This is a genomic window from Pseudomonas bijieensis (genome assembly GCF_013347965.1).
GTDB classification, from domain to species: Bacteria; Pseudomonadota; Gammaproteobacteria; order Pseudomonadales; family Pseudomonadaceae; genus Aquipseudomonas; species Aquipseudomonas bijieensis.
Genome location: NZ_CP048810.1, coordinates 3,806,275 through 3,921,617 on the forward strand (window position 1 = coordinate 3,806,275; position 115,343 = coordinate 3,921,617).

Genomic DNA, 115,343 nt, shown 5'->3' on the forward strand with positions numbered 1-115,343 from the left:
ACAGCTTCGCAGCTTGGCGTTCCAGATCGATTACAGCCCCTCGTTCAATACCTTCGCCAGCATATCGACGAAGAAATCCACGCTCTGGCGCGTGGTGACCATCGGTGGCTTGATCTTGAGGATGTTCAGGTAATCGCCGGTCGGTTGCATGAAGATCCCCAGCTCTCGCAGGCGGTTACACAACGCCGTGGTTTCTTCAGTGGCCGGCTCCAATGTGGCGCAATCGCGGATCAGTTCCACGCCCAGGTAGAACCCGGAGCCATGCACCGCGCCAACCAACGGATAGCGGTCGATCAAGGCCTCCAGCCGAGCCTTGAAATGCCCGCCAACCACGCGGGCGTTTTCCCAGAGGTTTTCCTCTTCCATGACATCCAGCACCGCCATGCCGATCTGGCAGCTGACCGGGCTGCCACCGGCCGACGAAAAGAAATACCCCTCGGCCTCCAGCGCCTCGGCGATTTCCCGGCGGGTGATGACCGCGCCCAGCGGCTGGCCGTTGCCCATGCCCTTGGCCATGGTGATGATGTCCGGGACCACGCCTTGCTCTTCGAAGCCCCAGAAAAACTCACCCATGCGCCCATAACCGACCTGTACCTCGTCGGCGATGCAGACCCCACCGCGCTCGCGCACCATCGCGTAGACCTGCTTCAGGTAACCGGGCGGCAGTGCGATCCCGCCGGCATTGCCGTACACCGGTTCGCAGATGAAACCGGCGAGCTGGCGCTTGCTCTCGGCGATTTTCGCCAGGTTGTGTTCGACGCTGCGCACGTAGTCCGGCGCACTGTCGGGGCCACGGAATTGGCCGCGATAGGTGTTCGGTGCGGTCACCGGGTGCACCCAGTCCGGGCGGCTGCTCAGGGCCTGGGGGTTGTCGGCGATGGAGGTCGAGACCGCATCGGCCGCCACCGACCAGCCGTGGTAGGCCTCCAACACGCTGAGCATGTCCCGTCCGCCGCTGTAGGCCCAGGCCAGGCGGATCGCCAGGTCGTTGGCCTCGGTGCCGCTGTTGACCAGGAACACCCGGTCCATGTTGGACGGTGACAACGCCAGCAGGCGCTCGGAAAAATCGGCGATCGCCGCATAGTGGAAACGCGAGTTGGTATTGAGCAGCGACCACTGCCGGGCAGCCACTGCCGCCATGCGTGGATGGCCGTGGCCCAGCACGGCGACGTTGTTGAGCATGTCCAGGTACGAGCGGCCCTGCATGTCGATCAGGTGGTTGCGCCAGCCACGCTCGATACGCGGCGGGTCGACGTAGTAGTGCTTCTGCGAACGGGCAAAGCTCGCATCGCGACGGGCCAGCAGCGCCTCGGGGTCGATCTCCGGCTCAGCATCGCAAGCCAGCCCCAGCAGCACCGCCGGCGAAGGGCAAAGCGCTTGCCAGGCCAGGGCACGGGAGGGCGTGCAGAACAGCGGCGGATTCACCTGCCCCCCTCTGCACAACTGGACCCGCAACGGCCCCGTCACTTCGCCCAGCACCTGCCCCTTGACCAGCGCCGCGCCGGAATGCAGCGGCGACGTCACACCCCATAGCCGCACGCTCAGCTGGGCACTGTCCAGTTGCAACAAGCCCTCGGCGCTCTTGTGCACGACCCCGGCGAACGGCGATTCGAGCGGTGTACCCCGAGGCACACTCAACTCTACGTGCAGTGGATAAGTATCGGGCTCGACGGCGCTGTCCGGTCGGGTGCGGGATAACCGGTACTGTCCGTAGCGGCTGGCGGCCAGACCGTGGACGCCAGCGGCTTCGCTCAACAGACGCTGGTCGATCCCCGGTTGTTCCCAATTGCCGGCCTCGAAATGCGGGCTCAGCACACCCAGGTCTATCAAGGCGAACTCACGCCCTACCAGGGTCGGCAACAGCGGCGCAAAGCCTTCGCTGGCAATGGCCGGGAGGCTGTGGCCGACGGCGGTGAGAATCGCCGCTTCCATCAGTTCGAGGGGCACCGAGTGGGCGACCTGGAAAATCTCCCACTCATGGGCCAGGTTGTCGCGGCTGTATTGGTTATTTGGGTCGATGGAAACCTGCTGTTCACCACTGAGCACCAGCACCGCGGCACGCGCCACGATCAGCGGCCACAGCGCCAACAGCTCCTGGCGCTGCAAGGGGTTGATCGCATGGTAGGCCTTGATCGCCGGCAAGATGAAGAACGGGTCGCCGTCGGCGTGATGCAGCAGGGCCGCGCACGTCACCGACAAGTCAGTGATGCGCCAGGTACGGACCAGGTCGCCAAAATCGATGACGCCCTGCAATTGCCACTGGCGCTGGGCATCACGCTGCCAGACCACGTTGTCATCGGTGATGTCCATGTGGATCGCCTGCACCGGCAGGCTGGCCTTGAGCGGCTGCAAGCGTCGCTCGGCCTGTTGTGCGACCTCGGCGACCAGATGGCGCCGTTGTTCATCCTCAATGACAGGCAACAGGTACTCGACCAGAGCCGGGGCGTGGCGCGCGTCCCATTGCAGGGTGCGCTCCAGGCCAGGGTGGTCGAATGTCGCCAGGGCCAGGTCCATTTCCGCGCACAGGCGGCCCAGGCCGGTCACCAGTTCGGGCGTCAAATGCTTGAGCTGCGTGAGGGACTGGCCATCGATGTACTCCAGCAGTCGCATGTGAACCGCTTGGCCGTCGACGTCCAAGGTCAGCAGGTCCTGCCCGTTGCTGGCGGTAATCACTCGCGGCACTTTTACCGCGGCGTGTCCGGCCAACTGCTTGAGGGCGGCGTGCTGAGCCTGGATTTCCGGGACAGCGTAGTCGCCGTGGCAAATTTTCAACACAAAGCGCCCGCGGTCGCTGTCGACGCGGTAGTTGAGGTCCTGGTTGCTGCCAAGGGGTCGCAGGTCGCCGCTGAGTCCGTAATTCGAGCGCAACAGCACCAGCGCTTGCTCGGCGCTGATCTGTGGGCTTGGCAAACTGGCACGGTGAACCAACGTAGCGAATGGCATACAAGGACCCCTGAAGTGGTTTTGTTCGGATGCCTATCTCGCCACTGAGTCGGGGGATAAGCAACCCCTCCTGTTCAAAAATATGCACAGTCTTCCTGAAACGCCGTGTTGGGAGGGCGTGTCCATGGGATATTCGCTTGCACCGCTCCCGCCATGCCGACAAGCTATGCTCTTGTGCTTTGTCGTCCAACGGAAAAAGGCTTAACCGGATGCGCATTTTCATCACTGGCGGTGCTGGCTTCATCGGCTCGGCGCTCATACGGCACTTGATTCTCGATACCGAGCACCAGGTCCTGAACTTCGACAAGCTGACCTACGCTGGCAATCTCGAATCGCTGAGCAGCATCGATCACGACAGCCGTTACGAATTCGTCCAGGCCGACATTGTCGATCAAGCGACTGTCAGTGCGGTGCTCGCGCGATTCAAGCCTGACGCCATCATGCACCTGGCGGCCGAGTCCCATGTAGACCGCTCCATCGATGGCCCGGCGGACTTCATCCAGACCAATATCGTGGGCACCTACAGCCTGCTGGAAGCCACTCGCGCTTATTGGCAGGCCCTGGCCGAGCCGCAGAAGCGCGCGTTTCGCTTCCACCACATCTCCACCGACGAAGTGTATGGCGACTTGCACGGTGTGGATGACCTGTTTACCGAAACCACCGCCTATGCCCCCAGCTCACCGTATTCGGCGAGCAAGGCGGCGTCCGACCACCTGGTCCGCGCCTGGCAACGTACCTACGGCTTGCCCGTGCTGCTGACCAACTGTTCGAACAACTATGGTCCGTTTCACTTCCCCGAGAAGCTGATCCCACTGGTAATTCTCAACGCACTGGCCGGTAAGCCGTTGCCGGTCTACGGCAACGGCCAGCAAGTACGCGACTGGCTGTTCGTCGAAGACCATGCCCGCGCGCTGCTCAAGGTCGTCACCCAAGGCACGGTCGGCGAGACGTACAACATTGGCGGGCACAACGAGCAGAAAAACATCGACGTGGTACGCAGCATCTGCGCGCTGCTCGAAGAACTGGCGCCACGCAAACCCGAAGGCGTCGAGCACTACGCCGACCTGATCAGCTTCGTCCAGGATCGCCCCGGCCACGACCTGCGCTACGCCATCGACGCGAGCAAGATCGAACGGGAACTGGGCTGGACACCTCGGGAAACCTTCGAGACCGGTCTGCGCAAGACCGTGCAGTGGTACCTCGAAAACCTGCTGTGGTGCCAGCGTGTCCAGGACGGCAGCTATCAGGGCGAGCGCCTGGGCTCGCTCGACAACAAGGATGCAATTGCATGATGAAAGGCATTGTTCTGGCCGGCGGTTCCGGCACACGCTTGCACCCGATTACCCTCGGGGTTTCCAAACAGCTACTGCCGATTTATGACAAGCCGATGATCTATTACCCGATCTCGGTGTTGATGCTCGCGGGCATCAAGGACATCCTGATCATTTCCACCCCTCAGGATCTGCCGCAATACCGCAACCTGTTGGGTGACGGCCATCAGTTTGGCGTGCAATTCAGCTATGCCGAGCAGCCGTCGCCCGATGGCTTGGCCCAGGCATTCCTGATTGGCGAGCAGTTCATTGGCGGCGACTCGGTGTGCCTGATCCTGGGCGACAACATTTTCCACGGTCAGTATTTCGGCGAGCAATTGCAGACGGCCATCAACCGGCCAAGTGGCGCGACGGTGTTCGGCTACTGGGTCAAGGACCCTGAGCGTTTTGGCGTGATCGACTTCGACTCGCAAGGGCGGGCGATGTCCATCGAGGAAAAACCCACCGCGCCTAAATCCAGCTACGCGGTGACCGGCCTGTATTTCTACGACAACGACGTGATCGAGATCGCCAAGGCCATCAAGCCATCCAAACGCGGCGAACTGGAAATCACCGACGTCAACAATGCCTACCTGCAACGCGGCGACCTGCATGTCGAGCGCTTCGGCCGTGGCTTCGCCTGGCTGGATACCGGCACCCACGACAGCCTGCTGGAAGCCTCGCAGTACGTGCAAACCATCGAACATCGCCAAGGCCTGAAAGTGGCGTGCCTGGAAGAAATTGCCTACCAGCAAGGTTGGGTCAGCCGCGAGCACATCCTTGAGCGCGCCCAGTATTTTGGCAAGACCGGCTACGGCCAGTACCTGTTCAAGATCGCAGGAGAAACACGTTGAACGTCATCGCTACCCGTTTGCCGGATGTCCTGATCATCGAGCCGAAAGTCTTCGGTGACGATCGGGGTTTTTTCTACGAAAGCTTCAACGCCCGGGCGTTTGCCGAGGCGACAGGCTCTACCCTGCAATTCGTCCAGGACAACCATTCACGCTCCACCCGGGGCGTGCTGCGGGGCCTGCACTACCAGATCGAACAGGCCCAGGGAAAACTCGTGCGCGTCACTGCCGGGGAGGTGTTGGATATCGCGGTGGACATTCGCCGCAGCTCGCCGACCTTCGGTCAGTGGGTCAGCGTACGCCTGTCGGCGCAGAACCATCGGCAGATGTGGGTCCCGCCAGGGTTCGCCCACGGCTTCGTCGTGCTGAGCGAGTCGGCGGACTTCCTCTACAAGACCACTGATTACTACGCGCCCTCCGCCGAACGTTGCATTCGCTGGGACGACCCGCAACTGGACATCGACTGGGAGCTCGAAGGTGCACCGGTCCTCTCGACCAAGGACCAGAACGGCAAGACCTTGCACGAGGCAGACCTGTTTCCATGAGTGCTTCCTTGCGCATCTTGATCATCGGCCAGCATGGCCAGGTTTCCCGGGCACTGCAATCGCGCCTGTCCGGCATGGGCGAGTTGCTCGTACGCGGCAGCGACCAGTTCGATCTGGCGCAACCGGATTCCCTGCGTACGCCCATCGAGGCCCTGCGGCCCGGCCTGATCATCAACGCCGCCGCCCACACGGCCGTCGATCAGGCCGAGAGCGAACCGGAACGGGCGTTCGCCATCAATGCCATGTCCCCGGGTATCCTGGCCCAGGCGGCGGTCGGGCTGGGCATCCCGTTGATTCATTACTCCACCGACTACGTCTTCGATGGTCTCAAGCCCGCCCCCTACACCGAGGACGACACGCCCAATCCGCTGAGTGTCTACGGACGCAGCAAACTGGCCGGCGAAAATGCCATCCGCCAGGCCGGCGGCCTGCACCTGATTCTGCGCACCAGTTGGGTGTACTCCACCGAAGGCCGCAATTTCCTGTTGACCATGCAGCGCCTGTTGCAGGAAAAACCGCAGCTGCGGGTGGTGGCCGATCAGATTGGCGCACCGACCTGGGCGGGCACCATCGCCGACAGCACCGCCCAACTGATCGAGCGCTGGCAAGCCGGCCGACCCGGCGCGTGGGGCACCTATCACCTGACAGCCCAGGGCGAGACGTCCTGGTTCGGTTTCGCCCAGGCCATCGGCGAAAACCTGCTCGAACGACACAAACCGTGCGCACTGCTTGAGCCCATTGCGTCGAGCGCCTATCCGACTCCCGCCCCTCGGCCGCTGAACTCGCGCCTGGATTGCACGCGCCTGTTCAGGGAATGGGGAGTGAGCCAGCCGGACTGGCGAAGCGCGTTGCAACGGTGCCTTGCCGGACAAGCCTAGTGCTGCCTTACAAATAGTATTTGCGAGGCAACTAGGCATAATACGCCTGTCACCACAGGCGCCCGATGCTCATGAATTCCACCCTTCCCCGCAGACCCCGTTGGCGCAGCCTGGCCTTGCTCGCGATGTGCCTGGCGCCGCTGCTGTGGCCATTGGAGCACTTGGCCGAACGTTATTACCGCAGCGAACTGGCCGGGCAGAACCGCCAGACCCTGGACCTCTATGTCGCCAACCTGTTGGGCACCCTGCACCGTTATGAGATGCTGCCACAGATTCTCGGCGACCTGCCGGCCTTGCGCGCCGCCTTGTCGGCACCGGACGATGGCGTGACCCAAGGCAATGCCAACCAGCTGCTGAAAAACATCAGCGTCCAGACCGGTGCCGAAGTCATGTACCTGATGGACCCTTCCGGCAAGACCCTGGCCGCATCGAACTGGGACAAACACGACAGTTTCGTCGGACGCAATTTCTCCTTCCGGCCATACTTCATCGAAGCCATGGCCGGGCGCCTGGGCCGTTTCTTCGGTTTGGGCACCACCTCGGGCAAACGCGGTTACTTCTTTGCCGCTGCCGTGCGCGAGCGCGAAAAAGTCATCGGTGTGCTGGTGGTCAAGGTCGACCTGGATCACACCGAAAGCCTGTGGGGCAAGACCCCCGAACAATTGCTGGTGACTGATCACAACGGCGTGGTCATCCTCACGTCGCGACAGGAATGGCGATTTCGCGCGACCCGGCCCCTCAATGACGACGAGCGCAAGGCCATCAGCGCGGTACAACCTTATCCAACCCGCGATCCCAAGCCGCTGAACCTGGACGCCAATGCCTGGCTGCCCCAGACCCAATCCATCGAGGAAACCGGCTGGAGCGTAAGCATTCTCGCCCCGCGCACGCTGATCGATCGGCCGGTGCGCACCGTGGTCGCCATCGGAGGCGCGGCATTGCTGGTCTTGATGTTGTTGCTCGGGTTGATGATGCAGCGCAGGCGCCATTATCTGGATCGAATCGCCTTCGAAGCCAAGGCCCGCCACGAGCTGGAGGGCCGGGTGGCCGAGCGTACCAGTGACCTGGAAGGGCTGAACCGGCGATTGAAGCAGGAAGTACTGGAGCGCGAGCAGGCCCAGCAGGAATTGGTCCGTGCCCAGGATGACCTGGTGCAAGCCGGCAAGCTGTCGGCCCTGGGCACCATGTCGGCGAGCATCAGCCACGAACTCAATCAACCGCTGGCAGCGATTCGCAGCTACGCGGAAAACGCCGAGATTCTGCTCGACCACCAACGCACCGAAGACGCCCGGGGCAACCTCAAGCTGATCAGCGAACTGACCGGGCGCATGGCCTCGATCATCGCCCACCTGCGCGCCTTTGCCCGCCGCGACCGCCATGCCCCGGAAAGCGTCGCCCTGCAACCGGCGCTGGACGATGCCCTGGCACTGCTCGCCAAACGCCGGCGCAGCATGGAAGTGGAACTGATCCGTGACCTGCCGGCCGCCACGCTGTGGGTCGAAGCCGGCGAAACCCGCCTGCGCCAGGTACTCGGCAATCTGCTGGCCAACGCCCTCGATGCGCTTACCGAAAAAGGCCCGCCACGCAAACTCTGGCTCAGCGCCCAAGCCACCGAAACCGGCGTCAACCTGTACATCCGCGATAACGGCCCAGGGTTTTGCATGGAAGCCCTGGGTCGCGCCGGCGAACCCTTCTATACCACCAAGACCCGCACCCAGGGCCTTGGCCTGGGGTTGGCGATCTGCGACACCCTGATGCGCGCCTTTGGCGGCGAACTGTCGTTCGCCAACCACAAGGAAGGCGGCGCCCTGATTACCCTGAAGCTGCGCGCCGGCGCCCCCGGGGTGAGCCTGCAACCGTCCGAGGACCGAAGTGTATGACCATCGATAACCGGATTGAGGTGGTGCTGATCGACGACGATCCCCATTTGCGTCAGGCCTTGAGCCAGACCCTCGACCTGGCCGGCCTGAAAATCCTGCCCCTGGCCGAAGCCAAGGGCGTGGCCGGGCAACTGCCCCGTGACTGGCCGGGTGTGGTAGTCAGTGATATTCGCATGCCGGGCATGGACGGCCTCGAACTACTGCACGAACTCCATGCCCAGGATCCTGAGCTGCCGGTGCTGCTGATCACCGGCCACGGTGACGTACCACTGGCAGTACAGGCGATGCGCGCCGGGGCCTATGACTTTTTGGAAAAACCGTTCGCCAGCGATCATCTGCTCGACAGCGTTCGCCGGGCCCTGGCCCTGCGCCGATTGGTGCTGGACAACCGCAGCCTGCGCCTGGCCCTGAGCGATCGCCATGAACTCAGCGCTCGCCTGGTCGGCCAGTCGACACCGATGCTGCGCCTGCGCGAGCAGATCGGCGCACTGGCCGCCACCCGCGCCGACGTGCTGATCCTCGGTGAAACCGGCGCCGGCAAGGAAGTGGTCGCCCGTGCGTTGCACGACCTTTCATCCCGCCGCAACGGCCCCTTCGTCGCGATCAACGCCGGAGCCCTGGCCGAGTCGGTGGTGGAAAGCGAGCTGTTCGGCCACGAACCCGGCGCCTTTACCGGCGCGCAGAAACGCCGTATCGGCAAGTTCGAGTTCGCCAACGGTGGCACGCTGTTTCTCGATGAAATCGAAAGCATGAGCCTGGATGTCCAGGTCAAGTTGCTGCGTCTGCTGCAAGAACGCATGGTGGAGCGACTGGGGGGTAATCAACAGATCCCGCTGGATATCCGCGTCATCGCCGCGACCAAGGAAGACCTGCGCCAGGCCGCCGATCAGGGGCGTTTTCGCGCCGACCTGTATTACCGCCTGAACGTCGCGCCGCTACGCATACCGCCGTTGCGCGAACGAGGGGAGGATGCGCTGATGCTGTTCCAGCACTTCGCCGACGAAGCCAGTGCTCGCCATGGCCTGCCGCCCCACGAATTGCTGCCGGCGCAACGGGCACTGCTGTTGCGCCACAGCTGGCCGGGCAATGTGCGCGAACTGCAAAACGCCGCCGAGCGCTTTGCCCTGGGCCTGGAACTGGCCTTGGACAACAGCGCGCCGGACGGCAGCCCCGGCGCACCGGTGGAGGTGGTCAGCGGCGGCCTGAGCGAGCAGGTGGAAAATTTCGAGAAAACCCTCATCGCCGCCGAACTGGCCCGCCCCCACAGCTCGGTGCGCAGCCTGGCCGAAGCTCTCGGCATCCCACGCAAGACCCTGCACGACAAGTTGCGCAAACACGGCCTGACCTTTGGCGACAGCAGCCACGGCTCGCCCGATGAATCCGATTGAATTTTCCTCGTCATCCTTTCAAGCAAGAGGCCCCGCAATGAACCGCGACAGCCGTTACCTGGAATCGATCCTGCACCACGACATCCCCTTGACCCGGGACATGGGCCTCAAGGTGCTTGATTGGCAGGCCCGGCAACTGCGCCTGTCCTTGCCGCTGGCGGCCAACGTCAACCACAAGAGCACCATGTTCGGTGGCAGCCTGTATTGCGGCGCGGTGCTGGGCGGCTGGGGTTGGTTGCACCTGGCCTTGCGTGAGGAAGGCATCGAAGACGGGCATATCGTGATCCAGGAAGGGCAGATCAGCTATCCACTGCCAGTGACTCGCGACGCGACCGTGGTCTGCGAAACGCCTGAGGAAAAGCTCTGGAAACGCTTCCTCGCCACCTACCGGCGTTACGGACGGGCGCGACTGGCCTTGCAGACGCAGGTGATGAACAGCGGCAGCAATGACGTGGCGGTGCAGTTTGAGGGGCAGTACGTGTTGCACCGCTGAAACAGGCGCATGACCCTGTGGCGAGGCACTTCTGTGTGGGAGCAAGCTTTACTCCCACAATCCTCTCTGCCACAGGGGATTGAGCCGGGCTCAGGAGCGAGCAAGCTCCAACAACTTCCCACGCCACGCCGCTTTCGCCGGCAACGCCAGGAACGACGCATTCAACAGCGACTCCCGCGGTGGGTAACAGAACGGCTCACCGCCCAAATCCAACACCTCGCCACCCGCTCCTTCCAATACCCCCTGGGCGGCGGCAGTGTCCCACTGGGACGTCGGCGCCAGCCGTGGATAGCAATCCGCCGCGCCTTCGGCCACCAGGCAGAACTTCAATGAGCTGCCGATGCTGGTCAGTTGCAATTCACCCAGGCTCCCACTCAAGCCATCCAACAGGCGCTCCTGCTCGGGGCTGGTGTGTCGCCGACTGGCGACCACAGTGAAAGCCTCGCCCGGCGCCAGGACATTACGCACCGCGATAGGCGAAGGCTCGCCGCCACGATCGCCACGCCAGGCACCCAGCCCTGCGCCGCCAACGTAAAAGCGCCCATTGGTGGGCATCGACACCACACCGAACACCACGCGCCCCTGTTCCACCAACGCAATGTTGACGGTGAACTCCTCGCTGCCGGAAATGAATTCCTTGGTTCCATCCAGCGGGTCCACCAGCCACCAGCGTTGCCAGCTGGCACGCACGCTTTGGGCAATATCGGCGTCTTCTTCGGAGAGGATCGGAATATCCGGGGACAGCGCCAACAACCCGGCCACGATCACATCATGAGCGGCCATGTCTGCGGCGGTCACCGGCGACTCATCGGCCTTGTGGTTGACCTGCACGTTGGCGCGCCAGAACGGCAGGATCGCCTCACCGGCCTTGAGTGCCAGCTCGACCACAGGCGCCATCAACGGATGAGGGTAAGTCATGACAGGAACACTCCACGCTGGGCCAGCAGGTCACGGGCCAGGTACAAAGCCGCCAAGGCCCGGCCCTCCGTGAACTGCGGGTTCTGTGCCAGGGCCGACAGTTCATGCAGGTTGACCTTGTCCACACGCATCGGCTCGGGCTCATCGCCCTCCAGCCGCTCTTCATACAGGTCAGTTGCCAACACCACCTGGATTTTCTGGCTCATGTAACCAGGAGACAGCGACAACTCGGTCAGGTGTTCCAACTGTCGCGCACCGAAACCGGCCTCTTCCTTGAGTTCCCGCTCAGCCGCCGCCAACACGTCTTCACCCGGCTCGATCAAGCCCTTGGGCAGGGACAGTTCATAGGCGTCGGTCCCCCCGCAATACTCCTCCACCAACACCGCGTGGTCGGCGTCGAGCATCGCCACGATCATCACCGCGCCGTAACCCGCGCCCTTGCTCGCCAGACGTTCATAGGTGCGCTCCACACCGTTGGAAAAACGCAATTTCAGTTCTTCCACGCAAAACAGGCGGCTGGTGGCGACGATCCGGCGATCGAGTATGGTGGGTTTCTGGCGCATAAACGGCTCCCTGGGCGATAGCGGGCTACTATACCCGGCCTATTCTGATTGTTTGTGTCGGATATCCGATTACCGCTGGAGAAGTTTTATGGCTTTGCTGCCCTGGCATGAGATCGATACGGTTCTGCTGGACATGGACGGCACCCTGCTGGACCTGCATTACGACAACCATTTCTGGCTCGAACACCTGCCCCAGCGCTACGCCGAGTTGCATGGCGTGAGCCGGGCGATGGCCGAGATGGAGCTGCAGCCATTGTTCGAGCGCAATGCCGGCCAGTTGCAATGGTATTGCCTGGACTTCTGGAGCAGCGAACTGAAACTGCCGGTGCGCGAACTGAAGTTGGAAACCGCGCACCTGATTGCCTTGCGCCCGGACGCCGATACCTTCCTGGCGGCGATCCAGCGCGCCGGCAAGCGCGTGGTGATGATCACCAACGCCCACCGCGATTCGTTGTCCCTGAAGCTGGAGCGCATCGAACTGGCTCCCTACTTCGAGCGCTTGATCAGTTCCCACGACTACGGCTTCCCCCAAGGAAAACCCGCAATTCTGGGACGCGCTGCAAGCCGACCTGAATTTCGACCCGGCCCACAGCCTGTTCATCGACGATACCCTGCCAGTATTGCGCAGCGCCCGGGACTTCGGCGTGGCGCACTTGCTGGCCGTCAGCGAGCCGGATAGCCGCAAGGGGCCGAAGGATACGGGGGAGTTCGAAGCGCTGGGGGATTACCGGGATTTGATCGCCGGCCTCTGACAGGACCAGTGTGGCGAGGGAGCTTGCTCCCGCTCGGCTGCGCAGCAGACGCATTGGGGTCGCTTCGCAACCCAGCGGGAGCAAGCTCCCTCGCCACAGGGGCCCGGTTATTCAGGGATACGCAACACCTGCCCCGGATAGATCTTGTCCGGGTGCGACAGCATCGGCTTGTTGGCCTCGAAGATCTTGTTGTACTTGTTCGCGTCGCCGTACTCGGCCTTGGAGATGGCACTGAGTGTGTCGCCCTTCTTCACGGTCACGAAACGCGCGGCTTTTTGCCACCGGACCGGTCACCGTGATCTGGTCGTCAACACTGCCGACACCGGCGATGTTGCCCACCGCTAGCAGGATCTTTTCTTTCTCTTCCTGGCTCGCGACTTCACCGGTGACGATGACCTTGTCGCCCTCGATCGTCGCCTGAACGTTCGGATTGCCCAGGCCGACCTTTTCAATGTGCTGTTTCAGTTGTTCGCTGGCATTGGCATTGCCAGGGGTCAGCAGATCGATCAGCTTTTCACCTGCTTCTTTCACGAAGCTAAAGATACTCATGGCACACGCTCCTTGGGTTTAAGTGTCCAGACGCCAAAGACTAGACCAGGCGAGCCGAACCCGGTTCCCAGCCGACCAATGACCCCACCCCCCACAAGCGCTAGAATCCGACTCTTCCTGCGCCTTGGAGCGAAGATGGACATCAAGCAGCTGAAATTTCTTATTGCGCTGGACGAAACCCGCCACTTCGGCCAGGCCGCCGCTCGCTGCCACATCACCCAGCCGACCCTGTCGATGCGCCTGCGCAGCCTTGAAGAGGAACTCGACCTGCCGCTGGTCAACCGCGGCCAACGCTTTGAAGGCTTTACCGCGCCGGGAGAACGGGTGCTGGCCTGGGCGCGCACGGTACTGGCAGCCTATGACGGGCTGCAGGCCGAAGCGGCGGCCTGCCGTGGCAACCTGGTGGGTACGCTGCGCCTGGGCGTGGTGCCGTTGTCGGACTTCGACCCGCTGGCAATGATGCAACGCTTGCACGCCGAGCACCCCAACCTGCGTTTCGAATTGTCGTCCCTGAGCTCCGAACGCATCCTTGAACAGCTGGCGAACAACCGTATCGACCTGGGTATTTCCTACCTGGAACGCCTGGACAACGAACGCTTCGAGGCCCTGCCCTTCAGCCACACCCGCATGGGCCTGCTCTATGACCAGCGCTTTTTCTTTTTCGGCGAACAACCGCTTAGCTGGGAAGCGCTGATCGAACTCCCCCTGGGCATGCTCACCAGCGGCATGCATTTTCGCCAATCCATCGACCATAACTTCCACAGCCGGGGCCTCACGCCACAACCGCTGTTGCAAACCGACGCGGTGCATCAATTGTTACAAGCTGTGCACGGCGGGTTGTGTTGTGCAGTGATGCCCTTGGACAGCGGCCTGAACGTCCTGACCGAAGACTTGCGCATCCAGCCCATCGAAAGCGCGCAGACGTTGGTCCCGCTGGGTCTGATCATGCGCCGCGCCGCCCCACGCTCGGCCTTGGCCGAAGCGTGTTTTGCCCTCTATCAGAAATCAGTAACGACTTCTTGATCGACGTCATCTATTGAGAGATCAGTAATAGCGATTAGACGTGGCAGATTGCCGCATTTAGTCTTAACACTATTCCTACTCTCAGTGATGCCTATGAACGACAAGCCTCCGGTCAGTCCAGCGCCTGCGATGGAAACATCCGCGCCGGTCGCCAGCCAGAGCTATCGCTACTGCAATCTGGACCGCTCCCATTCGGACAGCACCGCGCTGGCCGAGGAAGTGGCGCTGGCGATTGCTTATAACGGCATCAGCCAGGCGGTCATGCTGGTCACTCCCACCGACCTTGAAGACTTCATTGTCGGCTTCAGTCTCGGCAGCGGCATCATCGAAGACGCATCGGACATCTATGACCTGCAACTGAGTGGCACGGGTGCCGCGCACCACGCCCAGGTGACCATCGCCAACCGCGCCTTCTGGAACCTCAAGCAGCAACGCCGGCAGTTGGCGGGCACCAGTGGCTGCGGGCTGTGCGGCGTGGAAGCGGTGGAGCAGGCACTGCCAAACCTCAAGGTGCTGCCCGGCGCGCCGCTGCCGCCGGCGCAATGGCTCGAAGGCCTGCGTGACCGTATCGGCCAGTTCCAGCCCCTGGGCCAGTACTGCGGCGCGGTCCACGCCGCGTTGTTCATGAATGCCCAGGGCGAATTGCTGCTGGGCCGCGAAGACATTGGCCGGCACAACGCCCTCGACAAGCTGATTGGGGCATTGGTCCGGCAGCGGATCCCGGTGTCCGGTGGCGTGGCGATCGTCACCAGCCGTTGCAGCCTCGAATTGATCCAGAAAGTACTGCGTGCCGGCATCCAGACCCTGGTCAGCCTGTCGTCGCCCACGGGCCTCGCGGTGCAGTGGGCCCGCCAACACAACCTCAACCTCATCCACCTGCCGCAAAAAAGTGCGCCGCGGGTCTACAGCCCTGCGATGGAGAAACAAGCGTGAGCAATCATCAACAAGCCGACCAGAAACCCGTACCGCGCTACAAGCCCTATAAGGGTCCCGCCGGTGGTTGGGGTGCGCTGATCAGTGTCGCTCAGGCCTGGTTGACCAGCGACAATGCGCTGAAAAACATCCGCATGATGCTCAAGACCAACCAGAATGGCGGTTTTGACTGCCCAGGCTGTGCCTGGGGCGACTCACCGGAAAGCGGCATGGTCAAGTTCTGCGAGAACGGCGCCAAGGCGGTGAACTGGGAAGCCACCAAGCGCCGCGTCGATGGTGCGTTTTTCGCCAAGCACAGCGTGACCTCGCTGCTGGAGCAGAGCGACTACTGGCTCGAGTACCAGGGTCGCCTGACCGAGCCAATGCGTTACGACGCCGAAACCGACCGCTACAAGCCCATCAGTTGGGAAGCGGCGTTCGCCCTGGTCGGCAAGCACCTGCAAGGGCTGTCCAGCCCTAACCAGGCCGAGTTCTACACTTCGGGCCGGGCCAGCAACGAAGCGGCCTACCTGTATCAATTGTTCGTGCGGGCCTACGGCACCAACAACTTCCCCGACTGCTCGAACATGTGCCATGAGGCCAGCGGCGTAGCGCTGGCCCAGAGTGTCGGCGTGGGCAAGGGCACGGTGACCTTCGACGACTTCGAGCACGCCGACGCGATTTTCGTCTGGGGCCAGAACCCCGGCACCAATCACCCCCGGATGCTCGAACCGCTGCGCGAGGCGGTCAAGCGCGGTGCCCAGGTGGTGTGCATCAACCCGCTCAAGGAGCGTGGCCTGGAGCGCTTCCAGCACCCGCAGCACCCGCTCGAGATGCTCACCAACGGCGATAAACCCACCAACACCGCGTACTTCCGCCCCGCACTGGGCGGCGACATGGCGATATTGCGCGGCATGGCGAAGTTCCTGCTGCAATGGGAACGTGAGGCGCAGAACACCGGCGCTGCGGCGGTGTTCGACCACGCATTCCTTAACGAACACAGCACCAACGTGCTGGATTACCTGGCCGTTGTCGACGACACCTCCTGGGAGCAAATCGTTGAGCAATCGGGGCTGCCCCTGATCGAAATCGAGCAAGCGGCGCGCATGTACGCCAAAAGCGAGAACGTGATCATGTGCTGGGCGATGGGCATCACCCAGCATCGCCATTCGGTGGCGACCATCCAGGAAATCGCCAACGTGATGATGCTGCGCGGCAACATCGGCCGACCAGGCGCAGGCCTGTGTCCGGTACGCGGCCACAGCAACGTTCAGGGCGACCGGACCATGGGCATCAACGAGCGCCCGCCAGCGGTGTTCCTCGATGCGCTGGAGCGACGCTTCCAGTTCAAGGTGCCACGCGAGAACGGTCATAACGTGGTCGAGGCAATCCATGCCATGGCCGACGGCCAGGCGAAGGTGTTCATCGCCCTGGGCGGCAACTTCGCCCAAGCCACGCCAGACAGCCATCGAACGTTCCAGGCCTTGGCCAATTGCGACCTGACAGTGCAGATCAGCACCAAGCTCAATCGCAGTCATCTGGCCCACGGCAAGGAAGCGCTGATCCTGCCGTGCCTGGGCCGCACCGACATCGACCTGCAAGCTGAAGGCGCGCAAGCGGTGACCGTGGAAGACTCCTTCAGCATGGTGCATGCCTCCAATGGCCAGTTGCAGCCGCTGTCGAGCCAGATGCGCTCCGAACCGTGGATCATCGCCGGCATCGCCGCCGCCACGCTGGGCAGCCGCCCGGTGGACTGGAACTGGCTGGTGGCCGACTACAGTCGAATCCGCGACCTGATCGCCGACACTGTGCCCGGCTTCAAGGACTTCAACGAAAAACTGAAGAACCCCGGTGGATTCTATCTGGGCAACAGCGCCGGTTCGCGGCGCTGGAACACCCCGTCGGGCCGCGCCAACTTCAAGCCCAACCTGTTGCCGACCGACCTTGTGCATGAACGCACCCGCGCCACCGGCCAGTTGCCCGACCTGATCATGCAGTCCATGCGCTCCCACGATCAGTACAACACCACCATCTATGGCCTGGATGACCGCTATCGCGGCGTAAAGGGCCAGCGTGACGTATTGTTCGCCAACGAAGCGGACATCATTCGCCTGGGCTTCAAGCCGGGACAGAAAGCCGACATCGTCTCGCTCTGGGATGATGGCCGCGAGCGTCGGGTCAAGGGCTTTACCCTGCTGGCGTTCGACATTCCTGCCGGGCAGGCTGCGGCCTATTACCCGGAAGTGAACCCGCTGGTGCCACTGGAAAGCACCGGCGACGGCAGCCACACCCCCAACGTCGAAATTCGTCGCGATTCGCCTGGAAGCGGCGAGCGAGAATGGGTTGATCCTGGCCAAGTCGGCCTGACACGACCCTGCTTGGATCATGCGGACCTGTGGCGAGGGGATTTATCCCCGCATCACGCCCAACGGGGATAAATCCCCTCGCCACAAAGTACTTTCCAGCGCCCACAAAAAAGGCCGTTTTCCATAGAAAACGGCCTGTCCGCGAAGTAGCTACAGACCGACCAATTCGCCTTAAGTTCCCACCTAAAAACAATAACTTAGAGAATTGTGCACAAGTCGTGCTACTCGTCGGATTTCTATTGTAAGCAAGCGAAGCGAGCCTCAGGATCGCGCCGTCATCCCTTTGAGGCTCCTCTATGAAGTTCTCCTCCATTCTCTTGTTGTCCCTTAGCCTGGCCAGTGGCGTCGCTTCTGCCGGTGGTACTGCCGAAGCAGGTGTGGGCGGCGCATTGGGCGGGGTTTTGGGTTCGGTCGTCGGCCAGTCCCTGGGCGGCAACACCGGTTCCACTATCGGCGCGGCGCTGGGCGGCGCGGGCGGCAGTGCGGTCGGTGCAGACAAACATAGCCGCGGCGAAGCGGCCATCGGCGGCGCGCTGGGCGCAGCCGGCGGCAACGTGGTTGGCCGTAGTGTCGGCGGCACCACCGGCAGCCTGATCGGTGCGGCAGCGGGCGGCGGCGCCGGTGGCGCGCTGGGTAACTACATGGGCAAGGACGACGACGATGATCGTTATGAAGGTCGCCGTGGTGATCGTCGCTACTATCGCGACGGCCATCCGGGTCGCGGCCATGCCTATGGGCATCGCAAGCACAAGCATAAGCATCGCTATCACGATGACTGACCGCTGGCTTTAAATCCCAGTTGGTAAAAGATCGCAGCCTTCGGCAACTCTTCCAAGAGCCTGACCGGAAGCTGCGATTTTTTGGTTCAGACCACCAACCGTTCCAAAGCCCCACGTAGCCGATCCGGAATCGCCACCGGTCGATTCGACGCCCGATCCACGAATACGTGAACAAAACGCCCCGCCGCACAGGCCTCCTCCTCGCCCAGCTTGAACACCGCCAGTTCGTACTGCACCGAACTGCTGCCCAGTTTCCCGACCCGCAGGCCGATTTCAATCCGGTCTGGAAAGGCGATCGAAGCAAAGTAGTCACAGGCCGAACTCACCACGAACCCCACTACCTCTCCGTCATGGATATCCAGGCCGCCGACTTCGATCAGGTAGGTATTCACTGCGCTATCGAAGAAGCTGTAGTAGGTGACGTTATTGACGTGACCGTACACATCGTTGTCGTGCCAGCGCGTGGTGATGGGTTGCAAGTGTGGGTATTCATTGCGTTGCGGCATCAGGTGTCCTTTACGATTGTTCAATGATCTTGACGTGACATGGCCTCAGGCCTGCGCGAAACCCTTGCCCTGCGCTGCCAGCTCGCCGATCAGGCGCGCGGGCTTCCATTGGTCACCCTGCCTCGTTTCGAGCTCCAGCAGGCGTGCGTGGATATCCTCCAGCCCCTGCCCGTCGGCCCAGGCCATCGGTCCGCCCTTGTCCACAGGGAAGCCGTAGCCATTGAGGTAGACCAGGTCGATATCGTGGGCTGACTCGGCAATGCCTTCCTGGAGGATCTTCGCCCCTTCGTTGACCAACGCCAGCAAGCAACGCTCAAGGATTTCCTCCGGGCCGATCACGCGACGCTGGAAACCCAGCGCGTCACTGACCCGTAGCACCAGCGCATCAACCTCGACATCATGCTCGGCCTGTCGACTGCCCGGCTCGTAGTGATAGTACCCATTGCCGCTTTTCTGGCCGAACCGTCCCAGCTCGCACAACCGGTTGTCCACCTGCACCTCGGGTGCGTCCTGGCCCTTGCCCGCCAGTTCACGGGCACGCCATTCCAGATCGATGCCAACGACGTCGTACATACGGAACGGCCCCATGGCGAAGCCAAAGCCTTGCAACGCAGCATCCACCTGATGGGGAAACGCCCCCTCCAGCAGCATCTTGCGCGCCTCCAGCACATAAGGATGAAGCATTCGGTTGCCGATGAACCCATGGCAATTGCCCGAGACAACGCTGACCTTGCCCATGCGCTTGCCGAGCACCAGCGCCGCATCCAGTACCGCGGTGGAGGTTTTTTTGCCGCGAACGATTTCCAGCAGCCTCATGATGTGCGCCGGGCTGAAGAAATGCAGGCCCAGGACCTGGGTTGGCCGGCGAGTGACAGCGGCGATGGCATCGATGTCCAGCGCCGACGTGTTGCTCGCCAGGATAGCCTCGGGCTTGAGCAAGCCGTCCAGCTCGCGAAAGATGGTCTGCTTGAGTTCCAGGTTTTCGTAGACGGCTTCGATCACCAGGTCCACATTGCGGATCGCCGCGTAATCATCCGCCCGTGTCACCCGGGCGATCCGCGCGTCGGCCTCGCCCTGGTCGATACGGCCCTGGCGCACGCCATGGGCATAGGTCTCGGCCACGGCGACCAGTGCCTGCTCGAGCATCTGCGGATTGTTGTCGACCCACTGCACTGCCACGCCAGCGTTGGCCAGGCACATCACGATGCCCCGGCCCATGGTGCCTGCACCGACCACCGCCGCACGCTGAATATCGAAAGGTGTCTGGCTCATGTTTGCTCTCTTATTGGCGATCCGAAGACAGCCTTCACCTTAGTCAGCCGCCGAATATTTTTGAAATTTATTCGTGTGATGAAGGGCATTCAGCGGATGGATGCAGCTCACAGGTGCGCTTGAGTCCATTGGCGAACCTGCGCGTACGGATACTCTTGCAGTGCGGCATATCCGCGGATCGTCCGCGCCTTCAAGCGAGTGAACAACGGCACACTGATCCCACACAGGAAGCGGGTGAGGCGTTCGGCAGACGGCACACTGCCGCTGTGCTGCTCATGCTTGTGGATAAAGTCACCACACAGCGCCTCGAAGTTTTTATCCACAAGCGCCGGCAACGCAGGCGGCTCTGGCAGGCGCGCGACATGACCATGGCACACAGAACAGTGACCGCACTGGCGTGGCGCATTGTCGTCGCCGAAATACTGCGCCAGGCGATAACCCAAGCAATGGTCGGTGGCGAACAATTCGAGCATGGCGTGGATCCGCGCGATTTCACTGTGCTCGTGCCGGGTGAAATAGGCATGTAGCTCGGCGCTCAAGACCTGCGCATCCAGGTCCGCTTCCAGCACGCTGTACACCTCGGTCATCTGTTTGCTTTCCAGCTCGATCCAGCCCTTTTCCTGGAAATAATCCAGCGCCTTGACCACGCGATTACGCTCAGCGTGATACTGCTGGTACATCCCGTCGAAATTCACCGTGGCCCAGGTCCGGGCGCGACTGGAAGTCTGGATGATGGCCGAGACGAAGTCCCTTCGCTCGCCTTCGAAGCGCTCCAGCAGTTCATGCGGCTCAACCAGGAACTTGAAGCGGTACTCCGCGAAATAGGCATAGCGCGGCGCGATCAGCCGGCGTAGCTCCAGCTGGACCAACAACGTCTTGAGCGGCAGTTGCCGGATGTTGCTCTGGTCCGCCAGTGGTCCCAGCAAAAATTCCCATTGCCCATCGGGGGCGGCGGCCTTCAGTTCGTCGAGCACGCAACGAATGCCGGCGAGCTCCGGCGTATCGCCATACACAAAATTCTCCAGCACGTTGAGACTGTCGCGATTGGCCAGCACCAGGCAATCGGAAGGCTGCCCATCCCGCCCGGCACGGCCGATCTCCTGGCTGTAGTTTTCGATGGACTTGGGCAGGTCGAAATGCACGACGTTGCGGATATCGCTCTTGTCGATGCCCATGCCAAACGCGATGGTCGCGACGATACAATTGGATCGCCCGCCCATGAAGCGCTGCTGGATGGCTTCGCGTTGTTCATGGGGCAAACCGGCGTGATAGGCCTCGGCCTCGATACCGTGCCGGCCCAGATGCTCGGCAATCTGTTCGGCGGTTCGCTGCAAGGTGACGTAGACAATGCTCGGTTGCCCGGCACGTTCGCCCAGCCATTGCACCAGCCGCGCGCGCTTGTCGGCACCCCGCACGGGCTCGACCAACAGATTGAGGTTTGGCCGGTAGAAACCGGTCGTCACCACATCAGTGGCGGCAATGGCGAATTTCGCCTGCATGTCGGCGATGACCTTGGGTGTAGCGGTGGCCGTCAGTAGCAATACCTGGGGAATGTTGAACTGATGCTGGTAATCGGGAAGCTTGAGGTAGTCAGGTCGAAAGTTATGCCCCCATTCCGAAATACAGTGAGCCTCGTCCACCACCAGCAACGAGATCGGCACCTGCTGCAGGAAATTGCGAAAACGCTCGTTCTTCAGGCGTTCCACGGAAATCATCAGGATCTTCAACCCACCCGAACGGGCCCGCGCCATGGCGTCGCTGGTTTCGTCACGGCCCTGGGCCGAATCGATACTCGCCGCCGCGATACCGTGGCGCTTGAGGAACGCCAGTTGGTCCTGCATCAGCGCCAGCAACGGCGAGACCACCACGGTCAGGTGCGGCAATAACAGGGCCGGCAATTGATAGCACAGGGACTTGCCCGAGCCCGTAGGGAAAATGGCCGCCGCCGACCGACCGGCAAGCACGGCACCGATGGCCGCCTCCTGGCCGGGACGAAACTGTGGATAACCGAAAACCTGTTCCAGGGTGCTGTGCATGCGCGGTCGCTCCTTTGACTGCTGCGATGCCCAAAGCCTAGCGGGCCAACGCAGCGAGTCGAGAAAAGGTCGGGGTCAAAAACGATACTGGATGATACAGCCTCGGCGTTCTTTGGCTTTGCCACAAAGCGATACAACCCCGGGCTCTCTGCTATCTCGTTCCCATTCAGTTTGCGGGTTAAGGTACGCGTCCAATTCAGGCGTTACATCGAGGCCAGGAGGCCTGGTGTGCAAAACTTGTTCAAGGAATGAACGATGCCCTACCCATTTCTCGCGCTATGCGCCCTGGCGATAACGTCAGCCTTCCTTCTGTCCGGTTGCCTGGCAACTCCAGGGCAACCTGGCGTGGAACCAGCCGTGTTTGAAACTCCGGAATATCACGCACAGAGAGGCTTGGCGGTGGTCAAGGCTTCGGCCTTGTATGCACGCGGCGGCACGGGCCAGGACGTAACCGTGGCGCTGATCGACTCGGGGCTCGACGCCAGCCTGGAGGAATTCGAAGGCAGGCTGAGTGATCCCGGGTTCGATTACGTCGAAAACCGTCCAGGTACGATTGACCGTGTCGGCCATGGTACGCAAATGGCCGGCATACTCGCCGCCAACAAGGACCACCAGGGCATGCATGGCATCGCGTTCAATGCCCGACTGATCCCCTTTCGCTTTGGCGATGACAACGAGCCGTTCTTCTTCGACAGCGAAATTGCCCAATCCTGGCAAAGCGGCTTCGACAAGGGTGCCCGGCTGTTCAACAACTCATGGGCCAACGCGATTCCCGCCACCGAAATAAACGAAGCGCGCTACAACCAGGTAATGCCCGACGCCCTGGCCGTTGCTCGAAAGCTGGTCGCGGACGGCGCCGTGTTTGTCTTTCCCACCGGTAACGAGCTCAAACGCGAGCCCCTGGCCGAGCCAGGACTGCCGGTCGCCTTGCCGGAACTGGAAAAAGGCTGGATCGCAGTGGTGGCGTTAAGAAGCGACGGCAGCGCCATTAACGCAAAATCCAACTATTGCGGCGTCGCGGCAGCCTGGTGCATCGCGGTACCCGGTGGCGATGCGGGCGCACAGGCAGGTCTGCTGACGGTAGGCAAAGATGGGCGCTACATGCAAACCGCCGGCACCTCCCCTGCCGCCGCCCTGGTCAGTGGCGCACTGGCCGCCCTGCAAAGCCTTTATCCACAACTCGGCCCACAACAAGTGCGCGAACACCTGCTGGCGACAACCAATCGCACGGGTATCTACGCCAATAGCGAAGCCTATGGCAGAGGGCTGATGGACCTTGAGGCGGCTTCGCGGCGCGTTCCTGGGCCAATGGTTGACTGAGTCTTTGCAACGTGGTCGGAAGAAGTTGCAGAAGCAACGGGAGAGCATTCATCGTTGCGTTGAGAGAGGAGAGTCTGGTGGTCACCAGACATCCCGATAATCAAAAGATACTTGGTAGTCATACATCGACAAATCCAAAGCATGTTCGAAATGTGGCTGTAGTATCCCAGCCCACTCATCATTTACGTTAAAACCACCCACATTAATATTGTCCTCTACAGGAACCCCAAGAGCATCAAGCACCCAAGGGTCGTCGCCGAAATCTTTCGAGTACTCACGCCCCTCTCCGAGCTCAGTTTTTTTGTCATACCAACTCAACTTCAGTTTTAATCCCATACGCTCCTCACAAATATTTTTTTATATTACGATTTCGTTTAGGGGGATCAATTTGCTCGCCCGTTAAATGATCATAAGAACCTAGATGGCTCCCATCGCTTGCACGGTATGCCTCTAGCTCGCCGTGCATGAAATCCCACTCGTAAATAGTTCTCCCTTTTTTATCGATCCAGCGCTCTCGAAAGCCACCGCCGCCCTGGCGCGGCGTCTTTTGTTTGGCGATCTTTAAGTCAGAAAAGCCAGTAATTTCCTCTGTCTTCGGTGCCCTATGATAATCATGCCCCGCCTCGGGCAGGCCTTTGCGCCGAATGTTGAAAACAACATACAACGGCGAAACCCCAGAATCCGCCGGAAACACAAGAATGAAATCCTTGTACTCCGGTGGATAGATCGGGTTGACGATGATGCTGTCCGCCGCAGGCGTTGGCGGAAAAATCCAGATGTGCGGCGCCTGTGGCGCGGCCTCCAGCGCCGGGATGCCCAACGTCGCGGATGCATCGACCGCCGGCGTCCAGATCAACTCGACCCCATCGCCAAAGTCCGCCACTTGCTGCTCGCCGCGAACCTGGAACGTCACCACCGGAATCATTTCCCAGTCACGTCGCGCCTGGGTGTTGTAGCCGTACCCCTTGAGCGTGCCATCGGTCTGGGTTTCGATATGCAACCGCACCCGCGTACGTGCCTGCTCCAGGGAGCGCAGTTGCTCTTCGGTGTACAACGAACCGTCACCCAGGTTCGTGGGCATCAGCAACCCCACCAGGCCGATCAGCACACCCGCCGCCACAGGAGCGGTGACCGCGCCAGCAGCCCCGGCCGCCATACCAAGGGAAACCGGCGGCGTCCGACCCAAGGCAAACGTGCCAAAGCTTGCCGGTAACGACCCGCTGATGCTCTTAAGCTGAATGCGCCCTGACTCATCGGCTTGACGTCCACCCAACAAGGTAAACTGGCCGTAGTCCCTCAGGGCTTCAGTCGGGATGTAACCGGTCGGGTTGTGGTAGTCGATAACGGAATCAGGCAGCTTGCAGGACTTTGCAAATACGCAGCCCTTCATGTCGGAGGGTTGCTCTTCGCGCACCTGGGCCAGACGCTTGCTCATGTACGCCGCTTGCCTGGCGAGCATGTCCTCATAGGCCTGCTGATCGGCGCCTCTTTTCGCCAGTTCGCTGGGCGTCATGTCCCGCAGGATCCTGTAGCCCCGATCGCCACCGTAATGCTCCCAGACCTGCGGAACACTACCCTTTCCTTTCGTCATGCTTCGTCCTTGCTCGGTAGCCATTACCCCATTGAAAGGGCGTGGCGAACCTTACCGGGCGACCAAAGGATTACTCAGCAGACGGTTCCGAGACTGCTGTGAGATCTTTCTTCTTTTCCAATGCGCAGCGATTTCCCCCTAAACTTTCCCTCTGTACAGACGCGCGCCAACCCCTCCGGAAACTTCGCCATGCACCTCGCCCCAGACTTCCCCGACGATCACACCATGCGCCAGCTCATGGAGTTGCTTCACGAAGAAATCGGCCTGCCTGAACGCAAGACGATTCGCCTGGAAACTGCGATCAATCTCGACTTGGGTTGCGATGGCGCGGACGCCCGTCATTTGATGGAGGCGCTGGAGGAGCGGTTCGCCCTCGAGCTGATCGATTACGACGCGTACCGCTATTTTCAGCCTGAAGGGTTTGATGTGTTTCAAAAGCGCAGGGCCAAGGGCCGTGGCAACAAGATACCGTTAACCATCGGCATGCTTTACAAGGCGATCAAGGCACAACGATGGGATACGCGGGAAGTGGAAGCAGCCTAGCTAACCGGGCGGTCTCAAGTGGCACTGCTTGGCCCGATTTCAGCAGGAATAATGGCAGCTTCCATACCATGTACGAGTAAATAGCCGGCCATAAAAAAACCGCCCATGAAGGGCGGTTTTTCATTCACCAACCAAACCTTACAACTGCGGACCTGCCGCCTTGATCGCGTCGCTCACGTCGAACTTCTTGAAGTTCTCGATGAACAGGCCGGCCAATGCCTTGGCCGCTTCGTCGTAGGCAGCTTTGTCGGCCCAGGTGTTGCGCGGGTTCAACAGGCCAGTCTCGACGCCCGGTACAGCCAGTGGCACGTCCAGGTTGATGATGTCCAGGTGTTCGGTTTCAACACCGATCAGCGCGCCGCTCTGGATCGCCGCGATCACCGCACGGGTGGTCGGGATGTTGAAGCGCTTGCCAACGCCATAGCCGCCACCGGTCCAGCCAGTGTTGACCAGGTAGACCTTGGAGCCGAAGCCACGGATACGCTTGATCAGCAGTTCCGCGTACTCACCGGCAGGGCGCGGGAAGAACGGGGCGCCGAAGCAGGTGGAGAACGTCGACTTGATGCCGCTGCCCGAGCCCATTTCGGTCGAGCCCACCAGCGCGGTGTAGCCGGACAGGAAGTGGTAGGCGGCTTGTTCTTCGCTGAGGATCGAGACTGGCGGCAGTACGCCGGTCAGGTCGCAGGTCAGGAAGATCACGGCATTTGGCTCGCCACCGAGGTTTTTCGGCGCGCGTTTTTCGATCAGCTCACGTGGGTAAGCAGCGCGGCTGTTCTGGGTCAGGCTGTCGTCGGCGTAGTCGGCTTTCTTGGTGACCGGGTCCAGGACGACGTTTTCCAGTACAGCGCCGTGCTGGATGGCCTTCCAGATCACCGGCTCGTTTTTCTCGGACAGGTCGATGCACTTGGCATAGCAGCCGCCTTCGATGTTGAAGACCACGCCCACGCCCCAACCGTGTTCATCGTCACCGATCAGGTAACGGCTTTCATCGGCGGACAGGGTGGTCTTGCCAGTGCCCGACAGGCCGAAGAACAGGGTCACATCGCCCTCTTCGCCCATGTTGGCGGCGCAGTGCATCGGCAGCACGTCAACAGCCGGCAGCAGGAAGTTCTGCACGGAGAACAGGGCTTTTTTCATTTCACCGGCGTAGCGCATGCCGGCGATCAGCACTTTCTTGGCCGCGAAGTTGATGATCACGGTGCCGTCGGAATTGGTGCCGTCGCGCTCAGGCTCGCAAACGAAGTTCGGTGCGTTGAGGATCTGCCACTCGTCCTTGCCACCGGCGTTGTACTGCTCGGGGTTGATGAACAGGCAACGGCCGAACAGGTTGTGCCAGGCGGTTTCGGTGGTCATCTTGACCGGCAGGTAGTGCGCAGGATCGGAACCTACATGCACGTGGGAGACGAAACGCTCGCGCTCGCCCAGGTAGGCTTCGACGCGGTTCCACAGGGCATCGAACTTGTCGGCCGGGAATTTGCGGTTGATCGGGCCCCAGGCGATGGCGTCCTGGGTGGTTGGCTCTTCTACGATGAAACGGTCGACTGGCGAGCGACCGGTACGATGACCGGTACGAACAACCAGAGCGCCAGTATCGGCAAGCTCGCCTTCACCGCGATTCAGGGCTTCTTTGACCAGATCATCGACACTCAGATCGGTGTACACGGCGTTATTGGCTTGCGTCATGAGATTCCCCGTCGGCCCGTGGCCGAGTGCTCCAAACGTTTTGTAGTAGGAAGTCGCGCACTACTACCCGAAAAAAGTGGGCCGGATTATGCCAGAAAAGCCCAAAAAAAGTAGGGCCCTCCGGTCAGTACGGCGTAAATCCGGCGTTTGCCAGGAGATTTACCTGCGCTGAACCGTTTTAGTGACGAGTATCTGACGGTGTGTCGACACCCGCACCGGCGAACAATTGAGCGATGTCCGCCGCGTCGAACAGGTAGCGCTCGTTGCAAAACTGGCAATCGATCTCGATGGCGCCGCCATGCTCGATCACCAGTTGCTGCGCATCTTCCAGACCCAGACTGACCAGCGCATTGCCGGAACGTTCACGGGAGCAGCTGCATTCGAAGCGCAACGGCTGGCCGTCGAACAGGCGTACCTGCTCCTCGTGATAGAGGCGATGCAGCACGGTTTCGTTGTCCAGGCCCAGCAGTTCATCGGCGCTCAGGGTGCTGGCCAGAGCGGTAATGTGCTGCCAACTGGCGTCACGTTCTTCCGGGTCGCGCAGGCGATCGGCGGGCAGTTGTTGCAGCAGCAAACCGCGAGCGCGCCGCCCGTCGGCGTAGAGCCAGAAGCGGGTATTGGTCTGCTGGGACATGACGAAGTAGTTGGTGAAACATTCAGCCAGGGTCGCGCCGTCGAGATCGACGATGCCCTGGTAACGCTTGCCATGGGTCGGGTCGACCGTCAGGGCCAGTACGCCATTGGGCATCATGTCGGCCAGGGTCGCGTCGGGCGCGATCTGCTCGGCGTGGTAACGGGCCAGGCCACGGATCTCACGTTCGCTGGAACATTCGATCATCAGCAGCGGGACCGGCCCTTCGGAACGTGCCTGGAGAATCAGCAATCCATCGAACTTCAAGGTGCCCACCAGCAGCGCCGCAGCCGCCATCAGCTCGCCGAGCAGTTGCGCGACCGGCTCCGGATAGGGGTGCTTGGCGAGGACTTCGGCGTAGCTACGCTCCAACGCCACCAGCTCGCCACGGGCGTCGCTGTCATCGAAGATGAAACGTTGGGTGTAGTCGGTATCCGGTAAATCAGTCATAGGGTCTGGTATCTGCGGTGATGACAAATGATAGCGGGCATTTTATGGGCATTCGGGGTGGGTTCCAAGCAAGGCTTGGGCTGGCCTGACGGGAAGGCGCTGCCAACTCATCTGAATATGTGGGCCTGACACACTGTGGCGAGGAGCTTGCTCCCGCTGGGCTGCGCAGCGGCCCCAAAATCTTACGGTCGCTGCGCAACCGAGCGGGAGCAAGCTCCCTCGCCACGGGTACTCTGACCTCAAATGGCCAGTGCTTTATTCGCTATTGCTGCCATGAAACTTGAACAGGTCCCGGCGCTGCTTCTTGCTCGGTTTGCCATCGGTGCTGACGCCCAGGGCGCCGGCCTTGCGTTGCGCGGCGGCGGCTTCGCGCTTGGCGATGCTGGCTTCGGTTTCGCGATACAGGGCCTGTGCCTCAGGTGCGCCGCGACGCACGATCGACAGGGCCTCGACCACCACGGTCTTTTCATCGAACCCGGTGCGGATGACAAATTCGTCGCCGATACGTGGTTCCTTGCCCGGCTTGCAACGCTCTCCCCGGTGATGAACCTTGCCGCTTTCGATGGCGGTCTTGGCCAGGGCCCGCGTCTTGTAGAAGCGCGCCGCCCACAACCATTTATCGAGACGGACCTTGTCGTCCTCTGCGTTTTTTTGTGCCACTGCCATTCCTCTTTCTGCCAATAGCCGGAACTGTACTACCGTTTTTGTCGGGCGCACGAATCCGACGCGACAGATAGAATGCCCGCCAAAACCGACGCCATACGCATCCCTCGGGTCGGAATCGGTTACAAGCACAAACAAGTGCGTAGATAACTGTCGCCATTTTGTGATTATTCTGCGTGAATACCGCGATTCGCGGAGTCCACGATCCGATGTACTGATCGCAGGTTTTTTTATTGAAGACTTTTGACCATTTGACCGTTGTCGGTCTGCGCGAGTGGGTGGCGCTCCCGGATCTGGGAGTCGTGGGCCTGCGGGCAAAAATCGACACCGGTGCCAGCACCTCCAGCCTGCATGCCACCGACATCGAGCCGTTCGAGCGCGATGGCGAAAAGTGGGTTCGCTTCACTGCGCACCTCGGCACCGTGGTGCAGTTGCGCCATCGTCGCTGCGAAGCTCCGCTGGTGGCCCGCAAGACCATAAAGAGTTCCAACGGCCACGCTCAGGTCCGCTACGTGATCAGCACCACGTTGGCGCTGGGTGACCGGATCTGGCGAGTCGAATTCACCCTTGCCTGCCGAAAATCCATGCGATATCGCCTGTTACTGGGTTCCAAAGCCTTGATCGACGGCCAACTGGTGGTCAATCCGGGTACCAAATACGTTCAAGACAAGCCGGCATTCCCGGTGTCCACTACCTCTGCCACAGGTGTTGCATGAAGATCGCTGTGCTGTCGCGTAATCCGCGTCTGTATTCCACTCGTCGACTGGTTGAAGCCGGAACCGAACGAGGCCATGAAATGGTGGTGATCGATACCCTGCGCGCCTACATGAACATTGCCAGCCACAAGCCGCAGATCCATTACCGTGGCAAGCCGCTGGAAGGGTTCGATGCGGTGATCCCGCGCATCGGCGCATCGGTAACGTTCTATGGCTGCGCGGTGTTGCGCCAGTTCGAAATGATGGGCGTGTTTCCCCTCAACGAGTCGGTGGCCATCGCCCGTTCCCGGGACAAGCTGCGCTCGCTGCAGTTGCTGTCACGACGCGGGATCGGCCTGCCGGTCACCGGTTTTGCCCACTCTCCCGACGACATCCCCGACCTGATTGCGATGGTCAACGGCGCACCACTGGTGATCAAGGTGCTGGAAGGCACCCAGGGCATTGGCGTGGTCCTGTGTGAAACCGCAACGGCGGCGGAGTCGGTGATCGAAGCGTTCATGGGCCTGAAGCAAAACATCATGGTCCAGGAGTACATCAAGGAAGCCGGTGGCGCGGACATCCGCTGTTTCGTGGTCGGCGACAAAGTCATTGCCTCGATGAAACGCCAGGCCAAGCCCGGTGAGTTCCGCTCCAACCTGCATCGCGGTGGCAGTGCCAGCTTGATCAAGATCACCCCGGAAGAGCGCATGACCGCCCTGCGCGCGGCAAAAGTCATGGGCCTGGCGGTGGCAGGCGTGGATATCCTGCGTTCCAACCACGGACCGCTGGTGATGGAGGTCAACTCCTCGCCGGGCCTGGAAGGCATCGAGACCACCACGAGCAAGAACGTGGCGGGGATCATCATCGAGCACCTGGAAAAGAATGGCGGGCCGAACATGACCCGGACCAAGGGTAAAGGCTAAGTCAGAACAACAACTGTGGGAGCGAGCCTGCTCGCGATAGCGGTGGGTCCGTCAGCATCGATGTGACTGATATACCGCCATCGCGAGCAGGCTCGCTCTCACAGGCTCTTCCACGGGTCTCAGCCAGACTGGGATGGCTACACCGCATCCCGCGGCAGCATCAACCCCAACGGCAAGCGCACCCGCGCTTCCAGCCCGCCGCCAACGCGGTTGCGCAGTTCGACATTGCCGCCGTGCATCGAGGCGATGCGCTTGACGATGGCCAGGCCCAACCCCGTGCCCTTGCCGCCCCGGGCGCGGTCGCCGCGAGTGAAGGGGTTGAAGATGGCTTCCAGCTCCGAGGGATCGATACCAGCACCACGGTCCATGACACTCAACACCACGTAAGGCGCGCCGGTGTCACCGGAGACATAGGCTGCCACTTCAACGCCGGTGCCAGCATGGTTCAGGGCGTTGCCGATCAGGTTGTTCAGCAAACGCTTCATCGACACACGGCGCAACGGGAACGGCTGGATCGGTTCCAGGCGCAGGTGCACTTTCTCATCGTTCTGGTTATAGGGCGCGGCCACTTCCCGCACCAACTCACTGAGATCCACCTCTTCCACCGACTCGTCACGACCGTCGCGAATGAAGGCCAGGAACTGGTCGAGAATCGCGTCCATGTCCTCGATGTCGCGAACCATCTCGTCGGTCAGGTCGGTGTGCTCGCCCATCAACTCCAGCGACAACCGTAGCCGGGTCAGCGGAGTGCGCAGGTCATGGGATACGCCAGCGAGCATCAGTTCACGTTCCCGCCCGGCTTGCTCGACGTCCTCGGCCATCTGGTTGAAGGCGCGATAGACCTCGGTCATCTCGCTGGGTGTATCGCTGATGGGCAGCCGTACGCTGCGGCCCTGGCCCAGTTGGCGGGCCGCGTAGACCAGGCGTTTCAACGGTTGGTTGAGCTGGCTGACGAAGATCCAGGCCGATGCCGTCGACAACAGGCCGATGGCCAGGAACCAGCCAAGCACATTCCAGATTTTCTGGCCGCGCAGCGGATGCGGGTACAGCGGCACTTTCAGCCAGCCATCCCCCAGGCTCGGAGCCCGCACCCAAAGCGCCGGCGGCGAGTGCATGCGCAATCGCACCTCGGTATCGGCGCCCAGTTCGGCCTGCATCTGGCGTTGATAGATTTCGCTGTAGGGCCAGTGCTGCTCACCCTCCGGCACACCGGCGCCGACGACGCGGATCAGCGTCGCCGCCTCGGCTATTTTCGCCCGGTTGGTTTCGTCCGCCGCCCAGTAAGCCCTCAGGGTCAAGGCCACGCCGTGACTGTACTGCCGGTCCACGAGCACATCTTCGTTCATCAGCAGGTACACCAGCGTCAGTGCCTTGGAGAAGAGCACGACGATCAGCACCAGCCAGAGGGTGCGGGAGAAGAAGCTCTGGGGGAACCAAACGGGGGTTTTCATGAATAACCGCTACACACTTGCAGGAGCGAGCGATGCTCGCACATGACAGACCGCGAGTCGCCTGGAAGAAGACATTTCAACCCTCCAGGCCACCCGCTCCTACAAATCGCCGATCACTTGCTGGCGGCGCCATCCGGCACGAACACGTAGCCCACGCCCCAGACCGTCTGGATATACCGCGGCTTGGAAGGATCAGGCTCGATCATCCGGCGCAGGCGGGAAATCTGCACGTCGATGGAGCGCTCCAGCGCATCCCATTCACGGCCACGGGCCAGGTTCATCAGCTTGTCGCGGGTCAGCGGCTGGCGGGCGTTCATCACCAGGGCCTTGAGCACGGCGAACTCACCCGTGGTGAGCATGTGCACCTCATCGCCGCGCTTGAGCTCGCGAGTGGCCAGGGACAACTCATAGTCGCCGAAGGTCACGCTTTCGTCTTCGCTGCCCGGCGCGCCAGGTACCGGCGCCGACTGACGACGCAGCACCGCCTTGACGCGGGCCATCAGCTCGTCGGGGTTGAACGGCTTGGCCAGGTAATCGTCGGCGCCCAGTTCAAGGCCCTTGATACGGCTCAGCTCGTCGCCCTTGGCGGTGAGCATGATGATCGGGATCTGGTTGTTGGCGCCACGCAGGCGGCGGCAGGCTGTCAGGCCGTCTTCACCGGGCAGCATCAGGTCGAGCACCACCAGGTTGAAAACTTCACGGGCCAGCAGTCGATCCATCTGCTCGGTGTTCGGTACGGTACGGGCGCGGTAGCCCTTGCTGACGAAAAAACGTTCCAGCAGGCTGCTCAGCCCCGGATCGTCGTCAACGATAAGAATTTTTTCGCCTTCAGCAGTTTGTGCAGTGCTGCTCATAGGAAGCTCCTTTGATCTCGGCGCGCATTATGGCCTAGCTGCCGTTATACGCACCGTGTGCATTGTTAGCAGATTTTTCCTCTATCTCCACCAATCCGGGTATCGAGCCTACAGACCATGTCCCCCCCTCAAGGCGCAACGCTGGTTATAATGCGCGGCCTTTTGTGCCTGGGAATGTCGGATCGTGACCCCCGGGGTGCCATCTTTTCTCCTTGGCCAGGCAGCACTTTTTGAATTTCGCGGGTCAACAGGCAGCCTTTTGACCCAGGCAGCGGCGCATGCCAGGCCGCTCAACCAGTCTCGCCGAGCCCGGCTTCTGCGGTGGCGAGCCTGATTTCACAATTTGTCAGGTGGTTTTATGGACAGCATCAACAGCCGCATCGCCGAGGAACTCGGTGTACGCCCACAACAGGTCGAAGCGGCCGTCGCGCTACTCGATGAAGGCTCCACGGTGCCTTTCATCGCCCGTTACCGGAAAGAAGTGACCGGCAGCCTCGATGACACCCAATTGCGGCATCTGGAAGAGCGCTTGCGCTACCTGCGAGAACTCGACGAACGGCGTATCAGCATCCTGGCCAGCATCCAGGAGCAGGGCAAGCTGACTCCGCAACTTGAGCGCGACATCAAGCTGGCCGACACCAAGACCCGCCTCGAAGACTTGTACCTGCCCTACAAGCAAAAACGCCGCACCAAGGGCCAGATCGCCCTGGAGGCCGGACTCGGCGAGTTGGCCGACGGCCTGTTCAACGACCCGAGCCTGACCCCGGAAACCGAAGCTGCGCGCTTCGTCGATGCCGAAAAAGGCGTGGCGGACGTAAAAGCGGCGCTGGAAGGCGCCAAGTACATCCTCATGGAGCGTTTCGCCGAAGACGCCAACCTGTTGGAAAAACTGCGCAATTTCCTCAAACAGGAAGCTATCCTCAGCGCCCGGGTGATCGCCGGCAAGGAAGAGGAAGGCGCGAAGTTCCGCGACTACTTCGAACACGACGAACCGCTCAAGAGCATGCCATCACACCGCGCACTGGCGATTTTCCGGGGCCGCAACGAAGGCATTCTCAGTTCCGCACTGAAGGTCGGAGAAGAACTGCCCGGCACCATGCACCCATGTGAAGGCATGATCGGCCAGCAATTCGGCATCCAGAACCAGAACCGCGCCGCCGACAAATGGTTGGCCGAGGTGGTGCGCTGGACCTGGAAGGTCAAGCTTTACACCCACCTGGAAACCGACCTGCTGGGCGAGTTGCGCGACAACGCCGAGACCGAGGCGATCAACGTCTTCGCCCACAACCTGCACGACCTGCTGCTAGCCGCTCCGGCCGGCCCACGTGCCACCCTCGGCCTGGACCCGGGCCTGCGTACCGGTTGCAAGGTGGCGGTGGTGGACTCCACCGGCAAACTGCTGGACCACGCGACGGTTTACCCGCACGTGCCACACAACAAATGGGACCAGACCCTCGCCGTGCTCGCCGCCCTGTGCGCCAAGCATTCGGTGGACCTGATCGCCATCGGCAACGGCACCGCCAGCCGCGAGACCGACAAACTGGCCGCCGAGCTGATCAAGAAATACCCAGCCATGAAGATGACCAAGGTCATGGTCTCCGAAGCCGGCGCTTCGGTTTATTCGGCGTCGGAACTGGCCTCCAAGGAATTCCCGGACCTGGACGTCTCGATCCGTGGCGCGGTGTCCATCGCCCGTCGCCTGCAGGATCCGCTGGCGGAGTTGGTGAAGATCGATCCGAAATCCATCGGTGTCGGCCAGTACCAGCACGACGTTTCCCAGTTGAAACTGGCTCGTGGCCTGGACGCCGTGGTGGAGGATTGCGTGAACGCCGTGGGTGTGGACGTGAACACCGCTTCGGTGGCGCTGTTGGCGCGTATCTCGGGCCTCAATGCCACACTGGCGCAGAACATCGTCACCCACCGTGACGAACATGGCGCGTTCAAGACCCGCGCGGCGTTGAAGAAAGTCCCGCGTCTGGGAGAAAAAACCTTCGAGCAGGCTGCCGGTTTCCTACGTGTCATGAACGGTGACAACCCGCTGGACTCTTCGGCCGTTCACCCTGAAGCCTACCCGCTGGTGCAACGCATCGCCGCCCAGACCGACCGCGACATTCGTTCGCTGATCGGCGACGCCGCGTTCCTCAAGCGCCTGGATCCGAAGAAATTCACCGACGAAACCTTCGGCCTGCCCACCGTGACCGACATCCTTCAGGAACTGGAGAAACCCGGCCGTGACCCACGTCCCGAGTTCAAGACCGCCGAGTTCCAAGACGGTGTCGAAGACCTCAAGGACCTGCAACCGGGCATGATCCTCGAAGGCGTGGTGACCAACGTCACCAACTTCGGTGCCTTCGTCGACATCGGCGTGCACCAGGACGGTCTGGTGCACATCTCGGCCCTGTCGGAGAAGTTCATCAAGGACCCGCGCGAAGCCGTGAAGGCCGGTGATGTGGTGAAAGTGAAGGTCATGGAAGTCGACATCCCGCGCAAACGCGTCGGCCTGTCGATGCGCATGAGCGACACGCCCGGCGAGAAAGTCGACGGTGCCCGCGGTGCACGCCCTGGCTCGACACCTCGTCAGTCGCAAAACACCGCGCCGCGCAAGGAAACCGTCACCGCGGCCCCGACGAACAACGCCATGGCTTCGTTGTTCGCCAACGCCAAGCAGTTGAAGAAACGCTGATGGACGTGCCGGCCGGGTTGGTGGAAAGCGCGTTTTTCAAGCTGCTCGGCTGCCGTCTGCACAGCCTGGGGGACGGGGTGGCGCAAGTCGCCCTGGGCCTCGAGCCGCCGTTGCGCAACCGTGGCAACAAGCTGCATGGCGGCGCGCTGTTCAGCCTGGTGGACATCGCCATGGGCCTGGCCTGCTCCAGCGTCCACGGCTTTGACCAGCAGAGCGCCACCATCGAATGCAAGATCAATTACATTCGCGCCGTGTCCGACGGCGAAGTGTTGTGCACCGCCCGGGTCATCCACCCCGGCCGGCGCACACTGGTGGTCGAGGCCGAGGTGATGCAAGGCGACAAGCTGGTCGCAAAAGCGCAAGGCACGTTCGCTGTCCTATAGCTCACCGTCATCGATTTGAGTTAATTTCGACGCCACGAATGCGGTATCGAAACCTCTTGTGGGAGCGGGCCTGCTCGCGATAGCGGTATGTCAGTCAGCCCGATATTGACTGCTCCACCGCTATCGCGAGCAGGCTCGTTCCCACAGAGGGTTGAGGTGACTTGTCCTTGGCCGCATGAAAACCAGGCGAAAACGCCAGTTTTAACTTCACCCTTGTAGACCGTCTTGCCCACCCCCATATTGGGGCGACTGACGCGTGAAGGAATTCAACTTGAGCGACCTTTTAAACCGCCGCCTGGCCCTGCTCGGCGAGCGCGCCAACCTCTCCCTGCTCGAACAATGCCTGCACGGCATCGAGCGTGAATGCCTGCGCGTCACGGACGATGGCCACCTGGCACAGACCCCGCATCCCAAGGCCCTGGGTTCGGCACTGACCAACGAACAGATCACCACCGACTATTCCGAGTCGCTGCTGGAGTTCATCACCCCGGCCCTGGCCGACCCGGCCGATACCCTGCGCAGCCTCGACAAGATCCACCGGTTTGCCTACAGCAAACTCGGTGACGAGTACCTGTGGAGTCCTTCGATGCCGTGCCCGCTGCCGGAAGAGAAAGACATCCCGATCGCCTACTACGGCACCTCGAATATCGGTCGGCTCAAGTACGTCTACCGCAAGGGCCTGGCCCTGCGCTATGGCAAGACCATGCAATGCATTGCCGGGATCCACTACAACTTTTCCCTGCCGGAAAAGCTCTGGCCGCTGCTTCGGCAGAACGAAGCCGCCGACGTGAGCGACCGTGATTTCCAGTCTTCGTCCTACATCGCGCTGATCCGTAATTTCCGCCGCTACAGCTGGTTGCTGATGTACCTGTTCGGTGCCTCGCCGGCCCTGGACGCTGGTTTCCTGCGAGGTCGCCCGCACCAATTGGAGCAATTGGACCCGGACACCTTGTACCTACCCTATGCCACCAGCCTGCGCATGAGCGACCTGGGTTACCAGAGCAACGCCCAGGCCGGCCTCACGCCTTGCTACAACGACCTGACGAGCTACACCGACAGCCTGCGCAAAGCGGTGGCGACACCCTACGCGCCCTACGTCGAAGTCGGCACTCACCAGAACGGCGAGTGGGTGCAGCTCAATACCAACATCCTGCAGATCGAAAACGAGTACTACTCCAACATCCGCCCCAAACGCGTGACCTACACCGGCGAGCGGCCGATCCAGGCCTTGATGGCCCGGGGTATCCAGTACGTCGAAGTGCGCTGCCTGGACATCAACCCGTTCCTGCCGATGGGCATCGACCTCACCGAATCGCGCTTCCTCGATGCGTTCCTGCTGTATTGCGGCCTCAATGACAGCCCGCAGCTGGAAAACAACGAATGCGGCAACGCCACGAGCAACTTCCTCACGGTAGTCAAGGAAGGTCGCAAGCCAGGCCTGCAATTGCAGCGACAAGGCCAAGCAGTAGACATGCAGGCCTGGGCCGTCGAACTGCTGGAAAAAATCGCCCCGCTGGCCTCGCTGCTCGACCAGAGCCACGGTGGCGACGCCCACCGCCAGGCCTTGGACGCGCAACTGGCGAAGGTCCGTGATCCGTCCCTGACACCTTCCGCCCAAGTGCTGGCCGCCATGGCCGAGCATCAGGAAAGCTTTGCCCAGTTCTCCCTGCGCCAAAGCAAGGTCCACGCCGAATTCTTCCGCGCCGAGCCGTTACCAGCCCAGGAGCAGACAGCGTTCGAAGATGCCGCCCGGGAATCCCTGGTTCAACAAACTGAACTGGAGCAGAACGAAGTGGGGGATTTCGATGTGTTCGTGGGTTCGTATCAAGCGAGCATTCTGGCGATCAGTAACTGATCCCTCTTTGATCAGGACGCTTTTTGTGGCGAGGGAGCTTGCTCCCGCTGGACTGCGAAGCAGGCCCCTTTTACGGCTGCTGCGCAGCCGAGCGGGAGCAAGCTCCCTCGCCACAAGGGTTTCCAGTGTGGCTTATAGATTTTTTCGAAAATAAGCTCATTCGAAAAAGTTATTTATTTTTGAATTCTTAGATCATTTAGTCTCCTCCAACGCCGAACATCCGGCGGCCTGTTGAGGAGCTTTCCCATGACTTTGCGTTTCCCCCTTCGCCTTCTCGCGGCCGCCTCCCTGGCCGTCACCAGTTTTTTTGCCCAGGCAGCCGACCTGACCGTTGCCTACCAGACCACCGTCGACCCGGCCAAAGTCGCCCAGGCCGATGGCGCCTATGAAAAAGCCACCCAAGCCAAGATCGACTGGCGCAAGTTCGACAACGGTGCCGATGTCATCACCGCCATCGCCTCGGGCGACGTGCAGATCGGCTACCTCGGCTCCAGCCCGTTGACCGCGGCCATCACCCGCAAGGTCCCGGTGGAAACCTTCCTCATCGCCACCCAGATCGGCGCCGCCGAGGCCTTGGTGGTTCGCGACGGTTCCGGGATCAAAACCCCACAAGACCTGATCGGCAAGAAGATCGCCGTGCCGTTCGTCTCCACCGGCCATTACAGCCTGCTCGCCGCGTTGAAGCACTGGAACATCGACCCGTCGAAAGTCACCGTCCTCAACCTCGCGCCACCGGCCATCATCGCCGCCTGGAAGCGCGGCGACATCGACGCCACCTACGTCTGGGATCCAGCCCTGGGCGTGGCCAAGGAGAACGGCAAGGTATTGATCACATCCGCGGAACTGGCCAAGTTCGGCGCACCGACCTTCGACGCCTGGATCGTGCGCAAGGACTTCGCCCAGAAGCATCCTGAAATCGTCACCGCTTTCGCCAAAGTCACCCTGGATGCCTACGCCCAGTACCGCAAGGATCCACAAGCCTGGCTGGCCGATGCGTCCAACGTCGACAAACTGGTGAAGCTCTCCGGCGCCAAGGCCAGCGACATTCCGCTATTGCTGCAAGGCAACGTCTTTCCCCTGGCGGCCGATCAGGTCGTGAGCCTCGGCGCACCAACCACCCAAGCCATCACCGACACCGCGGCGTTCCTGAAAGAACAAGGCAAGGTCGAAGCCGTGCTGCCGGACTACGCGCCTTACGTCAGCGCCAAATACATCACTCGCTGATTGGAAAAAGGGAGACACGCGATGGCCTTGCTACAGCTGGAGCGCATCAGCGCACAGTACCCCGGCGCGGCGGAACCTGTGCTGGCGGATATTTCCCTGACCCTGGGGCCCCGGCAACTGCTGGTTGCCCTCGGCCCGTCCGGCAGTGGCAAGACTTCGCTGTTGAACCTGATTGCCGGGTTCGTCGAACCCAGCGCCGGGCAGATCACCCTGGACGGCGTACCGGTCAAGGGGCCGAGTGCCGAACGCGGCGTGGTGTTCCAGGACGATGCGCTGCTGCCTTGGCAGGACGTGCTGGCAAACGTTGGGTTCGGCCTGGAACTGGCCGGGGTTGCCAAGCAAAAGCGCGAAGCCCGGGCCCGGGAAATGCTTGCCCTGGTGGACCTGGCCGGTTTCGAGCAACGCCGCGTCTGGCAGCTCTCCGGCGGCCAGAAGCAGCGTGTTGGCCTGGCCCGGGCATTGGCGGCCGACCCGCGCGTGCTGTTGATGGACGAGCCTTTCGGCGCGCTGGACGCTTTCACCCGCGAGCATATGCAGGAACTGTTACTACAAGTCTGGCAGCGCACCGCCAAGCCGGTGTTCCTGATTACCCATGACATTGAAGAGGCCGTGTTCCTCGCTACCGACTTGATCCTGTTGGCGCCAAACCCGGGGCAAGTCGTCGAGCGCCTGAGCCTGGATTTCGGCCAGCGCTATGGGGCCGGGGAGTCGGCGCGATCGATCAAGTCCGACCCGCGCTTTATCGAAACCCGCGAGCATGTACTCGCCAAGGTGTTCGCCCAACGCAGCGCCACTCGACCACAGGAGAGCGCATGATGAGCAGCTACGAAATTCCAGCCGTGGTCAGTGACGCGGCGCCCCAGCGCTCGGCCATCGGCCCGAGCCCCAACCTGAGCACACGTTGGATCAGCGGCTTGACCCTGATCGCACTGCTGGCGGTCTGGTGGGCCGTCACGGCCAGTGGCCTGATCGAACCGCTGTTCCTGCCCTCGCCGTCTGCCGTGCTGCAAAAGGGCTGGCTGCTGGCGACCAGCGGCTACATGGACTCCACCCTCTGGCAACACTTGGCCGCCAGCCTTGAACGCATCGGCCTGGGCCTGTTGTTCGCGGTACTGACAGCGGTGCCAGTGGGCATCGCCATTGGTGCCAACCGCATCGCTCGCGGCGTGCTCGATCCGTTGATCGAGTTCTACCGGCCGATTCCACCGTTGGCATATCTGCCGTTGATCGTGATCTGGTGCGGCATCGGTGAGTTGTCGAAAGTGCTGTTGATCTACCTGGCGATCTTCGCCCCGATCGCCATCGCCACCGCCACGGGTGTGCGCACCGTCGACCGGGCCAAGTTGCGCGCGGCACAATCGTTGGGCGCCACGCGGGCCCAGTTGATTCGCCATGTGATCGTGCCCAGTGCCTTGCCGGACATTCTCACCGGCATTCGCATTGGCCTGGGCGTGGGTTGGTCGACCCTGGTGGCCGCCGAGCTGATTGCCGCCACCAGCGGCCTGGGGTTCATGGTTCAGTCAGCGGCGCAGTTCCTGGTCACCGATGTGGTGGTGCTGGGGATCCTGGTGATCGCACTGATCGCCTTCGCCATGGAAATGGGCTTGCGCGCCCTGCAACGCAAACTGGTGCCGTGGCACGGCCAGCCCCATTGATAGCCAATGACCACGCCGACCATTCGGCGCCCCCACTGCGAGAACACGACAATGAGCCGCCCGACCATTACTCCTTTGAGCATCGCCCTCGGCGCGCAGATCAGCGGGATCGACATCAGCCAGCCCTTGAGCCCGGAACATCGCGACGTCATCGAGCAGGCCCTGCTTGAGCATCAGGTGCTGTTCTTTCGCGACCAGCCCATCGAACCGACGCAGCAAGCGCGATTCGCCGGATATTTTGGCGACCTGCACATTCATCCGATCTACCCCAACATACCGGAGCAGCCGCAAGTCCTGGTGCTCGACACTGCCGTCACCGATGTTCGCGACAACGCCGTGTGGCACACCGACGTGACCTTTCTCCCGACGCCCGCGATGGGCGCGGTGCTCAGCGCCAAACTGCTGCCGGCGTTTGGCGGAGATACGTTGTGGGCCAGTGGCATCGCGGCTTACGAAGCCTTGTCGGCGCCGTTGAAGCGCTTACTGGAAGGCCTGACGGCGACTCACGACTTCACCCGCTCGTTTCCCTTGGAGCGTTTTGGCAACAGCGCCGAAGACCTGGCGCGCTGGGAAGAAGCACGGCGGAAAAACCCGCCGCTGTCCCATCCGGTGATCCGCACCCACCCGGTGAGTGGGCGTCGGTCGCTGTTCGTCAATGAAGGCTTCACGACAAGGATCAACGAGCTATCGGAAAGCGAAAGCGAGGTGATCCTGAAACTGCTGTTCGCCCACGCCACCCGCCCGGAATTCACCCTGCGCTGGCGTTGGCAGGTCAACGATGTGGCGTTCTGGGACAACCGCGTCACCCAGCATTTCGCCGTGGACGACTATCGCCCGGCCCGGCGGGTGATGCACCGGGCGACGGTGTTGGGGGATGTGCCGTTTTTCAGGTGAGGCACTGAATCTGAATTGCTCTTGTGGCGAGGGGATTTATCCCCGCTCGGCTGCACAGCAGCCCCAAAACAGATAACTCGATTCCACCTGATACACCGCGTGCTCAGGTTTGGGGTTGCTTCGCAGCCCAACGGGGATAAATCCCCTCGCCACAGGGTTTTGTGTTCACCGTACTTGCAGAGGTGGTTACTCCGCCGACGAAGGTTTCTCCCAAAGATTGATTCCGCCCTCCTGGGCAAACCGGTCGATCTCGGCCAGTTCTTCAGCGCTAAAGCTCAGGTTCTTCAGTGCCCCGACGTTCTCGATGATCTGCTCCGGCCGGCTGGCGCCGATCAGGGCGGAGGTGACCCGGGGATCACGCAGGGTCCAGGCCAGGGCCATTTGCGCCAGGCTCTGCCCGCGCCGCTGGGCGATCTCATTGAGCGCGCGCACGTGGGCGATGTTCTCCTCCGACAGGTGCGAAGCCTGCAACGAGCCGCCGCCCGGACGGTTCACCCGCGCATCGGCCGGAACGCCCTTGAGGTACTTGTCGGTCAGCAGGCCCTGGGCCAGTGGCGTGAAGGCGATCACACCGGTACCCAGTTCGTCGGTGGCGTCCAGCAGGTCTTTCTCCACCCAGCGGTTGAGCAGGTTGTAGGCCGGCTGGTGGATCAGCAGCGGGACTTTCCACTCCTTGAGCAGCGCCGCCATTTCCCGGGTCTTCACCCCGGAATACGAGGAGATGCCAATGTACAACGCCTTGCCCTGCTGCACTGCGGTGGCCAGCGCACTGGCGGTTTCTTCCAGTGGCGTATCGGGGTCAAAGCGGTGGGAATAGAAGATATCCACGTAGTCGAGCCCCAGGCGTTGCAGGCTCTGGTCAAGGCTGGCGAGCACGTATTTGCGCGAGCCACCGCCCTGACCGTAAGGCCCCGGCCACATGTCCCAACCGGCCTTGCTGGAGATGATCAATTCATCGCGGTACTGCTTGAAGTCTTCGCGCAGCAGTCGACCGAAATTGATCTCGGCGCTGCCGTACGGCGGGCCGTAGTTGTTCGCCAGGTCGAAGTGGTTGATACCCAGGTCGAACGCCGTGCGCAGCAGGGCGCGCTGGGTGTCGATGGGCGTACTGTCACCAAAGTTGTGCCACAACCCCAGCGACAGCGCTGGCAGCACCAGCCCACTGCGACCGACGCGGCGGTAAGGAATGGACTCGTAACGGTTTTCGGCAGCGGTGTAGGTCATCGAAAGGCTCTCTGTTCGCACGCTTGTGGCACAAGCTAACATTTCACAGACGCCTCGGTCAGGCTGAAAGTTCGCATATCAGGTGTGGGAGCGGGCTTGCTCGCGAAAGCGGTGTGTCAGTCAGCACAAATTTCGAATTTGCCGACGCATTCGCGAGCAAGCCCGCTCCCACAGGGTTTGGCAGTGCCAGGAAATCGGAGGGCACACTAACGCGTCTGCGCAAACACCTCCGCCACCCAATCCACGAACACCCGCACCCGTGGCGACATGAGTCGGTTGTGCGGATAAAGCACCGAGACCGGCATGGACGGTGGTGGGGTGGCGGGGAGGACTTCCTGCATCAGGCCCTGCCGGATCGGCTCTTGCATTCGGTAATACGGGCATTGGATCAAGCCCAGGCCGGCAATGGCCGAGGCGGCGTAGATTTCGGCACCGGACACCGACAACGTCCCCCCAATCGGCACCTCCTTGAGTTCGCCATCGACCATGAACTCGAACGGATAGAGCTTGCTGGTGGTCCGCGAGACGTAATTCACCGCCCGGTGATGTTTCAAGTCATCGAGGCTTTTCGGTTCGCCGTACTGGCGCAGGTAACCGGGGCTGGCACAGGTGATCTGCCGAAGGTTGGCGACACGTCGGCCAATCAATGACGAGTCCGTCAGCGCACCGGAGCGCAACACGCAATCGACGCCCTCGGCAATCAGGTCGACGAAACGATCCGCCTCGCTGATAAACAGTTCTATTTCGGGGTAGCGGGCCATGAATTGCGGCAACGCCGGGATCACGAAATACCTGGCCTGAGTGCCATGCAGGTCTACTCTGAGTTTGCCCTTGGGCGCCACGCCGCGAAACGCCAGCTCGGCTTCTTCGAGTTCCGCCAGCAATTGCACGCAGCGCGGGTAGTAGGCTTCGCCGTCGAGGGTCGGGCGCACCTTGCGAGTGCTGCGCTCCAGCAAACGCACGCCCAGCCAGGCTTCGAATTGATTGAGCGTGTGGGTCAGCGTGGCCCGGGGCATGTTCAAGTCTTCAGCGGCCAGGGTGAAGCTGCTGCGTTCGTATATGCGGACAAATACCCTCATCGCCTTGACCTGGTCCATTTGAATCCCGCGGGCTGATTGTTGAAAAAAATTGAACAGTCAAGGCAACTCTCGTGCATTTATCGCCAAGAGTAAACATGTGAATCTGGCTGCAACGAATCACAACCCCTCACTCTCAAAGGAACCCTCACATGACTGTTCAAAACTCGAAAGTTGCCATCGTGACCGGCGCCTCCCGCGGCATCGGCGCCGAAATCGCCAAGCAACTGGCCAGCGAAGGTTTTGCCGTCGTCATCAATTACGCCAACAGCGCCAGCGAGGCGTCCAAATTGGTGGTGCAGTTGCGCCAGGCCGGCCACCAAGCCATAGCGGTCAAGGCAGACGTGTCCTCTGCCGCGGATGTGCGGCAGATGTTCGATGAAACCGAAGCGAAACTGGGCAAGGTCGACGTGCTGATCAACAACGCCGGCATCCTCCAGGTGATGCCCCTGGCGCAGCACAGCGACGAGCTGTTCGAGCAGACGTTCGCCATCAACACCCGTGGCACCTTCAATACCCTGCGCGAAGCCGCGACCCGCCTGAACGACGGTGGCCGGATCGTGAATTTTTCCAGCAGCACCGTTGGCCTGAACCTGCCCGGCTACTCGGTGTACATCGCCAGCAAGGCGGCGGTGGAGTCGCTGACCCAGGTGTTCGCCAAGGAATTGCGCGGCCGCCAGATCACGGTCAATGCCGTGGCCCCCGGCCCGGTCGCCACTGAACTGTTCATGCATGGCAAGAGCGAGGAGCAGATCCAGAACTACGCCAAGATGCCGCCCTTGGAACGCCTCGGCCAGCCGGAAGACATCGCCAGCATCATCGCGTTCCTGGTCAGTCCCGCCGCCGGCTGGGTGAACGGGCAGATCTTGCGGGCCAACGGCGGCCTGGTCTGAGGCTTTATTCTCCGTCGCCAGCCACACCGCCATCGCGAGCAGGCTCGCTCCCACAAGGCAATCACTTAAACCTGTGGGAGCGAGCCTGCTCGCGATGGGGCCAGAGCGGTGCAGATGAAGATCTGCTCGGCTACCTTTATCCTTGGGCTTCGATCAGCGCACCAGATGCAGGAACTGCAGGTGCCGCTCGTACTGGTCGAGAATGTCGTTGATCACCTGCTCCTTGGTGTAGCCCACCAGGTCGTAATCCTGGCTGCCTTCGCTCAGGTGTACTTCGGCACGGTAGTAACGACGGTTGTTGAGTTCCTTCGAGCCCATGCCACCGCGAGCGAAGGATGGCGTGAAGTAGCCGCGCATCTGCACCTGGTAAATGAACGGATGTTGCTCGCCGTGACCGATCTCCAGGCTGACGCTGTCATTGGCCGGGTCTGGCTGGGTCACCACCGTCAGGCCCTTCTCGACGAACACCGCGGTCACTTCTTCAATGGCCGGACGTACCGTGGTGTCGAGGAAACGGTACACCTCATCCCGAGACGGGAAATGCACCGCCTGGCTCAACCGCTGGCGCCAGCCGCCCGTGCCCCGGCGCGATCCAGATACCGGCGCCAGGGAATGCAATTGCGCGATCTGCTTCTGGGATTCCAGGTAGAACGCCTTGTGCAGGCCCCACATCATCAACAGCAGAATCAGCGAGAACGGCAAGGAAGTCAGCACCACCGCCGACTTCAAGGCATCGATACTGCCGGAGAACAGCAACGCACTGGTCACCAGGGCGGTCATCGCGCCCCAGAACACTCGCAGCCATTTCGGCCCGTCCTCATCAGGGTTGCCGCCCTTGGCCGACAACGTCGACAGCACCACGGTACCGGAGTCGGCGGACGTGACAAAGAACACGAAGCTGATGAACACCGTGACCGCGATGACAGTCTTGCTCCACGGGTAGGTTTCCAGCAGCAGGTAAAGGCTCATCGATGGATTTTCCAGGGCCGACATGCCCAGGGCGCTCATGCCGTGGTTCAGCACTTGGTCGATGGCGCTGTTGCCAAAGATCGACATCCACGCCAGGGTGAACCCCAGGGGAATCAGCAGCACACCAAACACGAATTCGCGGATGGTGCGACCACGGGAAATCCGCGCGATGAACAGCCCCACGAACGGCGACCAGGCGATCCACCAGGCCCAGTAGAACACCGTCCAACCGCCCAGCCAGTCGCTGGGTTTGTCATAGGCGTACAGGTCGAAGCTCTTCATCGGCAAGGCACCGAGGTAATCGCCGATGTTCTGGATCAAGGTGTTGAGCAAATGCTGGGTGGGCCCGGCAAACAGCACAAACAACAGCAACGCACAGGCCAACAACATGTTGATGTCGGACATGACCCGCACGCCTTTGTCGACACCGGCCACCGCGACGATGATCGCCGCGCCCATCATCAGCACGATCAGGCCGACTTGAATCCATTGGGTGTGGGCGACACCGAACAGGTAATCGAGCCCTGAATTCAGGTGCAATACCCCGAAGCCCATGTCCGCGCCGAGACCGAACACCGTGGCGATGATGCCGAAACCGTCCACCGCATAGCCGATGGGGCCGTTGATGCGCTTGCCGATCAGCGGGTACAACGCCGAACGCAGGGCCAGAGGCAAATTGTGCCGATAGGCGAAGTACGCCAGGGCCATGCCGACGAAGGCGAACACGCCCCAACCGTGCAGGCCCCAGTGCAGAAACAGAATCTGCATGGCCTGGCGCGCCGCGTCAGCGGTACCGGCCTCGCCCTGGGGCGGCTGCACCAAGTGGGTCAACGGCTCGGAGACGCAGAAGAAAAATAGCGTGATGCTGATGCCGGCGGCGAACAGCATGCCAGCCCAGGACAGGTAACTGAATTCGGGTTCGTCGTGGTCGGCACCGAGCTTGATCTTGCCGTAGCCGGACAAGGCGGTGACCACCACGAAGACCAGATACAGCGTCATCGCCAGCATGTAATACCAGCCGACCGTATTGGCCGCCCAGTTCTGCGCCGCCAGCAGCCAGGCACCGGCCTGCTCCGGCACGGCAATCACCACCAGGCCGAACAACAGGATGAAAGTCGCCGCGAAATAAAACACCGGCGGGTTCATGCGGACCAGGCCGCTGGGTGGGAGGGACGAGGCACTCATGGGCAGTGCACTCCGGAAAGCGAAAGGATGGCGGTCGAAAACGGACTCGGCAAAGGCAAGCCTCCTGTTGTGAGCGGGCAGCAAACCGACGGTTTAACTTGAATGAACGTTCAAGTTAAACATGAATAGGTAGCTAAGGACTAATCGCAAGGCTCGACGGCACGTTTCCTACGCTAGCCTACGGAAGGGTATGACGTTGCCTGGAGAGCATTCGTTCACAGATGCCCTTGCAAATACAGACCCTGTGGGTTTTTTGGTGTTCATCCATTTGCGTCCCCTTCCCCGTTTACGCCCCGACAAACGATTGCCGGTTGCCCATGAATATCGGCGTGCCTATAGTCCAGACATCGCCTACAACCAGTACGGACCCCATGATCAAACAACAGTTGTCTCGCTTTAACCGTCTCGACCTGCTCGGCCATCCGACACCGCTGGAAAAACTCGAGCGCCTCTCCACCTGGCTCGGCCGGGACATCTATATCAAGCGCGACGACCTGACGCCCCTGGCCTTGGGCGGCAACAAACTGCGCAAGCTCGAATACCTAGCCGCCGATGCAATCGCCCAGGGCGCCGACACCCTTATTACCGCCGGCGCGATCCAGTCCAACCATGTACGCCAGACCGCCGCCCTGGCCGCGAAGCTGGGCCTGGGTTGCGTGGCCCTGCTGGAAAACCCCATCGGCACCGAGGACAGCAATTACCTGGGCAACGGCAACCGATTGCTGCTGGAGCTGTTCGACACCAAGGTCGAGCTGGTGGAAAACCTGGACAACGCCGATGAGCAGCTCCAGGCCCTGGCCGGTCGCCTGCGCAGCAACGGGAAAAAACCCTACCTGGTGCCGATTGGTGGTTCGAACGCCTTGGGCGCGTTGGGGTACGTGCGCGCCGGCCTGGAACTGGCCGAGCAGATCAAGGACACCGGGATCGAGTTCGCCGCCGTGGTACTGGCCTCGGGCAGTGCCGGCACCCACAGCGGCCTGGCGCTGGGGTTGAGTGAAAGCCTGCCGACGCTTCCGGTCATTGGCGTCACGGTTTCACGTAGCGAGGAGGACCAGTTTCCAAAGGTCCAGGGTTTGGCCGAACGCACCGCCCAGTTGCTGGACGTGGCCCTTCCCGAGGCTTTCAAAGTGAACCTGTGGGATGAGTACTTCGCGCCCCGCTACGGTGAGCCAAACGCCGGGACCCTGGCGGCGGTCAAGCTGCTGGCCAGCCAGGAAGGCCTGTTGCTGGATCCGGTCTACACCGGCAAGGCCATGGCCGGCCTGCTCGACGGCATTGGCCGCGACCGCTTCGACGACGGCCCGATCATCTTCCTGCATACCGGCGGTGCGCCCGCGTTGTTTGCCTATAACGCGGCGTTCCAGGCTTAGTGAAGTTCCCAATGTGGGAGCGAGCCTGCTCGCGATGGCAGTGTTTCAGCGGAATAAATTTCGACTAATCCACCGCCATCGCGAGCAAGCTCGTTCCCACAGGCACTCATTCCAAATAAGCATATATGCTTGATTTAATATTATTTTAGAATCTATAACGGCCACCCTATAGTCTCGCCACAGGCGCATTTGCCGCGAGACGCCCAGGCTGCTTTAAGGCAGGATGTGGCAATTTTTTCGGATCGCGGCTACGCCTTATCTCAGCCAAAATAACCTCTTCATAAGAAAACACAGGGGCTTGTCATGAATTTTTCCGCATTACGTCGCAACCTGTTGGTAGGTTCGCTGGGCCTGGCATTGAGCGCCGGCCTGTTGGAGCAAGCGGTTGCCGGTGAGCAACTGCAAAAAATCAAGGACGCAGGCGTAATCAACGTCGGCCTGGAAGGCACTTACCCACCGTTCAGTTTCGTCGACGCCGACGGCAAGCTGGCCGGTTTCGAGGTGGAGTTTTCCGAAGCCCTGGCCAAGGAACTGGGGGTGAAGGTCAAGCTGCAGCCGACCAAATGGGACGGCATCCTCGCGGCACTGGAATCCAAGCGCCTGGACGCGGTGATCAACCAGGTGACCATCTCCGAAGAACGCAAGAAAAAGTATGACTTCTCCACGCCGTATACCGTTTCCGGGATTCAGGCGCTGACCCTGACCAAGAACAAAGACACCATCAAGACCGCCGCCGACCTGGCAGGCAAGAAAGTCGGCGTAGGCCTGGGCACCAACTACGAACAATGGGTGAAAGCCAACGTCCCCGGCGCTGACGTACGTACCTACGAAGATGACCCGACCAAATTCCAGGACCTGCGCGTTGGCCGTATCGACGCCATCCTGATCGACCGCCTCGCCGCGCTCGAATATGCCAAGAAAGCCAAGGACACTGCCGCCGCCGGCGAAGCGTTCTCCCGCCAGGAAGCCGGTATTGCCCTGCGCAAAGGCGAGCCTGAACTGCTGGATGCAGTGAACAAGGCCATCGACAAACTCCGCGCCGATGGCACGCTGAAAAAGCTCTCGGAAAAATACTTCAGCGCTGACGTCACTCAATAATGGAAGAGGCTTTTCAACTCGCGCTGGACTCCGCGCCCTTCCTGCTCAAGGGCGCGTATTACACGATCATCCTCAGCCTGGGCGGGATGTTTTTCGGCCTGCTGCTGGGGTTCGGCCTGGCGTTGATGCGCCTGTCGCGCTTCAAACTGGTGAGCTGGATCGCCCGCATCTACGTGTCGTTCTTTCGCGGCACGCCGCTGCTGGTGCAGTTGTTCGTGATCTATTACGGGTTACCGCAACTGGGTGTCGAACTGGATCCGCTGCCGGCGGCCCTGATCGGCTTCTCGCTGAACATGGCCGCCTATGCCTGTGAAATCCTGCGGGCCGCCATCAGCTCCATCGAGCGCGGCCAGTGGGAAGCGGCGGCGAGTATCGGCATGACCCGCGCCCAGGCCCTGCGCCGGGCCATCCTGCCACAAGCCGCACGCACGGCCCTGCCGCCGCTGGGCAACAGCTTCATTTCCCTGGTCAAGGACACCGCGTTGGCGGCGACCATCCAGGTTCCGGAGCTGTTCCGCCAGGCGCAGTTGATCACCGCGCGAACCTTCGAAATCTTCACCATGTACCTCGCCGCCGCGCTGATCTATTGGATTCTGGCGAGCGTGCTCTCGCACCTGCAGAACGTCCTGGAAGCCCGGGTCAATCGGCATGACCAGGAGTCCTGACCCATGATTGTCGTGGAAAAACTGACAAAGCAGTTCAAGGGTCAGGTGGTGCTCAACGGCATCGACCTGCAAGTCGAAGAGGGTGAAGTGGTGGCGATCATTGGCCCCAGTGGTTCGGGCAAGACCACTTTCCTGCGCTGCCTGAACTTCCTCGAAGAACCCAGCAGTGGCCGGATCAAGGTCGGCGACATCGAGATCGATGGCAGCCGTCCGTTGAACCAGCAGCAGAATCTGGTGCGTCGTTTGCGCCAGCAGGTGGGTTTTGTGTTCCAGAACTTCAATCTGTTCCCCCATCGCACCGCGCTGGAGAACGTGATCGAGGGTCCGCTGGTAGTGAAAAAGACCCCGCGCGCAGAAGCCGAAGCACTGGGCCGTAAACTGTTGGCCAAGGTCGGCCTGTCTGGCAAGGAAGACGCCTACCCTCGGCGCCTTTCCGGCGGTCAGCAACAGCGCGTGGCGATTGCCCGGGCGTTGGCGATGGAACCGGAGGTGATCCTGTTCGACGAGCCAACCTCAGCCCTCGATCCGGAATTGGTGGGCGAAGTCCTGGCAACCATTCGCGGCCTGGCCGAAGAAAAACGCACCATGGTCATCGTGACCCACGAAATGGGCTTCGCCCGGGATGTCGCCAACCGCGTGGTGTTTTTCGATAAAGGCGTGATCGTCGAACAAGGCGAAGCCAAGGCCTTGTTTGCAGCGCCCAAGGAAGAACGCACTCGACAGTTCCTCAGCAAATTCCTCTCGTCCAGTCAGCACTCGCAGTAAGCTATAAAACGACATCACTTCCAGGGAAGGACGTGATGTAACTGCAATGTAGCCAGCACAACACCTGAACTTTATTCACGACAAAACAACCGGAAATTTCTCGCCCATTTAACACACTGTTTGTTTCATGCGCGCTATAACCCCTCGTTACACTTCCCTCCCAAAGCCTACACCTCCGCCTTATCCACCCGGCTTTTACCAGGTTTCCATTACAAGGGCCAAGCCGAGGAAAAGGGTGTTTGATGCGCGGCATTATTAACGCCAGCCCGTAGGAAACTTCTGAAGCCTCGCACAATTAATTATTAAGCAAGCGCCTCTATTGACACTGAAACTTTTGAACCCTTATCTAGGAAACCACAGGCGATGCACATTATTTATTTCTGCGCAGTGACCAACTGCAGTCAGCCTCCACGACTGCGCAAAATAAAATATGTCTCGATTATCCATTGCCTTTGATCTTCCCAAACGGACTTCGTTTTCAAGTATCAAGGAGAACACCATGACAAGTATGTCGAATCTTGCTGAACTGTCCGCGCCGACCCTGGCCAATGCCCATCCCACCGGCATCAACATCGCCAGCGCCGCTCACCTGGAAGTCGCCATAGCCCCCTATCCCGGCATGGACGTCGGCGACCTGATCGAGCTGTTCTGGGACAACTGCTACGTCGGCTCTCGCCAACTGTCCCAAGCAGACCTGCAAGGCAGTATCACGCTGCGGGTACCGGAGAGCTTCGTCGTCAACGGCACCTCGCACATCCACTATCGCGTGATGCAGGTCGGGCGCGGGCCGGCACTGTCCGCCAGGCAACAAGTGCAGGCGAAGCTCGACTGCCCCGGCGGCCAACCATCAACCCTTAGCGGCGATGAAAACCAGGGACTGGCGCCGGTGCATATTCCCGGCGCCATCCGCCGCCAAGGGGTCAACCCCAACCAGATCAAGCGCGGCGTACCGCTGACGATCGAACCCTACCTGAACATGGCCGCCGGCGATGCGGTCACCCTGCGCTGGGGCGATGTGCGCATGGACCTGCCCCCGGTCACACCGGACGAGGTCGGCCTGCCCATCCATATCTGGGTGCCGCCGCAGATCATTCTCGAGGCCGGCGAAGACCTGCGGCTGGAAGTGACCTATTGCATCCTCGACCGCGTAGGCAACAACTCTCCCTGTGGGCACCACCGCGAACGTTGAAGATCGGTTGCGCCAATCCTTATCTGAAAAGCCCGGCGAAAGAGACCCTCATGGCTGCCGAGCCGCGCCGCAGAACGTGAACACTCTGAGGAAGCTTTTGTGGCGAGGGGATTCATCCCCGCGGGGCTGCGAAGCGGCCCCCAAATCTGCAATCCCGGTGCATCAGGTTGCTGGGTTGCCTGCTTTGGGGCCGCTCCGCAGCCCAACGGGGATAAATCCCCCCTCGCCACAACATCACACGGCAAAAGCCCTCTATTGATATTCCTAAAAGTTAGTTCAAAAATAATTTATACACGCTTAGGGTATATATACCGGACCACCGGACATTCTTGATTTTCGCTCGCCGCATTCATCGCGGCGTTTCTAAAGATGTGAGGTGGGTAATGGTACGGAACACAATCACCCCAGTGCAGTACGCCCCGGCACTGCCCGCAGCCACGGAGTGGCTGTAATGTCGGATTTGGCCCAAGCAAAGGTCCAGAGCGACCAGGACATCGCACCGCTGTTGTTGCCTGCCCAAGTACTGCGCAACGATGCCGAGGCCATCAAGGCCGCTCATGAGCTGGCCCAGGTCGCCCGCCAGCAAGCCGCGCGACGTGACCAGCAACGCAAGCTGCCCTGGGCAGAAATCGAGCAATTCACCCGCAGCGGACTGGGTAGCATAGCCGTTCCCCGGGCGTACGGCGGTCCCCAGGTCTCGTTCGTCACCCTGGCCGATGTATTCGCAATCATCTCCGCTGCCGATCCGGCCCTCGGACAGATTCCACAGAACCAGTTCGGCGTGCTCCAGCTGATTCTCGGCACGGGCACCGAACGGCAGAAGAAAATTCTTCTGCAGAGCGTCCTCGAAGGCTGGCGCATCGGCAACGCCGGGCCGGAACGAGGTGTTCGCAATACCCTTGAGCTGAAGGCACGGATCACCGCCGACGGTGACAGCTTCGTCATCAATGGCCAGAAGTTCTATTCCACCGGTGCACTGTTTGCCCATTGGGTGGCCGTCAAGGCGCTGAATGACGAGGGTCGCCAAGTATTGGCGTTCGTGCGGCGCGGCACCCCGGGCCTGCGGATCGTCGACGATTGGTCGGGGTTCGGCCAGCGCACCACCGCCAGCGGCACCGTGCTGCTGAACAATGTGCGGGTAGATGCCGAGTTGGTCCTGGACAACTGGCGGATCAACGAAACGCCTGGCGTGCAAGGCGCGATTTCCCAACTGATCCAGGCCGCCATCGATGCAGGCATTGCCCGTGGCGCCATCGACGATGCCATCGCCTTCGTGCGTGAACGCGCCCGGCCATGGATCGACGCCAAGGTCGACCGCGCCAGTGACGACCTTTACGTGATCGCCGACATCGGCAAGCTGAAAATCGAATTGCACGCCGCCGAAGCGCTACTGCGCAAGGCCGGACAAGTGCTGGACCAGGTCAGCGCCGCGCCCATCACCGCGCAATCGGCTGCCCGCGCCTCGATTGCCGTGGCCGAGGCCAAGGTGCTCACCACCGAGATCGCCCTGCAAGCCAGCGAAAAACTCTTCGAGCTGGCCGGCAGTCGCGCCACCCTCGCCGAATTCAATCTCGACCGCCACTGGCGTAACGCCCGAGTGCACACCCTGCACGACCCAGTGCGCTGGAAGTATCACGCCGTAGGCGCCTACCACCTGAACGGCACCTTGCCGGCCCGGCATTCCTGGATCTGACGACCCGACCTCTGGAGCAGTACATGACGTTTTCTCAACACGTCGCGGTGATCACCAGCGATGAACAAGCCCTGATCGTGGCCAGCGACCTGGCCGATGACTTCAAGCGCGACAGCGCCCTGCGCGACCGCGAGCGTCGCTTGCCGCACCCGGAACTGGAGGCGTTCTCCCGCTCCGGCCTGTGGGGCATCAGTGTGCCCAAGGCCTACGGCGGCGCCGGTGTGTCCAACGTCACCCTGGCCAAAGTGATTGCCTTGATCTCTCAGGCTGACGGCTCTCTCGGGCAGATTCCACAAAATCATTTCTACGCCCTGGAAGTGCTACGGGTAAACGGCAGCGAAGCGCAAAAACAACGCCTGTATGCCGAAGTACTGGCCGGCCAACGCTTTGGCAATGCGTTGGCGGAGCTCGGTACCAAGACCGCCCACGACCGCATCACTCAACTGCGCCGCGACGGCAAGGGTTATCGCATCAACGGCCGCAAGTTCTACGCCACGGGGGCGATCTACGCCCAGCGCATCCCCACGTCGGTGGTGGATGAAAACGGCGTGCAACAACTGGCGTTTGTCCCTCGCGACAGCAAAGGCCTGACGGTAATCGACGACTGGACGGGGTTCGGCCAGCGCACCACGGGCAGCGGTTCGGTGGTGTTCGAAGACGTCCACGTCGCCGCCGAAGACATCGTGCCATTCCAGAGCGCCTTCGAGCGCCCGACACCGGTGGGCCCCCTGGCGCAGATTCTTCACGCTGCCATCGACACCGGCATCGCCCGCGCCGCCTATGAAGACGCCTTGTACTTTGTCCGCAACAAAACCCGCCCATGGATCGACGCTACCAGCGACATCGCCACCGAAGACCCGCACACGCTCAAGAGCTTCGGCCAACTGAGCATCCGCCTGCACGCCGCCGAAGCCCTGCTGGAGCGAGCCGGTGAGTTTCTCGACCGGGCCCAGGCCGACACCCAGGCCGACACAGTCGCCGCCGCCTCGATTGCCGTGGCCGAAGCCCGGGCCATCAGCACCGAGATTTCCCTCGCCGCTGGCAGCACGCTGTTCGAACTGGCCGGCAGCCAGGCGACCCTGGCCGAACATGGCCTGGATCGCCACTGGCGCAACGCCCGGGTGCACACCCTGCATGACCCGGTGCGCTGGAAATACCACGCGGTGGGCAATTTTTATCTCAACGATGAAAAACCGCCGCTGCGGGGGACCATTTGATGGCCCACGGCAAGAAAAAAATCCTGCTCAACGCGTTCAACATGAACTGCATCGGGCACATCAATCACGGCCTGTGGACCCATCCCCAGGACACCTCGACCCAGTTCAACACGATCGAATACTGGACCGCCCTGGCGCAGTTACTCGAACGCGGATTGTTCGACGGGCTGTTTATCGCCGATATCGTCGGGGTCTACGACGTGTACCAACAGTCGGTGGACGTCACCCTGAAAGAGTCGATCCAGCTGCCGGTCAATGACCCGTTGCTACTGGTGTCGGCGATGGCCGCCGTGACGAAGAACCTCGGTTTCGGCCTGACCGCCAACCTGACCTACGAACCGCCCTACCTGTTTGCCCGCCGCATGAGCACCCTCGATCACCTGAGTCGCGGCCGGGTCGGCTGGAACATTGTCACCGGTTACCTGGACAGCGCCGCCAAAGCCATGGGCCTGACTGCCCAGGTCGAGCATGACCGCCGCTACGACCAGGCCGACGAATACCTGCAAGTGCTCTACAAACTGTGGGAGGGCAGCTGGGAAAACGACGCCGTGCTCAACGACCGCGAACAACGGATCTATGCCCGGCCGGAAAAAGTGCACAAGGTCCGGCACCAGGGTGAGTTCTATCAGGTCGAGGGTTATCACCTGTGCGAACCGTCGCCCCAGCGCACGCCGGTATTGTTCCAGGCAGGCAGTTCCGAGCGCGGCCTGCTATTCGCCGGGCGGCATGCCGAGTGCGTGTTCATCAGCGGTCAGAACAAACCGGCGACCAAGGTCCAGGTGGACAAGGTCCGCGCCAGCGCCGTCGAAGCCGGGCGCAACCCCGAGGACATCAAGGTGTTCATGGGTCTTAACGTGATTGTCGGCCAGACCGAAGCGGCCGCCTGGGCCAAGCATGCCGAGTACCTGGGCTACGCCAGCGCCGAGGCCGGGGTGGCGCATTTTTCCGCGTCGACGGGGATCGATTTTTCCCAGTACGAACTGGACGAGCCGATCCAGTACGTGAAGAGCAATGCCATCCAGTCTGCCACCAAGACTCTGCAAAACAACGATTGGACCCGACGCAAATTGCTGGAGCAACACGCCCTCGGTGGTCGCTACATCACTGTGGTGGGCTCGCCCGAGCAGGTGGCCGACGAACTGGAGTCGTGGATCGCCGAAACCGGCCTCGATGGTTTCAACCTGACCCGCATCGTCACGCCGCAAAGCTATGTGGACTTCATCGACCTGGTGATTCCCGAGCTGCAGCGACGCGGTTCGTACAAGACCGAATACGACAACGGCACCTTGCGTGAAAAGCTGTTTCAGGCAGAGGCCTATTTACCCAAGCAACATACCGGCTCGACCTACCGGCACTGAGCCCCTGAAGAGCTCTTCTAAAATGACTGGAATATCCGACATGACCAAGCAACTCCTGACCCTGCCAGTCAAAGCACTGGCCCTGGCCCTCGGCCTGTTCAGCTCGGCGCTGTTCGCCGCCGATGCACCGTTGAAAATCGGCACCACCGCTGCGTTCGCCATTCCCCTGGAAGCCGCCGTGGAAGAAGCCGGCAAGCAAGGCCTGAAGGTCGAGTTGGTGGAGTTCAGCGACTGGATCGCGCCCAACGTCAGCCTGGCGTCCGGCGATATCGACGTGAATTACTTCCAGCACATCCCGTTCCTGGAAAACGCCAAGGCCGCCGCCGGGTTCGACCTGGTGCCCTTTGCCCCGGGGATCATCAACAACGTCGGCCTCTATTCGAAAAAATACAAAAGCTTTGATGAGTTGCCCGAAGGCGCGAGCGTGGCCATTGCCAACGATCCGATCAACAGCGGGCGCGGCCTGCAACTGCTGGCCAAGGCCGGGCTGATCACTCTCAAGCCCGGTGTCGGTTACAAGGCCACCGAAGACGACATCGTGGCCAACCCGAAGAAGCTCAAGATCCTCCAGGTCGAAGCCGTGCAACTGGTGCGCGCCTATGAAGATGCCGACCTGGTACAGGGCTACCCGGCCTACATCCGTTTGGCGAAAACCTTCGATGCCACGTCAGCCTTGCTGTTCGACGGCCTCGATCACAAGGAATACGTGATCCAGTTCGTGATCCAACCCAAGAGCAAGAACGACCCGCGGCTGGCCAAGTTCGTCGATATCTATCAGCACTCGCCTGTCGTGCGCGCCGCCCTGGACAAGGCCCACGGCAAGCTCTACCAAGCCGGTTGGGAAGGCTGACCATGAACGCCGTCAACGCGCGACTTCGACAGGAAGCCCCCACGCCCCACAGTGCCGAACAGACTGAACTGCATCCAGAGCTGAACCGTGCCCACGTGCGCTTCATCGGTCTGGGCAAGACCTACAACGGCGCCCAGGGTCCGGTGGCCGCACTGCAAGGCATCGACCTGGCGATCCAGCGCGGCGAAGTATTCGGCATCATCGGTCGTAGCGGTGCCGGCAAGTCCTCGTTGATCCGCACCATCAACCGGCTCGAACAACCCACCAGCGGCCGGGTATTGATCGATCAGGTGGACATCGGCGAGTTCGATGAAGACCGCTTGGTGGAACTGCGTCGACGCATCGGCATGATCTTCCAGCACTTCAACCTGATGTCGGCCAAGACCGTGTGGCAGAACGTCGAATTGCCCCTGAAAGTCGCAGGTGTACCCAAGGAGCAGCGCCAGCGCAAAGTCCGCGAGTTGCTGGAACTGGTCGGCCTGCAAGGCAAGCACAAGGCCTACCCGGCGCAACTCTCCGGCGGGCAGAAGCAGCGGGTCGGCATTGCCCGGGCGCTGGTGCATGACCCGCAGATCCTGTTGTGCGACGAAGCCACTTCGGCCCTGGACCCGGAGACCACCCAATCGATCCTCGGCCTGCTGCGCGAGATCAACCAGCGCTTGGGCCTGACCATCGTCTTGATCACCCATGAAATGGCGGTGATTCGCGAAGTCTGCGACCGGGTGGTGGTGCTCGAGCAGGGTCGGATCGTCGAGCAGGGGCCGGTCTGGGAAGTGTTTGGCAACCCGCAGCACGAGGTCAGTCGAACGCTGCTGGCGCCCTTGCAACACGCCATACCGGAGGAACTGCAAAGCCGCCTGCAAGCGCAGCCGGCGTCGGCGGATGCCGCTACCGTGCTGCGCCTGCAATTCACCGGCGCGGGTCGCGATGAAGCGGATCTCGCCGCTCTGTTCAGCGCCCTTGGTGGCCGGGTGCGGCTGCTGCACGGCGGCATCGAGCGCATTCAGGGCCATGGGCTGGGGCAATTGCTGCTGGCCGTGAGCGGTTCGTCGTGGGGCGCCGAGGAATTGCGTCAACGTGCGGGCAATTGGGCGCAACGGGTGGAGGTGCTGGGCTATGTGGTTTGATCGGTTGTTGCAGGGTTTCATCGACACGTTCCTGATGGTTGGCGTGTCGTCGCTGATCGCGCTGCTGGCGGGCATACCGCTGGCGGTGATCCTGGTCACCAGCGGCAAGGGCGGGATCTATGAAGCGCCAGCCTTGAACCGCGCCTTGGGCGCGTTCGTGAACCTGTTCCGCTCGATACCGTTCCTGATTCTTATGGTGGCGTTGATCCCGTTCACCCGGCTGATCGTCGGCACCACCTACGGTGTCTGGGCAGCAGTCGTGCCGCTGACCATCGCCGCCACGCCGTTCTTTGCCCGCATCGCCGAAGTCAGCCTGCGCGAGGTCGATCATGGCTTGATCGAAGCCGCCCAGGCCATGGGTTGCCGCCGTTGGCACATCGTCTGGCATGTGCTGCTGCCCGAAGCCCTGCCGGGCATCGTCGGCGGCTTCACCATCACCCTGGTGACCATGATCAACTCTTCGGCCATGGCCGGGGCCATCGGTGCCGGCGGCCTGGGCGACATCGCCTACCGCTATGGCTACCAACGCTTCGACAGCCAGATCATGCTCACGGTGATCGTGTTGCTGGTGGCGTTGGTGGCGGTGATTCAACTGGGCGGAGACCGCCTGGCGCGGGGTCTGAACAAACGCTGACCTATGGGAGCAGTTGACCTGTGGGAGCAAAGCTTGCTCGCGATAGCAGTATTCCATCCAACATGGATACCAACTGGACGACTGCAGTCGCGAGCAAGCTTTGCTCCCACAGGCAGATCAGCGGCCTTGCGGTATAGTCGCCTGACACTCCTCACCAAGCCCACACCCATGAAACACACCGCCGACGACCTCCACGCCATCACCGCCACGACCCTGGGCCATTACAACGCCGTGGCAGAAAGCTTTCGCGAAGGCACCCGCGACCACGACGTCAGCCAGAACATCGACGCCTTGTTGCGCCACATCCAGGGCCAGGCACCGTTGCACATCCTGGACTTCGGCTGCGGTCCGGGGCGCGATTTGCGCACGTTCACGGCCATGGGCCACGTCGCGGTCGGTCTCGACGGCTCGGCGGAATTTGCCCGGATGGCGCGCCAGGACAGCGGCTGTGAAGTATGGCAACAGGACTTCCTGGCGCTCGACCTGCCAGCCGACCGCTTTGACGGGATTTTCGCCAACGCGGTGCTGTTTCATGTGCCGGTCCAGGAGCTGCCTCGGGTGCTCAGGCAATTGCACGCCACGCTCAAGCCCGGCGGCGTGCTGTTCAGCTCAAACCCTCGGGGCGAAAACCAGGAGGGCTGGAGCGGCCAGCGCTTCGGCGCCTACCACGACCTCGCGGCCTGGCGCACTCTGCTTGGCGACGCAGGTTTCGTGGAACTGGAGCATTACTACCGACCGGCGGGGCTGCCACGGGAGCAGCAGCCTTGGTTGGCGAGTGTCTGGCGTAAACCTGCTTAGGATTTGAGGACGCCATCGCGAGCAAGCTCGCTCTCACATTGGATCTGTGTTTGCTCACCGATCATGAGTTCACAGCTGATCAAGTGTGGGAGCGAGCCTGCTCGCGATAGCGGTGCAACAATCAATGAAACTCGATGGTTTGGCCTCATCGCCTGGAAGCTTCACTCCTGTTTTTTCAACCACTTCTGCGACAACTGCTCCAACCTCCCGTCATCCTTGATGCGCGCCAGGGCATTGTCCAGGCTGGCCTTGAACGCCGGATTACCCTTCTGGAACGGAATCACCAGGCTCGGCGCCGGGACGCTCTTTTCTTCCGGCTGGAACGACGGCGCCATGACCAAAGGACGTTGCGTCTCATCCTTGTTCGCCAGCAGTTGTGCATCGGGATGGCTGTAAGCGGCACTGAGGTCGAAACGTTCCGCCAGTTCCGGGGTCATTGCTATGTGGTTGATGGCAACATCGTACTTGCCGCTCTCCACGCCAGTCAGCAGATCCCCGGCATCGGTGACCACGAAGTCAGGGCGTACATCGAGCTCACTGGCAAGCATTTCGCCCAGTTCCACTTCGAAACCGGTGAGTTTGCCGTCTTCCTTGAAGTTGAAGGGTGCGGTGTTGGCCTCCAGGGCAATGCGCAGTTCGCCACGGTCATTGATGTCATCGATCAGTTCGGCATGAGCCAGGGGACTCAAAAGGGGTAGCAGGCAAATCAGGCCAGGCAGAAAACGCATGGTCACTCCTATGTATTTATACAAGCGACGCTCGTTTCAGGCTCGCTTTGCTATGGTTGTTGCAGGCTTCGACAACGATTGGTCATGAAGTTGTCATGGCCAGGCGGATTTCATGGAAAAACTGGAGAAAAAAATGAAAAGCTTTATGTCTCGTGCTGCGTTGGCCGGTCTGTTGCTGGGTGCTTCGGTGCTGGCAAGCGCCGCGACCCCGGCGCCCAAAGGCGCAGAAGTCTTCATCGTTTCCCCGGAAGACGGCGCCACCGTCCCTCAGGAATTCACGGTCAAGTTCGGCGTCAAGAATATCGCCCTGGCTCCGGCGGGCGATGTGACCAAAAATACCGGCCATCATCATTTGCTGATCGATGTGGACAAACTGCCGGCAGCGGGCGCGCCGATTCCCACCGATGCCAACCACATGCACTTCGGCAAGGCACAAACCCAGGCCGACATCAAACTGGCGCCAGGCAAGCACACCTTGCAGTTGATCCTGGGCGATAGCGGCCACATGCCGTTCGATCCGTCGATCGTGTCCAAGAAAATCACGGTGAACGTGAAGTAACAGCACTCACTGAAAAAAATGCGTCCCCCCTGTGGGAGCGAGCCTGCTCGCGATAGCGGTCTATCCGACACATTAATGTTGGCTGACACGCCGCTATCGCGAGCAGGCTCGCTCCCACAGGTCATATAAAAAAACGGGAGCCCTTTCGAGGCTCCCGTTTTTTTCAGCGACCGCTCTGTTAGAACAACACGCGGCAACGAATGGTGCCGTTGATGTGCTGCAGCTTCTTCTCTTGCGCCAGGTCCGAGTATTCGGCGTCGACGTCGATCACGACGTAGCCGACTTTCTCGTTGGTCTGCAAGAACTGACCGGAAATGTTGATGCCGTTTTCGGCGAAGACCTTGTTGATCTCGCTCATCACACCCGGGATGTTCTCGTGGATGTGCAACAGGCGGTGCTTGCCAGGGTGAGCCGGCAGGGCCACTTCCGGGAAGTTCACGGACGATACCGAAGTACCGTTGTCGCTGTACTTGACCAGTTTTTCCGCCACTTCCAGGCCGATGTTGGCCTGGGCTTCAGCGGTGGAACCGCCGATGTGCGGGGTCAGGATCACGTTGTCCAGGCCACGCAGCGGGCTTTCGAAAATGTCGTCGTTGGAGCGTGGCTCCACCGGGAACACGTCGATGGCGGCGCCGATCAGGTGCTTGTCCTTGATCGCGTCGGCCAGGGCGTCGAGCTTGACCACGGTGCCGCGCGCGGCGTTGATCAGGATGCCGCCCTTCTTGATGGCGCGGATTTCCTTCTCACCGATCATCCACTGGGTGGCAGCGGTCTCCGGCACGTGCAGGGTCACGATGTCGGACATGCCCAGCAGCTCGTGCAGGTTGTTGACCTGGGTAGCATTGCCCAGCGGCAGCTTGGTCACGGTGTCGTAGAAGAACACCTGCATGCCCAGGCCTTCAGCCAGTACCGACAACTGGGTGCCGATCGAGCCGTAGCCGACGATACCCAGCTTCTTGCCGCGAATTTCGAAGGAGTTGGCCGCGCTCTTGATCCAGCCGCCACGGTGGCAGGAAGCGTTCTTCTCAGGGATGCCGCGCAGCAGCAGGATCGCTTCGGCCAGCACCAGTTCGGCAACGGAACGGGTGTTGGAGTACGGCGCGTTGAACACTGCGATACCGCGCTCACGCGCCGCGTTGAGGTCAACCTGGTTGGTGCCGATGCAGAAGCAGCCGACCGCGACCAGTTTCTTGGCGTGGTCGAAGATCTCTTCGGTCAATTGCGTACGGGAGCGAATGCCGATGAAGTGAGCATCGGCGATCTTTTCCTTGAGCTGGGCTTCCGGCAGAGAACTGGTGATGTACTCGATGCTGGTGTAGCCCGCCGACTTGAGGACGTCGACAGCCGATTGGTGGACGCCTTCGAGAAGAAGGAACTTGATCTTGCTCTTATCGAGAGAAGTCTTGCTCATCTGCGTAAACCTGTGTCCCGGAGAAAAATGGCAGGGAATCGGACAGCGCATGCTGACCCGACCGGCGTGACAGCCGTCGCCGCAGAACAGCCGTTGGGCACTACGCTGCGGGGTCGGTATGCTAGCATATGCACCCCGCTAAACACTCATTCCTGCGACGTGAAGCGTTCTCAGGATGACCATGAATTGTTCGAGAGTTCTGTCGATGACCAATCCTGCCCTGATAGATGAGCTGAAGACCCTGGTTGAGCCTGGCAAGGTCCTGACCGATGCCGACTCCCTGAACGCTTACGGCAAGGACTGGACCAAGCATTTCGCCCCGGCGCCGAGCGCCATCGTCTTCCCCAAGACCACCGAGCAGGTCCAGGCCATCGTGCGCTGGGCCAATGCGCACAAGGTCGCGCTGGTGCCATCGGGCGGACGTACCGGGCTTTCCGCCGCAGCCGTGGCGGCCAACGGCGAAGTGGTCGTGTCATTCGACTACATGAACCAGATTCTCGATGTGAACCTCACCGACCGTACCGCCGTCTGCCAGCCAGGCGTGGTCACCGAACAATTGCAGAACAAGGCTGAAGAACATGGCCTGTACTACCCGGTAGACTTCGCTTCGGCAGGTTCCAGCCAGATTGGCGGCAACATCGGCACCAATGCCGGCGGGATCAAGGTCATTCGCTACGGCATGACCCGTAACTGGGTGGCGGGCATGAAGGTCGTCACTGGCAAGGGTGACCTGCTGGAACTGAACAAGGACCTGATCAAGAACGCCACCGGCTACGACTTGCGGCAGCTGTTCATCGGTGCCGAGGGCACCCTGGGCTTCGTGGTCGAGGCCACCATGCGCCTGGACCGCGCGCCGAAAAACCTCACCGCCATGGTGCTCGGCACGCCGGACTTCGATTCGATCATGCCGGTGCTGCACGCTTTCCAGGGCAAGCTGGACCTGACCGCCTTCGAGTTTTTCTCAGACAAGGCCCTGGCCAAGGTCTTGGGCCGCGGCGACGTGCCAACACCGTTCGAAACCGAGTGCCCGTTCTACGCCCTGCTGGAATTCGAAGCCACCACCGAGGAAGTCGCCAACCACGCCCTGGAAACCTTCGAACACTGCGTAGAACAAGGCTGGGTGCTGGACGGCGTGATGAGCCAGAGCGAAACCCAACTGCAGAACCTGTGGAAGCTGCGCGAGTACATCTCCGAGACCATCTCGCACTGGACGCCATACAAGAACGATATCTCGGTGACCGTCTCCAAGGTCCCGGGCTTCTTGCGGGAAATCGACGCGATCGTCGGCGAACACTATCCGGATTTCGAAATCGTCTGGTTCGGCCACATCGGCGACGGCAACCTGCACCTGAACATCCTCAAGCCGGAAAACCTGAGCAAGGATGAGTTCTTCGCCAAGTGCGCGACCGTGAACAAATGGGTCTTTGAAACCGTCGAGAAGTACAACGGTTCGATTTCCGCCGAACATGGCGTGGGCATGACCAAGCGCGACTACCTGACTTATAGTCGTTCGCCAGTGGAAATCGAGTACATGAAAGCCGTGAAGGCTGTATTCGACCCGAACGGCATCATGAACCCGGGCAAGATTTTCGCTGTTTGAATCAACGAACCAGGAGTCGGTAATGAGCTATCAGCACCAGTATGTCGACGGTACACGTATCCATTTCCCGGTAGGGAAAGTGGTGTGCATTGGCCGCAACTACGCCGAACATGCCAAGGAATTGGACAACCCGGTGCCCACCGAACCCTTGCTGTTCATCAAGCCGGGCAGTTGTGTGGTGCCACTGGAGGGCGGTTTCAGCATTCCTGCCGACCGTGGCTCGGTGCACTACGAAGCGGAAATCGCCGTGCTGATCGGCAAGCCGCTGTCGCCCCGCCCGAGCGCCGAGGAAGTGCTGGACGCCATCTCCGGCTTCGCCCCGGCCCTGGACCTGACCCTGCGGGACAAACAGGCCGAGCTCAAGGCCAAGGGCCTGCCGTGGGAAATCGCGAAATCCTTCGACGGCGCGGCGGTGATCGCACCGTTCGTGTCGAGCGGCACCTTTTGCCGACCTGACCGACATCCCCGTTCGCCTGACCATCAACGGTGAAGTGCGCCAGGATGGCAACAGCAGCCTGATGCTCAACCCTATCGTGCCAATGATCCAGCACATGGCCGGGTGCTTCTCGCTCCAGGCCGGCGACGTGATCCTCACCGGCACCCCGGCGGGCGTCGGGCCGCTGAATGCAGGGGATGAATTGGTACTGGAACTGCCGGGGGCGAGCCGCTTCGAAAGCAGCGTTCGCTAACCGCAATGCCTTAACTGTGGGAGCGAGCCTGCTCGCGATAGCGGTCTATCCGACACATAAATGCTGGCCGACACGCCGCTATCGCGAGCAGGCTCGCTCCCACAGGGTATACATGGCTGTATACCCGCCATTTACCGTTTTTTTCACATGCCATCCGGATAATTCCGGGGAATGCGGCATCTGAGCCAGCCATTCCCCTAGCCGAATTTTCTGGAACGCATTCCCCCGATGGCCAAAACCCAAACACTGTCTGCCGCCAAACCTACCCGCCGCTCCCGCTTCGCCCTGCCCTGGTATGCCTGGTCGCTGCTGGCGCTGGCCGCCGCCTATGGCCTGGCGTTTGCGATGCATTGGGACGACCGCGGGCTGCTTTGGCTATCGGAACACTTCCAGAGCCCGGCCCAGCGCCAGGAGAGCATCTGGCTGCCGGACTACCGCGCCGTGATCGACGCCAAGCCACTGCCGGGCATGGAGAAGGACGAGGCGTCCGATGTGACCTACAACCCGCAGACCAAGACTCTATTCGCCGTCATGGGCAAGAACCCGTTCCTGGTGGAGCTGACCCTGCAAGGCGATGTGCTGCGCAAGATGCCTTTGGTGGGCTGGAACAACCCCGAAGGCGTGACCTATATGACCAATGGTCTGCTGGCGATTACCGACGAGCGCAATCACACGCTGTCAATCGTCCAGGTGGATGCCAGCACCCGCGAGCTGAACAGCACTGACTTCCCCAAATACGACCTGGGTGCATCAGAGAACCAGAACAAAGGGTTCGAAGCGATTGTCTGGGATCCGCGTAACCAGCAACTGGTGCTCGGGGAGGAACGCCCGCCAGCACTGTTCACCTGGACAAGCGATGGCAGCCAATTGCTCAAGGGCGACAAGCAGATCCACGTCAGCAATGAACTGGACTTGCGCAACCTCTCGGCACTGGCGATCGACCCGCGCACCGGTCACATGCTGGTGCTTTCGGCCGACTCCCATCTGCTGCTGGAACTGGATGAAAAAGGCGAGCAAGTCAGCTTCATGACCTTGCTGGGCAGCTTCAACGGCTTGAAAGACACGATCCCTCGCGCCGAAGGCGTGACCGTCGATGAGGCCGGCAATCTGTACATGGTCAGCGAACCGAATCTGTTCTATCGTTTCGAAAAACAGCGCTGATAGCACTAACTCTGTAGGATAAATTCTCCTTCGTTGTAGGGTGTGGCACACAGCCATTAAGCTTCAGTTCAGGCAGCCGTGGTATTTCCACCCACCTGTTCTTATCCGAGCCCACCCCAACATGCGTCGACTCGCCCGCCCCAAACCCCTGGTCCTGATACTGCTGACCCTGGTGCTGATCTTCCTGATCGCAGCCGGTCAGCACCTGCGTCTGTTCGAACGCGCCTGGTTCAATCTCAACACCCTTTGGAAAACCACCAGCGAACAGGCCATCGCCTTGGACCAGTACCGGGTCACGGTCGAGGCGCAGGTGATCGAAGGCCTGGACGATGACGTTTCAGCGCTGACGTTCGATCCCGTACGCAAGAGCCTGTTCACCGTCACCAACAAGAATGCCGAGCTGATCGAATTGTCCCTGGACGGCAAGATTTTGCGGCGCATCGCGCTGATCGGCTTTGGCGATCCAGAGGCGGTGGAGTTCATCAGCGAAGACACTTACGTCATCACTGACGAGCGCCAGCAGCGCCTGATCAAGATTCACCTGGATGACGACACCCAATTCCTCGACGCCGCCGATGCCGAGCAGATGACCCTCGGCGTGCACATGAGCGGCAACAAAGGCTTCGAAGGGCTGGCCTACGATTCGGTGGGCAAACGGCTGTTCGTGGCCAAGGAACGCGACCCGATGCTGATTTATGAAGTGCATGGGTTTCCCCACCACAATCCGGAAAAATCCTACGCGGTCCACGTGATCAACAACCCCAAGCGCGATGCCGGGCTGTTCGTGCGCGACCTTTCAAGCCTGCAATACGACGAGCGCAGCGGCCATTTGCTGGCGCTGTCCGATGAGTCGCGGTTGATTATCGAGCTGGATATAGACGGCCGGCCGTTGAGCACGCTGTCGTTGAGCAAAGGCCGCCAGGGCCTGCAGAAAACCGTGCCGCAGGCCGAAGGCCTGGCCATGGACGACGACGGCAACCTGTATGTGGTGAGCGAGCCGAACCTGTTCTATGTGTTCAAGAAGCCGCAGCCTTGATGCACTCGCCCTGAAACACCACAACAACCCAATGTGGGGAGCGAGCCTGCTCGCGATAACGGTGTGTCAGCCGACATTGATGTGTCGGATAAACCGCTATCGCGAGCAGGCTCGCTCCCACAGGGGAATACTTCACTCAAAAGAGCAGGTTATTTCGTCGACTTACTCAGCCCGCAGGGTCTTCACCCCTTCAGCGGTTCCCAGCAACAGCACATCCGCCGGACGAGCCGCGAACAAACCGTTGGTGACCACGCCGACGATGGCGTTGATCTGGCTTTCCAGTTCCACCGGGTTGGTGATCTGCAAGTTGTGCACGTCCAGGATGATATTGCCGTTATCGGTCAGCACGCCTTCGCGATACACCGGGTCGCCGCCCAGCTTCACCAGTTCGCGGGCCACATGACTGCGGGCCATCGGGATGACTTCCACCGGCAACGGGAATGCGCCGAGCACAGGCACCAGTTTGCTGGCGTCGGCAATGCAGATGAAGGTCTTGGCCACGGCCGCGACGATCTTCTCGCGCGTCAGGGCCGCGCCACCGCCCTTGATCAGGTTCAGGTGCGCGTCGCTTTCGTCGGCGCCATCGACGTAGAACTCCAGGTCGCTCACGGTGTTGAGTTCATACACCGGGATCCCGTGGCCCTTGAGGCGCGCGGCGGTGGCTTCGGAACTGGCGACCGCGCCGTCGAACGCGCCCTTGTGGCGAGCCAGCGCGTCGATGAAGCAGTTGGCCGTGGAGCCGGTACCGACCCCGACGATGCTCTTGTCATCCAGTTTCGGGAGGATGAGGTCGACGGCGGCCTGGGCCACGGCCTGTTTGAGTTGATCCTGGGTCATGCGGGCTCCGAAAGCGGGCAGGAAGTAAAGAGGGGCGCGAGTATAACCCAACAAAACCTTGGGATTCGTGTGGTCGCCCAGCCAAAAGCCGGGTTAGACTCCTTGGCCCTGCCCAACTCGCTCAGTGATGCTTTCCGATGCTTGAACAGTACGTCAAAAAGATCCTCACCTCGCGCGTTTATGACGTTGCCGTAGAAACCCCGTTGCAGACCGCTCGCCAGCTCTCCGAGCGGCTGGGCAACAGCATTTTGCTCAAGCGTGAAGACTTGCAGCCGGTGTTCTCGTTCAAGATTCGCGGGGCCTACAACAAGCTGACCCAGCTCAGCGACGAAGAACGCGCACGCGGCGTGGTCACGGCGTCGGCGGGCAACCACGCCCAGGGCCTGGCCCTGGCGGCCAAGGTGCTGGGCGTCAAGGCCACCATCGTGATGCCCAAGACCACCCCGGAAATCAAGGTCGAAGGCGTGCGCTCGCGGGGCGGCAAAGTGGTGCTGCATGGCGATTCGTTCCCCGAAGCCCTGGCCTATTCGCTGAAACTGGTCGACGAAAAAGGCTACGTCTACATCCACCCCTATGACGACCCCCACACCATTGCCGGGCAGGGCACGGTGGCGATGGAAATCCTGCGCCAGCACCCCGGGCGCCTGGATGCGATCTTCGTCCCGGTGGGCGGTGGCGGGCTGATCGCAGGGATCGCAGCCTACGTGAAATACCTGCGCCCGGACATCAAGGTCATCGGCGTCGAGCCGGACGACTCCAATTGCCTGCAAGCGGCCATGGCCGCTGGTGAGCGCGTGGTGCTGCCGACCGTGGGGCTGTTCGCCGATGGCGTCGCCGTGGCACAGATCGGCCAGCACACCTTCGATATCTGCAAACACTACGTGGACGAAGTCATCACCGTCAGCACCGACGAGATCTGCGCCGCCATCAAGGATATCTACGACGATACCCGCTCGATCACCGAACCTGCCGGCGCCCTGGGCGTGGCCGGGATCAAGAAATACGTCGAGTCACGGGGCGTCAGCGGCCAGACCCTGGTGGCCATCGACTCCGGGGCCAACGTCAACTTCGACCGCTTGCGCCACGTGGCCGAACGCGCCGAACTGGGCGAGGGCCGCGAAGCGATCATCGCCGTGACCATCCCTGAGAAGCCAGGTAGCTTCAAGGCGTTCTGCGAAGCCGTCGGCAAACGCCAGATCACCGAATTCAACTACCGCTATAACACCGGCAGTGAAGCGCACATCTTCGTCGGCGTGCAGACCCACCCGGAAAACGACCCACGCAGCGCGCTGATCGCCAGCCTGACCGAACAAGGCTTCCCGGTGCTGGACCTGACCGACAACGAACTGGCCAAGTTGCACATCCGCCACATGGTGGGCGGGCACGCGGCACACGTCATCGACGAAGTGGTGTTGCGCTTCGAATTCCCGGAACGCCCGGGCGCACTGTTCAATTTCCTCAACAAGCTGGGTGGGCGCTGGAATATCTCGATGTTCCACTACCGCAACCATGGTGCGGCGGATGGCCGTGTGGTCGCCGGGTTGCAAGTGCCTCACGATGAGCGCCACCTGGTGCCAGCCGCCCTGGAAGAAATCGGCTACCCGTACTGGGATGAAAGCGATAACCCGGCCTATCAGTTGTTCCTGGGTTGATAAAGCCGGGCTAGGCTGTGAGCAGGACTTAAGGAAATCGAACAATGGAAACACTGACCACGCTGAAGATCGCTCACATCGTCGCCACGGTATTGCTGTTGGCGGGCGCCCTGGGGCTGGCCATCTGGGTCTGGCGCACGCGCCGCAACGGCGATGCCACGGCGGCGGCTCGTACGCTGCAACGCCCGCGGCTGTTCATCTGGTTGGTGATGATCCTTGCACTGGCGAGCCTTCCATTCACGGGCTGGTGGATGGTGCACCAGGTCGGCTGGCCACTGGGGCAGACCTGGTTGCTGGCTTCCAGCGTGCTCTACACCTTGGCGGCGCTGGCGGGGTTCTGGCTGGTGGTGCGGCTGAACAAATTGCGCAAGGCGCCGGGAGGTAGCGGGAAGTTCACCTTTGCCTTGGCGCTATTCAGCGTTGTCTGCTTTGTCGCCATTGCGGGGTTGATGGGGGCCAAGCCGGTTTAAAGGTTTAGACCGCGCTGACCTCATCGCGAGCAGGCTCGCTCCACACTAGATTTGCGTTGTTTACAAAATCCCTGTGGAAGCGAGCCTGCTCGCGATAGCCCTATCAGCCGCGCAACGAAATCACCGGCCAACCACGTCTTTCGGCCTCGGCCCGCAGATTCGGATCCGGATCCACCGCCACCGGATGCGTCACCACCTCCAGCAACGGCAAGTCGTTCATCGAATCACTGTAGAAATAGCTGCCGTCGAGCGAATGCCCGGTCTCTTCCAGCCAACGGTTCAATCGGGTCACCTTGCCCTCGCGAAAACACGGGATGTCGGCGCTGCGCCCGCTGTAGCGCCCATCAATCATCTCGCACTCGGTGGCGATCAGGGTTTCCACACCCAGGCGTTCGGCAATCGGCCCGGTGACAAAGCGGTTGGTGGCAGTGATGATCACCAGCTTATCGCCAGCGGCGCGGTGCTTTTCCAGCAATTCGACGGCCTGGGGCAACACGATTGGCTCGATGCAGTCGCGCATGTAGTCCAGGTGCCACTGCGCCAGCACGTGCATTTCGGTCCGACCGAGGATTTCCAGGCAAAAGTTCAGGTACTCGGCGTTGTCGAGCTTGCCGGCCAGGTAATCCTGGTAGAACTCGTCGTTGCGTGCCTTGTAAGTGACAGCATCCAGGAAACCGCGCTCGCACAGGTAATCGCCCCACGCGTGATCGCTGTCGCCGCCCAGCAATGTGTTGTCCAAGTCGAATAAAGCCAGCCGCATTGCAGTTACTCGCTGAAAAATCTGAAGAAAGGCGTCCAGAATACGTACTTTTCACAAGAGTGCACATAAGCTAGGCGGGCTCGTTGCTGCTTTCACAACCTTTGTGGAACAATGCGGCGACATGCGTTTGCGAGGTTGTTGCCGTGATCGACCCCGATGGTTTCCGCCCCAATGTGGGGATCATTCTTACGAATGATGCAGGGCAGGTGCTATGGGCTCGCCGTATCAATCAAGACGCCTGGCAGTTTCCCCAGGGCGGGATCAACCCCCAGGAGACGCCGGAAGAGGCCTTGTACCGCGAGTTGAACGAAGAAGTGGGGCTTGAGCGAGAAGATGTCGAAATACTCGCCTGCACCCGAGGCTGGTTGCGCTATCGTTTGCCGCAACGCCTGGTCCGCACGCACAGCCAACCGCTGTGTATCGGCCAGAAGCAGAAATGGTTTCTCCTGCGCCTGATCTCCAACGAGCAACGGGTGCGGATGGATTTGACCGGTAAACCGGAGTTCGATGGCTGGCGCTGGGTCAGCTATTGGTATCCGTTGGGCCAGGTGGTGACATTCAAGCGCGAAGTGTATCGACGCGCTCTCAAAGAGCTTGCCCCGCGCCTGCTGACGCGCGACTGACGACGGAGTTCGACCCCGAGCCATGCTCAATACGCTGCGCAAGATCGTCCAGGAAGTTAACTCCGCCAAGGATCTCAAGGCGGCGTTGGGGATTATTGTATTGCGCGTCAAAGAGGCCATGGGCAGCCAGGTCTGCTCGGTCTACCTGCTGGACCCCGAGACCAACCGTTTCGTGCTGATGGCCACCGAGGGCTTGAACAAGCGCTCGATCGGCAAGGTCAGCATGGCGCCCAATGAAGGTCTGGTCGGCCTGGTCGGCACGCGCGAAGAACCCCTGAACCTCGAAAACGCCGCGGATCACCCGCGCTATCGTTACTTTGCCGAAACCGGGGAAGAACGCTACGCCTCGTTCCTCGGCGCACCGATCATCCACCACCGCCGCGTTGTCGGCGTATTGGTCATCCAGCAAAAAGAGCGCCGCCAGTTCGACGAGGGGGAAGAAGCCTTCCTCGTGACCATGAGCGCGCAACTGGCCGGGGTTATCGCTCACGCCGAGGCCACCGGCTCGATCAGCGGCCTGGGTCGCCAGGGCAAGGGTATCCAGGAAGCCAAGTTCGTCGGCGTACCGGGCTCACCGGGCGCGGCGGTGGGCACGGCGGTGGTCATGCTGCCGCCCGCCGACCTCGACGTGGTGCCGGACAAGGCCATCACCGACATCGATGCCGAGCTGGGCTTGTTCAAGACCGCCATCGAAGGCGTACGGGCCGACATGCGCGCCCTGTCGGCCAAGCTGGCGACGCAGCTGCGGCCTGAAGAGCGCGCGCTGTTCGACGTCTACCTGATGATGCTCGACGACGCCTCCCTGGGCAGCGAAGTGACCACCGTCATCAAGACCGGCCAGTGGGCCCAGGGCGCGCTGCGCCAAGTGGTGACCGACCACGTCAACCGTTTCGAACTGATGGACGACGCCTACCTGCGCGAGCGTGCCTCCGACGTCAAGGACCTTGGCCGCCGGTTGTTGGCCTATTTGCAGCAGGAACGCCAGCAGACCCTGGTCTACCCCGATAACACCATCCTCGTCAGCGAAGAGCTGACCCCGGCCATGCTCGGCGAAGTGCCGGAAGGCAAGCTGGCGGGGCTGGTCTCGGTATTGGGCTCGGGCAACTCCCACGTGGCGATCCTGGCCCGGGCCATGGGCATCCCGACGGTGATGGGCCTGGTGGACCTGCCGTACTCCAAGGTCGACGGCATCCAGATGATCGTCGATGGCTACCACGGCGAGGTCTACACCAACCCCAGCGACGTGCTGCGCAAGCAGTTCGCCGATGTGGTGGAGGAAGAGAAACAACTGTCCCTGGGCCTGGACGCGCTGCGGGACCTGCCTTGCGTGACCCTCGACGGCCACCGCATGCCACTGTGGGTCAACACCGGCCTGCTGGCCGACGTGGCCCGGGCACAGAAACGTGGCGCCGAGGGTGTGGGCCTGTACCGCACCGAAGTGCCGTTCATGATCAACCAGCGCTTCCCGAGTGAAAAGGAACAGCTGGCGATCTACCGCGAACAACTGGCCGCGTTCCACCCGCAACCGGTGACCATGCGCAGCCTGGACATCGGCGGCGACAAGTCCCTGTCCTACTTCCCGATCAAGGAAGACAACCCGTTCCTCGGTTGGCGCGGCATTCGCGTGACCCTCGATCACCCGGAAATCTTCCTGGTCCAGGCCCGCGCCATGCTCAAGGCCAGCGAAGGCCTGAACAACCTGCGCATCCTGTTGCCGATGATCTCCGGCACCCATGAACTGGAAGAAGCCCTGCACCTGATCCACCGGGCCTGGGGCGAAGTGCGCGACGAAGGCACCGACGTGCCGATGCCGCCGGTGGGCGTGATGATCGAGATTCCGGCAGCGGTGTACCAGACCAAGGAACTGGCGCGGCAGGTGGACTTCCTGTCGGTGGGTTCCAACGACCTGACCCAGTACCTGCTGGCCGTGGACCGCAACAACCCACGGGTCGCCGATCTGTACGATTACCTGCACCCGGCCGTGCTGCAAGCCTTGCAGAACGTGGTGCGTGACGCCCATGCCGAAGGTAAGCCGGTGAGCATCTGCGGCGAAATGGCCGGTGACCCGGCAGCGGCGGTGCTGCTGATGGCGATGGGTTTCGACAGCCTGTCGATGAACGCCACCAACCTGCCGAAAGTGAAGTGGATGCTGCGCCAGATCAACCTCAGCAAGGCCCAGGAGTTGCTGGCCGAGGTGATGACCATCGACAACCCGCAGGTGATCCACAGCTCCTTGCAATTGGCACTGAAGAACCTTGGGTTGGCGCGGATGATCAATCCGGCTTCGAACAAAACCCTCTGAATCTGTAGCGCCCCTTTCGCGAGCAGGCTCGCTCCCACAGGGGATCTCGGTTGTTCACACAATATGTGTTCACCGCCGATCCACAGTGGGAGCGAGCTTGCTCGCGATAGGGCCAGACCTGACACCACAAAGCTAGACCCTGACCTCGACCTCCCCCAAATGCCCCCCATGCGGCCCGAAACTGCGCTCGACCATATGCCGTGTCCCATCGGCATGGACAATCAACGCCGTGCTCGCCCGCGTCCCATAAGCCGGGCTGGCGATGAACACGCTCGACAACAGCATCTCGGTCGCCAGCCCAACGCCCGTATCCGGCAGCTCAGCCACCGGGGCGGGTTGCGGGTCGTTCAGCAGCGCCAATAGCGCCTGGGGCTGCGGATCGTCCAGCACCTCGGCCAGCGCCGCCCGGGCCTTGAGCAGCTTGGGCCATGGCGTGTTCAGCCCGGCGTTCGACAAACCATAGACGCCTTCGGCCAGTCGCTGTGGCCGAACATCACGGGCGTTGTGGTGCCAGAGCTCGGAGCCATCGCCGAGCAGCAGGTTGAACCCGCCATACTCGCTGGCGCGGGGCACGACTTCGCTCAAGTACTCGGCAATCGAGAGATTTCCGGTCAGGAACCGCGCCACCAGCTCACCGCGAGACTTGAATGCCGGCAACTGGCCCGGGTCACGGATGTTGGTCAGGGCGGCAAAGCGACCCTCGGCGCCAACGCCAAGCCAGGTGCCGCCGGCCTCCAGGTCGCGACCAGCGTGGACCTGGGGCGCGTCAGGCCACTGGGCCAGGGGCAAGGTCGGCCGGGCGTAGAACTCGTCGCGGTTGGCCGCCACGATTAATGGCTGGGCGTGGCCGGGGCGCCAGGCAAATACGATCAGGCACATCAGGTAATCCCGTTAACAATGCCAATCGGTTGAAAGAATAAAGCCAGACACAGTTTTTGTGGGAGGCACTGTGTGGGAGCAAAGCTTGCTCGCGAAACAGGCGCCTCGATTTCTGAAAGACCGTAGCGCCGCCATCGCGGGCAAGCCTTGCTCCCACAAAGCGGGGCGGGGCGACGTTTCGCTAAATCCCCTCGCCACAAGGTTTCGTGCCAAATGCTGTGATCACTCTACCCAGACATCGCCGCCACATCCATCGCCTTCAGTAGAGCCCAAGGCCCTGGATCCGTTACCATGCCGCTCTTATTTCGGGGATGGGCGGGGAGACGCTGGTGGAATTTTTGCTCTATCTGCTGCTCGGCGCCTGCGCCGGCGTGCTGGCTGGGTTGTTCGGCGTGGGGGGCGGGATCATCATCGTCCCGGTGCTGGTGTTCAGTTTCACCTTGCAAGGCTTCGACCCGCAGGTATTGACGCACCTGGCCGTCGGCACCTCGCTGGCGTCGATCATCTTCACTTCGGTCAACGCCGTACGCGAGCATCAGCGCAAGGGCGCGGTGCGCTGGCCAGTGTTCGCCTGGATGACCGTCGGCATCCTGATCGGTGCCGGTTTTGGCGCGATCACCGCCGAAGCGATTTCCGGCCCGCACCTGCAGAGGATCATCGGCGTGTTCGCCCTGGTCGTCGCCGCGCAATTGGCCCTGGACCTCAAGCCCAAGGCCAGCCGTACGGTGCCAGGCAAGGGCGGCCTGACCTTGGCCGGCACGGTGATCGGCTGGGCCTCGGCGATCTTCGGCATTGGCGGCGGTTCGCTGACCGTGCCGTTCCTGACCTGGCGCAGCGTGCCGATGCAGCAAGCGGTCGCGACGTCATCGGCTTGCGGGCTGCCCATCGCCGTGGTCAGCGCATTAAGTTTCATGATTCTGGGCTGGCACGATCCGTTGTTGCCGGCCCATAGTCTCGGTTTTGTGTATTTGCCGGCGTTGCTGGGCATCGCCCTGACGAGCATGGTCTTCGCCCGTTTCGGTGCGCGGCTGGCCCATCGTCTGTCGCCGCGCTTGCTCAAACGGCTGTTCGCCGCTTTGCTGTTCTGCGTCGGCTTGAGTTTCCTGTTCTGACGCAATCCTGGCTTAATCCCGAGGTGGCAGCGTCGCCCGGGTATTTTTGACGTTTACGAGGAATATCAATGCTGCCTTACCCGCAGATCGATCCGGTAGCCCTGGCCATCGGCCCGCTGAAAATCCACTGGTACGGCCTGATGTACCTGGTCGGCATCGGCGGCGCCTGGCTGCTGGCGTCGCGCCGGCTCAACCGTTTCGACCCGACCTGGAACAAGGAAAAGCTCTCCGACCTGGTGTTCTGGCTGTCCATGGGCGTGATCGTCGGCGGGCGCCTGGGCTACGTGCTGTTCTATGACCTGAGCGCCTACCTGGCCAACCCGACGCTGATCTTCGAGGTCTGGAAGGGCGGCATGTCGTTCCACGGCGGGTTCATTGGCGTGATGCTGGCGGCGTTGTGGTTCGGCAAGCGCAACAACAAGTCGTTTTTCGAGCTGATGGACTTCGTCGCGCCAATGGTGCCGATTGGCCTGGGCGCCGGGCGCATCGGCAACTTCATCAACGCCGAGTTGTGGGGCAAGCCGACCGACGTGCCGTGGGCGATGATCTTCCCGCCGTTCAGTGACCCGGCACAGTTGCCGCGCCATCCGTCGCAGTTGTACCAGTTCGCCCTCGAAGGCGTGGCATTGTTCCTGATCCTCTGGCTGTTCTCGCGCAAGCCGCGGCCAACCATGGCGGTATCGGGCATGTTCGCGCTGTTCTACGGGATCTTCCGCTTCATCGTCGAATTCGTCCGCGTACCGGACGCCCAGCTCGGCTACCTGGCGTGGAACTGGCTGACCATGGGCCAGGTGTTGTGCCTGCCGATGATCGTCGGCGGCCTGGCGCTGATCTGGCTGGCCTATCATCGCGCGCCAGCTGCGGCGGCCAAGGTTTAAAATTCGAACCCCGGGGCGCTGGCCCCGGGTTCAAGGACACAGGTAACCCATGAAGCAATATCTCGATCTGGTGGCCCACGTCATCAAGAACGGCACCAAGCAAGCCAACCGCACCGGCGTGAACACCATCAGCTTTCCCGGCGCCATGCTGCGCTATGACCTGAAGGACGGTTTCCCGGCCATCACCACCCGCAAAATGGCCTTCAAATCGGCCATCGGCGAGATGTGCGGTTTTCTGCGTGGGGTCAACAACGCCGCCGAATTCCGCGCCCTGGGCTGCAAGGTCTGGGACCAGAACGCCAACGAAAACGCCCAGTGGCTGGCCAACCCGTTCCGCCAGGGCGAAGACGACCTGGGCGAGATCTACGGTGTGCAATGGCGCAAATGGCCGGCCTACAAACAGATCCCTTCGAGCAACCCGGCGGCCATCGAGCAAACCCTGGCCCAAGGCTACCGGCAGATCGCCGAAGGCGAAGAAAACGGCCAGGCCTACGTGGTGCTGTACAAGGCCATCGACCAGGTTCGCCAGTGCGTCGACACCATCATCAAGGACCCGGGCAGCCGCCGTATCCTGTTCCACGGCTGGAACTGCGCCCAGCTCGATGAAATGGCCCTGCCGCCGTGCCATCTGCTCTACCAGTTCCACCCGAATGTCGAGACCAGGGAAATTTCCCTGACCCTCTACATCCGCTCCAACGACCTGGGCCTGGGCACGCCGTTCAACCTCACCGAAGGCGCCGCGCTGCTGAGCCTGATCGGCCGCCTGACCGGCTACACGCCGCGCTGGTTCACCTATTTCATTGGTGATGCCCACGTCTACGAAAACCACCTGGACATGCTCAACGAACAACTCAAGCGCGAGCCGTTCCCGATGCCGAAACTGGTGATTTCCGAGCGCGTGCCGGAGTTCGCCAAGACCGGTGTGTACCAGCCTGAGTGGCTGGAACTCGTGGAGCCGAGCGACTTCTCCCCTCGAAGGCTACCAGCACCACGCGCCGATGACTGCGCCGATGGCGGTCTAAGCCACACCACCCCTCCCCTTGTGGGAGCGAGCCTGCTCGCGATAGCGTCCTCACATTCAATGCTTATGTGACTGACCCACCGCTATCGCGAGCAGGCTCGCTCCCACATTGAATCGGCATGAGCTCCAAGATCGGCTCAATGCCCATGACTCCTGCCCACATGTGAATGCTCCACCTCCGGCGCCACCGCCCCGCTCACCTCCAGGCGCTGCAAGATCCCGCATTGATCCAGGTCCGGCCCTTCGCCACAGCGATGGCGCAAGTCGATCAGTTGTGTCTGCAAGGCCAACAGGCCATCGATGCGAGCCTTCACGTGCTGAATGTGTTCGTCGATCAGCGCGTTGACGCTTTCGCACTGGTCCTGGGGGGCTGTCGCGCAGGGCCAGGAGGCTGCGGATTTCTTCCAGGGTCATGTCCAGGGTGCGGCAGTTGCGGATGAACGTCAGCCGCTCGGCATGGGCCTGGGTATAGACGCGGTAATTGCCATCGCTGCGGGCCGGTTCCGGCAGCAGGCCTTCGCGCTCGTAATAGCGGATGGTCTCGACCTGGCAATCGGTGATTTTCGCCAGTTCTCCGATCTTCATGGTGCAGCCTTCCAAATAGGTGCTTGACCCTATAGTGGCTACAGGGTCTTTACTGCGCAACAGGCACTTTTCACGGACGTACCCGATGAGCGACTCCCTCCATATCCACAAACCCGCCCACGACCATGACCACGGGCATTCCTGCTGCGCGTCGAAAGCGGCACCTGCGGTGGTCAACCTCGGCAAGACGCCGACGGACGGTGCGCGGCTGAGCAGTTTTCGCATCGAAGCCATGGACTGCCCCACCGAACAGACGCTGATCCAGAACAAGCTCGGCAAGCTCGAAGGCGTGCAGCAACTGGAATTCAACCTGATCAACCGCGTGCTGGGCGTGACCCACGATTTGCCCAGCGACGCGCCAATCATCAAGGCCATCGAGTCCCTGGGGATGCAGGCCGACCCACTGACCCCGGGCCAGAAACCAGAAACCAACGACCTGCCCGCCCCAGCCAAGCCCTGGTGGCCGCTGGCGTTGTCCGGCGTGACAGCCCTGGGCGCCGAGGTGATTCACTTCACCAACGCCGCGCCAAACTGGGTGGTCGCGCTGGTGGCGTTGGTGTCGATCCTCAGCGGCGGCCTGGGTACGTACAAGAAGGGTTGGATCGCCCTGAAGAACCGCAACCTGAACATCAATGCGCTGATGAGCATCGCCGTGACCGGTGCGGTGTTGATCGGCCAATGGCCGGAAGCGGCGATGGTGATGTTCCTGTTCACCGTGGCCGAACTGATCGAAGCCAAATCCCTGGACCGGGCGCGCAATGCTATCGGCGGCCTGATGCAAATGGCCCCAGAGCAAGCCACCGTGCAACAAGCCGATGGCAGTTGGCAGGTACAGGCGGTCAAGGCTCTCGCCCTCGGCGCGCGCGTGCGAGTGCGCCCCGGCGAGCGCGTGGGCCTGGACGGTGACGTGGTCGCCGGACGCTCCACCATCGATCAGGCACCGATCACCGGCGAAAGCCTGCCGGTGGAAAAAACCGTCGGCGACAAAGTGTTCGCCGGTACCATCAACCAGGCCGGCGAACTGGAGTACACCGTGACCGCGGCGGCCGATCACTCCACTCTGGCGCGAATCATCCACGCAGTGGAACAGGCCCAGGGCTCCCGCGCGCCGACCCAGCGCTTCGTCGATCAGTTCTCGAAAATCTACACCCCGGCGGTGTTCATCCTGGCCTTGGCCGTGGCCGTCATCCCACCGCTGTTCATGGGCGCGGCATGGTTCGACTGGATCTACCGGGCGCTGGTGCTGCTGGTGGTGGCCTGCCCGTGCGCACTGGTGATTTCCACACCCGTGACCATCGTCAGCGGCCTCGCCGCCGCGGCGCGCAAAGGCATCCTGGTCAAAGGCGGCGTGTACCTGGAGGGCGGCTACAAGCTCGACTACCTGGCCTTGGACAAGACCGGTACGCTCACCCACGGCAAGCCGGTGCAAACCGACTATGTGGCGCTGGACCCCACCGTGGAAAGCACCGCCCCGGCCCTCGCCGCCAGCCTCGCCGCGCGCTCCGACCATCCGGTTTCCCGAGCGATTGCCCACGCAGCTGTGGATAAGCATCTGGCACAGCAGGTTGTGGATAACTTCGAGGCGCTGGCCGGGCGCGGCGTTCGCGGCGACATCGGTGGCCAGACCTACCACCTGGGCAATCATCGCCTGGTGGAGGACCTGGGCCTGTGCTCTCCCGAGCTGGAAGAAAAACTCTTCGCCCTGGAAAAACAAGGCAAGTCCGTGGTGCTGCTGCTCGACAGTACAGGCCCCTTGGCGCTGTTTGCCGTGGCGGACACCGTTAAGGATTCCAGCCGCGAAGCCATTCGGGAGCTGCATGACCTGGGCATCAAGACCCTGATGCTCACTGGCGATAACGTCCACACCGCTGAAGCGATCGCCGCCCAGGTGGGCATGGATCAGGCCCGCGGAGATTTGTTGCCGGAGGACAAGCTGCAAGCCATCGAAGACTTGTACACCCTGGGTCACCGCGTCGGCATGGTCGGCGACGGCATCAACGACGCACCGGCCCTGGCCCGCGCGGAAATCGGCTTCGCCATGGCGGCGGCCGGCACCGACACGGCCATCGAAACCGCTGATGTGGCTTTGATGGACGATGATCTGCGCAAGATCCCAGCCTTCATTCGCCTGTCGCGGCAGACTTCAAGCATCCTGAAACAGAACATTGCCCTGGCGTTGGTCATCAAGGCGATCTTCCTTGGGGTGACCTTCGCCGGCTTCGCCACCATGTGGATGGCGGTGTTTGCCGACATGGGGGTGAGTTTGCTGGTGGTGTTCAATGGGTTGCGGTTGTTGCGTAAATAAGAAGTCTTAGGTGGCTGGACGGGCCCTATCGCGAGCAAGCTTTGCTCCCACAGTTGGCGCTTTGTGAATACAGCGTTTTGAACTCACAGCAGATCTGCTGTGGGAGCAAAGCTTGCTCGCGATGGGCTGCACAGCAGCCCCAAAAAACAAGATCAATCACGCTTGGGCTCGCGAATCTTGTACCAGGCCACATACAGCGCCGGCAGGAACAGCAATGTCAGCAGGGTGGCGATGATGATCCCGCCAATCATCGCGTAGGCCATCGGCCCCCAGAACACTTCCCGGGCAATCGGGATCATCCCCAGGCTCGCCGCGGCCGCCGTCAGCAGGATCGGCCGACGCCGGTGTTCGGTGGCCTCCACCACCGCATCCCAGGGCTCGTAGCCGTCACGTTCATACTCGTCGATCTGGGTCACCAGGATCACCGAGTTACGGATGATGATGCCGATCAACGCGAGGATCCCGAGGATCGCCACAAAACCCATGGGCGTGCCCGTCGGCACCAGCGCCAGCACCACGCCGATCAAGCCCAGGGGCGCGACGCTGGCCACCAGGAACAGTTTCTGCACGCTGTGCAGCTGGATCATCAGGAAGGTCGCCATCAAGAACAGCATCAGCGGCACGACACTGGCGATCGGCCCCTGGGCCTTGCTGCTCTCTTCCACCGTACCACCGGTGGCGACTTTGTAGCCCACCGGCAGGCCAGCGGCGAACTTGTCGATGGCCGGTTGCAGCTGCTTGACCAGGTCGGTGGGCTGGATTTCATCGCGCACCGCCGCCTTGATGGTGATGGTCGGTTTGCGGTCGCGACGCCACACCAGCGGCTGCTCCAGTTCATAGCCCACCGTGGCGAACGCCAGCAGCGGGATCGAGGTGCCGCTCGGGGTGACGATCTGCAGATTTTGCAGGGTTTCCGGTGAGCCGCGTTCGGCGTCTTCGGCCCGGCCCACCACATTTATCAAGTAGATATCGTCATCGACCTGGGTCACTGGAGACCCGCTGACGATGCTGTTCATCAGCCTGGCCACGTCATCGGAAGACAAGCCCAGTTGCCGCGCCTTGTCCTGGGCGATGTCGATGCGCAGCACCTTGCCCGGCTCGTTCCAGTCGTAAATGATTTCGCCGATGTGCGAGTTCTTGTCCAGTTCGGTAGCCAGCTCGATCGCATGCTTGCGCACCTGGTCGATGTCCTTGCCGCTGACCCGGTACTGGATCGGCCGACCCACCGGCGGGCCCATTTCCAGGGCCTGCACGTAGCTGCCGATGCCGACGAAGTCTTCACGCAGGCGCTTTTGCAGGCGTTCGGTGAGGGCGGTGCGCGACTCCAGGCCTTTACTGACGATCACCAGTTGCGCGTAGTACGGGTTCTGCAATTGCTGGTCCAGCGGCAGGTAGAAACGAATGGCGCCTTCGCCGATGTAAGTGCTCCAGCGCTCGATGTCCGGGTCGCCCTTGAGGCTCGCCTCCAGGCGATCGACGACCTTGCGGGTCTCGTCCATCGAAGCGTTTTGCGGCAGGTTGAGGTCCACCAGGATTTCCGGCCGGTCCGAGGACGGGAAGAACTGGTTCTGCACAAAGCGCATGCAAAACACCGCCAGCACGAACAGCAGCACGGTGATGCCAATGGCCCACCAGCGATTGCGCATCGCCCACAGCAGGCCACCGTTGAAGGCCCGGCCGATCCGACCCGGCTCAGCGCTGTGGGGTTTCACGTTGGTGCTGAGGATGTGCACGCCAATCACCGGGGCGAAGAGCACCGCGACGATCCACGACACCAGCATTGCCACGGCGATCACCGCGAACAGGGTAAAGGTGTACTCACCGGCGGAACTGGCGTTCAGGCCAATGGGCACGAAACCGGCCACGGTCACCAGGGTCCCGGTGAGCATCGGGAACGCGGTCGAGGTATAGGCGAACGTCGCGGCCTGGTCCTTGCTGTCGCCTTTTTCCAGGCGCGTGACCATCATCTCCACGGTGATCATCGCGTCATCCACCAGCAGGCCGAGGGCGATGATCAAGGCGCCGAGGGAAATCCGCTGCATGGTGATGCCGCTGTACTCCATGAACAGGAAGACCATCGCCAGCACCAGCGGAATCGAGCAGGCCACCACCAGCCCGGCCCGTATGCCGAGACTGACGAAGCTGACGAGCAGGACGATGATTACCGCCTCGAACAAGGCGCTGGTGAAGCCACCGACCGCCTCCTCCACCACTTCGGCCTGGTCCGACACGGTATGCACGCCAACGCCCACCGGCAGGTCGGCGGTCAGCTCGCTCATGCGCGCATGCAACGCCTTGCCGAAATCCTGGATGTTGCCGCCCTTCTTCATCGCGATAGCCAAGCCGATGGCTGGCGTGCCATTGAAACGGAACATCGGTGTGGCGGGGTCGACGTAGCCACGACGGATGTCGGCGATGTCGGCCAGTCGATAGAAGCGGTCATTGAGCCGCAGGTTGACGTTGGCCAGGTCCTTTTCCGACTGGAATTGCCCGGACGTGCGCACGGAAATCCGCTCGGGCCCGGCATCGATGACCCCGGCAGGCGTGACCGCGTTCTGCGATTGCAGGCTCTGCACCACCTGGCGTTGATCGATGCCCAGGGCCGCGAGTTTGCGCGTGGAGAAGTTCAGGTACAGCACTTCGTCCTGCTCGCCCACCATCTCGACCTTGCCCAGGCCCGGTACGTCACGGATCTCGGCGCGCACCTGTTCCACGTAGTCGCGCAACTGACGCATCGACAGGCCGTCGCCGGTGAAGGCGTACACCGAACCGTACACGTCGCCGAATTCGTCATTGAAACCAGGCCCCTGCAAGCCGTCAGGGAAATCGCCGCGAATGTCATTGATCTTCTTGCGCACCTGGTACCAGATCTCGGGAATTTCCTTGGCCCCGGTGGTATCGCGCAGGTACACGAACACCGTCGATTCTCCCGGACGGGTGTAACTCTTGACGTAGTCGAGGGAGTCGAGTTCTTCGAGTTTCTTCTCGATGCGATCAGTGACCTGCTTGAGGGTTTCCTCCTGGGTCGCACCGGGCCAACGGGTCTGGATAACCATGGTCTTGATGGTGAACGACGGGTCTTCTTCGCGCCCCAGGTTCATGTACGAAAACACGCCCATCAACAGCGCAACGAACATCAGGTACCAGACGAACGACTGATGCCGCAGGGCCCATTCGGACAGGTTGAAAGGCCCTTTCATCGTGCGTCCTCATCGAGTTTCACTTTCTGCCCCGGCTGGAGACTGTTCACACCAGCGCTGACCACGCGGTCGCCAGCCTTGATGCCGTTGGCCACCAGCACCGAGTCGGCCGAACGTTCGAGAATCCGCACGTCACGGGGCGAGACTGTCTGGTTCTGCGGGTCGACCAACCAGATGCGGGCCTTGCCGTCGACTTCTTGCAGCGCGCTAAGTGGCAGCTCGATGCGTGGCTCGATGGTCGAACTCAGGGTCACGCTGATCGCCGTGCCCAGGCGAAAGCCGGGTGGTGTATCGGCCAGCGTCAGGCGCGCGCGACGGGTACGGGTGGCACTCTGGGCCTGGGGTTCGATCTCGCGCACGGTGGCGGTGGTATGAATGCTCGGGTCCAATTGCGCGGCGACCTCGAACACCACGTCCGCGGGCAGGCGTTCGACCAACCCGGCCGGCAGGTCGATCACCGCTTCCTTGATGTCCGGACGGGCCAGGGTCACCACTTGCTGGCCGGCGGTGACCACCTGCCCGGCTTCGGCATTCCAGGCCGTGACGATCGCGTCGTGGTCGGTGCGCAGCTCGCTGTAGTTGAGTTGGTCGCGGGCCTGCTCCACCGAGGCGCGGGCCTGTTCGAGGGACGCGCCAGTGGTTTTCAAGTCGGTCTGGGCGATGTCCAACTGCGCCTGGGCGCCGACGCCACGGTCGAACAATTGTTGCTGGCGACGGGCATTGGCCTGGGCATTGATGTACTGCGCCTCGATCCGCGCCAGGTCGCCCTGGGCGGCGCGCAACTGGTTCTGCTGGTCGGTGGGATCGAGGGTGGCGAGCAGGTCGCCTTTCTTCACTTCGGCGCCGACATCGACATTGCGGCTGGCGATCCGCCCCGGCACACGGAAGCCCACGTTGCTCTCGTAACGCGCCTGGATATTGCCGGCAAACCGTCCAAGCGCCTGTTGGTCGAGGGCCCGGACCTCGACGGACAACACCGGACGCACCGGTTCGGGCGGTGCTTCCTCCTTGGAACAGGCGGCCAGCAAGAGTCCGGCCGAGATCATCCACAAACGCTTCATGGCTGGGCTCCCGGCGTGGATTTTTCATGGGTGTTTTCAGCGATCTCGACGCGTACGCCGGGGTGCAGCAATTGCCCGCCGGCGGTGACGATTTTCTCGCCGCCCTTGAGGCCGTCGCTGATGATGACCTTGCCGGTCAGGTAGCGGCCTACCGTCACCGTATGCAACTGCGCCTTGCCTTCACCGTCCACCAGCCACACGGCCGGGTCGCTGAGGTTCTTGGTCAGGGCCGACCAAGGCAGTTCGAAGGCAGTCTTGCCGGCGGACTTGGCCGTGGCGCTGACCACCGACCCCAGGCGCATGCCTTCGGGTAAATCATTGAGGGTGACCTTGACCTGCACCGTGCCGGTCTGGGCAGACACCGCCGGGGTGATCTCGCGTACCGTGCCAGTGGTCTTGATGGCGGGGTTATCCAGCAGACTGATAGTGATGGCAGGATCCGACGGCGGTTCGCTCAACAGCGATTCGTAGATGTTGAACACCGCGTCGCGTTCGCCGTCCCGGGCCAGGCTGAAGATCGGCTCCGTGGCCTGCACCACCTGGCCGACTTCAGCCTGGCGCGCGGTGATGATGCCCGGTGCCTCGGCAATCAGTGCGGTGTAGCTCAGTTGTTCACGAGCGTTGGCCAGTTGGGCCTGGGCGGCGGTCAGCGCACTCTGGCTGCTGCGCAGTTGGGCCTGGGCCGCGTCATATTCGCTCTGGCTGGTATAGCCCTTGGGCAGGAGTTTCTGCTGGCGCACGAAGGCCGCCGCACTCTGCTTGACCCGCGCCTGCTCGGCGGCCACCTGGGCCTCGGCGGAGTCGACATTGGTCTGCAAGTCACGGGGATCGAGCCGGGCCAGTATTTGCCGGGCCGAGACTCGGTCGCCGACATCGACCTTGCGCTCGATGATCTTGCCGCCCACACGAAACGACAGGTCGGCCTGTACCCGCGCCTGGACATCGCCAGTCAGGGTCACCGAGGCGGCGTATTCGCTGGGCACGGCTTGCTGCACAAAGACCCGTGGCAGGGCTTTTTCCGCAGGCTTTTCATCACCGCATCCGGCCAGTAGCGCGCAAAGGCCCAGGCCAACTACCAGTTTGATTCGGGGACCAGCCATGCAGACTCCTATGCGCTGTACGGACGTACCAGTGACGATACGACTGTGAGCTTAGAACAGGGTTCAACGAATACAATAGGTGCCGCAGATCAGGCACACTGATCGCCTCCCTGTAGGAGCCTGCGCATGCTCAAGACCCTGGCGGTGGCCAATTATCGATCCATCAACAAACTGGTCATCCCCCTGGGCCGGCTGAACCTGATCACCGGCCCCAACGGCAGCGGCAAGTCCAATCTGTACCGAGCCCTGCGTCTGTTGGCCGAGACGGCCCAGGGTGGAGTGGTCAACGCCCTGGCCCGCGAAGGCGGACTGGACTCGACCTTCTGGGCCGGCCCGGAAGAAATCAGCCGCCGCATGCGCAACGGCGAGGTGCCGGTCCAGGCAGTTGTGCGCCAGGGCACCAAGCGCTTGCGCCTGGGATTCGCCGGTGAAGACTTCAGCTATTCGATTGCCTTGGGCCTGCCGGAACCCAGTCTTTCAGCGTTTTCGCTGGATCCGGAGATCAAGCGTGAATGCATCTGGGCCGGTCCGGTGTTTCGGCCGGCCAGCCTGCTGGTGGATCGCAACGGGCCGATGATCCGTGCCCGCGAAGGCCGTTCATGGGATGTGCTGGCCCAGCACACGCCGACCTTCGACAGCCTGTTCGACCAGGTCGGCAGCCTGCGCACTTCGCCGGAGGTCCTGCAGATGCGCGAGTTCATTCGTCGCTGGCGCTTCTACGACCATTTCCGCAGCGACGCCGACGCGCCAGTGCGCCAACCGCAACTGGGCACCCGCACGCCGGTACTGCACCACGACGGACGCGACCTGGCCGCCGCCCTGCAGACCATCCTTGAAATCGGTGACGTCGAGGCCTTGCATGCCGCCATCGGCGACGCGTTCCCCGGTGCCCACCTGCGCATCGAGAAACTGCAAGGCGGACGTTTCGCCATCGCGTTCCAACAGCACGGCCTGCTGCGGCCGCTGTCCGCCGCCGAACTGTCCGACGGAACCCTGCGCTATCTGTTACTGGTGGCCGCCCTGCTCACCCCGCGCCCACCCTCGCTGATGGTGCTCAACGAACCGGAAACCAGCTTGCACCCGGATCTGTTGCCGGCCTTGGCGCGGTTGATCATCCGCGCTTCAGCCAATTGCCAGGTCTGGGTGGTGTCCCACGCCACGCGCCTGATCGCCGCACTGGAGCAGGATGAGGACTGCAATTGCATCGTGCTGGAAAAGGAGCTTGGACAGACCGGGATTGTCGGGCAGCGGGCGCTGGATGAACCGGCTTGGCATTGGCCGGATTAATCAGCGCCAGATAAACCGAATCGCGAGCAGGCTCGCTCCCACAGGGGAATGGTGCTCGACCGCAAATCTTCCGCCCTCCGCCGGCCAATGTGGGAGCGAGCCTGCTCGCGATGCGGTCCTTGAGGCGCTGCAACTGTCAGGAAATCACCCCTGCCACTTGCCACCCTCGACAATCACACTCTCAGGCTTGGTGTCATCGCTCAATTCCTTGCGCACATACTGGTCGTACAGCTTGAGCAGGTATTTCTCTTCACCCAGCTTCGCCAACTCGGCATTGACCCAATCACGCAGCTCGACATTGCCCTTCTTCACCGCCGGCGCAATCGGCGCTTCGGCGCCCAGTGTCTGCGCCAGCACGCGATAACCCGGGTTCTGCTTGGCCCAACTGAACAGCACCAGGTTGTCCTGGGCATAGGCGTCGCCACGACCGTTGGCCAGGGCTTGCAGGGACTCGGAGTTCTTCTCGAACTTGAGCAGTTTCCAATCCGGGTGATTCTTGGTCAGCCAGATATCCGCCGTGGTGCCGGTGGTGACGATGGTGGTACGGGTCGCCAGGTCATCGAGGCTTTTCACTTCGCTGGCCTGTGGCACCAGTGCCTGCACGGCGACTTTCAGATTCGGGTTGGTGAACTCCACCGCTTCCTTGCGCTCCGGGGTCACGGTCATGTTGGCCAGGATCAGGTCGACCTTGTCACTTTGCAGGAACGGAATCCGGCTCGCCGGCTCGACCGCGACGAACTCGACCTTGTTTTCATCGCCGAGCAGGTCCTTGGCGAATCGACGGCCAATGTCGGTATCGAAGCCGACATAACGCCCGGCCTCATCGACGAAGCCAAACGGTGGCTTGTCGGTGAAGACCCCGACGATCAATTTGTCCCGCGCCTTGATTTTGTCCAGGTAGCTGGCCGGCGCGGTGCTTTGACTGGCGGTTTTCGGCTTTGGCGGTTCTTCGGTTTTATTGCAGCCGGCCAGCAGTGCAAGACCGAGCAGCGGCAGTAGCAGCAGAGAAGACTTGGCAGTTTTCATGACAGTTGCAGTTCCTTTGTTTGAGTCGTTTTGGGTAGTGCGGCGACGTAGGAGAACTTCTCCAGGAACTGCTGCGCTCGTGCGGTTTGCGGGTTCGTAAAGAAAATCTCGGGAGGGTTTTGTTCAAGGATTCGCCCAGCATCCATGAACACAATGCGGTCAGCCACGGCCCGGGCGAAGGCCATTTCGTGGGTGACGATCAACAGCGTCATGCCTTCGCGGGCCAGGCCCTGGATGACCTCCAGCACTTCCTTGACCATTTCCGGGTCGAGGGCGGCGGTGACCTCGTCGAACAACATGACCTTGGGGTTCATGCACAGCGAGCGAACGATAGCGATGCGTTGCTGCTGGCCGCCGGAGAGCTGGCGTGGAAAGGCATCGCGCTTGTCCAGCAAGCCCACCCGGGCCAGCAGGGCTTCGGCCTGGTCGCGTGCTTCGCGGCGGTCGCGTTTCTGTACTTTGACCGGGCCGAGCAGCAGGTTATCGAGCACGCTCATGTGCGGGAACAGGTGGTAGCTCTGGAACACCATGCCGATCCGCTGTCGTACTTCACGCCAGTCGGTGCCCTTGTCCAGCAACTCGCGACCGGCGAATCTCAGGCTGCCGCTGTGGGCCGCTTCCAGCCCATTGAGGCAACGCAGCAAGGTACTTTTGCCGCACCCACTGGGGCCGAGGACGACGATCACTTCGCCGGCCTTCACTTGCAGGTCGATGCCGTCCAGCACCTGCTGCTCGCCGAAAAACTTGTTGAAACCCTTGAACTCGATCAATGCGCTCATGCTTGCGTCCAGCGCCGCTCCAGCACGCGCGAGGCGGCCGAGAGCGGGTAGCAGATGAAAAAGAAAAACAGGAATAGCGCGCCGTAGATCAGCACGGATTCATAGGTACGCTCGATGATCTGCTGGCCGACCTTGATCACATCCACCACGCCGATCAGCACGGCCAGAGAGCTGGTCTTGATGATGCGCGTGTAGACGTTGATGGTTGGCGGCGTCATGCGTTTGAGCGCTTGCGGCAGCAGTACATGGCCGTAGAGTTGCGGACCGTTCAGGCCAATGGACAAGCCCGCCTCGCGCTGGCCGCGCGGCAACGAATGCAAGGCTCCGCGCACCACTTCCCCGACTTCACTGGCGCCCCACAACGACAGCACCAGCACCGCGCACCAAAAACTTGGAAGGCTCAGGCCGAAAAAGATCGGCAGGCCGAAGAACAGCAAATACAACCAGACCAGCACCGGGATCGCCCGGAACAATTCCAGGTAGACCCGCAGGACGACGTCCAGCCACTTCACGCCCAACGTACGCAACACGCCGTAAAGCACGCCGCCAACGGTGCTGATGGCGATGCTCAGCAAGGAAATCGACAGGGTTTGCGCAGCGCCCTTGCCCAGTTGCGGCAACGACACCCACAACAATTCAAGACCCGAACTGGCCATGCTGGAGCCTCCTTTCCAGACGGCTGAGCAGCAGCGACAACGGCAAAAACAGCAGCACGCAAATCAGCGTCAGCACGGCGAGCATTTCGTAGGTCTTGTAATAGAGCGCGATGTAGCTTTTGGTGGTGTAGAGAATCTCCGGCACCGCTACGGCCGAGACCACGGTGGTCTCCTTCAGCAGGAAAATGAAGTTGGCGAACAGCGATGGCAGGCTGAGGATCCCGGCCTGCGGCAGGATCACGTAGCGCAACAACTGCCCATGGGACAGCCCGATGGAGCGACCGGATTCCAATTGCGCCTGGGGCACCGCGTCCACACCCGCACGCAGCACTTCCGTGAGGTAGGCACCGCCCAGGAACGTCATGGTAATGATCGCCGCCGCAAACCCCGAGACCTTGATACCCAACGCCGGCAAGGCAAAGTAGACGAAGAACAGCTGGATGAGCAGCGGCGTGTTGCGCGCCAGTTCCACATACAGCCCCACCAGGCGTTGCAGGTAAGGTGTGCGCGACACCAGGATCGTTGCGTTGACCAGCGCCACCAGCAGCGATGTGGCGATGGCGATAAGGCCGACCTGCAACGTCACGCCCACGGCCTTGAGAAACGCCGGGAGGGTGCTGAGGATAAAAGCGTAATCGAAGTTCATTGAACATCCTGGACGCCGCTCGGTAAGCGGCGGTAGTGCGGTCCATGGGCAGCGGATAGCTGCTCGGCAGGAGCTGACTTTAAAGGTATAAGAAGCGCAATTTAAATACCGTTAAAGCATATTGATATCACACAAAAAACTATTCCCTCGATTTGCCGCGATGGGCAAAGCCGACTATTTTTCTTTGCGTCGCAGGGAGGACTTTTGTCCGAAATCCCCGAACCATTACAAGGAAGAAGACATGGCTGACGTAAAAGTGCCGCAGCGACTGGAACCGCAGGAAATACTGAAATTGTTGGTGGCGTTGCGCAGGGCGTTGAAGACCAGGGTGGCCTGACACTAGTGTGGCGAGGGGATTTATCCCCTCGCCACAGAACAGGTTCGACTCGTCTCAAATAAATAACCTCCCCCCACGGGATCTCGAGCACAAAAAAACGCCGACGCTGTATCAGCCGTCGGCGCTTGAAACCGTGAAAGGGTTTAGCGCACCAATCAGAACGCCGGCAGTACCGCGCCGCTGTATTTCTTCTCGATGAACGCCTTCACTTCCGGGCTGGTCAAGGCCTTGGCCAGTTTCTGGATGGCCGGGCTGTCCTTGTTGTCCGGACGGGCTACCAGGAAGTTGACGTAAGGCGAATCCGCACCTTCGATCACCAAGGCATCCTTGGCCGGGTTAAGACCCGCCTCCAGGGCATAGTTGGTGTTGATCAGGTCCAGGTCGACCTGGTCCAGCACACGCGGCAGCATGGCCGATTCCAGCTCCTTGAACTTGAAGTTGTGCGGGTTCTTGGCGATATCTTTCGGGGTCGCCAAAGCGTTTTTCGGGTCTTTCAACTCGATCAGGCCAGCCTTTTGCAGCAGGATCAGGGCACGGCCGCTGTTGCTGCCTTCGTTGGGCAGCGCGATGGTCGCGCCGTTTGGCAGATCAGCCAGCTTCTTGTACTTCTTCGAGTAGCCGCCGAACGGTTCGACGTGAACGCCGATCACGGTCACCAGGTTGGTGCCTTTACCTTCGTTGAAGTTTTTCAGGTACGGCAGGGTCTGGAAGTAGTTGGCATCCAGGCGCTTCTGGTCAACCTGGACGTTGGGCTGGACGTAGTCGGTGAAGACCTTGATCTCCAAGTCAACGCCTTCTTTGGCCAGGGCTGGCTTGATCAGTTCAAGAATCTCGGCGTGAGGCACCGGGGTAGCCGCCACCACCAGTTTTTCCGCGGCCTGGGCCAGGCCCGAGGTCAGGGCTGCCGCCAATGCGGTGAACAACAGAACCTTTTTCATGCAGTGTCCTTATCGAAAATCACTGTCGTCATGGACGACGGCCAAATGTGGGAGTGCCAGTGAAGTGCTATCGCTGGCGTGAGGCGGACAATACCGATATTTTTTATTCCTTAACAATATCTTTTATTCAAGTTCATATTCATTTTACTCATATAGAAAAACACCACTTTGTGGCAAGGGGATTTATCCCCTCGCCACAATTCCGGTGTTCTCTATAGCGCTTGGCTCAACTGATTGAGCAGCGCCTTGAGGGCCGTGCGCTCGGCGGCCGTGCCTTGTGCAACGACCTGCGCCACCTGGCGGTCGATCGATTCCAGGGCCGATGACTGGGACGGCAAATTCAAGTGCTCCGGCAAGATTTCATCCCCCGTGCTCACCAGCAACGCGAAGTGAATGACGTTTTCCAGCTCACGGGTATTGCCCGGCCAACTGTGCTGTTCAAGGGCATGCTGTGCCGCCTCGCTGATCAGCGGCACGCTGAGGCCGAGCCGCTGGCTATAGATGCCCAGGAAATATTCGGCCAGGGACAGGATATCGCCCACCCGCTCGCGCAGGGCCGGCAGCTCGAGCTGGCCTTCGCCAAGGTAGTGGTAGAGCCGTTCGTGGAATTTCCCGGCCGCCACCGCTTGGGCCAGGTCGATGCTGGTGGCTGCCACCAGACGGACATCCACCGGGCTGGGCTGATGTGCACCAACACGGGTGACTTCGTGGTTTTCCAGGGCCGCCAGCAACTTGATCTGGATTGGCAGTGGCAGATCACCGATCTCATCCAGGTAAAGGGTGCCACCATTGGCCGAACCAAACCAACCGGCCCGGCTGCTGGCCGAGCCGCTGTAGCTGCCGGCGGCATAGCCGAACAGTTCGGCGTCGGCGTAGGTCGGGCTGATGGCGCCGCAATTGACCGAGACGAACAACCCTCCGCGATCACTTGCGCGATGGATATGCCGGGCAAGCAGCTCCTTGCCACTCCCGGTTTCGCCACGTATCAGCACCGAGATCGCACGCGGCGCCAATTGCTCCAACTCCTGGCGCAACTGCCGCGAACGGGGGTCGACAAACACCAGCGCCTTGGCGCGAATGCTCAGGGGGCCTTTTTCCGCATCGGGAAAGGTCAGCAATGGCTGACCGAAGGTTTCATGCAAACTCATGGCAGGCTCCCGCCCCAGACCGCCGGGAGACGGGGGGCGCTAAAAATTCAGGCGCGACGCAGGGCGTGATGCTCCATGCGATTTTGCAGACGATAGAGATAAGCGAACCCCTGCTCCCAGCGTTGGTGGCCGGACTTCACGTTGATATGCCCCGCCCCCGCCAGGATGCCGGCCTCGGCCCCCCAGTTGCGTGCCAGCTCCAGGGCGCGCGGGGCGCTCACGGCGGCGTCGTTGTCGGAGCTGACCACTTGGCTGGGGAACGGCAACAAATCAGTGGGAATCGGCGCGAAATTGCGCAGCGCCGGGGCGCAGGCCGGCCGCTCGACATCCGCCGGCGCCACCAGCAATGCCCCACGCACCTGTCGCAGAAACTGCACCGGCGCGGTGGCGGCCCAATGGGCAACCGTGATGCAGCCCAGGCTATGGGCAATCAGGATGACCGGCGTGCTGTCGGCGGCGATGGCTTCGGCCAAAGCCGCGACCCAATCCTCGCGCCGAGGCGTCAACCAGTCGGCCTGCTCGACCCTGGCGCTGTTAGGCAGGCTGTTCTGCCAGTGGGTTTGCCAATGATTTTCTGGCGATCCTTGCCAGCCCGGCACAATCAGGTAGCGAATCGATTCGTTGCGCATGGGTGCTCTCCTGCGTGTCTGTTCCCGGACGAGTATAGGGAGGAGAGCTATATTCTTTAAGGAATAAGAAGCTATTTGTTAATACTTAAAACGAATAACAAGTCAACACCGTGGGAGCGAGCCTGCTCGCGATGGCGATATGTCCGTTACATCAATGTCGACTGACAGTCCGCTATCGCGAGCAAGCCCGCTCCCACAGGTTTCGTATGCGCCTCACTCGCTACGCCCCTTGCGCAGCAACACGTCCAACTGGTCCACCACTTCCGCCCAGTCCGCATCCTCGAGGATTTCTTCCCGCAACAATTGCTGCTGGCTTTCGCTCCAGAAAAACGCGTCAGCCAAGTGCAGCTCAGGCTTGAGGGGTGAATGGGTCGCGATGAATTTATCGATCTCAACGGCGTCGTCGGACAGGCCCAATTGCTTGAACAGCGCGGGCAGGCTGTGGATCGGGGGTTCCATGGGGGGGCTCCTGGCAATAAGACCGATTGTTGGGTTCTTTCCCGCAGTCTAGCCCCTCATTGACCGCCAGACTGATCAAAATTCAATCAACCCTCGACTCGACTAGACTTTGAATAACATCCCGACGAATACACGTTGCGGAGGGTCCTGTGAACATTCACTGGTTGACGCTTGCGCTGCTGGCGATCAGCGGGCCTGCGTTCGGCGCCGATAGCCTCGTGCTGCCAGGCACCGATCCCCTGGGTTTCTGGCTGGTCGCCGTTGGCGTGGCCTTGCTGGTCTTCGAGGCGGCCCTGCCCAATTATGGCGTCGCTGGGCTGGGCGGCATTGTCCTGTGTGTGATTGGCGCGGTCATCCTGACCAACGCCGATGTGCCGGTTCCCCTGATGATCGGCCTGGGCCTGGTCAGCGCCTTGCTGCTGATCGCCCTGCTGGTCCGTGCGTTGAAAACACGACCACGCCAACCCGTCAGCGGCGACGCCGCATTGCTGGGCAACATCACTACGGTGACCGCGTTGCAGGGCGGGAATAATCATCATGGCTGGGTCCAATTGGAAGGCGAACGCTGGCAGGTGGCAAGCGCGACGCCGCTGCGCCCTGGGCAAGCGGTACGGGTCATCGCCCGCAAGGGTTTGCTGCTGGAAGTGGCCCCCGCTGATTCACAAGGAGTCTGAGATGGGCATGCAAATCGGTTTTGCGCTGCTGTTGTTGCTGTTGATCGCACTGGCGGGGGCGACGTTCCGGATCCTGCGCGAATACGAACGGGCAGTGGTGTTCCAGCTCGGTCGGTTCTGGCAGGTCAAAGGGCCGGGGTTGATCCTGCTGATTCCGGTAGTCCAGCAGATGATCCGCGTCGACCTGCGCACGATTGTCCTCGACGTGCCGCCCCAGGACGTGATCACCCGGGACAATGTCTCGGTGAAGGTCAACGCGGTGCTGTATTTCCGCGTGCTCGATCCGCAGAAAGCCATCATCCAGGTGGAAAACTTCCTCATGGCCACCAGTCAACTGGCCCAGACCACCTTGCGTGCGGTCCTGGGCAAGCATGACCTGGACCAGTTGCTGGCCGAACGCGAGCAATTGAACAGCGACATCCAGCAAGTACTGGACGCCCAGACCGACGCCTGGGGCATCAAAGTGGCAAACGTCGAGATCAAGCATGTGGATCTCAATGAATCGATGATCCGCGCCATCGCCCGACAAGCCGAAGCCGAACGGGAACGCCGGGCCAAGGTGATCCACGCCGAGGGCGAGTTGCAAGCCTCGGAAAAACTCATGCAGGCCGCCGAAATGCTCGGCCGCCAGCCGGGTGCCATGCAACTGCGCTACATGCAGACGCTGGGGTCGATTGCCGGGGACAAAAGCTCCACCATCGTCTTCCCGTTGCCGATCGAGTTGCTCAAGGGGATGGCGGAGTTGTCGCCCAACAAGTCTTGATCGGCGAAGCGGACACTATCCTTGTGGCGAGGGAGCTTGCTCCCGCTGGGCTGCGAAGCAGCCCCAGAATCTGGCGGTCGCTGCGCAACCGAGCGGGAGCAAGCTCCCTCGCCACAGAAGCGTTTTGTCCAGCTACGTGGTCAGTGACTTCAACGCTTCATAGGGCCCCTGCGCCCAACGCATGACCTGCTCACGCAACAGCGCCGAAGCCTCCCGGCGCTTGCCCGCGCTGTCCCTGACAAATGCCTGCCCCGGCTGCTTGGCATGCTGCCCCGCCATCGCAAACACCTGCTTGCGCTGTGCGTCATTCAGCCCGAAAAACACCGCCAGCCGCCCTGCCATCGCATCAGGCAACTCAGCGTAGTTAACCGCCAGCCCGGTAAATTCATGGCAGTGCCCCAGCCCCACCTGCAACAGCCGCCCCAACCGACGGGCGATGAAATCCTCCTGACCGCTGAAAGGCGCTCCATCGTCCAGCACACTCGCGCCAATCATCCCCGGCACCATGTGCATACCGGGGCGGCGCAGGTGGGAGACGGCGATTTCCAAGGGGTCGCGGTACACGAACAACCAAGGCGTGTCGGGAAAACACTCACGCAGCAGTGGCAGCTCACCGATGTTCCAGGCGTCCAGCTTGACCACCAGGCGCTGTTCCATACCTCGACGACGCTGCCCATAGGCCGACATCAAGCCCTTGAGCGCCACGCACCGCTCGGCAGGCGGCAAATCGCTGCGCAGCAACGTATCCAGGGGCGGCGGTTCAGAGATGACGATGTGATCGTCCAATTGGGCGAGCATCTGGCTGATCAATGTCGAACCACAACGCGAGGCATGGAAAATGAACGCACTGGGCGCAAGGCCCGGGCTTTGTTGCCGCCACTGGCTCAGAACATCCAAGGACGTCTGGCGGCGAAACGCCTGGTTGAAGGGCAGGCGCAGGGCGTCATCCACGGCATCGCCAAAAAACGGTTGCAACAGTCGCGTATCGCCAAACCAGCACCAATCGACCTGCCATTGCGCGGCTTCTTGCCATAGGCGGATCGGCAGCCAACCGTGCAGATTCAGGTCTTCCACTGATCTCTCCACCGCTGGCGACCATTGCGCATCGCCGCCCGCAATTCTTCCCGAGTGAAATAAAGCCCTTGCTCAGCCCCCAGCGCCAGCGCGGACGCTATGAAAGCGTCCGGGTCATGCAGGCTCTGCAGAGCCCGGGCAAGGTAAGGGTCAGCTTCTACGCGCCGCTGAAAGCGGACAAGATCGCTTTGCCCGGCGCCAGCGGCGGGCGTGGTGGGCAGCCCATCGGCAATCTGCTGTTCCAACCATGGTCCTGGGCGGCAATCGAGCACCAGATGAACTCTCGGTGCGGCGCTGCGGTTATCGACGCGATGAGGCCGCGCCAAGTCGAGGAACCAGCACTCGCCCGCCCTCATCGGAATGATTTGCCCATCCAGGAAGAAGTCCACCTCAGGCGGGCTGAGCAGCGGAACGTGCAGGCGCAGGTCGGCGTCCGGCCCACCCAGGTCATAGTCACGATGCTCGTGAATGCACCCACCCGGCCCGAGCCGCAGCAGCCGGGCCGAGACGATCTCCAGGGGCCAGTCGCGCAACGCTTCATGCCAACGGCCATCCTTTGACCAAGGCGCGCGATGCAGGGGCTGGCCGCGTCCGGGAGCCAGCTCGGTAACGGCATCGGCCGCCGAAATCAGCGCCACGCCGCTCCAGTCGCCGCTGTGATAGGCACTGTTGAAATGCCCCTGCCAGCGCTCGTCTTCAATGGCCGCCAGTGCCTGCAACAGCAACGGCAGATCCACCGCCACCGGCAGCCGGGAAAACGCCGGGCGCATCATGTCAGCGGCCGATTACTGGGTCACCGTGGCCGTCTTCGGCAGCGTGATATCGCCCTGGGCCCAGGCCGCTTCGCGGTTGGCCAGCGCCGTGGCGATCGACTGGACTTCGGTCGATTGCACTTCGTTTGGCAGCGGGTCGAGGCCGGCGCTGGCGAAGATCTGCCCGTAGGCGTTGCGCAGATCGGCGTAAGCCAGGTCCCGGCGCAGATCGGCCTGCAGGGTGTTCAGTTCTCCCTGGATCAGGTCCAGCTCGCCGATGCCGGCAGCCTGGTGACGGCTGCGCAACTGACCGACAATCTGCCCGTCGATGTCCGACAGCTGCTGACTGGTCTTGAACTGACGCAGCGCTTCGCGATAGTTGGCATTGGCCACGTACAACTGCGCCAGCACGGCAATCGACATCGCCTGGCGTCGCGCCGACGCCACTTCTTCACCGGCCTTGGCCACATCGATGGCCGCCGGGGCGGAAATCACGTTGAACAGGTTCCAGGTGACTTTCACGCCATAGTCGGCCCAGCCCTGCTCCACCAGGAACGAGTTGCTGTCGTAATGCCCGCCAGCGGAGAACTCCAGCCCCGGCAGCAGGCGCAGCATGGCCTTGCGGGTTTCAGCGGCGGTGATGCGGGTCTGGTAATCCTGCTCGCGCAGTTCCGGACGGCTGGCCAGGGCTTCCTGTTCGAGACGGGCCAGGTCGACCTTGAGTTCCGGGATGTCATATTCATCCTGGGTCGCCAGGGTCAGCTCGGTACCCAAGGGCAAGTTGATCAGGGTCGCCAATTCGGTCTTGGCCAGGGACAGCGCCCGGCGTTGCTCTTCGAGCTGGCGGGTGGCCTGGATCAGCGAGCGCTGGTAGCCCAGGGCCTGCACCGGGTCACCGATGCGCTGTTCGCTCATGCTCTGGCTGTTGCCGCGTGCCGTCTCGACCCGAGCCATCAGGCTGTCGATCTGCTTGAGCAGACGCTCGGCGGCCATGGCTCGCCAGTAGGCCGAACGCACGTCCTGGACGATGGTGTTGATCACCTTGCGCCGACGCTCCTGCACGATCAGCCGCTGGTCCCCGGCCTGTTTGGCGCTGATGTAGCTGACGCCGAAATCGAGCACGTTCCAGACCATGGTCAGGTCGGCCACCTCGCGGTCGCGGTCCTGGGAGGTCGACGGTTCCAGGGACTGGGTGCCGGTTTCCACGCTCTGGCTGCTGGAGGCATTGACGTTGTTACGGCCCACATAACCGGCGTCCAGGGCCATGCGCGGCAGCATGTCGAAACTGGCCAGGTCCAACTGACGCTTGGCCAGGGCTTCCTCCATGATCTTCAAGCGACCTTCGAGGTTGTACTTCACTGCCCGGGCCATGGCCTGGTGCAGGGTCAATGGGCCGCTGAGGGGCTCCTGGTCCTTGTACATGTTTTGCAGGTCGGTTCGGGCGCGCTGTTCGCTGACGCTGCGATCGATCGGCTCGCTGGTGACCGCACATCCACTGACCACCAACGCCAGCAAACTCATACCGAATAACTTCTGACTTCTATTCATTCCCTGGATTGCCCCTGGCTGCCCCAATATTTTTTTAGAATCAGGCCTGCACCTGGCTGATGCCGACCTGTCGTAACGCGGTTGCCAGGCTATCGACCTGACGCTGTTCAGTGTCCTTGAGATGTTGCAACTGCTGACCCAGGGTAGGCGCCCCGAACATCCCGCGCAGCCCTTGGGACACATCGCCACCCTGCATCGACTGGCTGCCGAAGGCGTCCATCGATTCGCCCTCGGAAGTGGCGTCCTGGTTGAACAGGGTCGACAGCGTGCTGCTGCCGAACACCCCGCCATCGCCACCACCAAAGCCCAGGAACCCTTGGCCGGAGCCATCGCCGGCGGCGTCGTTGCCGAACACCTGGGCGATATAACTCGGCGCCAGCGCGCCATGATTGATGAAAATACTTCCTATCGGCTGAGTCCCGTTGCCCAGGTCCCGTTGCTCGAACAGCGGCGGGAAGCCCAGCGGCGTACCCAGGTTGCCGGTCGGCGGGGTAAAGACGATCGGTTGCAACGGCACCTCGGACGGTGGCGTAACCGTGACCGGGTCGGAGGTCAGGAACTCCGGCGGCGGCTTCACATCGTTGGGCACCACGGTGTCGATCGCATAGTTGTTGGACACCGCCACGCTGGCCCCGGCGTTGCCCGACAGGTCGCTGACGTTGCTGGTGTCCAGGGCAATGAAGTTGCTCGGGTCGGTGAGGTTCACTGTCGGCGTGAAGGTGGCCGTCCAGGTCTTGCCGCCGTCACTGGTGGTCAGGTTGGTCAGTTCACCGTTGGTGACGCTGAGGTCCGACAAGTCAAAATCCGTCACTGCTTCGCTGAAGGTGAAGGTCACCTGGGTCGTCTCGCCCACCGTCAGGTTCGGGTCGGCGACCACGATGGTTGCCGTCGGCCGGGTGGCGTCGAGCGCGTAGTTGCTGGAAATCGCAATGCCCACGCCGGCGTTGCCGGCCAGGTCCTGCACAGTGCTGGCGTCGAGCAGGATCAGGTTGGTGGCGTCGTTGACGCCTGCGGTAGGCGTCAGGGTCGCTGTCCAGGTCAGGCCGCCGTCATTGCTGGCGAGGTTGGACAACACGCCATTGGCAACACTCAGATCCGACAAGTCGAAACCGGACACCGCCTCGCTGAAGCTGATGGTCACCGTCGTGCTCTGGCCGATGCCCAGGGTGGTGTCGCCCACGGTGATGGTGGCACCAGGGCGAACCGTATCGATCGCGTAGTTGTTGGAGACCACTACACCCACACCGCTGTTGCCCGAGGCGTTGACCACACCGCTGGTGTCCAGGCTGATCAGGTTGCTGGTGTCGGTGATGCTGGTCGTCGGGGTGAACGTGGCCGTCCAGGTAACGCCGCCGTCGGAAGAAGAGACGTTGCTCAGCGTGCCGTTGCTCACGCTCAGGTCGGTGTTGTCGAAACCGCTGACCGCTTCCGAGAAGGTGATGGTCACCAGTGAGGTTTCCCCCACCTTGAGCGCGTTGTCGGCCACCACGATCGTAGCCGTCGGTACCTGCGTCTCGACCGCATAGTTGGCCGAGTCGGTCGTGCCTGTCCCGGTATTGCCCGCCGCGTCGCTCACACCGGTATTGTCCAGGGTGATCAGGTTGCTGGCGTCGGTCACGCCCAGGGTCGGGGTGAAGGTCGCGGTCCAGGTCAGGCCGCCATCGCTGCTGCTGACCGCGCTTAACGTGCCGTTGGCAACGCTCAGGTCAGCGTTGCTGAAACCGGTCACCGCCTCGCTGAAGGTAATGGTCACCTGGGCGGTTTCACCCGGTTTCAATACAGAATCGCTCAGCACGATGGTGGCGGTCGGACGCTGGCTGTCGACGCTATAGTTGTTCGAATCGGTGGTGCCGCTGCCAGCGTTGCCCGCCAGGTCGGTGACGCCGCCGTTGGCAAGGGTGATGACATTGCTGGTGTCGGTGATGCCAGCGGTTGGCGTAAAGGTCGCGGTCCAGGTGATGCCGCCATCGCTGCTGCTCAACCCACTGAGCGTACCGTTGGCAACGATCAGGTCGGCGTCGGTGAAACCGGTCACGGCCTCGTTGAAGGTAATGGTCACCAGCGACGTCTCGCCCGCGGCAATGGCCGTGTCGGCCACGACAATGGTCGCCGTTGGGCGCACGGTATCGATGGCATAGTTGTTCGAGTCGGTGGTGCCGACGCCGGCGTTGCCCGAGACGTTGACGACACCGGTATTGTCCAGGGTGATCAGGTTGCTGGTATCGGCAATGCTCGCGCTCGGTGTGAACGTGGCCGTCCAGGTGACGCCGCCATCGGACGACGACACGTTGCTCAACGTGCCGTTGCTGATGGTCAGGTCGCTGTTGTCGAAACCGCTCACCGCTTCGTTGAAGGTGATGGTCACCAGGCTGGTTTCACCGATGCTCAGGGATGTATCGGCCACCACGATGGTCGCCGTCGGCACCTGCGTGTCGATCGTGTAGTTGGCCGAGTTGGTCGTGCCGGTGCCGGTATTACCCGCCGCGTCGCTGACGCCGGTGTTGTCCAGGACGATCAGGTTGGACGTATCCCGCACGCCGAGGGTCGGCGTGAAGGTTGCGGTCCAGGTCAGGCCACCATCACTGCTGCTGACCGCACTCAGGGTGCCGTTGGCAACGCTCAGGTCAGCGTTGGTGAAACCGCTCACCGCCTCGCTGAAGGTGATGGTCACCAATGAGGTTTCGCCGACACTCAGGCTGGTATCGGCCATGACGATGGTCGCCGTTGGGCGCACGGTGTCGATGGCATAGTTGTTCGAATCGGTGGTGCCAATGTTGAGGTTGCCCGCCAAGTCAACGATGCCACCACTGTTGAGCGTGATGACATTGCTGGAGTCGTTGATGCCTGCGGTCGGCGTGAAGGTTGCGGTCCAGGTGATGCCGCCGTCGCTGCTGCTCAGCCCCGAAATCACACCGTTGGCGACGGTCAGGTCGGCACTGGTGAACGCCGTCACGGCCTCGTTGAAGGTGATGGTCACCAACGAGGTTTCGCCAGCGGCAATGGCCGTATCGGCGACGACAATGGTTGCCGTTGGACGCACGGTATCGACGGCATAGTTGTTCGAATCGGTGGTACCCACGCCGGCGTTACCCGAAGCGTTGATCAAGCCGGTATTGTCCAGGGTGATCACGTTGCTGGTATCGGAAATGCTCGCGCTCGGCGTGAACGTGGCGGTCCAGGTCACGCCGCCGTCGGTGCTGCTCATGGTGCTGAGCGTGCCGTTGCTGACGGTCAGGTCCGAATTGTCGAAACCGCTGACCGCCGAGTTGAACGTCACGGTGACCAATGACGTCTCGCCGATGCTCAGGGTGGTATCGGCAATCACGATGGTCGCCGTCGGGACATTGGTGTCGACCTGGTAGTTGTTGGAGTTGGTGGTGCCGGAACCGCTGTTGCCCGCCGCATCGCTGACCCCGGTGTTGTTCAGGGTGATGACATTGGACGTGTCGGTGACGCCGAGGGCCGGGGTGAAGGTGGCTGTCCAGGTGAGGCCGCCGTCACTGCTGCTGACCGCACTCAGCGTGCCGTTGGCGACGCTCAGGTCCGAATTGTCGAAACCGCTGACCGCCTCGGAGAAGGTAATGGTCACCAGCGAGGTTTCGCCGACGCTCAGGGCCGTATCGGCGACCACGATGGTGGCGGTCGGGCGCAGGGTGTCGACGAGGTAGTTGTTGGAATCGGTGGTACCGCTGCCGGTATTGCCCGCTCCGTCCGCCACGCCCGTGTTGTTCAGCGTGACCAGGTTGGTGGCATCGTTGACGCCCACGCTCGGCGTGAAGGTGGCGGTGTAGGTGATGTTGTCGCTGGTGCTCAGGCCGCTCAGGCTGCCGTTGGCCACCGTCAGGTCGGCCAGGGTGAAACCCGTCACAGGCTCGCTGAAGGTAATGGTCACCACCGTTGTTTCGCCAATACCGATGGTCGAGTCGGCGACCACGATGGTGGCGGTCGGACGCACGGTGTCGATGGCGTAGTTGTTGGAATCGGTAGTGCCGCTGCCGGCGTTGCCCGCCGCGTCCGCCACACCGGTGTTATCCAGGGTGACCAGGTTGGTGGTGTCGCTGACGCTGGCACTTGGCGTGAGCGTGCCTGTCCAGGTGATGCCGCCGTCGCCGCTGCTCAACCCGGTGATCGTGCCGTTGGCGACCGTCAGGTCAGCGGTGGTGAAGCCCGTCACCGCTTCGTTGAAGGTAATGGTCACGAGGGACGTTTCGCCAACCCTCAAAGCGTTATCGGCGACCACGATGGTGGCGGTCGGGCGCACCGTGTCGACGGCATAGTTGTTGGAACTGGTGGTGCCGCTGCCGGCATTACCGGCCGCATCCACAATGCCGGTATTGGCCAGGACGATCAGATTGGTGGCGTCGGTGATGCTGGAGCTCGGAGTGAGCGTCGCGGTCCAGGTGATACCACCGTCGCTGCTGCTCAGCCCGCTCAGGCTGCCGTTGGCCACCGTCAGGTCGGCCAGGGTGAAACCGCTCACCGCCTCGCTGAAGGTAATCGTCACCAGCGATGTTTCGCCGATGTTCAACGCGGTATCGGCCACCACGATGGTGGCGGTCGGGCGTAGCGTGTCGATCGCGTAGTTGTTCGAGTCGGTGGTACCGGTGCCGGTGTTACCGGACAAGTCAGCAATACCGGTATTGGCCAGCGTGATCAGGTTGCTGGTGTCGCTGACGCTGGCGCTCGGGGTCAGTGTCCCGGTCCAGGTGATGCCGCCATCGCTGCTGCTCAGCCCGGTGACCGTACCGTTGGCCACCGTCAAATCGGCGGTGGTGAAACCGCTCACCGCTTCGTTGAAAATGATGGTCACCAGCGACGTTTCGCCGACACTCAACGCAGTGTCAGCGACCACGATCGTGGCGGTCGGACGCAAAGTGTCGATAGCGTAGTTGTTGGAGTTCGTCGTTCCCACGCCGGCGTTGCCGTTGAGGTCCGCCACGCCAGTGTTATCCAGGACAATCAGATTGGAGGTATCGGTGATCGCCGCGTCCGGCGTCAGGGTGGCCGTCCAGGTGATGCCGCCGTCGCTGCTGCTCAGGCCGCTGATCGAGCCGTTGGCCACGGTCAGGTCGGCGGCCGTGAAACCACTCACCGCTTCGCTGAAGGTGATGGTCACCACCGAGGTTTCACCGACTCTCAGGGCGGTGTCGCTGACCACGATGGATGCCGTCGGCGCCACGGTGTCGTTGACCACGTAATTGTTCGAGAGGGTGGTACCCACGCCAGCGTTGCCGGCCAGGTCGGCGACCCCGGCATTGTTGAGGGTGATGACGTTGGTGGTGTCGGCGATGTTGCTGGCCGCGGTCAGCGTGCCGGTCCAGGTGATGCCGCCATCGCCGCTGGTGAAGGAGCCCACGGTGCCGTTCTGCACCGTCAGGTCCGCCGCGGTAAGGCCCGTCACAGCCTCGGAGAAGGTGATGGTTACCGTCGACGTGCCACCGGAGTTCAGGCTGGTGTTGGCCACCACGACAGTCGCTGTGGGCGGCGTCTCGTCCGGCACATAGTTGGTATTGATGGTGCCGCCATCGCCGTAGACGTTGGCCACCGACGCCGGCGAAACACCCGCGGTACCCGCACTCGTGCCACCCACGCCACTGCCACCGACGTTGCCGGCCAGGGCCGCGAAGTTGGCCGCGGTGATCAGGATCGAACCTTTGTTCCAGATGGCGCCGACACCGACGCCGCCGGCACCGCCCGTGTGGTTGTAGCCGCCACCGGCGCCACCGCCACCACCACCGCCGCCTGCGCCGACGTTGTTGGAAATCACCGTGTTGCCGATGATCCGCAGGGTCGCGCCGGTGTCGTTGTAGATACCGCCGACCGCCCCGCCGCCAGCACCACCGATGTCGTTATAACCATCGCCACCGCCACCGCCGCCGATGGACAGCGCACCGCTGACGGCCGTACCGCCCGCGGAGCCGGTGCTATAGCCCGGATAGGCGGAGCCGCCAGCCCCACCGGTGGAGGAACCGCCACGCCCGCCCATGTTGAAGAAGCCACCACCAGCACCGCCCTGCCCAGCCGAGCCGTTGGAACCCGTGGCATTGAGGGTGTCGCCGCCCTTGCCGCCAGTACCGCCGGTGATCGCGCCGCCGCCACCACCGCCACCGCCGGCGTATTGCGGCGTCACACCACCACCGCCACCACCACCCGAAGCGGCGTTCGCGGTCACCGTCACGTTGCGCAGGGTCAAGGTGCCGGCGTTGTAGATACCACCACCCTTGGCGACGAGCGCATCGTCGCCACCGTTGCCGCCGTTGCCCGCCGTCATGCCCCGAGTGATCACCAGCCCATCGAGGGTCGCCGTCGTCCCGGCTGTCACGTTGATGATCTGGGTACGGTATTGTCCGTCGAGGGTGACGTCGGCCACGTTATCGTTGTTGAGATCACCATCGATGGTGACGTTTCTATTGACGTCCAACACCTGGGTCAGCGCGACGGTCATGCCGGTATTGAAGGTGACGATGTCACCGTTCTGCGCCGAGGCCAGGGCTGCGCGCAAAGACCCGACACCCGAATTGAGGTTGTTGGTGGCGGTCCAGGTGGCCAGGCCCCATTGGTAGTCGCTCATGGCGCTGGCCGAGAGCACATTGGCACTTTCGATGTTGCCGGTGGCGATTTCCAGGTCCCAGTCACCGCCAAGGCCGGTACGGTCGTTGGACGCCGCTACATCGCGGCCGGTCAACGTCGCCAATGAATCGACCAGGCTCAGGCCGCGATCGCCTTCGGCGGTGTAGCAGCCGTAGATCAGGATATCGCCACCGACGTTCATGTCCTGGCCGATCTGCGCCAGCACTTCGCTGCGGGCCTGGACGTTATCCGCCGAGAGGTAGCTGTTGCCCAGCCACAGATCACCGGCGTTACCGTGGGCGATGATCTGCACCGAGCTGATGCCCTGGTGGGTGTCCAGGTAATCGGCGATCTGCTGCAAGCCGTCCTTGGTGGCGTCCAGTTGCACCACCTGGGTACCGGGCGCCACGCCTTCGAGCAGGCTGGCGGAATCCTTGACCCGTGAATCGACGAACACCACGGACTTGCCCGGCACGGCGGCCTGGGTGGCATCGACCTGCCCCTGCGGTGCATGGGTGTCTGAAGCCTGGTCGGCCGTGGGTGTCTTGGCCGCCTCGGCGGTGGGCTGGGCGTCCGGTTGCGCGGCATCGGCCACGGTAGCGGCCACCGCGCCGTCGAACAGCATTCGCGGCTCCAGGGACATGATCATTGGCGATGCCAGGGCCTGTGCCCCCTCGGTTACCCGCGACTTAGCTTTGCTCCACCACATGACGATCACCTGGACTCGAACTTCTTGAACACGCAAATGAAAAAAACCGCGATCAGCTGGTCGCGGCGTCGGTTTTCATACGAATGACATTGGCAGCGCTGGCGGAACCATCGCGCCAGAACGACAACTCGGCATACTTTTCAAACAGATCCGGCGGCAGCAAGGTCCGCCGGGCTTGCGGCGCGACCTTGGGCTTGACCTTGTGCAGGCCGGCAACACCCAGGGCCTGGTCAAAGGCCGGTGCGTCGTAGGTCAAGTGATTGAAATCGTGTTCGAACCAGGGCTCGCCGATGAACTCGTACACCAGCCGCATGACCCGCTCCGGGGCCTGGCTCAGCAGGTCGTAATCGACAATCAGCAGCGACTCGGCGTTTTCGCCGTAATAGGCCTCTTTGAGCGCCGTCCAGGCAAACCCTACCAGGCGATTGCGCTGGGCCAGGGTTTCGCAGCGGCTGTAGACGGTATTGCGCTCGTCATCGTCGTTGAACAGCTTGGTGTTCTCGAACGGGTTGGCGCGGTAGAGCCGCTCCAGGCTGTCGAGTACCCAGGCGACGTTGCGCACACAGGCGATGGTCTTGGCTTGGGGGAACAGATCCTGCAGGGCCGGCAGGCGCGCGCACCATTGGCGGTTTGTATCGAAGATGACTGGTTTATCGGCTTTGTCGGCGTAGTAGGAATCGAAGAGTCCGCGCAATAGGCGGCGACGCAGGTCGGTGTCGATCACCGAGCCGAACTCACTGCCGGCACTGCATTGCTGCAGGACGCTGCTGAACAGCGAACCGACGGGGCTGGTCATGCCGGCATGGAAGCGCGGGTTCTGCAGCAAAATGGCAGAAAGCAGGGTCGAGCCCGAGCGCGGTAGACCGGAGATAAAGTGAAACTGCGGCAATCCCTTCACCTTGTTTGTAGTCCTTTTGTACGCAAGCGTAGCCGAGGAAATAATCGCCGCCTAGTAGTACTTTGATATCAAATTCATCCAGGTCCGTAAAAAAGATGGACGGTATAGGCGCAATACGAACCTGAATCGTTTAAGCCAATCGACAGCATTTTTCCGCCCTTGCAGCCTGCAGAATCAAACATCCCGGTCTACGCTCAGCCGTGCGTGACCAGGCCAGGGAGTGAAGAAGTCGGGCTGATCGCAATCCTCTCCCTCGGACCCTGTCGGCATTGCCAAATAAACAATCTGAAGGGATGAGGAATCTATGGAAGTATTTATGGGCACCATCCAGCCATTTGCCTTTAACTTCGCCCCCAATGGGTGGGCGCTGTGCAGCGGGCAGACACTCGGCATTTCCCAGTACCAGGCGTTGTTCTCCCTGCTCGGCACGTACTACGGGGGCAACGGCACCACCAACTTCATGCTCCCCAATCTGCAAGGCCGCACGCTCTTGGGACAAGGCAACGGCCTGGGCCTGACTCCGCGTGTCATCGGCGAAGTCGCCGGCACCGAAAACGTCACCCCGACGATCAACAACCTGCCCACCCACTCTCACACCATGGCGGGACTCACCGCCTCCACCACTCTGCAACTGGCGAACCCGGCCAGCAACCCGGTGAACACACCAACGTCCACCAATTCGTTCATCGGCACCTCGGGCACCGGCCCGGGCGCGGCCAATATCTATTCCGACCAGCTAGGTGCCTCGCCGATACCGGTCAAGGGCGTGAGCACCACCATCGACGGCACGATCTCCCCGACGGGCAACGGCTTGCCGCTGGCGATCATGAACCCGTTCCTGGCGATCAACTTCAGCATCGCCTTGAACGGTCTCTTCCCGTCCCGTAACTGATCAATCGTCGGAGGGCTTCGGCCCTCCGACTGTTGGAGAGTCGATATGCTGCAACAGGTTCACAGCCACCATTTCCAACCACTGCTGGGCCAGACCAGCAGCCTGACCCTGCCCGACGGCAGCTCTTTGCCGGTGCGGATCGAGAGCCTCGCGCAAACACCCCGGTCGAAGTTGCCCAACAGCGAACGCATGCCGTTCAGTGTGGAATTCAACAGCCTGGAAAGCACCGATTTCGTGGATGGGTTATGCGCCCTGGAAGTGCCTGAACTGGGCAGGCTCGAAGGGGTGTTCGTATCGCGGATCCCGCCCATGGGACGGGATCCGACGCTGGGGTATTTCTACATCGCATTCAACTGATCGCACAAAACTTGAGTTCACAACAAACCTATTGTGGGAGCGGGCTTGCTCGCGAAGGCGGTGTATCAGTTGGCAAATTTATTACTGACCCACAGCCTTCGCGAGCAAGCCCGCTCCCACAGGGATTTATGGCGTCTGCAAGATTGGGTCAGTTGCCTTTTCGGATACCAGACCAGCCGCTCCGCCGCCGGGCTGCGCTCCTGCACCTCGAAACCCAGAGCCAGATAGTGCTGGCGCGCGTGGGGGTTGCTGGCCCAGACCACGGTCGCCACCGGGCAACGGATCTGTTGCGCGGCTTTCTGCACCCCTTGCAACACCGTCCGGCCATACCCCCTGCCCACGCGCCTGGGGAATGAACGCCAGGTACAACACACGGATTTCATTGGGGCCAAAATCCGTACTCAACGCGCCGATAGCGGTGCCGAGTTTTTCCACGACGTAATGCATGGCGTTGGGGAAGTTCTCGCCCAACCCTTGTTCCTGCACCTGGAACTGCTGGGCAATCACCTGTTGCACCTGCTCATGCTCACCGTCGATCCATTGCAGGTCCGGTCGCGCCGCCTGGTACAGGCTCTGCAAGAATGGCCCGTCGCTGATCCGCGATGGACGCACCACCAATCCCTCTGCCGCCACTGAATCCATGTCTGCTCCTTAAAAGCCGCTTTCCCTGACCCCCAACGCCGCCAACCGGCGCCAGGCCGCTCCCAACACCGACTCGCCCTTGCCCTGCAACACCGCCACGCCACGCAACGGTTGCACCGGAGCCAACGCGTCATCGACCGCACTCAGGCGCACGCCATATTGCGCCTGCACGGGCTCAGCCCGTTGCTGCGAATCGCGGCGTACCGCAATCGGTCCGTGATGATCGGACGTCAACGCTTGCTGTTCGACCCAGGCCACGCCGTTGGTGTCGATTTCATTCAACTGCACGGCAATCGAGGCGTGCATCGGATCGTCAGCGATGAAGCGTCCCGTGGCACCCGGTCCGACCCGCCAAAGCTCGGCTTCGGTCAGGTATCCGCGTAACCGCGAATCGGTCTGCACCACCCGCGCCAGCACCTGCGTGGGCGACAACCAGCGCCCGACCGGGAGTTGTGGCAACAAGTCGCGCACCTGGCCGGCATGGGGCGCACGCAACAACAGGCGTTCACGCTGGGCGACCAGGCCCCGGTACTCGGCCACCGCTTCGGCCAGTTGCTGTTCGATGATGCCGGCATCGGCGGCGGTTTCGCTGCGCCCGGCCTGGCGACGCATCTGCAACTGCTGGATCTCGATTTCCCGACGCACGATGGTCAGGCGCGAGGCCATATCCGGCGATTCCAGCTCGATCAGCACATCGCCCTGGGCCACGGTCTGGCCGTCGCGCACATTCACCTGCTTGATCCGCGCCGCCACCGGCGCGTGCAAGGCACTGGCACGCCCGGCCTCGAGCATGGCCGGCACTTCCACAGCGCTGCGCCAGGGCAGCAACAACACCAGCAGCAACGCCAGCAGTGCCAGGGCGCTCAGGAACACCCGTGCACCATGGGCCTGCTCGCGGCGACTCCACCATTGCCGCCATTCATTCACGATGGGCATAAAAATGAACCACACCAATTCCACCATCATCAGAAAAATGCCCAGCACCTTGAAGAACAGGTGATAGACCGCCAGGGCAATCCCGAAAAACAACAACGCCCGCCATAACCAGGAACCATAGCCCCACACCAGCAAACGGCGACGCATCTTCGGGGACCAGGGTTCCGGGGCCGCCGCGCCATAACCGAACAAGGCTTCGCGCAGGCGCCAGCGGCACAGGGCGAACGCCCTCCCCTGAAGGTTGTCCACCGCCCAGAAATCACTGAGCAGGAAATACCCGTCGAAGCGCATGAATGGGTTCAGGTTGATGATCAACGTGGTGATCCACGTGGCACTGGCCAGCATGAACGCTGCCGTGCGCGCCGGCCCGTCGGGCAACAGCGACCAGGCCAGCAACGCGACGCACGCCAGCAGCAGCTCGGCCAGGACCCCGCCGGCACCGATCAGCAGTCGCGCGCGACGATCGTTGATTCGCCAGGCGTCGCTGACGTCGGTATAGAACATCGGCAACAGCACCATGAACGCCACACCCATGCTTTGCACACGACAACCGGCGCGCTTGGCCATGAAGGCGTGGCCGAATTCATGACACAGCTTGGCAAAGAGCAACGCCGTCCCAAAGGCCAGCGCACCGCCCAGGCTGAACAGGTGGGGAAAGGTCGCGACGAAGCGCTGCCAATCCCGTGAAACCAGGAAAATACCCAGGCCCAGGGTCAGCGGCAGGCCATAGCGCAGGATCCCGGGGCCGAACCGCGCCAACCAGGGCCAGGCACGATTGAGAAAGGCGTCCGGGCGCCATAGCGGAATGCGAAAAAACAGGTATTGATGCAGCAGGATCTGCCACAGGGTCTGGCGCTGGGCGGCGGTCTTGAATTGATAGCTGTCGCGCTGTTGCGGGTCCATGGCACTGATCAGATCGTGACCGCGCAAGAAGCCCAGCAGTTGCTCCAGGGATTCGCCATTGAGCGGCAGGCCCGGCTCGCGGTTCGCAGCTTGCAGCACTTGCTCCGGATCACCCAGGGACCAGTGCCGCAGCATGCGCATCGCCGCTGCGCCAAGCTTGAAATAACGCCCGCGCACCGGATCGGCCAGGGTCCATTGGGGCGAACCATCCGGGTCCGGGGCTGCCGGGGACAATTGCAGGTCCGGCCGCAGGCTCGGCAGCTCCATGCTACAGACCTACGCTCTGGCGCAGGCCGGCCAGTGGCCGACGCAACAGGTACAATGCCAGCGGCGCACGGTCGCCGAAGACCTTCGCCGTGCCCCGCAGGCCGATGCGCGGCGCGGCCGCATCGAAACGCGCATCCAACCGATACGCCAGTTGCCCGGCGGCGGTAGGCTGCGCTTCATAGGCCGAACGCTCCAGCCAGGCCAGGTGTCGCTGCAACGGATCACTGTCGAGAAACAACGCCACTTGCGCACCGGGCTCCAAGGCAATCGCGTCGCCTACCGCCAATTCAATGCGCAACTCGGCCTGGTTCGGATCGGCGATTTCCATCAATCGCTCGCCGGTCTGCACCGGTTTGCCGAGCCAGCGTTCGGCATCGGCGAACACTGCAATACCATCGCGCTCGGCGCGGACTTCGCTGCGCTTGAGCAGTTCAAGCGCGTAGTTGCGTTCGGCGCGTTTCTGTTCGACACGGGCGGCCAGCAAATCAATCTTCGAACTCGACTCTGCGTCGGCAAACGAGCGCTGGGAATTGGCCTTGAGTTCCGCCTCGGCCACGCCCAACGCACGCTCGGCGACATCGGCCTGGGCCTTGAGGCTGGTGCTTTCGAAACGCAGCAGCAGGTCACCGTTCTTGACGGTCTGGTTAGGCTTGACCAGGAACTCGGCGATCACCCCGTCCAACGGCGCCGCCACCACCTGCCCGCCCAACGGCACCACTTCGGCCGGGGCCAACACGGACTGGCGCACCGGAATCAACAACCCCAGCAGCAACACCGCCACCAGGGCGACCTGGCGCTTGCGTGTCCAGCGCAGGCGCCACGGCTTGCGCGGTTGCAGCGCCAGCCAGGCGTGGCTGTAGGTGTCGCCCAGTTGCGACAGCAGCACTTGCTCGGGCGGGGTCCATGGCAGGTCGCGGGCCAGCCACAAACCGCCAAACACCTGGCCCTGATGATCGATCAATGGCAGCCAGAAGACTTGGCCGGCCGACAGGCTTCGCCAGTCTGCCCGGATGGATTCGTTGACCAGATCGGCGCTAATCACCCGAGCCTGGTTCAACACTCCCTGTTTGAACAACTGCGCCACCGCCTGCTCGACGAACGCCACAAATGGCGCGTTCGGCTCCACGGCACTGACACCGGTCACGGCCTGAACCTTGCCAGCGATCAATAACGCGGCGTGGCGAAAGCCGAACAGGGCCTGGCCGTCGTTGACCAGGCTGTAGCTCAACTGCGCCGGCGTACGCGCAGCCCGCGTCTGGCGTTCCAGGTCGAGGAAGCGGGCGAACACCTGTTCGGCGCTGCCCGTTATCGGCGCGTTCACTTGGGCTCCGCGAAACGCGCGGTACCACTCATGCCGGACAGCAAGCCGCTGGCATCCGGCACGCTCGCCACCAGCAGCAAGGTTTGGCTGCCCTCATCGATGCGCGCGCCCAGGCGCTTGACCGTCGCCTGCAACGGCTTGCCGGTTTCATCGGGGACAAAGGTGAAAGGTTGACCGGGCTTGAGCCGGTCCATCCAACGCGAAGGCACCAGCAGATGGATCTCCAGGGTGCGGTTGTCGACCACATCCAGCAACGGCGCACCGGCCGCTACGCTTTCATAACGCTGGACCTTGCGCGCCACCACTTGCCCGTCGAACGGTGCGATCACGCTGCAGCGCTTGACCTGGACCTGATACACCTGGGACTGCGCCTGAGTCTCGCTGAGCCGGGCCTCGGCCCGCGACACTTCAAACCGCCCGACTGATTTCAAGGCCGCCAACTGCCGGTTATGCGCCAGTTCTTCACCGGCACCACGGCTGGCCGCCTGGGCCGCGTTGAGCTGGGCCTGATACGCCGAGCAGTCGAAACGCGCCAGGGTGTCGCCCTTCTTGAACGACTCGCCCTCACTGAACGGCAACTCGACGATACGCCCGGCCAACTCGCTGGCCAGCACCGCCTGATCCCGTGCCCGAAGCACCCCTCGCGCCTCGTTGCCAGACGCACTGGCCGAGACGTTGCTCTCAAGCAATGGATCGTCTGCTACAGGCGTTTGCGCCTGGACACCGCACGTTACAAAGGCCAATCCCACAACCCAACTACTCAAACGCCGCATGACCGTTACTCCCTGACGGATGGGCGGAGTCTACGACAGCGGTGAGAGGCGTCAAGGGAGGAGCTGTGAGAGGTGAGAAATCTGATGGTCATACACGCTCTGTGGCGAGGGGATTTATCCCCGCTGGGCTGCGCAGCAGACCCAAAGCAATTTATTCAATTTCCCTGGTTCAACGAGGTGTCAGGTTTCGGGACTGCTGCGCAGTCCAGCGGGAGCAAGCTCCCTCGCCACAGGTTCTGTGATCGACGATCATCGCGCAGGGCCTACTCCACCAACGTCAACTCACCATCGCAATACACCACCTCACGCCCCAACCAAGCCACATCGACCTGAGGCAATACCGCCGAGGGTTTGCGCAGTTCACGCAGTAGCGTCGAGCCGTGGGACAAACGCCCACCCATGCGTGCAATCACCGCCCGGGCGCTTTGATAGTGGGCGTGGCGGCCGGGGTCGAGGGTGTCTTCCAGCAGAATGTCCTCGCCCAAAATGCCTTGGGCTTGACCCGGGTAGATCAGGAAGCCACTCGCCTGCTCGGTGCCTTCACGACCGTCCTGCCAGAAGCTGCCGTCGCGGCTGCGGATGTCCGGGTGCGGCGCGAACCAATGCGCCCGATCGGCTAACGGCATGGCGTGATGCAGGCGAAAGAAGATCCGCATCAGGTTGTCGCGATACCATTCGCGTACTTGCAGGTAGTAACCGCGCAAACCCGGCAGACCAGCGCCGTGAGCCAGGCGAATCGCCAGGGGCCATTGGGGGAATACCTGCAGCGGCAGCTCGGTCGGGGTCGGGCGTGGCGTCGCCGGGTCGGTTTCCCACGGCAGTCGATGGGGGCTGTGTTCAAGGTTGTCATAGGCGGTCGGCGGTCGTCCCAGCAGATCGCCGCCGCTGCTGGCCAACGCGGTCGCGATGCATAGATTGCCCTGCACCACGAACACATAGAACCGGGTGAACCAGTCAGCCAGTTGTTGGCCGCCAGCGCTTTGGGCGGTCAGTTCATGCAGCTCTCGGTCGAAGCGTTGCAAGCCGTTTTCCAGCGTCAGCAAATGACCACGCGCAATGCGCTGCATACGCAGGAACAATGGCAGCGAACGGAGCAAGCGCAGGGGCCGCCAAGGTAAATGCGGGGTGGCGCCACCGACCTCACCGGCGTAGTTGCTGGCACTGATGCCCCAGTCGGCCAGTCGGGCGAGAAACAGGTCGTTGTTGATATAGGAAGCGCCGCCAAACACCGCCGTGAAGGGCTCGTTGTCCTGCAACACCCTTGAGTCCCAACGGGCCATGATCGCCGGGATGCTCGCCGCCGCGCGGCGCTGGGCGTACTCCACCAACACGCTGGGCTGCGGCGGCAGGATCTCGGCGATGTTGGCGGCAGTCAGATGGCGGCGCCAGCCGTAGTCGCTGATCGGCCGGTACTGCAGCAGCCAGAGTTGCGTGCCGTCCCAGGCCCATTCGACGTCGCCGGGCACGTAGTGAAAGACCCGCAATACGCCTTGGAGAAACCGCCATAACGCTTCGGCGGTGAGGCCATGGGCTGGCTTGAATGCACCGCTGTTCCATGACTCGCCGAGACGGGAAATGATCGCCCGCTCGGGGCTCACCTGGCCATCGGCCAACGACTCCAGGTGACCTTCGACCCATTCCAACTCAACTGACAGGTGACGCACGAAGGCAATCCCGGACAGTCGCGGCGCGATGAAGCGCTGCACCACCACTTCCTCGACACCTGCCGCACTCAACTCGGCAATCCGCGCCGGTACGTTGTCCGTCGGCTCACGCAGGTACGTGGTGCTCAAGCCCGCGTTGGCCGCATCGGCTTGATCCTCCCCGTAACTGGAGGAGCGTACTGCCCAGATAGCATGCGGTTGGCTCTCCAGAAATTTTGGCAAGCGCGGATCATCGCAATCGTTGAGCGACAGCGCCGCAGGCACCGGCTGCCCAGCCAGTGCCGCCAGCCGCAAGCGACCGCCCTTGGTATGCGCGACGAAGCCACGTTCGCCCGATTCCAGCCACGCCGCGAACTCAGCGGGTGAGTCGATCCACGGGTAGTGGCCCCAACCGGGTTTCAGGCTGATGGTCAAATCGGCACGGGCAAGAATGGCCGACCATGCCGCCGCTTGGGCGACGCCCAGTACCTTGTCCTGATCGCCCCACACCAGTTCGACCGGGTCGGTGATCCACTCCAATAACGGCAACGCGGTGTCCGCGCGCACCAGATCCCAGTGCGGCACAAAGGCTCGGCAGCGGGCGTACCCGGCGCCCATGCGTTGGTACTGCGCGGACGTCCAGGTCTGGCGGGAGAACTTGTGGGCGAACAGCGTCGGCTTGTTCGCCAGCAGCCAGTGAATGGTCTTGCGGATTGGCAGCGGTGACATCAACGCCGGCAACCGCCGCTGCCACAAAAACGCGCCCACCGGCGCCAGCAACACACTGCGGCAAAAGTGCCCGGGCTCGCGTTGCAGCGCGTGGAGCACCAGCAAAGCGTTGACCCCGACCGCCATGATCGCGCAGCCCTTGTCCGTTGCCGCCAGCAACGCTTGGGCGTAGGCCGTCAGGTCTTCGCAGGGAGCCTGAGGGTTGCTGCCGAAGCCGGGCAGCTCCAGCGGCACCACGTCGTAGTGTTGAAAGTGCGGCAACGCATCGTCCCACCAATCGGCGGCGCTACCGTTGCCGGCCAGCAGGTACATCCGCGGCTTGCTCATGGATGCTCCTCAGGCCAGGTCGCGCAGGGCAGCGTCGAGCGTCGGGTAACGGAACGTATAACCCGCCTCGACGAGACGGCTCGGCAGCACACGCTGGCCGTCGAAAAACAACTGCGCC

91 protein-coding genes and 8 pseudogenes (1 of these 99 running past the window's edge) are annotated in these 115,343 nt (G+C 61.8%); 54 read left to right on the forward strand and 45 right to left on the reverse strand.

The features are described 5' to 3' along the window. Positions 1-30: 30 nt before the first annotated feature. Positions 31-2,943, reverse strand: coding sequence for an aminotransferase (locus tag GN234_RS16660; RefSeq protein WP_176688791.1), 2,913 nt, complete (start codon positions 2,941-2,943; stop codon positions 31-33). A gap of 209 nt (positions 2,944-3,152) precedes the next feature. On the opposite strand from GN234_RS16660, the gene rfbB reads away from it, so the two are divergent. The 7 genes from rfbB (at position 3,153) to GN234_RS16695 (ending at position 10,288) form a co-directional block, all read left to right on the forward strand. Further along, complete coding sequence (gene rfbB / locus GN234_RS16665; protein WP_109751947.1) at positions 3,153-4,235, forward strand: dTDP-glucose 4,6-dehydratase; 1,083 nt, start codon at positions 3,153-3,155, stop codon at positions 4,233-4,235. After that, entirely contained in the window at positions 4,232-5,107 is an 876-nt protein-coding gene (gene rfbA, locus GN234_RS16670) for a glucose-1-phosphate thymidylyltransferase RfbA (protein ID WP_109751946.1), read from the forward strand. The genes rfbB and rfbA overlap by 4 nt, the downstream gene beginning before the upstream one ends. Next, positions 5,104-5,649 (forward strand): dTDP-4-dehydrorhamnose 3,5-epimerase, encoded by a 546-nt coding sequence (gene rfbC / locus GN234_RS16675; RefSeq protein ID WP_176688792.1) that lies wholly within the window; start codon positions 5,104-5,106, stop codon positions 5,647-5,649. Before rfbA ends, rfbC begins: the two co-directional genes overlap by 4 nt. Beyond that, complete coding sequence (gene rfbD, locus GN234_RS16680) at positions 5,646-6,527, forward strand: dTDP-4-dehydrorhamnose reductase (RefSeq protein ID WP_163855727.1); 882 nt, start codon at positions 5,646-5,648, stop codon at positions 6,525-6,527. Before rfbC ends, rfbD begins: the two co-directional genes overlap by 4 nt. Before the next feature lie 71 nt (positions 6,528-6,598). After that, positions 6,599-8,407: a sensor histidine kinase gene (locus tag GN234_RS16685; protein WP_109751943.1), complete on the forward strand. Its 1,809-nt coding sequence runs from the start codon at positions 6,599-6,601 to the stop codon at positions 8,405-8,407. Then, the gene (locus GN234_RS16690; RefSeq protein WP_116833951.1) at positions 8,404-9,795 is read left to right on the forward strand and encodes a sigma-54-dependent transcriptional regulator; all 1,392 of its coding nucleotides are present in this window, start codon (positions 8,404-8,406) and stop codon (positions 9,793-9,795) included. The genes GN234_RS16685 and GN234_RS16690 overlap by 4 nt, the downstream gene beginning before the upstream one ends. A 37-nt stretch (positions 9,796-9,832) precedes the next feature. After that, positions 9,833-10,288, forward strand: a complete 456-nt coding sequence (locus GN234_RS16695; RefSeq protein ID WP_176688793.1) for a YiiD C-terminal domain-containing protein — start codon at positions 9,833-9,835, stop codon at positions 10,286-10,288. A gap of 90 nt (positions 10,289-10,378) precedes the next feature. Here GN234_RS16695 and cysQ read toward each other — a convergent pair whose 3' ends face one another. After that, the gene (gene cysQ / locus GN234_RS16700; protein WP_116833950.1) at positions 10,379-11,206 is read right to left on the reverse strand and encodes a 3'(2'),5'-bisphosphate nucleotidase CysQ; all 828 of its coding nucleotides are present in this window, start codon (positions 11,204-11,206) and stop codon (positions 10,379-10,381) included. Further along, positions 11,203-11,769, reverse strand: coding sequence for an ADP compounds hydrolase NudE (gene nudE, locus GN234_RS16705; RefSeq protein WP_116833949.1), 567 nt, complete (start codon positions 11,767-11,769; stop codon positions 11,203-11,205). Before nudE ends, cysQ begins: the two co-directional genes overlap by 4 nt. An 88-nt stretch (positions 11,770-11,857) precedes the next feature. Here nudE and yrfG point away from each other — a divergent pair. Beyond that, positions 11,858-12,521: pseudogene (yrfG, locus tag GN234_RS16710) on the forward strand (GMP/IMP nucleotidase). A 107-nt stretch (positions 12,522-12,628) separates the two neighbouring features. Here yrfG and lysM read toward each other — a convergent pair. Continuing rightward, a pseudogene (gene lysM / locus GN234_RS16715) lies at positions 12,629-13,070 on the reverse strand (peptidoglycan-binding protein LysM). Between the two features lie 135 nt (positions 13,071-13,205). Between lysM and GN234_RS16720 the strand changes: the two are divergent. The 4 genes and pseudogenes from GN234_RS16720 (at position 13,206) to GN234_RS16735 (ending at position 18,150) form a co-directional block, all read left to right on the forward strand. Next, complete coding sequence (locus GN234_RS16720) at positions 13,206-14,093, forward strand: LysR family transcriptional regulator (protein WP_109751935.1); 888 nt, start codon at positions 13,206-13,208, stop codon at positions 14,091-14,093. 93 nt (positions 14,094-14,186) lie between these two features. Next, positions 14,187-15,026 (forward strand): formate dehydrogenase accessory sulfurtransferase FdhD, encoded by an 840-nt coding sequence (gene fdhD / locus GN234_RS16725; protein ID WP_176688794.1) that lies wholly within the window; start codon positions 14,187-14,189, stop codon positions 15,024-15,026. Beyond that, positions 15,023-17,372: pseudogene (locus GN234_RS16730) on the forward strand (FdhF/YdeP family oxidoreductase). The gene fdhD and the pseudogene GN234_RS16730 overlap by 4 nt, the downstream one beginning before the upstream one ends. A gap of 295 nt (positions 17,373-17,667) precedes the next feature. After that, entirely contained in the window at positions 17,668-18,150 is a 483-nt protein-coding gene (locus GN234_RS16735) for a glycine zipper domain-containing protein (protein WP_176688795.1), read from the forward strand. 86 nt (positions 18,151-18,236) lie between these two features. Here GN234_RS16735 and GN234_RS16740 read toward each other — a convergent pair whose 3' ends face one another. The 3 genes from GN234_RS16740 to GN234_RS16750 all read right to left on the reverse strand — a co-directional run bounded on the left by GN234_RS16740 (position 18,237) and on the right by GN234_RS16750 (position 21,964). Continuing rightward, positions 18,237-18,656, reverse strand: coding sequence for an acyl-CoA thioesterase (locus tag GN234_RS16740; protein ID WP_109751931.1), 420 nt, complete (start codon positions 18,654-18,656; stop codon positions 18,237-18,239). A 45-nt stretch (positions 18,657-18,701) separates the two neighbouring features. After that, on the reverse strand, positions 18,702-19,928 hold the full coding sequence (locus tag GN234_RS16745) for a 3-hydroxyacyl-CoA dehydrogenase (protein WP_163855746.1): 1,227 nt from the start codon (positions 19,926-19,928) through the stop codon (positions 18,702-18,704). A gap of 107 nt (positions 19,929-20,035) precedes the next feature. After that, positions 20,036-21,964: a RecQ family ATP-dependent DNA helicase gene (locus GN234_RS16750; RefSeq protein ID WP_109751929.1), complete on the reverse strand. Its 1,929-nt coding sequence runs from the start codon at positions 21,962-21,964 to the stop codon at positions 20,036-20,038. 255 nt (positions 21,965-22,219) lie between these two features. Here GN234_RS16750 and GN234_RS16755 point away from each other — a divergent pair, with 255 nt between their 5' ends. Then, entirely contained in the window at positions 22,220-23,284 is a 1,065-nt protein-coding gene (locus GN234_RS16755) for a S8 family peptidase (protein WP_163855750.1), read from the forward strand. Between the two features lie 81 nt (positions 23,285-23,365). On the opposite strand, the gene GN234_RS16760 is transcribed toward GN234_RS16755, so the two are convergent. Together GN234_RS16760 and GN234_RS16765 are read right to left on the reverse strand one after the other, a co-directional pair. After that, positions 23,366-23,620 carry a colicin E3-like toxin immunity protein gene (locus GN234_RS16760; protein ID WP_116833943.1) on the reverse strand — a complete coding sequence of 85 codons (255 nt, stop codon included), beginning with the start codon at positions 23,618-23,620 and terminating at the stop codon, positions 23,366-23,368. A gap of 7 nt (positions 23,621-23,627) precedes the next feature. Then, entirely contained in the window at positions 23,628-24,875 is a 1,248-nt protein-coding gene (locus tag GN234_RS16765; RefSeq protein ID WP_163855755.1) for a colicin E3/pyocin S6 family cytotoxin, read from the reverse strand. A 189-nt stretch (positions 24,876-25,064) separates the two neighbouring features. On the opposite strand from GN234_RS16765, the gene GN234_RS16770 reads away from it, so the two are divergent. Continuing rightward, a complete protein-coding gene (locus GN234_RS16770) occupies positions 25,065-25,418 on the forward strand; it encodes a DUF1493 family protein (RefSeq protein ID WP_109751924.1) in 354 nt (117 codons plus the stop codon). A gap of 138 nt (positions 25,419-25,556) precedes the next feature. Here GN234_RS16770 and GN234_RS16775 read toward each other — a convergent pair whose 3' ends face one another. The 3 genes from GN234_RS16775 to GN234_RS16785 all read right to left on the reverse strand — a co-directional run bounded on the left by GN234_RS16775 (position 25,557) and on the right by GN234_RS16785 (position 28,842). Then, positions 25,557-27,101, reverse strand: a complete 1,545-nt coding sequence (locus GN234_RS16775; RefSeq protein WP_109751923.1) for a phosphoenolpyruvate carboxykinase — start codon at positions 27,099-27,101, stop codon at positions 25,557-25,559. 178 nt (positions 27,102-27,279) lie between these two features. Further along, positions 27,280-28,182: an Hsp33 family molecular chaperone HslO gene (hslO, locus tag GN234_RS16780; RefSeq protein ID WP_116833941.1), complete on the reverse strand. Its 903-nt coding sequence runs from the start codon at positions 28,180-28,182 to the stop codon at positions 27,280-27,282. A 255-nt stretch (positions 28,183-28,437) separates the two neighbouring features. Continuing rightward, complete coding sequence (locus GN234_RS16785) at positions 28,438-28,842, reverse strand: RNA-binding S4 domain-containing protein (RefSeq protein WP_109752348.1); 405 nt, start codon at positions 28,840-28,842, stop codon at positions 28,438-28,440. Between the two features lie 236 nt (positions 28,843-29,078). On the opposite strand from GN234_RS16785, the gene rimB reads away from it, so the two are divergent. Both rimB and rimK read left to right on the forward strand, forming a co-directional pair. Further along, the gene (gene rimB, locus GN234_RS16790) at positions 29,079-29,561 is read left to right on the forward strand and encodes a retropepsin-like aspartic endopeptidase RimB (RefSeq protein WP_109751921.1); all 483 of its coding nucleotides are present in this window, start codon (positions 29,079-29,081) and stop codon (positions 29,559-29,561) included. Then, positions 29,558-30,463, forward strand: coding sequence for a 30S ribosomal protein S6--L-glutamate ligase (rimK, locus tag GN234_RS16795; RefSeq protein ID WP_003196697.1), 906 nt, complete (start codon positions 29,558-29,560; stop codon positions 30,461-30,463). Before rimB ends, rimK begins: the two co-directional genes overlap by 4 nt. A 137-nt stretch (positions 30,464-30,600) precedes the next feature. Here rimK and GN234_RS16800 read toward each other — a convergent pair whose 3' ends face one another. Both GN234_RS16800 and ompR read right to left on the reverse strand, forming a co-directional pair. After that, complete coding sequence (locus GN234_RS16800) at positions 30,601-31,914, reverse strand: ATP-binding protein (protein ID WP_176688796.1); 1,314 nt, start codon at positions 31,912-31,914, stop codon at positions 30,601-30,603. Between the two features lie 113 nt (positions 31,915-32,027). Next, positions 32,028-32,768: an osmolarity response regulator transcription factor OmpR gene (gene ompR, locus GN234_RS16805; RefSeq protein ID WP_003196691.1), complete on the reverse strand. Its 741-nt coding sequence runs from the start codon at positions 32,766-32,768 to the stop codon at positions 32,028-32,030. A gap of 358 nt (positions 32,769-33,126) precedes the next feature. Between ompR and GN234_RS16810 the strand changes: the two genes are divergently transcribed. The 7 genes from GN234_RS16810 to tauD all read left to right on the forward strand — a co-directional run bounded on the left by GN234_RS16810 (position 33,127) and on the right by tauD (position 41,462). Continuing rightward, on the forward strand, positions 33,127-35,451 hold the full coding sequence (locus tag GN234_RS16810) for a Tex family protein (RefSeq protein ID WP_176688797.1): 2,325 nt from the start codon (positions 33,127-33,129) through the stop codon (positions 35,449-35,451). Then, positions 35,451-35,834 carry a PaaI family thioesterase gene (locus GN234_RS16815; RefSeq protein WP_109751919.1) on the forward strand — a complete coding sequence of 128 codons (384 nt, stop codon included), beginning with the start codon at positions 35,451-35,453 and terminating at the stop codon, positions 35,832-35,834. The genes GN234_RS16810 and GN234_RS16815 overlap by 1 nt, the downstream gene beginning before the upstream one ends. 271 nt (positions 35,835-36,105) lie before the next feature. Beyond that, complete coding sequence (gshA, locus tag GN234_RS16820) at positions 36,106-37,689, forward strand: glutamate--cysteine ligase (protein ID WP_109751918.1); 1,584 nt, start codon at positions 36,106-36,108, stop codon at positions 37,687-37,689. Positions 37,690-37,935: 246 nt separating this feature from the next. Then, complete coding sequence (tauA, locus tag GN234_RS16825; protein ID WP_116833939.1) at positions 37,936-38,913, forward strand: taurine ABC transporter substrate-binding protein; 978 nt, start codon at positions 37,936-37,938, stop codon at positions 38,911-38,913. 21 nt (positions 38,914-38,934) lie between these two features. Further along, positions 38,935-39,729: a taurine ABC transporter ATP-binding subunit gene (gene tauB, locus GN234_RS16830; protein WP_176688798.1), complete on the forward strand. Its 795-nt coding sequence runs from the start codon at positions 38,935-38,937 to the stop codon at positions 39,727-39,729. Further along, complete coding sequence (tauC, locus tag GN234_RS16835) at positions 39,729-40,568, forward strand: taurine ABC transporter permease TauC (RefSeq protein WP_176688799.1); 840 nt, start codon at positions 39,729-39,731, stop codon at positions 40,566-40,568. Before tauB ends, tauC begins: the two co-directional genes overlap by 1 nt. Before the next feature lie 51 nt (positions 40,569-40,619). Further along, the gene (gene tauD, locus GN234_RS16840) at positions 40,620-41,462 is read left to right on the forward strand and encodes a taurine dioxygenase (protein ID WP_116833937.1); all 843 of its coding nucleotides are present in this window, start codon (positions 40,620-40,622) and stop codon (positions 41,460-41,462) included. Between the two features lie 186 nt (positions 41,463-41,648). Here the strand turns inward: tauD and mgrA are convergent, their stop codons facing one another. Both mgrA and GN234_RS16850 read right to left on the reverse strand, forming a co-directional pair. Next, positions 41,649-42,686: an L-glyceraldehyde 3-phosphate reductase gene (gene mgrA, locus GN234_RS16845; RefSeq protein WP_109751913.1), complete on the reverse strand. Its 1,038-nt coding sequence runs from the start codon at positions 42,684-42,686 to the stop codon at positions 41,649-41,651. A 206-nt stretch (positions 42,687-42,892) separates the two neighbouring features. Then, the gene (locus GN234_RS16850) at positions 42,893-43,783 is read right to left on the reverse strand and encodes a LysR family transcriptional regulator (protein WP_176688800.1); all 891 of its coding nucleotides are present in this window, start codon (positions 43,781-43,783) and stop codon (positions 42,893-42,895) included. Positions 43,784-43,914: 131 nt separating this feature from the next. Between GN234_RS16850 and GN234_RS16855 the strand changes: the two genes are divergently transcribed. After that, the gene (locus GN234_RS16855) at positions 43,915-44,655 is read left to right on the forward strand and encodes an SDR family oxidoreductase (protein ID WP_109751911.1); all 741 of its coding nucleotides are present in this window, start codon (positions 43,915-43,917) and stop codon (positions 44,653-44,655) included. A 153-nt stretch (positions 44,656-44,808) separates the two neighbouring features. On the opposite strand, the gene betT is transcribed toward GN234_RS16855, so the two are convergent. Next, on the reverse strand, positions 44,809-46,770 hold the full coding sequence (gene betT / locus GN234_RS16860) for a choline transporter BetT (RefSeq protein WP_162893935.1): 1,962 nt from the start codon (positions 46,768-46,770) through the stop codon (positions 44,809-44,811). Positions 46,771-47,180: 410 nt separating this feature from the next. Here betT and GN234_RS16865 point away from each other — a divergent pair, with 410 nt between their 5' ends. The 12 genes and pseudogenes from GN234_RS16865 (at position 47,181) to GN234_RS16920 (ending at position 59,573) form a co-directional block, all read left to right on the forward strand. Further along, positions 47,181-48,179 carry a D-cysteine desulfhydrase gene (locus GN234_RS16865; protein WP_109751909.1) on the forward strand — a complete coding sequence of 333 codons (999 nt, stop codon included), beginning with the start codon at positions 47,181-47,183 and terminating at the stop codon, positions 48,177-48,179. Between the two features lie 303 nt (positions 48,180-48,482). After that, positions 48,483-49,277: a cystine ABC transporter substrate-binding protein gene (gene tcyJ / locus GN234_RS16870; RefSeq protein WP_176688801.1), complete on the forward strand. Its 795-nt coding sequence runs from the start codon at positions 48,483-48,485 to the stop codon at positions 49,275-49,277. Beyond that, positions 49,277-49,942: a cystine ABC transporter permease gene (gene tcyL / locus GN234_RS16875; protein ID WP_176688802.1), complete on the forward strand. Its 666-nt coding sequence runs from the start codon at positions 49,277-49,279 to the stop codon at positions 49,940-49,942. Before tcyJ ends, tcyL begins: the two co-directional genes overlap by 1 nt. A gap of 3 nt (positions 49,943-49,945) precedes the next feature. Next, complete coding sequence (gene tcyN / locus GN234_RS16880; RefSeq protein ID WP_109751906.1) at positions 49,946-50,707, forward strand: L-cystine ABC transporter ATP-binding protein TcyN; 762 nt, start codon at positions 49,946-49,948, stop codon at positions 50,705-50,707. 499 nt (positions 50,708-51,206) lie between these two features. Then, positions 51,207-51,976, forward strand: a pseudogene (locus GN234_RS16885) (hypothetical protein). A 371-nt stretch (positions 51,977-52,347) separates the two neighbouring features. Further along, on the forward strand, positions 52,348-53,589 hold the full coding sequence (locus tag GN234_RS16890; protein ID WP_109751904.1) for an SfnB family sulfur acquisition oxidoreductase: 1,242 nt from the start codon (positions 52,348-52,350) through the stop codon (positions 53,587-53,589). A 23-nt stretch (positions 53,590-53,612) separates the two neighbouring features. Continuing rightward, positions 53,613-54,806: an SfnB family sulfur acquisition oxidoreductase gene (locus GN234_RS16895; RefSeq protein WP_176688803.1), complete on the forward strand. Its 1,194-nt coding sequence runs from the start codon at positions 53,613-53,615 to the stop codon at positions 54,804-54,806. Beyond that, positions 54,806-56,164 carry an LLM class flavin-dependent oxidoreductase gene (locus tag GN234_RS16900; protein ID WP_109751902.1) on the forward strand — a complete coding sequence of 453 codons (1,359 nt, stop codon included), beginning with the start codon at positions 54,806-54,808 and terminating at the stop codon, positions 56,162-56,164. The genes GN234_RS16895 and GN234_RS16900 overlap by 1 nt, the downstream gene beginning before the upstream one ends. Positions 56,165-56,204: 40 nt before the next feature. Continuing rightward, the gene (locus GN234_RS16905; protein WP_109751901.1) at positions 56,205-57,014 is read left to right on the forward strand and encodes a MetQ/NlpA family ABC transporter substrate-binding protein; all 810 of its coding nucleotides are present in this window, start codon (positions 56,205-56,207) and stop codon (positions 57,012-57,014) included. A gap of 2 nt (positions 57,015-57,016) precedes the next feature. Further along, positions 57,017-58,141 carry a methionine ABC transporter ATP-binding protein gene (locus GN234_RS16910; RefSeq protein WP_116833930.1) on the forward strand — a complete coding sequence of 375 codons (1,125 nt, stop codon included), beginning with the start codon at positions 57,017-57,019 and terminating at the stop codon, positions 58,139-58,141. Next, the gene (locus tag GN234_RS16915) at positions 58,131-58,775 is read left to right on the forward strand and encodes a methionine ABC transporter permease (RefSeq protein ID WP_025211262.1); all 645 of its coding nucleotides are present in this window, start codon (positions 58,131-58,133) and stop codon (positions 58,773-58,775) included. Before GN234_RS16910 ends, GN234_RS16915 begins: the two co-directional genes overlap by 11 nt. Positions 58,776-58,943: 168 nt before the next feature. Continuing rightward, a complete protein-coding gene (locus GN234_RS16920; RefSeq protein WP_176688804.1) occupies positions 58,944-59,573 on the forward strand; it encodes a class I SAM-dependent methyltransferase in 630 nt (209 codons plus the stop codon). Positions 59,574-59,734: 161 nt separating this feature from the next. Here GN234_RS16920 and GN234_RS16925 read toward each other — a convergent pair whose 3' ends face one another. Beyond that, a complete protein-coding gene (locus tag GN234_RS16925; RefSeq protein WP_109751898.1) occupies positions 59,735-60,301 on the reverse strand; it encodes a transporter substrate-binding domain-containing protein in 567 nt (188 codons plus the stop codon). Between the two features lie 133 nt (positions 60,302-60,434). On the opposite strand from GN234_RS16925, the gene GN234_RS16930 reads away from it, so the two are divergent. Next, positions 60,435-60,860, forward strand: a complete 426-nt coding sequence (locus tag GN234_RS16930; RefSeq protein ID WP_163855765.1) for a DUF4399 domain-containing protein — start codon at positions 60,435-60,437, stop codon at positions 60,858-60,860. Positions 60,861-61,038: 178 nt separating this feature from the next. Here GN234_RS16930 and serA read toward each other — a convergent pair whose 3' ends face one another. Next, positions 61,039-62,271, reverse strand: a complete 1,233-nt coding sequence (serA, locus tag GN234_RS16935) for a phosphoglycerate dehydrogenase (protein WP_176688805.1) — start codon at positions 62,269-62,271, stop codon at positions 61,039-61,041. Positions 62,272-62,476: 205 nt separating this feature from the next. Between serA and GN234_RS16940 the strand changes: the two genes are divergently transcribed. The 4 genes and pseudogenes from GN234_RS16940 to GN234_RS16955 all read left to right on the forward strand — a co-directional run bounded on the left by GN234_RS16940 (position 62,477) and on the right by GN234_RS16955 (position 66,757). Further along, the gene (locus GN234_RS16940) at positions 62,477-63,871 is read left to right on the forward strand and encodes an FAD-binding oxidoreductase (RefSeq protein ID WP_109751896.1); all 1,395 of its coding nucleotides are present in this window, start codon (positions 62,477-62,479) and stop codon (positions 63,869-63,871) included. 22 nt (positions 63,872-63,893) lie between these two features. Next, positions 63,894-64,560, forward strand: a pseudogene (locus GN234_RS16945) (fumarylacetoacetate hydrolase family protein). A 228-nt stretch (positions 64,561-64,788) separates the two neighbouring features. After that, the gene (locus GN234_RS16950) at positions 64,789-65,721 is read left to right on the forward strand and encodes an SdiA-regulated domain-containing protein (protein ID WP_116833928.1); all 933 of its coding nucleotides are present in this window, start codon (positions 64,789-64,791) and stop codon (positions 65,719-65,721) included. Between the two features lie 121 nt (positions 65,722-65,842). Continuing rightward, positions 65,843-66,757 (forward strand): SdiA-regulated domain-containing protein, encoded by a 915-nt coding sequence (locus tag GN234_RS16955; RefSeq protein ID WP_109751893.1) that lies wholly within the window; start codon positions 65,843-65,845, stop codon positions 66,755-66,757. 162 nt (positions 66,758-66,919) lie between these two features. Here GN234_RS16955 and rpiA read toward each other — a convergent pair whose 3' ends face one another. Continuing rightward, the gene (gene rpiA / locus GN234_RS16960; protein ID WP_109751892.1) at positions 66,920-67,594 is read right to left on the reverse strand and encodes a ribose-5-phosphate isomerase RpiA; all 675 of its coding nucleotides are present in this window, start codon (positions 67,592-67,594) and stop codon (positions 66,920-66,922) included. Between the two features lie 137 nt (positions 67,595-67,731). Between rpiA and ilvA the strand changes: the two genes are divergently transcribed. Both ilvA and GN234_RS16970 read left to right on the forward strand, forming a co-directional pair. After that, a complete protein-coding gene (ilvA, locus tag GN234_RS16965) occupies positions 67,732-69,246 on the forward strand; it encodes a threonine ammonia-lyase, biosynthetic (RefSeq protein WP_109751891.1) in 1,515 nt (504 codons plus the stop codon). A 44-nt stretch (positions 69,247-69,290) separates the two neighbouring features. Beyond that, entirely contained in the window at positions 69,291-69,716 is a 426-nt protein-coding gene (locus tag GN234_RS16970; protein ID WP_109751890.1) for a DUF2269 family protein, read from the forward strand. A 103-nt stretch (positions 69,717-69,819) separates the two neighbouring features. Here GN234_RS16970 and GN234_RS16975 read toward each other — a convergent pair whose 3' ends face one another. After that, a complete protein-coding gene (locus GN234_RS16975) occupies positions 69,820-70,476 on the reverse strand; it encodes a histidinol-phosphatase (RefSeq protein ID WP_109751889.1) in 657 nt (218 codons plus the stop codon). Between the two features lie 143 nt (positions 70,477-70,619). Here GN234_RS16975 and GN234_RS16980 point away from each other — a divergent pair, with 143 nt between their 5' ends. Together GN234_RS16980 and ptsP are read left to right on the forward strand one after the other, a co-directional pair. Continuing rightward, on the forward strand, positions 70,620-71,099 hold the full coding sequence (locus tag GN234_RS16980) for an RNA pyrophosphohydrolase (protein WP_003186867.1): 480 nt from the start codon (positions 70,620-70,622) through the stop codon (positions 71,097-71,099). A 22-nt stretch (positions 71,100-71,121) separates the two neighbouring features. Continuing rightward, positions 71,122-73,401, forward strand: coding sequence for a phosphoenolpyruvate--protein phosphotransferase (ptsP, locus tag GN234_RS16985; protein ID WP_116833926.1), 2,280 nt, complete (start codon positions 71,122-71,124; stop codon positions 73,399-73,401). Between the two features lie 132 nt (positions 73,402-73,533). Here ptsP and GN234_RS16990 read toward each other — a convergent pair whose 3' ends face one another. Next, positions 73,534-74,280 (reverse strand): NRDE family protein, encoded by a 747-nt coding sequence (locus GN234_RS16990; protein ID WP_116833925.1) that lies wholly within the window; start codon positions 74,278-74,280, stop codon positions 73,534-73,536. Between the two features lie 329 nt (positions 74,281-74,609). On the opposite strand from GN234_RS16990, the gene GN234_RS16995 reads away from it, so the two are divergent. From GN234_RS16995 to GN234_RS17005, 3 genes and pseudogenes are all read left to right on the forward strand, one after another. Beyond that, positions 74,610-75,392, forward strand: a complete 783-nt coding sequence (locus GN234_RS16995; protein ID WP_109752344.1) for a sulfite exporter TauE/SafE family protein — start codon at positions 74,610-74,612, stop codon at positions 75,390-75,392. Positions 75,393-75,460: 68 nt separating this feature from the next. Beyond that, complete coding sequence (gene lgt, locus GN234_RS17000) at positions 75,461-76,270, forward strand: prolipoprotein diacylglyceryl transferase (protein ID WP_003196626.1); 810 nt, start codon at positions 75,461-75,463, stop codon at positions 76,268-76,270. Between the two features lie 49 nt (positions 76,271-76,319). Further along, positions 76,320-77,292: pseudogene (locus tag GN234_RS17005) on the forward strand (thymidylate synthase). 136 nt (positions 77,293-77,428) lie between these two features. Here the strand turns inward: GN234_RS17005 and cadR are convergent. Further along, a pseudogene (gene cadR, locus GN234_RS17010) lies at positions 77,429-77,876 on the reverse strand (Cd(II)/Pb(II)-responsive transcriptional regulator). An 85-nt stretch (positions 77,877-77,961) separates the two neighbouring features. Here cadR and GN234_RS17015 point away from each other — a divergent pair. Then, positions 77,962-80,181, forward strand: a complete 2,220-nt coding sequence (locus GN234_RS17015; protein ID WP_176688806.1) for a heavy metal translocating P-type ATPase — start codon at positions 77,962-77,964, stop codon at positions 80,179-80,181. A gap of 152 nt (positions 80,182-80,333) precedes the next feature. Here GN234_RS17015 and GN234_RS17020 read toward each other — a convergent pair whose 3' ends face one another. Genes GN234_RS17020 through GN234_RS17030 form a run of 3 tightly spaced genes read right to left on the reverse strand, consistent with a single transcriptional unit; the run spans position 80,334 to position 85,542 of the window. Next, positions 80,334-83,381, reverse strand: coding sequence for an efflux RND transporter permease subunit (locus GN234_RS17020; RefSeq protein ID WP_116833923.1), 3,048 nt, complete (start codon positions 83,379-83,381; stop codon positions 80,334-80,336). Beyond that, positions 83,378-84,442 carry an efflux RND transporter periplasmic adaptor subunit gene (locus GN234_RS17025; RefSeq protein WP_109751883.1) on the reverse strand — a complete coding sequence of 355 codons (1,065 nt, stop codon included), beginning with the start codon at positions 84,440-84,442 and terminating at the stop codon, positions 83,378-83,380. Before GN234_RS17025 ends, GN234_RS17020 begins: the two co-directional genes overlap by 4 nt. Then, positions 84,439-85,542: an efflux RND transporter periplasmic adaptor subunit gene (locus tag GN234_RS17030; protein WP_109751882.1), complete on the reverse strand. Its 1,104-nt coding sequence runs from the start codon at positions 85,540-85,542 to the stop codon at positions 84,439-84,441. Before GN234_RS17030 ends, GN234_RS17025 begins: the two co-directional genes overlap by 4 nt. Before the next feature lie 126 nt (positions 85,543-85,668). Between GN234_RS17030 and GN234_RS17035 the strand changes: the two genes are divergently transcribed. Then, positions 85,669-86,829, forward strand: a complete 1,161-nt coding sequence (locus GN234_RS17035; protein ID WP_109751881.1) for an AAA family ATPase — start codon at positions 85,669-85,671, stop codon at positions 86,827-86,829. Positions 86,830-86,973: 144 nt separating this feature from the next. On the opposite strand, the gene GN234_RS17040 is transcribed toward GN234_RS17035, so the two are convergent. From GN234_RS17040 to GN234_RS17075, 8 genes are all read right to left on the reverse strand, one after another. Then, positions 86,974-87,855, reverse strand: coding sequence for a transporter substrate-binding domain-containing protein (locus GN234_RS17040; protein WP_109751880.1), 882 nt, complete (start codon positions 87,853-87,855; stop codon positions 86,974-86,976). Next, positions 87,852-88,634, reverse strand: a complete 783-nt coding sequence (locus tag GN234_RS17045) for an amino acid ABC transporter ATP-binding protein (RefSeq protein ID WP_116833920.1) — start codon at positions 88,632-88,634, stop codon at positions 87,852-87,854. The genes GN234_RS17040 and GN234_RS17045 overlap by 4 nt, the downstream gene beginning before the upstream one ends. After that, positions 88,631-89,290 carry an amino acid ABC transporter permease gene (locus tag GN234_RS17050; protein ID WP_109751878.1) on the reverse strand — a complete coding sequence of 220 codons (660 nt, stop codon included), beginning with the start codon at positions 89,288-89,290 and terminating at the stop codon, positions 88,631-88,633. The genes GN234_RS17045 and GN234_RS17050 overlap by 4 nt, the downstream gene beginning before the upstream one ends. Further along, on the reverse strand, positions 89,271-89,936 hold the full coding sequence (locus GN234_RS17055; RefSeq protein ID WP_092446076.1) for an amino acid ABC transporter permease: 666 nt from the start codon (positions 89,934-89,936) through the stop codon (positions 89,271-89,273). The genes GN234_RS17050 and GN234_RS17055 overlap by 20 nt, the downstream gene beginning before the upstream one ends. A gap of 492 nt (positions 89,937-90,428) precedes the next feature. Further along, positions 90,429-91,211, reverse strand: coding sequence for a MetQ/NlpA family ABC transporter substrate-binding protein (locus GN234_RS17060; RefSeq protein ID WP_109751877.1), 783 nt, complete (start codon positions 91,209-91,211; stop codon positions 90,429-90,431). Between the two features lie 212 nt (positions 91,212-91,423). After that, positions 91,424-92,359, reverse strand: coding sequence for a sigma 54-interacting transcriptional regulator (locus tag GN234_RS17065; RefSeq protein ID WP_176688807.1), 936 nt, complete (start codon positions 92,357-92,359; stop codon positions 91,424-91,426). Between the two features lie 47 nt (positions 92,360-92,406). Beyond that, a complete protein-coding gene (locus GN234_RS17070) occupies positions 92,407-92,988 on the reverse strand; it encodes an alpha/beta hydrolase (RefSeq protein ID WP_109751875.1) in 582 nt (193 codons plus the stop codon). Positions 92,989-93,201: 213 nt separating this feature from the next. Then, positions 93,202-93,447, reverse strand: a complete 246-nt coding sequence (locus tag GN234_RS17075; RefSeq protein ID WP_109751874.1) for a DUF2789 domain-containing protein — start codon at positions 93,445-93,447, stop codon at positions 93,202-93,204. A 149-nt stretch (positions 93,448-93,596) separates the two neighbouring features. Here GN234_RS17075 and GN234_RS17080 point away from each other — a divergent pair, with 149 nt between their 5' ends. Next, positions 93,597-94,121, forward strand: a complete 525-nt coding sequence (locus GN234_RS17080) for an NfeD family protein (protein ID WP_176688808.1) — start codon at positions 93,597-93,599, stop codon at positions 94,119-94,121. 1 nt (position 94,122) lies between these two features. Next, positions 94,123-94,884, forward strand: a complete 762-nt coding sequence (locus GN234_RS17085) for a slipin family protein (RefSeq protein WP_109751872.1) — start codon at positions 94,123-94,125, stop codon at positions 94,882-94,884. Between the two features lie 132 nt (positions 94,885-95,016). Here GN234_RS17085 and GN234_RS17090 read toward each other — a convergent pair whose 3' ends face one another. Genes GN234_RS17090 through GN234_RS17110 form a run of 5 tightly spaced genes read right to left on the reverse strand, consistent with a single transcriptional unit; the run spans position 95,017 to position 106,435 of the window. Continuing rightward, positions 95,017-95,958: a sulfotransferase family protein gene (locus GN234_RS17090; protein WP_163855791.1), complete on the reverse strand. Its 942-nt coding sequence runs from the start codon at positions 95,956-95,958 to the stop codon at positions 95,017-95,019. Then, the gene (locus GN234_RS17095; RefSeq protein ID WP_176688809.1) at positions 95,946-96,731 is read right to left on the reverse strand and encodes an aspartyl/asparaginyl beta-hydroxylase domain-containing protein; all 786 of its coding nucleotides are present in this window, start codon (positions 96,729-96,731) and stop codon (positions 95,946-95,948) included. The genes GN234_RS17090 and GN234_RS17095 overlap by 13 nt, the downstream gene beginning before the upstream one ends. A gap of 12 nt (positions 96,732-96,743) precedes the next feature. Further along, on the reverse strand, positions 96,744-98,258 hold the full coding sequence (locus GN234_RS17100; RefSeq protein WP_109751869.1) for a TolC family protein: 1,515 nt from the start codon (positions 98,256-98,258) through the stop codon (positions 96,744-96,746). A 40-nt stretch (positions 98,259-98,298) separates the two neighbouring features. Further along, the gene (locus GN234_RS17105) at positions 98,299-105,537 is read right to left on the reverse strand and encodes an Ig-like domain-containing protein (protein ID WP_176688810.1); all 7,239 of its coding nucleotides are present in this window, start codon (positions 105,535-105,537) and stop codon (positions 98,299-98,301) included. Positions 105,538-105,589: 52 nt separating this feature from the next. Next, a complete protein-coding gene (locus GN234_RS17110) occupies positions 105,590-106,435 on the reverse strand; it encodes a sulfotransferase family protein (protein WP_109751867.1) in 846 nt (281 codons plus the stop codon). 304 nt (positions 106,436-106,739) lie between these two features. On the opposite strand from GN234_RS17110, the gene GN234_RS17115 reads away from it, so the two are divergent. Continuing rightward, on the forward strand, positions 106,740-107,327 hold the full coding sequence (locus GN234_RS17115; protein ID WP_109751866.1) for a phage tail protein: 588 nt from the start codon (positions 106,740-106,742) through the stop codon (positions 107,325-107,327). A 45-nt stretch (positions 107,328-107,372) separates the two neighbouring features. After that, the gene (locus GN234_RS17120; RefSeq protein WP_109751865.1) at positions 107,373-107,684 is read left to right on the forward strand and encodes a DUF6916 family protein; all 312 of its coding nucleotides are present in this window, start codon (positions 107,373-107,375) and stop codon (positions 107,682-107,684) included. Positions 107,685-107,842: 158 nt separating this feature from the next. Here the strand turns inward: GN234_RS17120 and GN234_RS17125 are convergent. From GN234_RS17125 to GN234_RS17150, 6 genes and pseudogenes are all read right to left on the reverse strand, one after another. Next, a pseudogene (locus GN234_RS17125) lies at positions 107,843-108,326 on the reverse strand (GNAT family N-acetyltransferase); the annotation flags it as partial. Between the two features lie 9 nt (positions 108,327-108,335). Continuing rightward, positions 108,336-110,432: a biotin/lipoyl-binding protein gene (locus tag GN234_RS17130; RefSeq protein WP_176688811.1), complete on the reverse strand. Its 2,097-nt coding sequence runs from the start codon at positions 110,430-110,432 to the stop codon at positions 108,336-108,338. A gap of 1 nt (position 110,433) precedes the next feature. Further along, the gene (locus tag GN234_RS17135; RefSeq protein WP_109751862.1) at positions 110,434-111,753 is read right to left on the reverse strand and encodes an efflux RND transporter periplasmic adaptor subunit; all 1,320 of its coding nucleotides are present in this window, start codon (positions 111,751-111,753) and stop codon (positions 110,434-110,436) included. Then, a complete protein-coding gene (locus GN234_RS17140; RefSeq protein ID WP_109751861.1) occupies positions 111,750-112,526 on the reverse strand; it encodes an efflux RND transporter periplasmic adaptor subunit in 777 nt (258 codons plus the stop codon). Before GN234_RS17140 ends, GN234_RS17135 begins: the two co-directional genes overlap by 4 nt. Before the next feature lie 263 nt (positions 112,527-112,789). Then, on the reverse strand, positions 112,790-115,225 hold the full coding sequence (locus GN234_RS17145; protein ID WP_176688812.1) for an alpha/beta fold hydrolase: 2,436 nt from the start codon (positions 115,223-115,225) through the stop codon (positions 112,790-112,792). Between the two features lie 9 nt (positions 115,226-115,234). Beyond that, positions 115,235-115,343 carry the final stretch of a TIGR01777 family oxidoreductase gene (locus tag GN234_RS17150; protein ID WP_176688813.1) on the reverse strand. Its footprint extends 1,334 nt past the window's final position, so the window shows 109 of its 1,443 coding nt (coding positions 1,335-1,443); its start codon lies off the right edge, out of view; its stop codon occupies positions 115,235-115,237.

What these genes read in the sequence shown, in the direction of transcription:
- GN234_RS16660 (WP_176688791.1), bottom strand. Translation starts at nt 2,943, where the DNA reads ATGCCATTCGCTACGTTGGTTCACCGTGCCAGTTTGCCAAGCCCACAG.
- rfbB (WP_109751947.1), top strand. Translation starts at nt 3,153, where the DNA reads ATGCGCATTTTCATCACTGGCGGTGCTGGCTTCATCGGCTCGGCGCTC.
- rfbA (WP_109751946.1), top strand. Translation starts at nt 4,232, where the DNA reads ATGATGAAAGGCATTGTTCTGGCCGGCGGTTCCGGCACACGCTTGCAC.
- rfbD (WP_163855727.1), top strand. Translation starts at nt 5,646, where the DNA reads ATGAGTGCTTCCTTGCGCATCTTGATCATCGGCCAGCATGGCCAGGTT.
- GN234_RS16685 (WP_109751943.1), top strand. Translation starts at nt 6,599, where the DNA reads ATGAATTCCACCCTTCCCCGCAGACCCCGTTGGCGCAGCCTGGCCTTG.
- GN234_RS16690 (WP_116833951.1), top strand. Translation starts at nt 8,404, where the DNA reads ATGACCATCGATAACCGGATTGAGGTGGTGCTGATCGACGACGATCCC.
- GN234_RS16695 (WP_176688793.1), top strand. Translation starts at nt 9,833, where the DNA reads ATGAACCGCGACAGCCGTTACCTGGAATCGATCCTGCACCACGACATC.
- cysQ (WP_116833950.1), bottom strand. Translation starts at nt 11,206, where the DNA reads ATGACTTACCCTCATCCGTTGATGGCGCCTGTGGTCGAGCTGGCACTC.
- nudE (WP_116833949.1), bottom strand. Translation starts at nt 11,769, where the DNA reads ATGCGCCAGAAACCCACCATACTCGATCGCCGGATCGTCGCCACCAGC.
- GN234_RS16720 (WP_109751935.1), top strand. Translation starts at nt 13,206, where the DNA reads ATGGACATCAAGCAGCTGAAATTTCTTATTGCGCTGGACGAAACCCGC.
- fdhD (WP_176688794.1), top strand. Translation starts at nt 14,187, where the DNA reads ATGAACGACAAGCCTCCGGTCAGTCCAGCGCCTGCGATGGAAACATCC.
- GN234_RS16735 (WP_176688795.1), top strand. Translation starts at nt 17,668, where the DNA reads ATGAAGTTCTCCTCCATTCTCTTGTTGTCCCTTAGCCTGGCCAGTGGC.
- GN234_RS16740 (WP_109751931.1), bottom strand. Translation starts at nt 18,656, where the DNA reads ATGCCGCAACGCAATGAATACCCACACTTGCAACCCATCACCACGCGC.
- GN234_RS16745 (WP_163855746.1), bottom strand. Translation starts at nt 19,928, where the DNA reads ATGAGCCAGACACCTTTCGATATTCAGCGTGCGGCGGTGGTCGGTGCA.
- GN234_RS16750 (WP_109751929.1), bottom strand. Translation starts at nt 21,964, where the DNA reads ATGCACAGCACCCTGGAACAGGTTTTCGGTTATCCACAGTTTCGTCCC.
- GN234_RS16755 (WP_163855750.1), top strand. Translation starts at nt 22,220, where the DNA reads ATGCCCTACCCATTTCTCGCGCTATGCGCCCTGGCGATAACGTCAGCC.
- GN234_RS16760 (WP_116833943.1), bottom strand. Translation starts at nt 23,620, where the DNA reads ATGGGATTAAAACTGAAGTTGAGTTGGTATGACAAAAAAACTGAGCTC.
- GN234_RS16765 (WP_163855755.1), bottom strand. Translation starts at nt 24,875, where the DNA reads ATGACGAAAGGAAAGGGTAGTGTTCCGCAGGTCTGGGAGCATTACGGT.
- GN234_RS16770 (WP_109751924.1), top strand. Translation starts at nt 25,065, where the DNA reads ATGCACCTCGCCCCAGACTTCCCCGACGATCACACCATGCGCCAGCTC.
- GN234_RS16775 (WP_109751923.1), bottom strand. Translation starts at nt 27,101, where the DNA reads ATGACGCAAGCCAATAACGCCGTGTACACCGATCTGAGTGTCGATGAT.
- hslO (WP_116833941.1), bottom strand. Translation starts at nt 28,182, where the DNA reads ATGACTGATTTACCGGATACCGACTACACCCAACGTTTCATCTTCGAT.
- rimK (WP_003196697.1), top strand. Translation starts at nt 29,558, where the DNA reads ATGAAGATCGCTGTGCTGTCGCGTAATCCGCGTCTGTATTCCACTCGT.
- GN234_RS16800 (WP_176688796.1), bottom strand. Translation starts at nt 31,914, where the DNA reads ATGAAAACCCCCGTTTGGTTCCCCCAGAGCTTCTTCTCCCGCACCCTC.
- ompR (WP_003196691.1), bottom strand. Translation starts at nt 32,768, where the DNA reads ATGAGCAGCACTGCACAAACTGCTGAAGGCGAAAAAATTCTTATCGTT.
- GN234_RS16810 (WP_176688797.1), top strand. Translation starts at nt 33,127, where the DNA reads ATGGACAGCATCAACAGCCGCATCGCCGAGGAACTCGGTGTACGCCCA.
- GN234_RS16815 (WP_109751919.1), top strand. Translation starts at nt 35,451, where the DNA reads ATGGACGTGCCGGCCGGGTTGGTGGAAAGCGCGTTTTTCAAGCTGCTC.
- tauA (WP_116833939.1), top strand. Translation starts at nt 37,936, where the DNA reads ATGACTTTGCGTTTCCCCCTTCGCCTTCTCGCGGCCGCCTCCCTGGCC.
- tauB (WP_176688798.1), top strand. Translation starts at nt 38,935, where the DNA reads ATGGCCTTGCTACAGCTGGAGCGCATCAGCGCACAGTACCCCGGCGCG.
- tauC (WP_176688799.1), top strand. Translation starts at nt 39,729, where the DNA reads ATGAGCAGCTACGAAATTCCAGCCGTGGTCAGTGACGCGGCGCCCCAG.
- tauD (WP_116833937.1), top strand. Translation starts at nt 40,620, where the DNA reads ATGAGCCGCCCGACCATTACTCCTTTGAGCATCGCCCTCGGCGCGCAG.
- mgrA (WP_109751913.1), bottom strand. Translation starts at nt 42,686, where the DNA reads ATGACCTACACCGCTGCCGAAAACCGTTACGAGTCCATTCCTTACCGC.
- GN234_RS16850 (WP_176688800.1), bottom strand. Translation starts at nt 43,783, where the DNA reads ATGGACCAGGTCAAGGCGATGAGGGTATTTGTCCGCATATACGAACGC.
- GN234_RS16855 (WP_109751911.1), top strand. Translation starts at nt 43,915, where the DNA reads ATGACTGTTCAAAACTCGAAAGTTGCCATCGTGACCGGCGCCTCCCGC.
- betT (WP_162893935.1), bottom strand. Translation starts at nt 46,770, where the DNA reads ATGAACCCGCCGGTGTTTTATTTCGCGGCGACTTTCATCCTGTTGTTC.
- GN234_RS16865 (WP_109751909.1), top strand. Translation starts at nt 47,181, where the DNA reads ATGATCAAACAACAGTTGTCTCGCTTTAACCGTCTCGACCTGCTCGGC.
- tcyJ (WP_176688801.1), top strand. Translation starts at nt 48,483, where the DNA reads ATGAATTTTTCCGCATTACGTCGCAACCTGTTGGTAGGTTCGCTGGGC.
- tcyL (WP_176688802.1), top strand. Translation starts at nt 49,277, where the DNA reads ATGGAAGAGGCTTTTCAACTCGCGCTGGACTCCGCGCCCTTCCTGCTC.
- tcyN (WP_109751906.1), top strand. Translation starts at nt 49,946, where the DNA reads ATGATTGTCGTGGAAAAACTGACAAAGCAGTTCAAGGGTCAGGTGGTG.
- GN234_RS16890 (WP_109751904.1), top strand. Translation starts at nt 52,348, where the DNA reads ATGTCGGATTTGGCCCAAGCAAAGGTCCAGAGCGACCAGGACATCGCA.
- GN234_RS16895 (WP_176688803.1), top strand. Translation starts at nt 53,613, where the DNA reads ATGACGTTTTCTCAACACGTCGCGGTGATCACCAGCGATGAACAAGCC.
- GN234_RS16900 (WP_109751902.1), top strand. Translation starts at nt 54,806, where the DNA reads ATGGCCCACGGCAAGAAAAAAATCCTGCTCAACGCGTTCAACATGAAC.
- GN234_RS16905 (WP_109751901.1), top strand. Translation starts at nt 56,205, where the DNA reads ATGACCAAGCAACTCCTGACCCTGCCAGTCAAAGCACTGGCCCTGGCC.
- GN234_RS16910 (WP_116833930.1), top strand. Translation starts at nt 57,017, where the DNA reads ATGAACGCCGTCAACGCGCGACTTCGACAGGAAGCCCCCACGCCCCAC.
- GN234_RS16915 (WP_025211262.1), top strand. Translation starts at nt 58,131, where the DNA reads ATGTGGTTTGATCGGTTGTTGCAGGGTTTCATCGACACGTTCCTGATG.
- GN234_RS16920 (WP_176688804.1), top strand. Translation starts at nt 58,944, where the DNA reads ATGAAACACACCGCCGACGACCTCCACGCCATCACCGCCACGACCCTG.
- GN234_RS16925 (WP_109751898.1), bottom strand. Translation starts at nt 60,301, where the DNA reads ATGCGTTTTCTGCCTGGCCTGATTTGCCTGCTACCCCTTTTGAGTCCC.
- GN234_RS16930 (WP_163855765.1), top strand. Translation starts at nt 60,435, where the DNA reads ATGAAAAGCTTTATGTCTCGTGCTGCGTTGGCCGGTCTGTTGCTGGGT.
- serA (WP_176688805.1), bottom strand. Translation starts at nt 62,271, where the DNA reads ATGAGCAAGACTTCTCTCGATAAGAGCAAGATCAAGTTCCTTCTTCTC.
- GN234_RS16940 (WP_109751896.1), top strand. Translation starts at nt 62,477, where the DNA reads ATGACCAATCCTGCCCTGATAGATGAGCTGAAGACCCTGGTTGAGCCT.
- GN234_RS16950 (WP_116833928.1), top strand. Translation starts at nt 64,789, where the DNA reads ATGGCCAAAACCCAAACACTGTCTGCCGCCAAACCTACCCGCCGCTCC.
- GN234_RS16955 (WP_109751893.1), top strand. Translation starts at nt 65,843, where the DNA reads ATGCGTCGACTCGCCCGCCCCAAACCCCTGGTCCTGATACTGCTGACC.
- rpiA (WP_109751892.1), bottom strand. Translation starts at nt 67,594, where the DNA reads ATGACCCAGGATCAACTCAAACAGGCCGTGGCCCAGGCCGCCGTCGAC.
- ilvA (WP_109751891.1), top strand. Translation starts at nt 67,732, where the DNA reads ATGCTTGAACAGTACGTCAAAAAGATCCTCACCTCGCGCGTTTATGAC.
- GN234_RS16970 (WP_109751890.1), top strand. Translation starts at nt 69,291, where the DNA reads ATGGAAACACTGACCACGCTGAAGATCGCTCACATCGTCGCCACGGTA.
- GN234_RS16975 (WP_109751889.1), bottom strand. Translation starts at nt 70,476, where the DNA reads ATGCGGCTGGCTTTATTCGACTTGGACAACACATTGCTGGGCGGCGAC.
- ptsP (WP_116833926.1), top strand. Translation starts at nt 71,122, where the DNA reads ATGCTCAATACGCTGCGCAAGATCGTCCAGGAAGTTAACTCCGCCAAG.
- GN234_RS16990 (WP_116833925.1), bottom strand. Translation starts at nt 74,280, where the DNA reads ATGTGCCTGATCGTATTTGCCTGGCGCCCCGGCCACGCCCAGCCATTA.
- lgt (WP_003196626.1), top strand. Translation starts at nt 75,461, where the DNA reads ATGCTGCCTTACCCGCAGATCGATCCGGTAGCCCTGGCCATCGGCCCG.
- GN234_RS17015 (WP_176688806.1), top strand. Translation starts at nt 77,962, where the DNA reads ATGAGCGACTCCCTCCATATCCACAAACCCGCCCACGACCATGACCAC.
- GN234_RS17020 (WP_116833923.1), bottom strand. Translation starts at nt 83,381, where the DNA reads ATGAAAGGGCCTTTCAACCTGTCCGAATGGGCCCTGCGGCATCAGTCG.
- GN234_RS17025 (WP_109751883.1), bottom strand. Translation starts at nt 84,442, where the DNA reads ATGAAGCGTTTGTGGATGATCTCGGCCGGACTCTTGCTGGCCGCCTGT.
- GN234_RS17030 (WP_109751882.1), bottom strand. Translation starts at nt 85,542, where the DNA reads ATGGCTGGTCCCCGAATCAAACTGGTAGTTGGCCTGGGCCTTTGCGCG.
- GN234_RS17035 (WP_109751881.1), top strand. Translation starts at nt 85,669, where the DNA reads ATGCTCAAGACCCTGGCGGTGGCCAATTATCGATCCATCAACAAACTG.
- GN234_RS17040 (WP_109751880.1), bottom strand. Translation starts at nt 87,855, where the DNA reads ATGAAAACTGCCAAGTCTTCTCTGCTGCTACTGCCGCTGCTCGGTCTT.
- GN234_RS17045 (WP_116833920.1), bottom strand. Translation starts at nt 88,634, where the DNA reads ATGAGCGCATTGATCGAGTTCAAGGGTTTCAACAAGTTTTTCGGCGAG.
- GN234_RS17050 (WP_109751878.1), bottom strand. Translation starts at nt 89,290, where the DNA reads ATGGCCAGTTCGGGTCTTGAATTGTTGTGGGTGTCGTTGCCGCAACTG.
- GN234_RS17055 (WP_092446076.1), bottom strand. Translation starts at nt 89,936, where the DNA reads ATGAACTTCGATTACGCTTTTATCCTCAGCACCCTCCCGGCGTTTCTC.
- GN234_RS17060 (WP_109751877.1), bottom strand. Translation starts at nt 91,211, where the DNA reads ATGAAAAAGGTTCTGTTGTTCACCGCATTGGCGGCAGCCCTGACCTCG.
- GN234_RS17065 (WP_176688807.1), bottom strand. Translation starts at nt 92,359, where the DNA reads ATGAGTTTGCATGAAACCTTCGGTCAGCCATTGCTGACCTTTCCCGAT.
- GN234_RS17070 (WP_109751875.1), bottom strand. Translation starts at nt 92,988, where the DNA reads ATGCGCAACGAATCGATTCGCTACCTGATTGTGCCGGGCTGGCAAGGA.
- GN234_RS17075 (WP_109751874.1), bottom strand. Translation starts at nt 93,447, where the DNA reads ATGGAACCCCCGATCCACAGCCTGCCCGCGCTGTTCAAGCAATTGGGC.
- GN234_RS17085 (WP_109751872.1), top strand. Translation starts at nt 94,123, where the DNA reads ATGGGCATGCAAATCGGTTTTGCGCTGCTGTTGTTGCTGTTGATCGCA.
- GN234_RS17095 (WP_176688809.1), bottom strand. Translation starts at nt 96,731, where the DNA reads ATGATGCGCCCGGCGTTTTCCCGGCTGCCGGTGGCGGTGGATCTGCCG.
- GN234_RS17100 (WP_109751869.1), bottom strand. Translation starts at nt 98,258, where the DNA reads ATGAATAGAAGTCAGAAGTTATTCGGTATGAGTTTGCTGGCGTTGGTG.
- GN234_RS17105 (WP_176688810.1), bottom strand. Translation starts at nt 105,537, where the DNA reads ATGTGGTGGAGCAAAGCTAAGTCGCGGGTAACCGAGGGGGCACAGGCC.
- GN234_RS17115 (WP_109751866.1), top strand. Translation starts at nt 106,740, where the DNA reads ATGGAAGTATTTATGGGCACCATCCAGCCATTTGCCTTTAACTTCGCC.
- GN234_RS17120 (WP_109751865.1), top strand. Translation starts at nt 107,373, where the DNA reads ATGCTGCAACAGGTTCACAGCCACCATTTCCAACCACTGCTGGGCCAG.
- GN234_RS17130 (WP_176688811.1), bottom strand. Translation starts at nt 110,432, where the DNA reads ATGGAGCTGCCGAGCCTGCGGCCGGACCTGCAATTGTCCCCGGCAGCC.
- GN234_RS17140 (WP_109751861.1), bottom strand. Translation starts at nt 112,526, where the DNA reads ATGCGGCGTTTGAGTAGTTGGGTTGTGGGATTGGCCTTTGTAACGTGC.
- GN234_RS17145 (WP_176688812.1), bottom strand. Translation starts at nt 115,225, where the DNA reads ATGAGCAAGCCGCGGATGTACCTGCTGGCCGGCAACGGTAGCGCCGCC.